Below are 115,343 nucleotides of genomic sequence, written 5' to 3'. Positions count from 1 at the left end.
CATCCTCCATCCTGCTCATTCTGGTGCCCCTCATGCTGCCCGTGATTGCGCCGTTAAACGTCGATCTCATCTGGTTCGGCATCGTCACCATAATAGCCGTCGAAATCGGCCTGCTTACGCCGCCTTTTGGCATATCGGTTTACGTTATCAAATCCGTGATTGATGACCCCGAAGTCAGCCTGTCGGAAATCTTCGCCGGTGCAGCACCCTTTGCTCTCATCATGCTGGTTGTTCTCGGCTTGGTGCTGGCTTTCCCACAACTCGCAACCGCTCTTCTTTAGGAGGTTCCCATGCCACGCCGTATCGTTGATCTATCCGTCCCGCTGGAGGCTGACATAGCCTCCGACCCACCACCCATGCTGCCCAAGATCGACTATGTGGATCACAAACAATCGGCAGAGCAGGTGACGCAATTCTTTCCGGGTTTGACCACCGATCAACTGCCCGGTGGCGAAGGCTGGGCTGTCGAGACACTGACAATCTCCACCCACAACGGCACACATCTTGATGCGCCGTACCATTTCCATTCCACGATGAACAACGGTGAACGCGCGATCACCATCGACGAGGTGCCGCTGGAATGGTGCTTCAATCCCGGTGTGAAACTGGATTTCCGTCATATGGAAGATGGCTATGTATGCACCGCCGCTGACGTCGAAGCCGAGCTGAAGCGCATCGGCCACGACTTGCAGCCCTTCGATATTGTGGTGGTGAACACGTCCGCTGGCGCACGCTACGGACACGACGATTTCCTGATGAAAGGCTGCGGCATGGGCCGCGAAGCGACGCTCTATCTGCTGGAGCGCGGCGTGCGTGTAACGGGCACAGACGCTTGGTCGTGGGACGCGCCGTTTGGTTACACGGCGCAGGAATTTGCCAAGACTGGCGATCCGTCAATCATCTGGGAAGGTCATCGCGCAGGTATGGATATCGGCTATTGCCACATCGAAAAACTGGCAAACCTCGAAGACCTGCCCCCCAACGGATTCGAAATTTCTTGCTTCCCTTGGAAAATCAAAGGCGCATCAGCCGGCTTTACCCGCGCTGTGGCGATCTTCAACGAATAGAACAACACCGAGATAAGGAGGCGAGCAATGGCCCGCAAAATGGACAAAGTCATCATCACCTGCGCCGTCACCGGCGGCATCCACACGCCCACCATGTCGGACGCTCTGCCGATCACGCCCGACGAGATCGCCACCCAATCCATCGAAGCGGCAGAGGCTGGGGCGTCCATCATCCACTTGCACGCTCGCGACCCCGAGACGGGCATGCCAACGCCGGACCCGAACGTGTTCATGCAATTCCTGCCGCGCATAAAACAATCCACCGATGCGGTCGTGAACATCACCACTGGCGGCGGCTTGAACATGACGGTGGAGGAGCGTCTCGCAGGCCCAATCATGGCCGAACCGGAAATGACCTCGCTCAACATGGGGTCAATGAATTTCGCGCTGCACCCGCTCGCCAAGAAATACACAGACTGGAAGCACGATTGGGAAAAGCCGTTTCTGGAAGCCAGCGACGACTTCATCTTCCGCAACACGTTCCGCGACATTGCCTACATCCTGAGACATCTCGGCGAAGGCTGCGGCACAAAATTCGAACACGAATGTTACGATATCGGCCACCTCTACAACCTCGCCCATTTCGTCGATCAAGGTTTGGTGAAACCGCCCTTCCTTGTGCAATCCATCTTCGGAATTCTGGGTGGCATTGGTGCGGACGTGGAAAACGTCATGTTCATGAAGCAAACCGCCGACCGTCTGTTCGGCGATGACTACGTCTGGTCGGTCCTAGCCGCCGGTCGTTTCCAGATGCCCTTCGTCACCCAAGCCGCGATGATGGGCGGCAATGTGCGGGTTGGTTTGGAAGACTCGCTCTATATCGGCAAAGGCAAACTTGCCGGTTCCAACGCCGAACAAGTGCGAAAAATACGCGACATTCTTGAACAGCTTGGCCTCGAAATCGCCACCCCAGCCGAAGCCCGCGAAGTGCTGGAGTTGAAGGGCGGCGACATGGTGAAATTCTAACGCCTACAGAAAGGCAAACCGATGAGCGACAATGCTGGACTGCCCGCCAAGGCACAGGTGCAATTTGATTGCCACGGCAAAGCCACAGGCAAGATGCGCAACGACTTGGAAGTGATGATGAAGCTGCCCTTTGAAGAAGGGCCGTTCAAGCTTGCAACAGACGAAGGCTCATTCCACGGTGGCGACGCAACCGCCCCGCCCCCACTCGCCCTTTTCGTGGCAGGCCTAACAGGTTGCATCATGACGCAAATCCGCGCTTTCGCGAAACGCATGGACGTGTCGCTACAAGACCTGAATGTAGAAACGCGCGTTGTGTGGGACTGGGAAGCCAAGGGCCGCATCTACGAAACGGCACCACACAGTTTTGAAATCGACGTGATGATCGACAGCGATGATGAGCGCACCAAAGTCATCGCGCTCATAGAGGCGGCGAAAAAGGGATGCTTCTTGGAACAAACCCTCGGGCGCTCCAACACCATCCGCCACCGCATGAAAACACCGGACGGCTGGATCGACGTATAAGCCGAGTTTCTGCTGAAAATCTGCACAACCTTGCGCAACATCTCCTGAGCGTTACCACACAGGCTGCAAATTGGCTTGCCAAAACGGCGGTCATGAGATCGCATCCAATCCAAATTTCGCACCCCGATAGGGTTCCCGACAGTCTGCGCAAAGACGGCTGGTGGCTAGAGGCGCGCGTGGCCAAAGAGCCGGATGCGGTCGTGAAGCACTTTCATGACCCAAAGGACACCCCCGATGAGCGACACAGCAACAGCCATCGCACGCAACCCTAGCAGAGCACTCGCGCCCAACTGGCCCTCCCTCGCAGCAATGGCAATTGCCCTTGCGGCAGGCGATTTCCTGCTGTGGCATTCAACTCCCATCTTATCGTTTGCCCTTTTTCTTGGCGCGGTAATTGCCCTCCATATTTTCCTGCAAGGCCCCAAGGCTTTGCTCAAAAAATCACTCTTGGCGTTGGGCGCTTTCGCGGTGGCCGTAATCCCTCTTCTCGAGGCCGCAAATCCGCTCACATACGCGATAGCCATCCTCGGCACGTTCGCAGCGACAATGATCTTGCGCGAAAACAACCCGCAAACCTGGGTGGCTCGTTTGGACGCATTTGCAAGTAATTGTCTGCGCGCTCCCGCACGCATTTTCTTTCTCATCTCCCGGCTTAAACAATCCGGCAGTGAAAGCACCAACTCGCTCAAAGTCCTTCTCGTCTGGCTCGGCCCACTGGCGATGGCTTCCGTTTTTATCGCTCTGTTCGTCATCGCCAATCCGGTGTGGGAAGGCTGGCTTATAGCATTCGATATCGGCGCGTTTCTCGAAATAATTTTCAGCGAACGCACTATCTTCTGGGCGGCACTCGCATGGTTTGCGTGGCCATTTATCGAACCCAAACTGCCATTCAAACGCTACTTTGCGTCCGCAGCGATTATTTTTTCGTTCTTCGCTAAGGAGAGCGATAAGCCCGCTCAAACCAATGCCGCATTTTTCCAACGTTGCCTGATTCTGTTCAACGCAGTTTTCGCCGCACAAACGCTGCTGGACGTTACCTATCTCTGGAGCGGCTTCGCTCTGCCGGAAGGCATGTCTTACGCCTCTTACGCCTATCGCGGTGCGTATCCTTTGATTTTTGCCGCTCTGCTGGCAGCCCTGTTTGTCATCGCAGCCATGCGTCCGGGCGGACCCGGCGAGCGCAGCAAAACGGTCAAGTGGCTCGTGCTCGCTTGGGTCGCACAAAACCTGATGCTGGTCGCATCATCGCTGTTCAGGCTGGAACTCTATATTGCAGTTTTCGGGCTTACGTATTGGCGCATCGCAGCATTGATCTGGATGGCGCTTGTGATGGCAGGTTTGGTACTCATCGTTGTGCGCTTTGCACTGGGTCGAAGCACAGGCTGGCTCATAATAGCCAACGTTTTCGCGCTAGTTGTCACGCTCTACAGCACCAGCCTGATCAACTTTCCCGACACAATCGCACGATACAATCTATCGGAACGTCATCTCCAAGGATCAAAGTCCAACGGCAGGGTGGACCGAAGGTATTTGCGCAAACTGGGCGCGTTCGCATTGCCGGCGGTTGTCGAAGCGAAAGCCTCGCCCAACTTAAACTCAGAACAGCGTCGAAGAATTCTCACCGTAGAATACAACTTGCGCCGCGACATGCTTCACCCTGAAGATTTGAATTGGCGAAGCTGGTCCTTCCGCACACAGCGCTTGAAGTGGTATCTGGAGGCAGAAAAAAGCACGATGCCAACACGCGAATTTGAGACGAGACCCAATTGGGCAAACTGACCATGAAACACATACTCATTGCGGACGACGAACCGCACATTGCCGATGTCATAGAGTTCGCCCTGCAAAACGCCGGCTACCAAACCTCACGAGCCGCCGATGGCGCGTCCGCGTTGAAGGCTTTCAACGAAAAGATGCCCGATTTAATCGTCCTCGACGTCGGCATGCCCGTTATGGACGGGTTGGACGTGTGCCGCACGATCCGCAAAACATCGGACTGTCCCATCCTGTTTCTCTCCGCACGCGACGAAGAGGTGGATCGTATCGTGGGCTTGGAAATCGGTGGCGATGACTATGTGACCAAACCATTCAGCCCCCGCGAACTGGTTGCCCGCATTGGCACAATCCTGAAGCGCGCTCGGGTTGCGGAACCTCAGGACGCCACGGCTTGCCATGGCATCATCACCGTTGACAGAGAGCGCCGCGCGGTGCGCGTGGGCGGCGCGGCAGTCACACTGACCAGCACGGAATTTGATATGCTGGCCCTGCTCCTCTCCCGTCCCGGCGCAGTCTACAACCGCGCTCAATTGCTGGACCAAGTCTGGCCCGACAACATCCATGTTTCCGACCGCACCATCGACAGTCACGTGCGCAACCTGCGCAACAAATTGCGCGACGCCGGGTGCGCTGATGCCGTGCGAACTGTCCACGGCGTAGGCTTTCAGCTGGACCGATGCGAGGGCAAGGCTTGAGTGCACCGCAGCAAAAATGGCGTCCAGCCCTGTGGATGGTCGTATTCGGCGTGCTAATGCTGGTTGCGCTTCTACCGCTCGTCGGGCTCGCATTGATCATCGCTTTTGAAAGCTGGTTTGACGTTCAATTCCGGCTGCGCAGCGCCGCTGGCTTGTTGGGGCTGGCAGCAGGCAGCCTGACAATGGCCGCCATTGTTGGCGCGGTCTTCGTGCGCACACTGGTTGGCCCGACACAGGAGCTGATTGAGCGAACCAGCGAAATCGACAAGGGCGCAGACGATGCCTACCGCCCGCTAACGCACAACGGAACCCGGGAAACGGCCACGCTGGCGCAGCGATTCTTCACACTGGCGCAACGCCTGTCAGACCGCTCCAACTATCTCACCCTCTTCACCACGCATCTCAGCCATGAATTCAAAACCCCGCTCACCAGCATCATCGGCGCCGCCGAGCTGATGAAGGATAGCGCCATGAAAAAGAGCGAGCGGGAGCGTTTTCTCACCAACATCATCACTGACGCCACCCGCCTCAACACATTGTCGTCGCGACTGCGCGATCTCGCCCGTGCCGATGCCGTCCAGGCCGGCGAACCCTGCAATCTGCTCACCGTGCTTCAGCAAGCCGCGCGAGAAGCAGAGATTGAACTAGAGAGCGACGGGGTGGGCGAGCCAACAATCGCCATATCCCAGGAAAACGCTCTGATCGTTTTCAGACAACTAACAGACAACGCCGCCCAAAGCGGCGCTTCCATGTTCAAGGTTTCCGCACGTGAGGGTAGCCTGCTTATCGGAGATGATGGCTCACCAATCCCGGACGATGCCCGCGCAAATCTGTTCGATCAGTTTTTCACAACCAAACAAGCGCTAGGCGGCACGGGCATGGGGCTTGGCATCGCCAGAACAATGCTAAAAAACCACGGTGCAGATTTGCGATTGAGTGACGTGCAAGGCTGGAAGTTTGAAATGCGGCTGCCGCTTTGAGTGGCTCAATTTCTCCAATCATTCGTTGACCGCAAGCTGCAACAGCGCGACATTCTAATGTCCGTATCCAACCATCCAGCAACACCCTATGCGCATCACCAACATCAAAACCCATTGCTTGAGCCAGACGCTTGAAGGCAACGAACGCTTCGATAGCTCCTTTTCAACGTTCAAAGAACGCGCTGCCTGTCTGGTAGAAATCGAAACTGATAGCGGCCTGATCGGCTGGGGCGAATGTCTGGGACCAAACAAGGTGAACGCGGCAATCGTCGAAGCGATGGCTCCAGCCCTGATAGGACGAAGCGCACTGGACATCGAACCGATCTGGTTTGACCTTTACAGCCAGTGGCGCGATCAGGGTCAGCGCGGAGCCACGATGACCGCGCAATCCGGCATAGACATCGCACTGTGGGATTTGGCAGGGAAGCATTTCGGCGTACCCGTTCACGTTTTGCTCGGCGGTGCGCACAGGACAGATGTTCCAGCATACGCGACAGGCGGCTTCCGCCCGCACGGGCGCGACCGATTGCAAAAGCTGGTTGAAGAAACCGCGAGCTATGTCGCCGAAGGCTTCGCCGCGACAAAAATCAAAATTGGCTTTGGAACAGATGAAGACGAGGCCGTGATCCGCGCTGTGCGCGACGCCATTGGCGACGCTCATTTGATGATTGATGCCAACCATGGCTATGACGCGATTGAGGCCATCGAACTGGGTAACCGCGTTGCAGATTGCCGCATCGACTGGTTTGAGGAACCCGTTGTGCCGGAACATCTGGAAGCCTATTGCCGCGTTCGCGCAGGTCAGCCAATTCCCGTCGCCGGTGGCGAGACGTGGCACGGGCGCTTGGCGCACAAACAGGCGATAGAGATGGAGGCTGTTGATATTCTCCAGCCGGACGTTGCCGGATGCGGCGGCATAACTGAAATGCGGAAGATTATCGCACAGGCGGAAACCGCAGGTATCCGTGTCGTGCCGCATGTCTGGGGCACCGGCATCGCCGTGGCCGCCTCGCTCCACATGCTGGCTACAATCCCACCCCAACCGGGACGGCACACGGTGCGCGACCCGTGGCTGGAATTCGACCGCACCCCACACGCATACCGCATGGCCGTGCTACACGAACCCATTAAGCACAAAAAGGGCCGCGTGGCCGTTCCCGATGGACCCGGACTTGGAATCGAGATCAACCGTGAAACACTGGAAGCATTTCGCGCATAGACTATAAAAAACCGACATATTTTGCGGAAACTCAAAAATATCTATATATCATAATCAGGCTCTGGCCAGCGGACAGCATCGCTTGTTGAAGCGAAAAGCCAATAGAAACGGGATCCTCTTGTGAGCAAGTCACCGGCAAAGTTGAAGCTGATCAAAGATGATCAACCCGAAGATTTAAGCGCTTCCCAAAGCCCTGAATCGATGACCAGCCGAGCCTACACAATACTCAAACACGACATCATTTCTGGCAAGTTAAAAGCTGGCAGCAAGCTGAAGATCGAAGAACTGCGACGCCAGTACGACGCTGGCACCAGCCCGATCCGCGAGGCGCTAAGCCTGCTGACATCCGATCATCTGGTGGAGCGCATAGACCAGCGCGGCTTTCGCGTCTCGTCCGTCAGTGAAACGGAATTCGCTGAACTGCTAAAGACACGCTGTTGGCTGGAAGCAGTTGCCTTGCGGGAATCCATCCAGAATGGTTCGCAAACGTGGGAGGAAAGCGTGGTGCTGGCCAATTATCGTCTTTCGCGCATTCCCCGTTCACAATCGAGCGAAGTTTTCATCGACAACAGCGAGTGGGAAACCGCGCACAAACATTTCCATATGACACTGCTGGCTGAATGCGGCTCGTCCATGATGCGAAAATTCTGCGACCAGCTTTACGATCAAAACATACGTTATCGGCAATTATCCGGCAAATCTGCCTATCCGTCGCGGGATATCGCAGCCGAACACAACGCCATTGCTGACGCGGTTTTAGCCCGCGATGCTGACAAGGCGGTGCGATTGCTGGTCAATCACTATCAAAAGACCAGCGGCTTCCTCGCGCAGCAATTGGCGGAGGACTAAGCCTCTAGCGGTGCCAGAACGAAGTCAAAATCGACCTTGTAGTAAGGCCCGTCGATGCGATCCTTGATTTCCAGATCATCCGGCAGGTCATCCGTTCGGGTGCGCTCTTCGTAGTCCATCACCAGCTTTTCACGCACACCGAAGACCGCATCTTCATCGAGATATTGGTCGTCGCTGGGGAAGACCTCCGTCACCAATTGGCGATAGCCCTCGGCGACTGCAATGAAATGCAGGTGCGATGGCCGCCACGGATGACGGCCTGTCGCGCGCAGCAATTCACCAACGGGCCCGTCTTCCGGCACAGTGTAAGGCGCAGGGCGCACGGTTGAAAACAGATACCGACCGTCCGCGCCAGTCGTCATGCGGGCGCGCAGATTGTATTCCGGCTGATCTTCGTCCTGGCCAGAATAAAGCCCGTTATCCGCCGTCTGCCAGATCTCCAACACAGCTCCTTCGATTGGCTTGCCGTCTGTTGATGTGACAGTGCCACCAACGACGATGAGGTCGCCGTCGTTATCGCGCTTCATGTCGCCCCCAACGGGCAAATCTGGCGCTCCTAAAACGTGGAATGGACCGAGCACGCTCGACGGTGTGCCTGTGTCGGGCGAATTGATCATGTCGACAATCGAAGAAAGCCCCAAGACATCGGAGAACAAAACAAACTCATTGCGTTCCGGCGTTGAAATTTCACCCGCCGCATAAAGCAGTTCCAAACCCTTGCGCCATTCATCGTGGGTCAGGTTCGTCTCCCGGGCGAAATCGTGGATATGTTCCACCAGCTTTGTCACCACAAACCGCACACGCTCATCAGTCTCCGCCCCGATATAGTCGATGAAAGCCTGGGTGATCGTATCCGTGGTAACTGTACGCATGGTGCGTCTCCAAAACTCTGCTTAGCCCAAAATGCCTATCGACAGCACGGGGTAAGCGATCAACAAAATCAAAACCAGCAGCATGATAACCGCGAACGGAAATGCGCCAAAGAACACGTCTTTCAGCGAAATCGTCGGGTCGTTCAAACTGGTCTTTATGACAAAACAAGATATGCCAAGCGGTGGGGTCAGCAAGCCGATCTCAGCGCCAATCACCGTGATGATGCCGAACCACACGATGCTCATGCCCATGGATTCCACCAGCGTGATGAACAACGGCACCACGATCAGAATGATCGAGGCGGTGTCTAGAATGGTACCAAGAAACAGCATCAGAATGACGTATATGATCATCACTTCCACAAACCCGAATTGATAAGTCTGCAACGCATTGTTCAATTCGTTTGGCAGACCCGCATAACCGAGCATGCGGCTGTAGAGCGAAGCCATCGCGATAAGAAACAGGATCGACGCCGTGATGTGGCCCGTCTCGATGGCGGTCTCCCACAATTCACGCCACGTGATCGTCCGGCGAATGAGAGCAATAACCAATGCAGCCAGCGCACCAGCCGCACCAGCTTCAACGGGCGTCAGCCAACCTGTATAAATGCCTCCAAGCACAATCGCGATCAGCGCGGTGATCGGAACAGTCTTGTCGAGCAGTTCATAGGTGGTCAGCGGAATGTCTTCTGCATCGTTGATGCCTTCGCCCAAATAGGAGGGAAACATTTTCCCCGCGAAAAGAATCCAAGCGATATATGCCGCAGTCAAAATCAAACCCGGCACGATGCCAGCCAGAAACATATCGCCCACCGAAGTTTCGGAAACGAAAGAGTAAATGATAAGCATCGCGCTTGGCGGAATGATCATGCCCAGCACGGATGAGCCCGCCACCACACCAACCGCAAAGCGCTTGTTGTAGTTCAGGTTGCGCATTTCCGGCACAGCGATCTTGGTAAAGACCGAGGCCGAGGCGATGGACGATCCCGTCACCGCCGCAAACACCGCGTTTGCCCCCACCGTCGCCATGCCGATGCCGCCCAGCAAGCGGCGGAAGGCGCGGTTCAGCACGGTGTAGATATCACTCCCCAACCCCGCTCGCGAGACGAGCAGCCCCATAACTGTGAACAGCGGAATCGTAGCGAACGAATATTCCGTCACCCCATCACTGACCGCAACTTTCAGAAAATTGAATGCCAAGATCGGCTTGCCAGAAATCACCCATATTGAGACGAAAGACACCAGCCCAAGCGCGATGGGAATATACATTCCCAGATAAACCATCGTCACAATTGCGATGACCGACAGCGTGCCGATTTCGACAGGGGTCATACCGGGCTCTCCCCATCATCAACGAGCGCCGGATTGCGGTTTCCCAGGATGGTCTTGAACAAAAAGATGATGGCACAAAGCGTCACACTGAACGCGATGGACATTTTGGCTGGCCACCACGGAGCCGTAAAAATGCCCGGTGTCCCGAAGTATTCGCAACGCCCAAAGGCGGCAGCGATGCGGGCGAACAATCCGCCATCAACCTGCCCACCAAATTCTGGCCCGCTGATAAAGCCGCAGGTCTCGATCGATTCAATCGCCTCCGGCCAGATAGTCCAAGCGATCAAAGCCATGAAAATGCAGGCAGCCAGATCAATCGCCCGTGACAACCAGCTACCAATGCGCGGAAAGTTGGTCTCTGCCAGCACAAGAAAACCGTCAGAACGCGTCAGCCGATTGCTGCGCACCACATCCGGCAATTGAAGGAAGACGATCAGAATGAGCGAGAAGATCACAACCTCGACGACACCACGCAGCGGAGCGTTGAATAGCCCGCGCGCAATGACGTCGATGTTCATAATCAAAACAAGCGCGAAGATCACCAGCGTGCCGATCGTGTTGGCAACGATGGCAACGCCGGTGAACGGCGTGTAGAGGCGGCGGATTTGCGCCCGCATGACGATAAGCCTCGCCGCTTGGCCGACTAAAGCTCAGCCGCCCAATCGCGCACCGGCGTAAAGCCAGCCGCTTTGAGTTTATCTTCATAAGCTTTCAGCATTGCCGAGCCGGGGGCGCCCTTTTTGTCCAACGCCTTGGCCCATTCGACCGCGATATTCGGCATGCCATCGGCCCAGGCCTTGCGGGACGCGGCGTCCATTTCGACAACTTTTCCGCCACCGGCCTTATAGGCTTCCAGCGATTCACCCGCACGATCCATTGCAATGCCTGCAACGTGATCGCGGTATTCAACGGCCACTTTTTGGAGCACTTCTTTCACTTCATCCGGCAGCTTGGCCCAAACGTCCTTGTTGACGGTCACGGTCTTGGAATTAACCGCGCCTAAATCAGCCTTCAGCATGTAGGGAGCAACTTCTGCGATCTTGAATGTCTTGGCGGCTTCCGGCCAAAGCATCGCACATTCCACAACGCCGGTTTGCAGCATGTTATAGAAGTTCGGCAATCCGCCGCGCACACCGGCTGCGCCCTCAATACCTTCCAAATAGCGCAGATTATAGCCCGCGCCCGCAACCTTCTTACCTTCCATATCAGAGAGGCCCGCAATCGGATCTTTGCAGAACATCTGGTAAGTATCGAGCACCACGCCAGTTGCCAGATAGACCTGATTTTCCGCGTCAAACTCCGCATTGATTGAGGGAAACTCTTTTGCGATTTCATCCACCGCTTTGGCAACCGCGCGGGCGTCTGACGCGATGAATGGAGTGACCGCCGAAATGCCTTGGCTGGGCAGCGCGGAATTGTGGAAGATCGTTGTCACGATGCCGATATCGCCAAGGCCCAGCTTGATGCCTTCCAGCACGCCGCGGGGTTTGACGATGGAACCGCCATAGGACTCTTGCCAATTGATTTTGAATTTGCCGCTTTTTGCCAGCTCTTCATTCACACGCGGAATGAAAAAACCGGAAAACTCCTTCACCCACATGGAGCGATCAGGATAGCCATCAATGGCGATCATGTTGATCGTTTCCTGCGCGCTAGATGGCGCGCTGCCCATGCCAACAACTGCAGCAGTGGAGAGCGCAAGCGCCATTACAGCGCGGCGGGTGAGTTTCATGAATGCAGACATTGTATCCTCCCAGATAAATCGGAACTTGTTGGTCGTTCAGGCAGAAGCGGAAACCCACTCCTCGTCGATAATCGTCCCGGCTTGTCGAAACAGCTTGGCCAATGGGCAGAACTTTGCAACCTCAGCCGCAAGCCGCACTAAATCGGTATCGCTGACAGCGTTGGATGTGATCACTTTCAGCGCGATGCGTTGAAACGGCACGTCAATCTCTTCCTCCAGCGTCACGCCACGACGGTCGAAGTCGCAGACGGCTGAAATGTCCAGCTTGCCTATATCTAACCCGAGCGAAGCCGCACATTTGTGACCGATCACATTCGTACAACCGATAAGCGCGGCCAGCGCCGTGTCCGTCGGTGTTGGTCCCAAATTGGTGCCACCGCGTTCAACTGGCTCGTCAATCTTCAACCCCGTATCGCGTACCGTGATCTCCGACAGCGAGTGCGATGGACATTCGCCCTGAACACGCAGCTTAACGGCAGTTTTCATTCTAACTTCCATGGCTCAGCAACTCTCCCGCGCGATCATGCGAAGCTGCACACTTCGTTAAAGTCAAAACGCGGCAGTCGCTGGAAAAGAGCTGTCTCATCGGCATAGCCAATATTGAGCAGAAAGTTCGATTTCAGCGTTGTCCCAGCGAAAAATTCCTCGTCCACTATCTTGTTGGAAAAGCCGGACATGGCACCGATGTCCAAACCAATGGCGCGGGCAGCAATCATCAGATAAGCGCCCTGAAGCGTGGAATTGCGATAGGCCGTGTCGTGGCAATAAGCTTCATTGCCATCAAACAGCGGGCGGCGGTCGTCGTGGGGAAATAGCTTTGGCAGATGGTGCCAAAATTCCGTATCCCAAGCGATGATACAGGTCAGCGGTGCACCCATAACCTTGGGAACATTGGCGGGCTTAAGGGACTTCGCCAGCCGCTCTCGCCCCTCTTGGCTCTTCACCCAAATGAACCGCGCAGGGCACGTGTTCATGCTCGTCGAACCCATTTTCACAATGTCATACATGCGGTGAATTTGCGCGTCGGTGACAGGCTTATCCTGCCACGCATAGTGCGAGCGGGCGCGGGTCAAAATAAGATCGAGAGCAGGCTGGTCGAGGGCGCTGATTTGATCACGCAAAGCGCGGATATCGTCTTGAGCGGAAACGCGCTGACCATCCAAAGCCATATCACTCATGCTGCGACCACGCTTATTCGCCCTATCGAGAGCTTAAAATACCCAGATTAGGCAGGATTGGTCAATTTATATCGATATTTTCTTTTGATGTGCCTTGGTCTAGTCTGAAGCCTCATAAACACCGAGAGACATCGCCGATGCCAAGCTGGGAAGAATACAAAGCAGCCTCAAAGAGCAGAGGCTCGCTTGCTATGGAATTGTTCGTGGTCGAATCCACCGCCAGCGCTCCGGCAGAGCAAATGCAGGCTGTTTTGCCAGCCCATCTCGACTATCAAAAACAGGTCGAAGCCGCGGGCAATCTTTTCCTTGCCGGGCCGTTATCAGACGATACCGGCGAACTGATGCAGGGCACTGGCATGATCGTCTACCGCGCGGCTAATCTGGACGAGGCAAAGGCGATTGCTGACGCAGACCCCATGCATGCGCAAAACATGCGGACCTATAAAATCCGCAAATGGCTGGTGAACGAAGGCTCTTTGCAGTTTTCAATCGCGCTGTCTGGCCAAAAGGTGACGATGGGTTAAACGGTTTCAATCAAGATGCCGAACACCCCATCAACCACCTTGCGATTTATGCTATCAGCCTCCCCCTGCTAGGTCTTCTCACATGAGCAATCACCTCATCGACGGTTTGCTGGCAAATGCCGACCCGCTCGCCACTTTCGCCAAGCTGAAAAATGGTACCGCATACTCCTATCGTTCGATTTTTGAGCTGTCGGCTCAGCTGGCAAATGCGTTGGTCAATTGCGGCGTTGCAAAAGGCGACCGCGTCGCAGTGCAAGCGCCTAAATCAGTCGAAGCAGCCATGCTTTACATCGCCTGCGCGCGCATGGGCGCAGTCTTTCTTCCCCTCAACACCGCGTATACCGCACAAGAGGTGCGCTACTTTCTTGATGATGCCAGCGCAAAGCTCTTCATTTGTGATCCTGCATCAAGCGAAGCGCTTAAGCCCATTGCGGAGGAATGCGGCTCGCGTCTGGAAACTCTTGGCGTTCCCGGTGAAAGCAAAGACAGTGGCTCGTTTTTCGCACTCGCACAAACCATGCAGCCAACCTTTGAAAACGCGGCCTGCGGACCCGATGACCTCGCCGCAATTCTCTACACATCAGGTACGACGGGTCGCTCTAAAGGCGCTATGTTGAGCCATGACAACCTACTCTCAAACGCGCGCGCGCTCACCGATTTTTGGCGTTTCACATCCGATGATGTGCTGCTGCACGCGCTACCGATCTTCCACACCCACGGCCTGTTCGTCGCACTGAACGTGGTGATGTGCTCCGGCGCGTCCCTCATTTTCCTGCCTGCCTTCAACAACGACGACGTGATAGACGCCCTGCCCGCCGCAACGTCCATGATGGGCGTGCCGACATTCTACACCCGCCTGTTGAACGACGATCGTTTCTCCGCAGATCTCGTCTCCCACATCCGCCTGTTCGTCTCCGGCAGCGCTCCTCTTTTGGCCGAAACCCATGTCCAATTCGAGCAACGCACGGGCATGCGGATTCTCGAACGCTATGGCATGACCGAAACCAACATGAACACGTCAAATCCCTATGATGGCGAACGGCGCGCGGGCACGGTGGGTTTTCCTCTGCCCGGCACGCAATTGCGCATCGCTGATCCTGATACAGGGCAAGAACTCCCCCAAGGCGAAGTCGGCGTAATCGAGGTGAAGGGACCGAACGTCTTTTCGGGCTACTGGAACATGCCGGAAAAGACTGCTGAAGAGTTTCGCAAGGACGGCTTTTTCATCACTGGCGATCTCGGCAAAATCGACAAGGAAAACTACGTCCACATCGTTGGCCGCGCCAAAGACCTGATCATTTCCGGCGGCTACAACATATATCCAAAAGAAATCGAACTGCTGCTGGACGACCAACCCGGCGTTCTGGAATCCGCCGTTATCGGTGTGGCCCATCCGGACTTTGGCGAAGGCGTTGTGGCCGTCATCGTGCCGTCAGACCCAGACTTTGATCCGGCTAAAACGTTAGAAACGATCAAGTCGCAAATCGCCCGTTTCAAACAACCCAAGCACATCGAAGTTCTCAAAGAACTTCCCCGCAACACGATGGGCAAAGTCCAAAAAAACGTGCTGCGCGAAAATTTGAAGGGCGTGTTCAACGCGTAGTGCCGCAATGACAACAAGCCGAGCGCTCCCACAGGTAATGTGACACTTCGCAGGTTTCACAACCACCACTATTGGGTGCACTCTGGGGATCAGTTATCCCCAAGGGCCAAACCGCATGACCACCCGCAGCTTTCCCGAAGATTGGCCCAACCCTCACACAGCCAATCATCCGGATGCATCCAAACCGACAGACAGTGAAATCATCGAACTAGCATGGTGCGACGACACAACCTTCGACAGCATCAAAGCCCAGACAGGCTTGAACGAAAACGAAGTCATCAAACTCATGCGCCAATCCCTTAAACCAAAGAGCTTCCGCCTATGGCGCAAAAGGGTCTCAGGCAGAGCGGCCAAGCATTCAGCGAAGATTGACGGGAGCGCATAAGTTGAATGCGCAATAACTCACGCACTCTCTTCGCGATGAAGACTCAATAGAACATGAAATCACCGTCCGTCAGCGTGACGGTTGAATTGTTGACGCCGTTTATCTCGACGAAGTTTGAAGGCGCACTGGCTAGGGTCAGGCGCACGCTGGAAGTTCCGTTCCCACTGATTGTGAAATCGGAAAACTCGTCAGCCACAGCCGAGTAAAAGCGCAAATAGTCTAGACCATCCTGATAATCGTGAATTGTGTCCTGGCCAAATTGTACTTCAACAAAGCGGAATTGATCCCGTCCTGAACCACCATAAAGATCGTCATTGCCGGTGCCACCGAGAATCGTGTCTCGCCCTGCACCGCCTCGCAGATCGTCGTTACCAGCATCACCGCGCAAATAATCGATGCTGTTGGAGCCCCACAAAACATCGTCGCCACCGTCACCGGCAAACCGCGCACGGCCGTTTGGATTGGCTTTCATGATATCGCCAGCCGTGGACGAACCGATAAACGTTTCAATAGATGCGAAGAAATCACCAGCGGTAGCGCCGCCGTTCAAATCCTGATTGTTGAGGTAAATTCGAACGCCGGTCTCACTAGACCGCGCATCAAAAGCATCCATTCCGTTGCCGCCAGAGAACGTGTCATCGCCTCCTGCGTCGATAATGAACTTGTCAGAACCCGCATTGCCATTGAGAACATTATCGGAGGCGTTGCCGCGACCAACATGGTTTCCGGTATCGGTGAAAATCAGCTTTTCGACGTTGGCAGACAGTGTCAGGTTGGAGACTGTTGCGTAGACAATGTCGTATCCATCATTGGCGTTTTCGACGATCCGGTCAGCAGCGTTTTCCACCCAGTAGCGGTCATTGCCTGCACCCCCGACCATCAAATCCCGGCCGGCACCACCGTGCAGCTCATCGTTGCCGTCTCCGCCATTGAGACCGTCATTGCCGTTTGAGCCGTAAAGAACATCGCTGCCGTCTCCGCCGAACAAGCGGTCGCTGACATCACTTCCGTAGAGGTGATCGCGGGCATCGGTTCCAATTTGCCTGAACGTCGTAGGCGTTGCCAAAACAAAATCATCGGCACCGAAATCGTCTGGCGAAAGGCCGTTTGTGTTAAACCAAACGACGGTGACATCCTGAACACCATCGTAAAGTTTAAGTGCGGTGTTTTGATAACTGCTCTGAGTCAGGAGATCTTTGACAAGATCAATGCTGTAAATATCAAAAGCCCTCAAATCCACCTTGTTGCTGCCGTCAGGGGTGAAATTTATTATCTGGTCTTGTCGTCTTCCCGGCGCTGCACCGTGAATGTGAATGGTGTTCTCGCCTGATCTCAAAAAGATGTTGTTGAAGCCTGCTCCTGGATGAATGTCGGCGATGGAGGCTGTTTCCGTAGAAGTCGTGATAGAGTCATCTCCGTCTTCCCCATAGACGGTATCTTTCTCCCCAACGACCAGTTCAATTCTATCGTTTCCAGCCCCGCCATAGATGACATCAATACCACCTAGGCTGTAAATTGTGTCGTTGCCGTTGCCACCGCTGACAAAGTCGTTACCGCTGGTGTCGGTCAGCCTATCATCGCCATCCCTGCCAAACAGCCTGTCGTTGCCCGCACCGTCGTTGACTACGTCGTTGCCACCACCGCCATCCACGATGTCGTCTCCAAAACCACCGGAGACAACATCGTCTCCACCGCGGCCATAAAGCACATCGTTTCCGGCTAGGCCGAACAGTGCATCGTCAGCGTTCCCACCGTAGATCGTATCGGTGCCATCGCCGCCATAGACATTGCCATAGCCCGGATCGTTGGCACCGCTGCCAGCTACGTAGAGGAAATTTTCTCCGCTTTCACCGTATAGGATGTTGAAGCCAGCATCACCGTAAACAGTGTCATTACCAGAACCAGCTAGGATTGTATCATCACCATCGCCACCCCGCACGATGTCATTGCCATTGCCGCCCCGCAGATCATCGTTGCCAGCGCCCCCACTGATGGTGTCATCGCCTTCGCCGCCCCGCAGAGTATCGTTACCAGCATCTCCGCGAATGGTATCGTTGCCGCCATGTCCGTAGACTGAATCATCGCCCGCGCCACCATTTACGACGTCATCACCACCAAGAGCTAAAAATGTATCGTCACCACCGCCGCCATTGAGCAGATCATCGAAGTCACTGGCGGTGATTTTTTCTACACCGGCACCACCGAATAAGGTAACCTGCCCTCGCGCGTCTCTTGATCCTGTGAGAAATAAGTCACCGGCACCTCCCGTTATTTCGACGTCAAAACCTCCAGGGGTCTGTAACTTAGCATCGTTGTCGCCCATTGTTATCTTCAGATTGCCCGACGACTGGTCGCTTCGAAAGCTGAAATCCTCAATCCCATCAACGTCCATTCGCTTTGTGGCATCAGCCAACCAACCTTCATCGATGTTCAGGTTCAGCGTGTTGCCTAGCGTTCGCAGCTCAAGGCGATCGGTTCCGTCTCCACCGGAAATGGATTTGACGAAGCCGATCATTTCAAAAACGTCGTCTCCACCGCGCCCGTTCACCGTTCCAACCGTGGACGTTCCAAAACCACTGGTCTTGAAAGTCTCGCCCCTTTCAGTGCCAAAAATTCGTTGGTTCTCCTCGGGCCGGAAAAAATAGAGGAGGGAAGCAAACCCGGTATCAAGCGGAACAGCGCCGATTCCAGTTGTGATGGTGAAAAGCTGATCGAAATCCAGAAGCTGGGAATCCAGTTCACCCGACGACGACAAGCTAAAAATCACTTGGACAGCCCCGGTCTGGCTCGTAAACGGCATGTCGACCTTGATGTTCAAGGTCGTACCACTGGCCAAAAGCGAAGCTATTTGGTCATCCTTCATGGGAACGCGCAACACCCTGCCGCTGCCGTTCTGCAAAACCAGGTTTTCGACGTTCTCCAATAGCGGCAGATACAAAGAAGGCGCTCGCCCAGTGTCTCCACCATAGTCCACCACAAAGCGATCATTACCGCCCAATCCATCAATGATCGTGCCGCGAGCAGCCCCGTTTTCCAACAATGTATGAGATATGTTGAAGACATCGTTTCCAGCCGTGCCGGTGTAATCACCTAGGGTGGTGATGTTGTAGATAGCCATGAATTGAGTCCGCCAATCGTTCAATCGTGAAAGCCACTATACAAAATACTGCCGATTGGAACAGCCAAGCGCCGTCTTGTGGTGAATCACACTGGATATCAACGCGACATCGGGCGTGTTGAGCGTCAGCCACACTTTGAACTCCGCAGTCAGGGCAACGCGTTTCAGTTTTGATGCAGCTTTGGTGGATGCCGCCAAATGACGGCCTTTTCCTTTCAAAATGATACTTGGCGGTATGTTCCGGCACTCAGCGCCATGCATGGGGCGCGGGGAGTGTCGCACTCTATTCCCCTACTGCTGCACAAAAGGTGCGCAGTGATTTAGAAATTCATGGGAGGTATGAATGCACAAGTTCCTGATAACCACCGCGTCCGTGATGGCGCTGGTCGCATCGAGTTCAGCTTTGGCGGCTGACAAGATCAAAGTAGGCGTGTTGGCAACACTCGAAGGCACCTACACCGTGCTGGGGGAGGAAGGCATTCGCGGCTTGGAAATAGCCTTGAAGGAAGCTGGTGGAAAGGCTGGCGGCAAAGAACTGGAAATCATCACCCAGTCCACCGACGCGAGCCCAGACAGCGCGGTTCGCGGCGTTCGTAAACTGGTTGAGCAGGACAAGGTTGACCTCATCATCGGCCCGCTTTCAGGCTCTGAGGGCATCGCGCTGCGCGATTATGCCAAGACCCAACCACAAGTGACGATCATCAACGGTATTTCCGGCGCACAGGAGACCACATTCGTTGATCCAGCGGAAAACTTCTTCCGCTTCAACATGGATGGCGCTCAGTGGGGCGCTGGTCTGGGTGAATATGTTGCCAATGAAAAGGGATGGAAAACGGTAGCGTCAGTCGCTGAAGATTACTCCTTCGCTTACACAAACTTCCTTGGCTTCGCCTTGGGCTATTGCAACGCGGGCGGCAAGATCGTCGAGCGGCAATGGGTGCCATTGGGCACGAAAGACTTCGGCTCCATCATCGCCGCTCTGCCAGACGATGTTGACGCAATCTATCTGGGCCTTGGTGGCGGTGACGCCGTCAACTTCCTCAATCAGTATCAACAGGCCGGCGGTGATGCCAATCTGATTGGTGGCACCATTATGGTGGACGGAACGGTTCTGTCTTCCAAAGGCGACGCCAAAAACGCGCTGATTGGAACGCCTTCGTCTGGCCCGCAGGCAGACGATTGGGACAATCCAAACTGGCAGAAATTCGTCAAAGCCTATCAGGACGCCTTCCCGCCGGATCAGCGCTTCCCAACGCCAGCTTTGATGTCCACTGGCTACTACAACGCCACAAATGCGGCTCTCCAGTGCCTGAATAAGACCAATGGCGATCTATCCGATAACCAGAAGGCATTCCGCATGTGCCTGTCCACGCTCGAGCTGGATGCACCGAACGGAAAAATCAAACTGGACAACAACCGTCAGGCCATCGGCACCAATTTCGTCACCGAAGTGGTGGAGAACGCCGATGGCACGCTTGGCAACAAGCTGATGAAGGTCGTGGAAAACGTCAATCAGACGCTCGGCGTCGATGAAGCGGAGTTCAAGAAGCTCGGCCTACCATCACGCGATATTGTCGACTGCGACTAATCGCAGATGACAGACTGAAGCGGCCCCGGGCGGAGACTTTGCCGTCCGGGGCCTCTTTGTGAGCAAGCGAAAAACGGGGACGTAGGATGGGCGATGTGAAGGGCATGTGGATTGGCGAACACTGGCGGTCGGGCCGTCGGTCAACGCCCAACATAAACCCTTCAGACACAAACGACATCGTTGGCCAGTATGCGGAGGGCGATGCCTCCGACGTCAATGCGGCCGTGTCAGCGGCGGTCGATGCTGCTCCCGCATGGGCTGCAAGCACACCACAGCAACGCCATGATATTTTGGCGCGAGTGGGTAATGACATTCTCGCTCACCAAACCGAGATTGGAACCCTACTCGCTCGTGAAGAGGGCAAAACGCTGCGCGAAGGCGTTGGCGAAACTGTGCGGGCCGGCAACATCTTTCTTTTCTTCGCCGGAGAAGCCTTACGGTTGGGCGGCGACAAACTCGCTTCGTTGCGCCCCGGCGTGGAGGTGGATGTGATGCGTGAACCTGTCGGCGTGGTCGGCATAATCGCACCGTGGAACTTTCCAATTGCCATACCCGCATGGAAAATTGCGCCCGCTTTGGCCTTCGGCAACACGGTTGTCATGAAGCCTGCTGAATTGACACCAGCATGTTCGTGGGTAATCGCCGACACTCTTGAGCGCGCAGGCCTTCCGGCTGGCGTGTTCAATTTGGTCATGGGGCCGGGCAATATTGTCGGCCATGCCATGCTTGAAGACGCACGCATCAACGCCATCACGTTTACCGGATCGCAAGCAACAGGCGCGCGCGTGGTGGAAGCCTGCGCCCGCCACATGCGCCAGGCCCAGCTTGAAATGGGCGGTAAAAACCCTCTCGTGGTCTTGGATGATGCTGATCTCGACCAAGCCGTCGATTGTGCGATAGACGGTGCGTTCTATTCCACCGGCCAGCGATGCACCGCATCTTCAAGGCTGATCGTGACGCAGGATATTCACAACCGGTTCGTTGAACGCTGCGCAGAGCGCCTGCGCGCACTCAATGTGGGTGATGCGCTTGACGAGAAAACGGATATTGGTCCAGTCGCCAGCGAAGCTCAACTAGAGCAAAACCTGAAGTATGTCGACACTGCCCGCCGCGAAGGCGGCTCCATTCGCTTTGGCGGCGAGCGCCTCGATAGAGGGAAGCCCGGTTTTTATATGTCTCCCGCTCTCATTACCGAAACCACCCCTCAGATGACAATCAACCGCGAAGAAGTGTTTGGTCCCGTCGCATCGGTTATTCGAGTGCGCGATTACGATGAGGCGCTCGCCGTTGCCAACCACACGCCCTTTGGTTTGTGCGCGGGCATCTGCACGACAAGTCTGAAACACGCGACCGATTTTCGCCAGAAGGCGAAAGCAGGCATGGTCATGGTCAATTTGCCAACCGCGGGCGTCGATTATCATGTTCCGTTTGGTGGCACGAAAGCGTCCAGCTATGGGCAGCGGGAACAAGGCCAATACGCCAAAGAATTCTACACGCAGATCAAAACTGCCTACACCCGAGCTTAGCTGAACCCCAAAACTTACAACGGCATTTCGTAGCTTTCGATCCGATTTCATACCTCATAGTCTTTTTTGAAGCTGTTTTTGCTTGACCAAACTCCTCTTTGCCCACGAGCATGTAGGTGCTCCCGGGCGAGTGAGCACCTTTACTTTGGGAGGAGTTGGGTATGAGTGGCGCTATATCAGTCCATCACGGCGCGTTCGGCCGTGCGGCTTTGTATAACTTGAACAAGCCGATTATCACGCACGCCCACCGCGAAGCACATCTGATTTTCTGGCTGGATGGCGGAGAGGGCCAAATCACCCTGGGCGACAAATCTCACAGGATCGACCGCAACAGCGCTGTGGCTGTTTCGCCGTGGGAGCCTCATAGTTTTGAAATCGACGATCCGGAAAAACCGCTAACGACCCTCACGCTCTATATAAAGCCGATGTGGTTTTTGGAAAACAACCGATCGGCTGAGCCAACACTGGCCTTCGGTCGCCCCCTTATCGACGTGACCTCGCCGGTTGCCACATGGGTCGCCCGGCTGACCTCCCTCTTAATGGAGCCCGAAGGCTCGGAAATGTTTGACGGATTCCTGTTTGAAACAACGCGCCAGTGCTTCGAGCAAAGCTGGGGAACAGGAAATCGGCAAAACCGCATGAGCCGATTCAACGAACGGTTCCTCGACTATCGCGTTCGCCGCTCGATTGCGCTGATGCAGGAAAACTACTGCGAAGCGATGGAGATTGATTGGGTAGCCAAAGAATCCGGCTTGTCTCGGCCGCACTTCTTCAAGCTGTTCAAACGCCAGATGGGCATCACGCCCAACCTTTACCTCAACACGTTACGGGCCGAGCGAGCAATTGACGAACTCATGCAAACTGACAAATCCGTTACAGAGATTGCCTATGACTTGGGCTTCTCCTCACAAGCGAGTTTCACCCGCTTCTTCACAACCAATGTTGGCATACCACCGAGCGACTATCGCCGGGTTGGACTTATAGCTTAATCCCGCACTTCGTTCGCAATTAAGGAGGTGCTTGCTTTTGCAGGCACCTTTTTTGTTGGTGGGCGTCCCGTTCAAGACCCCTTACAAAGAAGGCCACAAATTTAATTTTGGCGATGCGAAGCCAAGCGACAAGACTGTGAGGTATGAGGCTTACACAAGAACCTTCCTAACCTGTTCGTCTTGGCCGATCTGACGCGCAGCGTTGGTTGACCGGAGAAACAGGGAGGACGCATGAGAAGGAACCGGACAGTCCGGGGTGGCATAGCCCCCTGCCCGATGGCACCTCGGCGTCAGGCTGTTCGTTGAGGCGCTTCATCGAAAGCAACCCAATCTGGTCTGCGATCATCTTCGTGATAGTCGCGTTCGTGATCTGGATGATTTTCGCCGTCTGGCCCGCTTGGTTAGTGGACCTGATCGGGCGCAAGAAAATATTTCTCAACGCTTTGTTCAACGGCGTCACACTTGGTGCGCTCTATTTCCTTGTGGCTTCCGGTTTCACTCTGATTTTCGGCCTCATGCGCAACGTCAATCTGGCGCACGGCTCGCTCTATCTACTCGGCGGTTACATCGGCTACAGCGTGGCCAACACGACCGGCTCGTGGTTGCTGGCCTTCCCCGTCTCATTCATCGTTGTCGCTGCTTTCGGCATTCTCCTGCAGTATTTTGTCTTCCGCCGAATGGAGGGCGAAGACCTGCGCCAGACGCTGGTGACGATTGGCATTTCCATCGTCATGGCGGATTTGATGCTGTGGTATTGGGGCGGTGACTTCTACAACATCCAGCCGCCCTCATGGCTTTCCGGCCCCGTCGAGACGTTCTTCGTCACGGGCGTGAAGCGTTCGTCGGGCGAACTCATTTTCATGAAATACCCAATCGTGCGCCTGGTTATTTTGGGAGCCGCCATCGTTATCGGTGTTGTGATGTGGCTGATGCTGAACCGCACCCAGATCGGAATGCTAATCCGCGCAGGCGTCGATGACCGAGACATGCTCTCGGCCACCGGCGCACGTATTCAGCTCGTGTTCGTAGGGGTTTTCGCGTTCGGCGCAGGACTTGCGGGTCTGGCCGGTGTTGTGGGTGGAACATTTCAAACCGTCGCGCCCGGCGAAGACATACGCTTCCTCTTGGCCTCTTTGGTCGTAGTGATTGTCGGCGGAATGGGCTCCATTCCCGGTGCTGCCATCGGCGCGCTGCTGATAGGGCTGGCGGAGCAATTTGGCTCGGTTTACGTGCCCACGTATGCAGTCGTGCTGACCTTCCTCATCATGGTGCTCGTGCTTGCTTTCCGCCCTCAGGGCCTGTTGGGGAGGGCATAGGCGATGAGCGTATTGGACCAGCCCGGTTCCGGCATGAATGGCACGCTCACCGACGCTGCGCGCAGCAACGATCAGGCTCTTTCAGCCTCTTGGTACGAGCGCATCCCAACCGCTTACTGGATCATCGGCGCCGTGCTTCTATTAATGCCGCTGGTCGCTTCCGGCTTTGTTCTCAACCAGATTTTCGGCTGGTCATTCATCCTTGGAATGATTGCGCTGTCACTGATGTTCCTCGCTGGATATGGCGGCATGGTTTCGCTGGTTCAGATGACCATCGCTGCCATCGCCGGATACATGGTCGCAATCTTCGGCGTCAGTTCGATTGATACGATCTCGCTGGGCTGGCCGTGGTGGATCACCATCCCGCTGGCCCTCATGATTGCAGTGCTGTTCGGAACGGTTGTCGGTGCGCTCGCGGTGCGCACCGAAGGCATTTACACGATCATGATCACGCTGGCGATCGCATCGGCCTTCTTTTACTTCACACGCCAAAACTACGGCGTGTTCAACGGCTTTTCGGGCTTTAACGGCGTGCTTCCACCACAACTTTTCGGTGTTGATTGGCGGGGCGATCTGGCCTTCTACTACCTGTCGCTGTTTTGGGCCGTTTTGGCCTACATCGTGGTGCTGTACGTTTCTCGCGCGCCTTTCGGCCTGACGCTGCAAGGCATCCGCGACAACCCGCGGCGCATGGCAGCGCTCGGTTTCAACGTCAACGCCCACCGTATTGCGGCCTATGCTTTCGCAGCCTTGATCGCAGGCATTGGCGGTATTTTGCTAACCTGGCAGTCCGCGCAAATTTCGCCCGGAACGGCGGGAACAGGTCCGGTGATCGACATTCTGGTGATCGCCGTGATCGGCGGCTTGAACCGCCCCATCGGCCCGTTCATCGGCGCATTGATTTATGTGGTGTTGAAGACTTTCGCCATCGACATCCTGACCTCACTGGGAATGTCGGGCGACCGCTTCCAGCTGCTCGTTGGCATCTCCTTCCTCCTCATCGTGTTCTTCTCTCCCGATGGTATTTTGGGCCTGTGGGAAAGATGGCGGGAAAGCCGTGGGCGCGATCCTTTGACTGGTGAAAACCAGAAGGAGGCCCCATGAGCGTCACCGCGATTGACCCCACCCGCAGTGTGTCAGACCGCCTTGAGGCCACGGGCACTTCCAACGCCTTGGAGCTTCGCGGAGTATCCAAGTATTTCGGTGCGCTGGCGGCATTGCAAGACATCACCCTGTCCGTCCGCCCCGGCGAACGCCGCGCAGTGCTTGGCTCTAATGGCGCGGGCAAGACAACGCTGTTCAATTGCATCACGGGCGACTTTCTGCCGACCCACGGCAGCGTTCGTTTTTTCGGGGAAGACGTGACAGAATTCGCCGCCCACGAACGCATCCGCCGTGGCCTGCGGCGCACGTATCAAATTTCGCTCCTATTCACCGGCCTGTCGGTTCTCGACAACATTTACCTTGCCTGCTGCGGCGTTTCGCGAAACAGGTTTTCTTTCCTGCGCCCCCGCCGCAACGATGCGCTGATGGCGACGGCTGAAGATTTGGTGCGTGTTGTGCATCTGGAAGATATCAAGAACACGAAGGTTTCCGCACTCGCTTATGGGCAGCAAAGACAGCTTGAAATCGCTATGGCGCTGTCCGGCGCGCCGCGGTTCATCTTGTTTGATGAGCCAGCCGCAGGGCTTTCGCCGACAGAGCGCTCTGAACTGATCGAAATCCTGACGGGCCTTCCCGGGCACATGGGCTACATCATCATAGAGCACGATATGGACGTGGCGCTGCGCGTCTCTGAACAAGTCTCGATGATGCACAACGGGCGCATCTTCAAAGAGGGCAAGCCCGCTGAGATTGAAGAAGATCCGGAAGTGCAGGCACTTTATCTAGGGGGTGGCCATGACTGACGCCCGCTCCGCCTCCCCCATTCTCGAGGTTAAAGACCTCAACGTCTATTACGGCCAAAGCCACGCCCTGCAAGGCGTAGACCTGACCCTTCACCACGGCGTCCTTTCCGTTGTTGGTCGAAACGGCATGGGCAAAACCACCCTGTGCCAAGCCATCATGGGCATGGTGCCGATCTCAGGTGGTTCGATCTCCTTTGCGGGGCAATCTCTGGCAGGCAAAACATCCGCAGAGCGTGCGCGGGCAGGCATCGGCTACGTTCCTCAAGGCCGCCGACTGTGGCCCTCGCTGACAGTCGACGAACATCTTAAATTGGTGAGCCGCTCCGGCGAGGCGTGGAGCATCGAGCGCATCTATTCGACATTCCCCCGGCTGGCCGAACGGCGCAACAATGGCGGCGGGCAACTTTCGGGTGGTGAGCAGCAAATGCTGGCGATTTCCCGCGCACTCCTGCTCAATCCGAAGCTGCTGGTGATGGACGAACCGACCGAGGGTCTTGCGCCCGTGATCGTCGATCTGGTTGCCGATATGCTCATCCGTCTTGGCCAAGAGGGCGATATCGACGTTCTCGTGATTGAGCAGAATATTGGCGTCGCAACGTCAGTCTCGGAACAAGTTGCAATAATGGTCAATGGACGCATCAACCGCGTTATGGAAGCGGGTGTGCTGGCCGCTGATCGTGATCTTCAGCAGGCGCTGCTCGGGGTTGGCCGTCATGCTCATGACGAAACGCCCGATCCCCGCTCGGACGAAAAACCAGCCTCAGGGCAATCTGACACCAAAGGGCCGCAGAAGGTCTTTGTTTCCAACCCCCGCGTGCCAACGCGCTGGAGCGCTGCTGTTCCCGTTCGGGTGATTGAAGGCGCAGCCCGCACCATGACCGATGTGGCTTCGGCAGCTTCGAAGACGAAGCTCCAACCCTTGTCGGCCCGCATCCAAGGCAAAGGCACCCGTGTTCTCATCGTCGGAACGCTGGACACAAAAGGCGCGGAACTTCGCTTCATCCGCGATCTGGTGAAAGCACAGGGGCTGAACGTCCAACTCGTGGATCTGTCCACATCAGGCAAACCGTCTGGCGCCGATGTTCCGCCGCATTCCATCGCCGCCTTCCATCCGCGCGGCACATCCGGCGTCTTTACGGGCGACCGCGGCACCGCTGTTTCGGGCATGACGCAAGCCTTTGAGCGCTGGATGGCCGCACAGAATAACGTGGCCGGCATCATTTCCGCAGGAGGTTCAGGCGGCACGGCTCTCGCAACGCCTGCCATGCGCGTCCTGCCCGTCGGCGTGCCTAAAGTGATGATCTCCACCGTCGCTTCCGGCAATGTGGAGCAATATGTAGGCCCGTCCGACATTCTGATGCTGCATTCCGTTGCCGATGTTCAGGGGATTAATTCCATCACCCGCCAAGTGCTGACGAATGGCGCACAAGCCATAGCCGGCATGGTCAAAGCACGAATGAGTGCCGCAAATGATGTGGTCGACAAGCCCGCTATTGGCCTGACCATGTTTGGCGTGACAACACCGTGCGTGCAGCAGATCACAGCCGCCCTTGATGAAGACTACGACTGCCTCGTCTTTCACGCCACAGGAACTGGTGGGCGCTCCATGGAGAAGCTGCTGGATTCCGGCATGCTGGCCGGCGTGCTTGACCTCACCACCACGGAAGTATGCGACATGATGTTTGGCGGCGTCTTTGCAGCCAACGAGGACCGCTTCGGCGCGTCAATTCGGGCTGGATTGCCCTATATCGGCGCGTGCGGCGCGCTCGACATGGTCAATTTTGGCGCGCGGGACACGGTGCCTGCGAAGTATGCAGACCGGCTTTTCTACGAACACAATCCGCAAGTCACGCTCATGCGAACGACACCGGAAGAGAACACCGCAATGGGCCGCTGGATTGGCGAGCGGCTGAACGAAATGACCGGGCCGGTGCGCTTCTTCCTGCCGGAAGGTGGCGTGTCCGCATTGGATGCGCAGGGCCAACCCTTTGACGATCCCAGCGCGCGAAAAGCCCTGTTCGCCGCGCTGGAAGAGACTGTGCGCCAGACTTCAAACCGCCAGTTGATCCGCGTTCCCCACAACATCAACGATGCCGAATTCACCGAGAAAGTGATCACCACTTTCCGTGGACTTTTCGGCTCCAGAACCATGAAGGCCAGTTGATCCATGCACGACCGTTCCCAACTCATGAAACGATACCGCGCCATGCGCGATGCCGGAGAGCCAATCATTGGCGGCGGTGCCGGCACGGGACTTTCCGCAAAATGCGAAGAAGCAGGCGGCATTGACCTCATCGTCATCTACAATTCTGGCCGCTACCGCATGGCAGGTCGCGGCTCGTTGGCTGGTCTGATGCCTTACGGCGATGCCAACAGCGTCGTGATGGAAATGGCGGGCGAAGTGCTGCCAGTGGTGAAGAACACGCCCGTTCTGGCCGGCGTTTGTGCCTCTGACCCCTTCAGACTGATGGACAAGTTTCTGGACGAGGTGAAAGCGGCTGGCTTCTCCGGCGTGCAGAACTTTCCAACCGTGGGCCTGATCGACGGCACATTCCGGGCCAATCTGGAAGAGACGGGCATGTCTTACGGTCTTGAGGTCGACATGATCGAGATGGCAGCTGGCAAAGACCTGCTCACCACGCCTTACGTTTTTTCCACCGACAACGCGACTGCAATGGCCAAGGCTGGTGCCGACATCATCGTCGTGCATCTGGGCTTGACGACGGGCGGCTCCATCGGCGCGGAGACCGGCGTTACATTGCAAGACGCCCCACGGCTGACCGACGAATACGCACAGGCCGCTTTGGACGTGAGCCCTGATGCCATCGTGCTGGTGCATGGCGGCCCCGTGGCAATGCCGGACGACGCCGAATTTGTCCTGCGGAACACGAAACACTGCCACGGCTTCTATGGCGCTTCTTCAATGGAGCGTCTGCCGACGGAAATCGCGCTGACCGAACAGACAAAGAAATTCAAGCAGATCAGCATCAAAAACTGAGCCGACTGCGGGAACGAAGAGAGGCCGAAAAGGCCGGGAGGAAATGAAATGACTGGAGAATTGATCGGACAATTGGTGTTGTGGCTCATCGCAGCCGTCATCGTCATCTTCATTCTCTATTGGGTGATGAACTGGCTCTACCGCCGGTCGACCAAAGAGGTCGCTTTTGTGCGAACCGGTTTTCTGGGTGAGAAAGTCGTGATCGATGGCGGTGCCTTCGTCTGGCCGATCATCCACGACATCACACCCGTCTCCCTCAACACTCTGCCGCTGGGAGTGACCCGCGAACGCGAAGAGGCGCTGATCACCAAAGACCGCATGCGCGTTGACGTGGATGCAGAGTTTTATGTGCGCGTCGCGCAGGACAGAAGCTCCGTCTCGCTGGCGGCCGCAACGCTGGGACGACGGACGCTGGAGCCGGAACGCATCCATTCGCTCTTGGCTGGTAAATTTGTGTCCGCCTTGCGCTCGGTCGCTTCTGAAATGTCCATGCACGAATTGCATGAGCAGCGCGGAGAATACGTGCGTCGCGTGCGCGAAGCCGCCCAGGAGGGTTTGGACAAAAACGGTCTCGAACTTGAGTCTGTTGCGATCACCGATATCGACCAGACAGATATTGAATACTTCAATCCCTCCAACACGTTTGACGCCGAAGGTCTTACCACGGTGATCGAAAGCATCGAGAACCGCCGCAAACTGCGCAACGACATTGAGCAGGACTCCATGATCCTCATCCGCGCTCGCAATCTGGAAGCGGAAAAGCAGGCGCTGCAGATTGAGCGCGAAAGCGAAGAAGCGCGTTTGGAACAGGAGCGCGAAGTTGAATTCCGCCGTGCCCGCCAACGCGCAGAACTCGTACGAGAACGCGCTGAGCAGGAGGCAGCCTCCGAACGTGCGAGCATCGAAAGCCGCGAGGCGATCGAGCGTGCAAGGATTGAAAACGATCGCCAGATTTCAGAAGCCCGCATCGAGTCCGAGCGCGACATTCGCCAAATGGAAATCGAACGGCAAAAAGTGGTGGAAGAGGCTGAGATCGTCACCAAGGAACAACTGGAAAAGGCGCGCATCACTCAAGAGAAAAACCTCACTGAAGAACGCATCAAGACGCGGCAGATGACCGATGCTGCCGAAATCACGGCGAAAGAGGCCATCGAGAAAGCCCGCATCGCACAAGAGAGAGTGATCACTGAGGCGCGAATCTCAAAGGAGCAGGAACAGCAGGCACGGGAAATCGAAAAACAGCGCAGCCTCGACGCAGCCGACATTGAGGCGCGCGAAAAAATCGAAAAGGCACGCATTTCGCAAGAGCGTTCCGTGACCGAAGCACGCATCGAACTTGAGCAAAACACCCAGCAACGCGAGATCGCCCGCAACCTGGCCGTGCAACAGGCCGAGATTGAAGCGCGTGAGGCATCTGAAAAACTGCGCATCGCACAGGAGCAAGTGATTTCATCCGAGCGTATCGCTTCCGATAAATCGGTGCGTCAGCTTGAGATTGAGCGTCAGAAGGTCCTTGAGGAGGCTGAAATTGCCTCTCAAGAGGCAACAGAAGCCGCTCGCATCGCTCGTGAAAAAGCGCTGGCTGCACAGCGCATCGCGTCCGAACAGGAAACACGGGCGTTGGAAATCGAGCGCCAGAAAGTGCTCGAAGCCGCTCAAATATCAGCGCGCGAGTCCACCGACGCAACACGCATCGCGCAGGAAGAGCGCATCCGCGCGCTCGAAATCTCGCGCAACAAGGCTGTCGAGGAAGCCGAAATTGCAGCCCGCGAAAGCGTCGAGAAATCCCGCATCGCGCAGGAGAAACAAATCACCTTCGAACGCATTGCATCGCGCGAAGAGACGGACGATCGCGAAGTCTCCCGCAAGGCAGCATTGGACGCTGCAGAAATCGCGGCACGCGAGGCAACACAGGCCAAGCGCATTGCCCAGGAAAGAGCGACAGCGGCCGAGCAAATCGCCTTCGAAAAAGCCACACGCGAACTCGAAATTGCCCGCAACCAGGCAATTCAGGAAGCCGAAGTGGCCTCCACCGAAAGCGTGGAAGCTGCCCGTATCGCCCAGGAGAAGAAGCTGGCGGTTCAACGCATCGAGAAGGAAGAAGCGACGCGCGAGCGCGATGTCGCCCGCGAGAAAGCCGTGCGCGAAGCGGAACTGGCCGCCGAGGAATCCACAGAGGCCGCCCGAATCGCCAAGGAGAAGAAAGTTGCAGCAGAGCGGATCGCTTACGAGCAAGACCTGCGCGAGCGCGAAATTGCACGCAACCGCACCGTCGATGCAGCCAGCATTGCGGCACAAGAAGAGGTCGCTTCGCGCCGCATAGAGGAAGAGGCGAAAACCAAAGCCAAGGAAATCGAGAAGGAAGCGGAAATCCGCTCCCGCGAGATTGAGAAGAACGAAGCCATCGAAAGCGCTGAAATCTCCTCACGCCGCTTGGTCGATGGCATGCGCATCGAGAAAGAACAGGAGACAACCCAAGAGAAAATCGCACGCGACGAGAAAATCCGCGCTCTGGAGATCCAGCGCAACAAGGCCGTCGACGCAGCACAAATTGCTGCCGACGAGGCCGTCGAAGCGGCTCGTGTTGCCAAGCAGAAGGTCGTCGACGCCCATCGCATCAAGGCAGAGCAGGAATTGGAAGCTGTGCGCATCGAGCGCAAGCGTTCAATCGAGCAGCTGGAAATTGCCCGGGTCCAAGCCCTGCGGGAGGCTGAAATCGCTTCCAAGGAAGAGGTCGAACGGGCGCAAATCTCGTCGGAACTCGGCCTCGACGAGGCACGCATCAACCATCAAACAGAGCGCCGTCGCCGCGAGGTGGAACGCGAGAAAACGGTGGAGAGCGCCGAGATGGACAAGGCCATCGAACTCTACCGCAAGTCGCTTGATAAGAGTGCCGCTGCTGCTGAGTCCGAGATCGCCCGCGCAAAGGCCATTGAGGCCGCTGAGAAGGCCAAAACGGCTGGCGAGCGGGAAATCGCCGAGCGTCGCAAGACTGTCGATGTGACTTTGGCTGAAAAACAAGCAGCGGAGAAACGCATCGCCGCTGAAGCCGAGAAGGTTCGCGCCGCCGTCGAAGCGGAGGCTCAAAAACTTATCAACGAGGCCGAAAATGTTCTCACAGACGAGGCACGCCACTCACTCTTCAAGCGCAAAATGCTGGAGCATGTGGAAGGCATCGTCTCCGCCTCCGTCAAACCGCTGGAGAAAATCAACGACATCAAGATCATGCAACTTGGTGGCTCCGGCACCGCCGGCCTCGATTGGGCCAATGGCGGCGGTGGCGGCGGCGGCATGAACGGTGGTGGCGGTGGCGGCAGCCCAACGGACGAAGTCATGAACTCTGCCCTGCGCTACCGCGTGCAAGCGCCCATGGTCGACAGTCTGCTTTCAGACATTGGCCTGGACGGATCAAACATCTCACGCTCCACCATCTTCCGCGATGCAAGCGACATGACGCGTGCGGTCTCGGAAGCCAAAAAGCTCAAAGGTGACGGCGACGGTGGCAAGCCCGCCGGGAAGGATGCGTCCTGATGGCCCGTGTTTATGTGTCCAGCGTGATCAATGCTCCAGCCACCAAAGTGTGGGAACGGGTGCGAGACTTCAACGGGCTGCCAAACTGGCATCCCCGCATCCGCGACAGCCGGATTGAAGATGCGCTTCCCGCCGACAAGATTGGCTGCATCCGCAATTTCAACCTGCAAAACGGCGACAACATCCGTGAGCAACTTGTTGGCTTGTCAGACTACGATTTGTTCTTTTCCTACTCCATGCTCGATGGGCCCATGCCGCTTTGGGACTATCTGGCGACGGTGCGCCTGACGCCAGTGACCGATGGCGAGCGCTGCTTCGCTGAGTGGTCGGCGGAATTCGAATGCAAGGCAGACGATGAAGCCGATCTTGTGTCCGGCATCGGCGGCAATGTGTTCCAAACCGGCTTCGACGCCCTCAAACGCCATTTTGGAGGGTGATGGCGTGGTAAAGGTATCCCGATCAACGATTCTACAGCATCCGGTTGATGCCGTCTGGGAAGTCATCCGAGACTTCAACGGACACGAATGGTGGCATCCAGCCATTGCCTCCAGTCGGATCGAGCGCGGTGAAGATGCCGACCGCGTCGGTTGTGTGCGCCGCTTCCGTCTGGAAGACGGCTCGGAATTGCGCGAACAGCTTTTGACCTTGTCGGACATGGAACAGAGCTATTCCTACTGCCTGCTCGACACGCCAGTTCCACTTTTCAACTACGTCTCACACGTTCGCCTGCTTCCGGTCACGGATGAAGACGCCACTTTCTGGCACTGGGAAAGCCGCTTTGACACGCCAGCGGGACGGGAAGCGGAGCTATCCGAGCTAGTCGGCGAGGGAATTTACGGTGCCGGATTTGAAGCCATCCGAGCCCACCTCGACAACCAAACGAGTGAAGGACATGCAGCATGATCGCCGTTGAAACTTTCCCCAATGCACAAGAGGCATCGGCTGCATTGCGCAATGATGCGGTCTATCTCGCTGGCGGCACAATCGTCATGAACGCGGTCAATTATGGCCGATTGTCAGGCGAACGCATCGTGCGGGCCACCGATCCCGCTCTGGCCCGCATCACGCGGTCCGGTGACCGCATAGAAATTGGTGCAGCAGTCACGATGGCGGAAGTCATCAGCTCGCCGGATGTCGCCTTGCTCGCGCCAGCCGCACGCGCTGTCGGCGGCCCTGCCATTCGCAACATGGCAACCGTTGGCGGAAATCTGTTTGCCCACCACCCGTATGGCGACTTTGCCGTCGCGCTCTTGGCGCTGGATGCGAAGGTTCAAATCGCAGGGGGCGGGGAACAAGAATTGGAAGCCTTTCTCGTCGGGCGCGACTCGTTTCGAGGCTTGGTGACCGGGGTAACGATTGCTCAACCCAGCGGTGTCGATTTCCGGTTTCGCAAGGTTACCCGCATCAAACCAAAGGGCGTCTCCATAATGTCGATTGCCGCCTGTCTCAATCAGTCGGCTGGCCGTCTCTCAAGCCCGCGCATTGCGTTTGGCGCCATGGGCACCACGCCGTTGCGTGCAAAGAATGTCGAGCGGGCGCTTGAGGGCGTGTCGCTTGATGCAATGAGCATTAAGCCCGCGCTGGATGCGTTGCGCAGCGATTTTCAGCCGCCGGACGATCCCATTGCCTCCGGCTGGTATCGCAGTGAAGTGGCGCCCGTCCATCTGCGGCGGCTTTTGTTGAAAGAGGAGGGCTAGACGATGGCCAAAGTTCCAGTCCGGTTTACCCTGAATGGCCGCGAAACCGCCTTGTTTGTCGATGGCGGAGCCAACCTATTGGAAGTTCTGCGGCGCGGCGCGGGCGATCTGTCGCCAAAATACGGCTGCGGCCAGGGCGGATGTGGCGCTTGCACGGTCATCATCGACGGCAAAAGCCAATTGTCCTGCCTCACGCTTGCTGAAAGCGTCGAGGGCAAATCCATCAGTACGACAGGCGGGTTGCAGAACGGCCCCGATCTGCATCCTTTGCAGGAGGCATTCATGGAGCATTTCGCAGCCCAATGCGGATATTGCACGTCAGGCATGTTGATGGCGGCAAAGGCTTTGCTCGACACAAATCCAAATCCCAGCCGAGGCGAGGTGATAGAGGCGCTTGGAGGCAATCTGTGCCGCTGCACAGGTTATGAGCCGATCATTGATGCGGTGCTGACCGCGGCGCAGCGCACGGGCCGCAGCTATGGCGCCACCGGTTTTGGAGGCACACGCTGATGTCCACTGTAGAGTTTCGCAAAGATCTGTTTGCTGACGAGCGGCCCGAAGATCTCAACGAGATTGGTAAGCCGAAGCAGCGGCAGGATGCGCTGGGCCATGTCACTGGCCGCTCGACCTATTACGACGACCACCTCTACGACGGCATGCTGCACATGCGCATTGTGCGTTCCACTGAGCACCATGCCCGCATTCGTTCAATCAATCTCAACGGCGCGGACACAATGCCAGGCGTGGTGCGGGTGGTTGAGGCCAAGGATGTTCCCCACAACATCAACACGCTGCTATCGCTCATCAATTTTGGCCGCGATGACGAGAAGCTGCTGCAAGACACCAAGGTCTGTTACAAAGGCGAAGCGATCGTTGCCATCATCGCTGAGACGGAATTGCAGGCGCGCAAGGCATGCCAAGCTGTGCGGGTAGAGTATGAGCCGCTGCCGTTCGTGCTGGAGGTTGAAGACGCGCTGAAGCCGGAAGCTCCAGTCATCAATGAGGAATATCCCAACAACACGTTTGACTATTACGATCTCTACGATCACCAAAAACTGCGCTTCGGCGATGTGAACGCAGCCATGGCGCAGGCCGATCACATCGTCGAGGGCGAGTATCAAATGTCGCCCATTGAGCAAGCACCGATGGAAACCTGCGGCGCGATTGCTGTGCCCGAAACCAACGATCGGTATCGCTGTCATACGGGTTCGCAGGCTTTGTTCTTTTCGCTTGGCGTCACCGCAAAACTGCTCGACATGCCTTCAAGCCGTCTCCACTTCATCGGCGGCACGGTTGGTGGCGGCTTTGGTGGCAAGGTGGATTCGCTGAATGAACCATTGGCTGTGCTTGGCGCAGCCCTAACGGGCCGTCCAGTCCGGTTTGTCTGGGACCGTGAAGAGGAAATGCAGGTCGGCGCACCGCGAGGCGCGGAACGCTGGCGCATCCGTGACGGTGTGATGAATGACGGGCGCATTGTTGCGCGGGAGTTTACGGGCTTCTTCGATTCCGGCGCCTACACACGGCTGTCTTCCTATGCCGTGGTCAAAGGCACAGCTCACCTGCCGGGGCCGTATACGATCCCTAATGTCGCCTCCAACGTTTACTGCGTTTACACCAACCGCACGCCAGCAACGGCCATGCGTGGCTTTGGCATAACGGGCGTGGATTTCGCCATTGAATGCCATATGGACAAGGTGGCCGAGACGGTCCGTATGGATCCGGTCGAACTGCGGTTGAAAAACGCTTACCGCGATGGCGACATGAAAGCCCACCGCCGCAAAGCCAAGAACTGCGCGTTCATCGAATGCTGCCAAGTGGCCTCGCAAAAGGGCAATTGGCAGATCGGGCCGGAATACATGGCCATGTCCAGCATGATCGGCGGTGGCGAGGGCGAACGCGGCTCGATACCGCCGACGATGATCGATGAAGAAGGCAAGATCGGTGAGCGCAAGCGGGGTGCGGATATCTCCACCGCTCCATCCAAGAAAGGGCGCGATTCCGGTCGCGCGCCAAGCGTCATTATTGAGCATCCACCGACGCAGGCGATGGGAGAGCAAGCCGCAACACCCATACAATTAGGCCGATCCCCCAAGTCGGCTTCGCAAGTGCCACCAACGCCAACGCCAACACCCAGCGCACCGATGGCTGCGCCGGTTCAGCAGCCTATGGTCAGTCCAACCCAGCCAGCCGCGTCGCTTTCTCCGGTCGCGGAGCCACCAATTTCGCCTGCCTCACCACCGCAGCCACAACGGTCGGCATTTGCGCGCAGCAGCGGCGATGGAGCATCAGCACCGCCCGCACCACCCGCAACAAGCCAACCTAACAATGTGTCGCAACCACCGGCGTTCTCTCAGTCATCCAATACAAGCGAGCCATATAAACCGAGCGAACCGTTTTCGCGCGGCACGCGACGGCCCGGCACATCGCCGTTCATCTCCGGGAGAAGACGATGACCTGGCACAAGGGCCGCGGCTTCGCGGCAATCAATTATCCCATCGGCATGAACCTCGGTGGCGACCCGTCGCAGGCGCTGGTTCATTCAACACCGGATGGCAAATTCATGGTCACGCTGTCTGCCATTGATCTCGGCCAAGGCATGAAGAGTGTCACCCGCCAAATTGCGGCGGAGACGCTCGGCGTGCCGCTTGAAGATGTCTATGTAGATACCGCCGACAGTGACACCGGCCCGCACGACATGGGCTCGTTTGCCTCGCGTGGCACGCACCGCATGGGCAATGCCGTCATCCAAGCTGCCACCGAAGCGCGCGGCGTGATGATGGAGGCGGCCGCTGAAGAACTTGAAGTCTCGCCCGCCGATCTCGAAACAGACGGCAAGGGCAACATCCACGTTAAAGGCGCACCGTCCCGTTCCATCACTGTCATGGAAACATCCCAAGCCGCCCAGTTCCAGCAGGGGCGAACACTTGCCGGACGCGGCATATTCCTAGTTCCTTTGTCGGAAGTCGATCCCGAAACAGGCGAGCAGACGCCGGTTTCCTGCTTTGCCCATGCGGCGGTGGTGCTCGATCTGCAGGTAGATGATGAAACGGGTGATGTTGAAGTTCTGGAGGTGAATTCCGCCTATGAAGTGGGGCGCGCGCTTAACCCCAAATTGGTGGAACAGCAATTGATTGGCGGAGCATGGATGGGCATTTCCCACGCTCTCTATGAAACCACCGAACCCTACTACCCAGCGCGTGACAACCGACCGACGGACTTCAACAATTACCTGATGCCCGGTCCGGGTCAGGTTGTCCCGCATAATATTGCAATTCTGGAACGTCCTGCTGAAGGCGCGCCATTTGGTGGCAAAGGGCCGGGTGAGATGTGCGCCAACCCGCTCCTGCCCGCAGTCGCCAACGCGGTTTACAATGCGGTCGGCGTGCGGTGCGACACGCTTCCCATCACGCCGGAGAAAATTCTGCGCGGCATACAAGCCAATGGCGGAGCGCGTCCGCAGGGTCGGAACTGGGGAGCATAAATCTTGGCAGTGCAGCGTTCCATCGTCGGCATCGACAGCCCGCAAAAGCTGCAGGCAGCGCTAAATGGTGCGCAATATATTGCAGATGCTTCCCTTTCTACAGCAGGCTATTTGGCGCTGGCGCTCGGCAAGCCCTTGCTGCTGGAAGGCGCTCCGGGTGTCGGTAAGACCGAGGCAGCGAAAGCTATCGGATCGATTTTGGGACGTCGTGTTATCCGCCTGCAATGCTTTGAAGGCATAGACGCTTCGGCGGCGCTGTATGAGTGGAACTACCCCCGTCAGATGCTGGCCATCCGGCAAGCAGGAGATACTTACGTCAACATTTACGGCGACGAATTTTTGCTGGAACGGCCCATGCTGGAAGCATTGCGCCATCCGCAAGACTGCGTTCTTCTGATCGACGAAATTGATCGGGCGGATCAGGAATTTGAAGCCTTCCTTCTGGAATTCCTGTCGGATTTTTCAATCTCAATTCCCGAAGCAGGAACCATTCGCGCAAGCGGACAGCCTGTTGTGCTGCTCACCTCCAACCGTACCCGCGACTTGCACGAGGCACTTCGGCGGCGCTGTGTGTATCACTGGATTGACTATCCCGATGCTGCGCTGGAAGCGGAGATCGTGATGGCGCGCGCCAGCACTGTCGTTCGCACTACGGCAGACGCAGTCGTTGCCGCCGTCGGGCGCTTGCGGGAGCAACCCTTGGTGAAACCACCCGGCGTGGCAGAAACGATTGAATGGGCGGAGGCAGCCACCTTGCTGGCCAGCCAAGGCCAACCGTGGCCCGAAGCTTTCCGGCAAGCGATCGGTGTTGCATTGAAGGATCATGACGATCTCACCTATGTGCAGCCGCAATTGGACACTCTTTTGCAGGGAACGGCGGCATGAGTGACATTCGCAACTCCACCATGCCCCGCGCTGCTCAGGCCTTCGTTGAGTTTGCACAAGTGCTGCGCCAGAACGGCTTTGCCGTCGCGCCGGAACAGACGGCTGCGTTCATCGAAGCCATCGAGCTGTTGGGGCCACGCGGGCTGGAAGACATTCGCAACGCAGGTATCGCGATGCTTTCCATCCCCCGTGCCCGCTGGGGCGAATATGACGGTCTCTTCCGGGCTTTCTTTATGGGGCAGACGATTTCCGCACCGGCCACTTCGGAAGATGATGACGAGGGCGTGGAAGCCTTTGAGCCACGCGATGGCGAGCGCGATGTGGAAATTGACACTGAAGACAGCGAAATTGGCACCGAGGCAACGCGGGCGGAAACGCTAACCCAGCGAAGTTTCAGTCAGCTTGGCGAGGCGGAAGCTCTGCGCCAGTTCGCTCGCCATGCACCGTCGAGACTTCCAAGGCGTTTTTCCTTCCGACGCCGCAAGTCCCGTCACGGTGATCGGCCGGACGTACGCCGCGCCATGCGTGAGGCTGTGCGCCGCGATGGTGAATTGTTTGAACTGCCCAAAACCACCCGAAAGATGCGCCAGCGGCCCATCACACTGCTGATCGATGTGTCAGGCTCCATGGCGGAACAATCTGAAGGCACAATGCGTCTTGCACATGCCGTCGTGCAGACGGCAGACCGGGCGGAAGTGTTTACCCTCGGCACACGCCTGACACGCATCACGCCCGCCCTTCGCCACCGCAACGCGGAGCGGGCGCTGGAACAGGTGGCGGGCGTCGTGGCAGATTTTGATGGCGGCACCCGCATCGGCGATGCGCTGGTTGCGCTGCTTGCTGTGCCGCGGTTTGCCAGCAGCTTGCGCGGCGCCTCTGTGGTGATCGTGTCGGACGGTTTGGAGCGCGGCGATGCGCAAGCGATGGTGGATTGCATGGCGCGGATCGACCGAATGGCATGGCGCGTCGAATGGTTGTCCCCACTAGCCGCCGACCCGGACTACGAGCCGCGCACGGAGGCACTCTCGGCCTCGCTTCGCTACATCGATAACCTCGCAGACGGCAGCACAGTTGCCGCTATCGCATCTCACATCTTGATGCTGGCAAGCCCCAGCCGCTTTCGGCGCAGATTTGGGAGAGCCGCATGATAGACGCCCATCACCATATCTGGCTGCAAAAAGATCTACCCTGGCTGCTTGGGCCGGAGCAACCGCGCATATTTGGTCCTTACGCGGCAATCAAGCGCGACTACACGATGGCTGAATATCTCAGCGATATCGAAGCAACTGGGATCAAGAAGTCGGTCTATGTGCAGGCCAATTGGGCACCCAACTGGGCGGCAGATGAAGCGGCTTGGGTGCAATCGGTGGCCGATGAAACCGGCTGGCCGCATGCGATTGTCGGTTATGCGGATTTCACGGTTGACGATGTGCGCCCCCAACTCGACAAACTCAAAGCGCAGCCATTGATGCGCGGCATCCGCCAGCAATTGCACTGGCACGAAAACCCGCTCTATTGCTTTGCACCGAACCCCAACCTGCCGTCTGACAAGACGGTTCAGCGCAACATTGCGCGGCTGGCCGAATTTGATTGGTCGTTCGACCTTCAAGTATTCGCCTCGCAAATGGACGCTGCCGCAGACCTCGCCGAAGCCTGCCCGGATGTGACCTTCATTTTGCAGCATGCGGGAATGTTGGAGGACACGTCCAAGCAAGGACGGGCGCAGTGGGAAACCGGCATGAAACGGCTCGCCCAATGCGACAACGTCGTTTCAAAATTGTCGGCCTTCGGCACTTTTATTCATAAGAACGATCCGGATTTCATCCGTGACATGGTCGAGACGACCGTTGGAATTTTTGGAGCGAAACGCTGCCTTTACGGCTCCAATTTCCCAATCGAGAAGTTGTGGACCAGCTATCCGGAATTGTTCGACGCGTTCCAACAGGCTGCTTCCGGCCTGCCCAAAACGCAACAAAAAGCCATTTTCAACGACACTGCAGCGCGGGTCTACCGCATCTGAACGATTAGCTTGGGAGGAGCAAAAAATGCCATTGGAAATTCACGTACTCGACTATGGCGACATTGAACTGGAAACCAGCTTTCTCGTGCTTGGCCACGAATGTGGACGCACCCGGCGCGTGCCTGTCTATGGTTTTCTGATCCTCGGCGGCACCTATCCCGTTTTGGTGGATACTGGATACCGCGACAACGCCATCATGGAATCGCTCGGCATGCGGGGGCTGCAGTTCCACGACAATATGATCGAAAACCAACTCGCCAAACACGGGCTGAAGCCCGGGGACATTCGTTACATCTTGCACACGCACCTTCACATTGACCATGCGGGGAAAGATGACCAGTTCCCGATGAACACAACTGTGGTCATCAACCGCCGCGAGATGGAATTCTCCGTCTCCGGCATCATGTATCCGCAATACCCCAAGCCCGATATTCAGCATCTCGTGGAGCGCATTTATGAGGAAGAAGCGATGCGGTTCCTCGATCTGGAAATCACGGGTGCGGAAGAAATCATCCCCGGCGTTTGGTGTGAGGCTGCAGGCGCACATACCGAAGGGTCAATGAATGTGATCGTGGAAACTGCGGAAGGTCTGGCCTGTATTTGCGGTGATGTGATCTACGATTTCAACGACCAGATCGTGAACCATGTGATGACCAATAATTACATGGAGCCGCGTGTGACGGGCAACCACTCCCAAACCAAGCGCGAGGAAAAGGCCGCAATCAAGAAGCTGTTGAACAACTACACCTTCCTGCTGCCCATCCACGACCGCCCCGCGAAAATCCAAAACGCTCAAGTGGTCGGCCGTTTGGGTATGCAGGTGCCCGGCCCGATGACCGAGACGGTGCCGAACCGCAACTGGTTCCCGATGTAGGTGCCGCCAATATCGTAATCTGCAAACTCTTGAAAGCGAAGGGGCGAAACCGTGAGCCACGAAGCGATCTCATCAACGTTTAAAGACTTGATCGACACAAATGCGCCAGTCCAGCAATTGGGAACCGGATTTATCTTCACGGAAGGTCCGATCTGGCATCCGGTGGAGCAGCATTTGCTCTTCTCCGACATGCCGGGCGATGTTCGTCGCCGATGGGATAAGTCCGGCGTAGCGGAAGTTGCTCGCCCCTCAAACAAGGGCAATGGCATGACCTACGATGCCGCGCTCAACCTGATTGTCTGTGAACACTCGACATCATCGGTCGTTCGCTTTCGGCCTGATGGCAAGCGTGAAGTGCTGTGCACGCATTTCGAGGGGCGCGAGCTGAACTCGCCCAATGATGTTGTCGTGAAGAGCGATGGCTCAATCTATTTCACGGACCCCACCTACGGACGCATGGAACATTTCGGCGTGCCCCGCGATACCGAAATGGGGTTTCAGGGCGTCTATCGACTGGCGCCAAACCATCGGCCAGGCGACGAGCCGCAATTGGTCTCCGACCGCTATATGTTCGGTCAGCCCAATGGACTTTGCTTTTCACCCTGCGAGCGGTGGATGTGGGTCAACGATACCGACCAAGCCAATATCCGCATGTTTGATGTGGCCGCTGACGGGTCGCTGACCAACGGACGCCTCTTCGCATCCGGCATCCGCGATACCCAAAAAGCAGGTCTGCCGGATGGAATGAAGGCAGATGAAAAAGGCAATGTCTGGGTCACAGCCCCGGGCGGAGTTTGGGTTTATTCGTTCCATGGCGAATTGCTAGGCAAGTTGTCCGTTCCAGAAATGGTCGCCAACCTGCATTGGGGCGGCGAAAATTGGGATACGCTGTATCTGTGCGCAACCACCTCGGTCTACTCTGTTTCAACCAAGGTTCGCACCCGCCGCGAACCCTTCATGGCCCATTCGCCCAATGCGCCGGCCGCGCACGCCAACGCCGCTGCAAGCGGAACCGCCTCGCAGGCGAGCAGCGCTGATCCCGCTTTGCGCATTGATCCCCATCGCACGGCGCTGATAATTCAAGACATGCAGAACGATGTCATCATGGACGGCGGCGCTTTTGCAGACAGCGGCTCTCCCGAACACGCCAAGCAGCAGAACGTCATTGAAAATTCCCGCCGCCTCGCCGATGCCTGCCGCCGTGCTGGCGTGTTGGTGTTGCATGTTTGGTTTGTGAATGAGCCTGGCCATCCTGCAATGAAGACGAATTCGCCTTTGCTGGAAGGCATGCTGGAGGCCAACGCCCTTGTTCGCGGAACGTGGGGCGTGGCGCCTGTTCCGGGCTTGGAGCCGCAAGGCAATGATCTGGTGGTTGAGAAAATCACCATGAGCGCATGGGAATCCGGTCGTTTGGAAAATTACCTCAAAGGTGCCGGACGTGACACGATCTTGTGTACCGGCGCTTGGACCAATATGAGCGTGGAGCACACTGCCCGGACAGGCGCGGACAAGGGCTATTTCATCATTGTGCCGCAAGACGCCTGTTCCACAATGAACGCCGATTGGCACCGAGCGTCCATCGAATTTGCCATGACGAATGTAGCCACCGTCACCAATGTCGACGCGGTGATCGCTGCACTGCAACGCTAACGCTGCAAACAGGGAGGAGACGATGAACCAATTGAACTTCGAAGGCCGGGTCGCCGTGGTGACCGGGGGCGCTCAGGGCATTGGCCGCGCCGCTGCCGAACACTTGTCCAAAGGCGGCGCCACCATCGCCATCTGGGATATGGACATGGACGAATCCATGGAGACCGCGGCTGCTATCAACGGTAACACCCGCGCTGTTCAAACCGATATTTCCAGCTGGGAAAGTGTAGAAGCCGCATTTGAAAAGACGATGCGTGATTTCGGTCGGGTCGATATCGTCGTCAATTCGGCAGGTATTGCGGGCTCTAACGCACCCGTCGCGGAGTATGATGTCGAAGAATTCAGCCGCATCGTCGCTGTAAACCTGCTTGGCACATTTCATGTGAACAAGGTCGTTGTACCCGGCATGCGCGAACGCAATTACGGTCGTATCGTGAACATTGCTTCCGTCGCAGGCAAAGAAGGCAACCCGAACGCTTCCGCGTATTCATCGTCTAAAGCTGGTGTGATCGGTTTCACGAAATCACTGGGCAAAGAGCTTGCGGACGTGGACGTTGCTGTGAATTGCGTAACACCCGCAGCCGCACGAACCCGCATTTTCGACCAGATGAGCGAAGAGCACATCCAATACATGCTGTCAAAAATCCCGCGCAATCGCTTCCTGGAGGTGGACGAAGCAGCAGCGATGATCGCGTGGCTTGCCAGCGAAGACAACAGCTTCACTACAGGCGGCGTCTTTGACCTATCGGGCGGGCGGGCCACCTACTAGCCAACTTATCGCCCCCAAATACTCGCCCCGCCCCCCGCGCTCAAAAATCATATTCATTTTGCTGGCCAGCAAAACACCTGCGTTAGACCGCAGAGCATAGCAATTAGAAAAGCAACAAGGATAGAATGATTGGCGGAGAGACAGAGAGACTCTGCGGATCGGCGATCTGGTAGCTGACGGTCAGCCAAGGCGGCGCGCCGCCATTGTCCAACAGAAAACGGGCAATCTGCGAACCGTGCAAATTCTGCTGGGTCATTCAGAGCCTGAAAGCACTGTGCGATATCTGGGCGCGGACGTTGACGATGCAATTTCGATGTCTGAGGCCGCCGATTTGTGGTGCGCGGCTTGTTTGATGTTTCAGTGAAAATCTCGGCTTTTGGGGATGATGCGGACGTTGCGGGGATGGCGGCCTTGATTGACTACAATGGGCTTTGCTTTTTCTATCGATGATTGGCGTGATGTGTAGCGTTTGGCATCGGGGGAATCGATGGGCCATCCATCGCGCTCGACCTGCGGGTGTAGCACTTCGTCAGCGCGTGAAAGCGGTATGATATTGGCGTTGGAAACGCCGGGGTTCCGTCTGGCGCGGTCAGTCTCAATACCTAAATCACCCTCCGCCGTTTCGCCTCGTGCAGCCAATCTTTCTATCTTGCGTTTCATGGAAGAGACTTCCGGCAGGGGCGATTTTACATGGTCTGCATTGGCAAACTGAAGCTCAAATTCATCGTCTGATAGCGCGTCAAGATCGGCAGTTCGGTCGATCAGTTCCTGTGCAACGACATGAATAACTTCCCCCTCGCGCTGCACCTTGCCGCGCACAGCCATAAGCCGCGCACTCATTACAGTGCGGCGATATTTGGCCAAGAGTTTGCTCCACACGACGATGTTAGCCGTGCCTGTTTCGTCTTCCAGCGTGATGAAGACAACGCCCTTGGCAGTGCCTGGCTTTTGGCGAACCAGAACGACACCGGCAATTGTGACCCATTCGTTCTGGCGGGTCTTGAGCAGGTCTTTCGTCTGCAAAGTGCGGAGCGGTTTGCGCCATGCCTGTTTGGGGTCTTGGCTCTTAATGCCCTTGTCATAGAGCGGGCGCAGCAGCGCCATGGGGTGTGCTTTGAGTGACAGGCGGTGGGTTTGATAATCAGCCACCACATGCTCGCGCAGAGGCATTTCAGGCAGAGCCACTTCTGGATCATGACCCAAGGCGCTCGCATCAGCGGCTTCAAACAGCGGAAGTTGTTCGTCGCCCCCCATGCCCCGAACAGCCCAAAGAGCCTGCCGCCTGTCCATCCCCATGGAACGGAACGCATCGGCAGAAGCAAGCCGCTCCAGATTGGCAATAGAAAGCCCGGTGAGACGGCGCGCTTCATCAGGTGACCCAATGTGGCGCGTACGACGCGCAATGAACGCCTCCATATCCGCTTGCTTCAAACCTGTAACCTGCCGGAAGCCGAGGCGTATCGCAAAGTGCCCGTCTTCTTTTTCAGCTTCCAGCGCATTGTCCCAATGCGAATGGTTCAGATCGACGGGGCGCACTTCTACACCGTGTTCGCGCGCATCGCGCACGATCTGTGCAGGTGCATAAAAACCCATCGGTTGAGAATTAAGCAGGGCCGCACAAAAGACATCGGGGAAGAAGCATTTCAACCAGCAGGAAACATAAACCAGTTGCGCAAAGCTGGCGGCATGGCTTTCGGGAAAGCCGTAGGAGCCGAACCCTTTGATTTGCTCAAAACAATTGGCTGCAAATTCGGCATCGTATCCGCGCTCAATCATTTTCGTGACCATTCGCTGCTGCAACAAGTGGATGGTTCCCACATTGCGGAAGGTCGCCATGGCGCGGCGCAGCTTGTTGGCTTCTTCGGGTGAGAATTCAGCGGCGTCGATGGCGATCTGCATCGCCTGTTCCTGAAACAACGGGACACCAAGCGTGCGCCCCAGAATTTTCTCAAGCTCGTCGCGTTTTTCAGGAAACTTGGTCGGCCAAGGATAGACGACTTTTTCGATACCGTCCCGTCGCTTGAGATAAGGGTGAACCATATCGCCCTGAATGGGGCCGGGGCGCACGATGGCCACTTCAATCACCAGATCATAAAACGTCTTCGGCTTCAGGCGCGGCAGCATGTTCATCTGCGCCCGGCTTTCAATCTGAAACACGCCGAGCGTGTCGGCACGCTGAATCATCTCGTAAACCTGATCGTTTTCCTGATCGATTGTCGCCAGATTATAGGACAGGCCGTAATGCTGTTTCACCAGATCAAAACACTTTGCAATGCAGGTCAGCATACCCAATGCCAGCACATCGACTTTCAGGATGCCAAGTTCGTCAATATCGTCCTTGTCCCACTCGATGAATGTACGATCATCCATCGCCGCGTTGCCGATGGGGACCAGTTCTTCCAGCGGGTCTTCGGTCAGCACAAAGCCGCCCACATGCTGGGAGAGGTGACGGGGGAAGCCAAGCAATTCCTGTGTCAGGTCGACCGTCATTTTGAGTAACGGATCGGAAAGGTCCAAGCCAGCTTCCCGTATTTGGTCTTCGGGAATTTCCTTGCCCCACGATCCCCATACGGTAGACGCCAAAGCGGCGGTCACGTCTTCTGAAAGTCCCATCACCTTACCCACTTCACGCACGGCAGATCGGGGGCGGTAGGTGATGACGGTAGCGGCTATCGCGGCTCGGTGGCGGCCATAGCGTTCGTAAATATACTGGATGACCTCCTCGCGGCGTTCATGCTCGAAATCCACATCAATATCGGGCGGCTCCTTGCGTTCCTTGGACAGAAAACGCTCGAACAAAAGCGAAGATTGTTCCGGGTCCACGGCAGTAACGTTGAGGTAATAGCAGACGGCCGAATTGGCGGCTGATCCGCGCCCCTGGCAAAGGATGTTTTTGTCCCGCGCCCATTTCACAATATCATGGACGGTTAGGAAATAGTGCGCGTATTTCAGGTCTGCTATCAGGGTCAGTTCCTTGTCGAGCAGAGCCTGCACCTTGGGCGGAACATTACCCTTGAACCGTTCTTGGAGACTGTCGGCAATCAAGTCTTCCAGATGCTTTTGCGCTGTCTTTCCCGCAGGCACGGGCTCGTTGGGATAATTGTATTGCAGTTCATCAAGGTTGAAATCGCACAGCGCCACGATCTCTTGTGTTGCAGTTATGGCTTGCGGATAGTCCTTGAACAGACGCGCCATTTCCTGCGCTGGCTTCAAATGTCGCTCCGCATTCGCTTCCAGCAAGAACCCCGCCTCACCGATCTGACATCCTTCGCGAATACACGTCACCACATCCTGCAATTTACGGCGATCAGGGTGATGGTAGAGCGCATCATTGGTAGCGACGAGCGGGATAGATTGTTCGGAAGCCAAAGCAGCGATAGAGCGCATGCGTTTGCGATCATCGCCGCGATAAAGGTGATTGAGAGCCAGCCAGACGCCGTTCTGGCTTGCTTGCTTGAGTTGTGAAATCATTGTCGTCAAGTCATTACGCCGAGCGTCAAAGTCGGCCGGCGGCAAGACGATCAAAACCTGTCCCTCACAGCGGGCCACAAGATCGCTCAGCGCAATATCGCATTCCCCTTTGGCAGCGGAGCGCTTGCCATCAGACAGCAGCTTGCAAAGGCGACCATAAGCTTTGCGGTCGGATGGGTAGCAAAGACACGAAAACCCGTCCGTCAGTTCGATGCGAGCGCCCACAAGCAGTTGCACCCCCTCCCGCTTAGCTTCCGCATGGGCGCGCACGACACCCGCCAGCGTGTTGCTGTCCGCTATGCCGATGGCCGTGTGGCCAAGCGACTTTGCCTGAATGACCATTTCGCCAGGATGGGAAGCCCCGCGCAAAAACGAGAAATTTGTCAGGCATTGGAGTTCTGCATAGGCTTGCCCACCATCTGGTGACGCAGCTTGCTCCGCTCCGCTTGCCTTGGGTCGTTTGAACGGAATGGGCGGGTTTTCGGGAGGACGTGACACAGCAATGGCTCCCTAAAACAAGCCGTGCACGAACCAGCGTATCGTTCGCACGGTATCGGGTTGGGTTTGCTCGTCGCCATCATCGCTTGCCGCTTCTTCCGTCTCGATCGGATCGTCTCTAATGGAACGAAAAATCCAATAGCGCCGGCCTTCGCTGTCCTCCACATCGTAGTAGTCACGGAAAGTCGCGCTGGATTTGGTTTTGAGATCGTCGTGCCACCATTCCGGCAAGATACGCTCCGGCCCCCGCGCCCGGATCACCCGGCGCATCACACGCCGCCAGACAAATTGTGCAGGCGGGCTGTCTGGAAGTGCGGCTGTCACCTCCGCAGGCTCCGGCCTTGGCAACAACCGCAAGGGGCGTGGAGACCAGACGGGCTGCACCGCTTTCCAAGCCTGCCAATCAACGGGTGTGGTGACATCAACAAGCCGTTGCGACCGTTCCGGCACATGGCTTGTGCGCGGGGCGGGCTTAAAAACAGCCTTTCGAGCAACACGATTGCCAACGCTATCAGCAAATGCCGCAAGCGATGCGCTGGTCTGCTGGGCCTGTTCAGCGTCCATCATGTCATGCTGGTTTATGTGAACAGGCTCTGCGCCGATTGCTTCCAGCACGAACAGGTCGATCCCGTAACCGCAATCAATGTGGTCTAATCTGTCATTGAACAGACGGCGTATGGAAGCGGGTTTGTTGACGGGTTGTGAAAGGGCGACATGGGTTGACCCCAGCCCTCCGTCGGCACGGTATCCTATCAGCTGAAACCGTCTTGCCCCTTGGCCAGCTTTGGCCAACAGGGCGCAGAGTTCCGGCAAAAGCTCATCGAGCACAAGGCCAATCGCACCCTGTTCAAGCGCCAATTCCGGGCATGGCTTTGTGATGCGAAACTGCTTTGGCTCTTGAATGTATCGCAATGGCTCAGCCACCGCGCCGCAAAGTTGATCCAGCCGCCATTGGACAGAACGCGCCGCTCCCTGTGCATCACGTTTGCTGCGCGACTTGGCCGTTTCCCGAAAGCGCCGTTCCAGTGCAGAGCGCGGCAAAGGCCTTACATCACCGATGCGTTTTAACCCCAACCGTTTGAGCAAAACGACCGTATCGTCTTCCAGCCGCAAAGCTTCGACCGGGAGCCCATCCAGCGTGTCCGGCTCATGATTTCGCGGCAGGATGTGCACCTTCGCGCCACCATAATGCCCCAACGCGTGACAGGCCGCAGGCGTATCGCCAAACGCAAGGTATGTGGTGAACCCCATTCTGCCCAGCCGGTCGGCTATATCCTCGGCCATCTTATGTTCGCCGCCAAACAAATGGTCACAGCCCTCCGTGTCCAGCAGGAAGCCGTCTGCCCCATGAAAGGACACTGCGGGAGAATAGCGCAGCATCCAGCGAGCCAGCGTTGAGAGCGCTGCGTGATCTGCCGCAATGTCGTGCTGCTCAACCCGAAGCGCAGGCATCATCGTGCGTGCGTCGGCCAGTTTCATATCCGGCCATAGACCTTCATTTTCAGCGTCCGGCCCAACCGCGCTTATGCGTGTGCCTTTCGCACCATTGGTCACAAGAACCAGCGGTCCTTGCGGGCGGGCGTCAGCCAAAACTTCGCTTTTGGCCGCTTCATCCCACCATGGCTTTGGCTGGCCCTCCCGTCTGTTTTGGACTTTCAGAAACCGTTCGATGGGAAAGTAGGGAAGTCTCACGAAAAGAATGCGTCTGGTCATCCCAGCTAATCCTCCATGGGTAGGATGCGTTGTTGGTGATCTGGTCTTGCTGCATTTCAGGCATCGTTCGGCCGCTGCGAACTCTTGGCAGCGCCACGCGCCATGTGGGAAGGCCGGGGCCGAATGGGTCCAATGGATCTTCTTCACCCTGACACGGAGCTATCTGCCAGCGCGTCAGCGCCGCAGACCCGCGCCCGCTATCGGATTGTGCGTTCAATAACAGGCAGGGGCGATTATGGGTTTTGCACAGCATGGAAAGGCGACGCGAGCCCACAAAGGTCGGTCGCGGCCCCTCACCAATCACAGCTGCCACACCGTCTGTTTTAAGCGCCTCTTCCATCGCAAAATGCAGATGCAGAGGATGATTGACCTTCGCAAAGATGATCTGTGCGGGGGATATACCGTAGCGTTCGACGCCATGGGCGTAGAGCTGGCCAAAATCACCCACTTGGTCCGAAGTCACACACCAGATAATCGGCTGTGACGAACGAAGCCGAGCCAGCAACCCAAACGAAAAACCAGTAAGAGACGGCATGTCAGTGGAGCGCAACGGCTCCACTTCATGCAGTCCCGCGTGGCTCAGCCCGCCAGATGGCAAGCAGGCATCAATCCGTTCAACACCAGTCTTCCATGCGTTATGATTGGCGTCATCGCCTTCGGCAATAGTGGGAAAAAAGCCCTCAAAACCTACCTTTTCTAACTTCTTTTCAGAACGCTGCATAACCACCTCTCAAATCAGAAAGATGATTATGTTCCTATTTTGTTCTCATTACGAGTCATAATTTCCTATCTCAAAACCAAAGGTCTGCTTTTGCGTTCAATATAGTAAAGCCAGTGCGCCCGCTCTCGACCAGACTCGCACCCAGCATCTACAGAATGTACCCCCTCACTGACGAAAAAGTCTGCAAAAACTGTTCCGATCAGACAAAGTCGAAATCGCTGATCTCTTCTTCCGCCATGCCCTTTAAGACAACCGAGATTTGGAACTCCTCAAGGGCGAGCATTAAGTCCATGCCTTGCTGGCTTATCACCAAGCCATCAGTGCCCGTCTCCGAAAAATTCAGTTTGTCGGTGTTGATATCGAAATCCAGTACCGTGTCGTTGCCAGACCATCTCACAAATTCGAATACGTCTTCACCTTCACCGCCGGACAAGACATCGTCACCCCACTGACCATTGATAACATCATCACCGGCACCGCCGTGCAGTTTGTCAGCGCCTAAACCGCCCCGCAAATCATCGTCGCCTTCGCCTCCTCGTAAAATGTCGTCGCCGCCGGAACCGATCAGCTCGTCATTTCCTGTGCCGCCATTGAGAATGTCATTGCCAACATCGCCAAACAGCAAGTCGTCGCCTGTCCCACCCAAAGCACGGTCATCGCCTTCGCCTGCCCAGATGGAATCGTTACCGGCCCCACCTCTGATAGTATCGTTACCCTCATCACCAGCCGCGCCGTCATCACCGTTGCCGAGATAAATGAGGTCATCGCCGGCGCCGCCGACAAGAAAGTCATCTCCGCCTAAACCTTGCAATATATCGTCCAAGCTGGAGCCGTTCAGTGTGTCCCGCTCTTGAGTGCCAAAAAGCGTCACGCCATCAGGCGCTTCTGTGGGCGGTTCAGGCACATCGGTTTCCGGCTCCATTGGTTCTGGCTCTACAGGCTGCGTCGGTTCGACAGGTTCCGGCTCCACTGGGTCGGGAGCGGTCGCCTCATCCACGCCATTGAGACTGGCCAGATATCCCGAAACAAAAGTCACATCCATCAGACCTTGCTGAACCGTATATTCGGTCACCGGGACGTTGAAAAAGTAGCCGTTGAAACTCTCGGTAATGGGCGAGTCGATGCCTGCGGGATAAATGGCTGATTCAACGGTATCGGTATAAAACCCCCCAAATTTTTTCACGTCCGCCCCGCCATAAGCCACGATACCGGGAGGCGCATCGCGGCCCAGAGTATCCGCGTCAACAACCAGAAGCTCCCCTGGTTGCCGCACACCGTTTGGCGCAAGATCGGAAACGCCGGTGAGATAACTCATGTTCAGCGGATTTGCGCCTAGCGCGAACTGAATTTCGTCTTGCGCCAGTTCGAGGTATTTCTCCTCGCCTGTTAACGCGTGAAGCCTTGTGTAAATATCGGCTGCATAGCTTGGCTGGGAGTGCGTCGCGCCGAATCCATAGCCAACGAAGGGGTTCCAAGTTTGCCCCCACGCTCCCCTGTCGAATTCCTCCAGTTCACGGACTTCATCAATCAGGTCTTCGATGCCCCGTTGCGCAACGGCTTGGTCCACTCCATCCAGTTCCGTGCGGCTATAGGTGAACGCCGCTTCATACTGATGCTCGGTGAAGTCGATCTCAGCCACTTCCTGCGTGTAGTTCGTGGTCGCCAGATAAAGCTGGTTGTAAGCCTCGTCTCCTGTTGCGCGATAAAGCTCTGCCGTTGCGAGATTGCGCGCAAGGCTCTCCTCCGGCGCTGATAGATTTGCCTCACCAATGTTGTCTTCAGCCCACGCCATGGCGCGCTCTGCGGCTGAAAGGTATTCCGCTGCTCTCACCTCGTCATAAGCTTCCACAACAAAAGCAGCTTTTGCCGCGGTGGCTGCAAATTCCCAAGCTGTCCAAGGGTCGGCTCCATAGGCATAGACTTGCTTAGCTTCACCCCATGAACCTTCAGCGAAGTCCGGCGGACCATTGGTTTCAAGGCCGCCCAGCACACTTCCATCATCCCGTTGCATACGCATGAAAAAATCGACGTTCCAAAGAGCTTCATCCAAAATATCGGGCAACGCATTGTCCTGTTCAGGGATCGACAAGCCATTTTGCTCGGCGAACTCTGGCGCTATCTCCACCAACTCGATGAGTTTTCGGCTTGCCTCCAAGTGCTGTGGGCGACGATCAAAATCACCCGCGTCGTGCCACCCACCGAACAGATCATCTACTGTTTCGCCTGTGAGGTTTTCCGCGAACTTCTCAAAGGGATCTTCCAGACTAGGATTGTAGCCCTCTCTCGATTGATCAATCCGTACAGTGGTGATCTGGACTTCTGTGCCCTCAGGAAGTGACGCCGGGCGCGTCCAATCTGTGAACTCTTCTTCTAAGGCGATGCCGCTGCGCTGATGATAAAATCCGCTCGCGGCGACATCAAAGACCTCCGCCCAGTGATTGTCGTCAATTGTGAAGCTTTGAGAAATCCCGACGCCTTCTACGTTTATGTGGAATGTTCCGCTGCCCTCGAAAGCAGAAAAATCCAAAGCGAAAACGTCTGTCTTGTTGAAGTTTTGCGCAAAGTCCGTGACTTCCGTTGCTGCAACATCAAGCGTGGCCGTGCCTTCAAAAACCGCCTCGCCGGTGCTTTCGTCAATCAAAGCAAAAGCAGTCCCTTCCTCAAACTCCGCCGGAGCGTCTCTATCGCGTGCTGCATCAAAGCCATTCCATGAGGACAGATAGGCGGTCTTGACCACATCGTCCGGGTCATAACCCGTTAGATTCACATGAACCGCTTCGGAAACTGTAGCGTCTCGATCAACGACCAGTTCGAGCGTTTCGAACTGGTTATCATTGAATGCAATAGAAAGCGTATCGCCGTCTGCAACCGGCCTGTTCAGTTTGAGAAAAACGCTCTCGATGGTGGCAAATTCCGCATCGAAAATGCTCTCCCCTACCCGCGCAGTCTCCTCGATATTGGCTTTGCGGGACACCGTATCAATTGCAATCTCCTCGCCGTTGAGCGTGATTGTCCAACCAGTGCTGTCGTCCAAAGCGCCGGACGTGAACAGATCGGCAAGGGGCGAGGCTTCGAATTGATCGATGGCCTGAAAGTATTGCCCATCAGGGGTAACCCGCCCAAGGGGTTGTCCATTCTCATATATCCATTGGCCGAACTGATCCGACGTAACCCCATCCGGCAATTCCGTTGTCTGGGCAGCATCGATCACCCGACCCAGCTCAAAACGAAGCTGAATGGTATCGCTGCCGACCGTCGAAAGCTGAAGGTCGGTATTAGGGTCTTGAACGAAGAATTGCGGCGAAGCTGACATGCGAAGTTCTCCAAAAACTGCCAGCACCCGCACCAGATGGAGCAGTTTGAAGATCGCATATTCAAATCAATTTGGATGAGACCGCTATTTGAAACGTGATTTTGGAGAATTATTGCTGCCACAATGTTGCTCACCAGACCAAGTTGCCAATAGCGTTTGGTTGAAAGCCCTCCTCAATTGGGTTCATCACTTTTTCGCTGTATGGCCTAGCCGAGGCGATAGACTTTCGGTCGTTCAACGGCAGTGCTGAGGTTGTAGAGTTCGGCAATAACATCTGATCAGCCATCACAAACCAAGAACTCGTGTGCGCTTCTGACGCCGTGGACGGCTCTCTCACACCACCTGCGCAACGGTGGTTGGATTAGGCTGGAAGGAGAGCAGATATGAAACAAGTTACTACGATCGGATTGGATATCGCGAAGTTGGTTTTTCAACTTCATGGAATTGACCGTGAGAATGATCACCGAGGGCACTCAACCGCCCGAACTCACGTGTCGCCAACTAATCCACACAGTCATTCCGATGGACTGGGATCAGCAAGATCATAAGTTCGGCATCAACTGAGATAGCCAACCCAACTCGGTCAGCCTCACAACCAAGCCAAAAGCTTCGAGACGAACTAGGGGCTAGCCAGGCGCGCCAACAATTCTGGGCAGCGATAATCCTTGGCACTGAAACCCGAACACCGCATGAATAGCTTACCCGCCAGAACCAAACTGGACCCCACCAACCAGGCGAACAGAGACTGCCTCTAGATATCCGTCGAAATGAACCTCGTTTTGAAAACGGAGACGAAACCACAATAGCTAACCCTCGGACACTGCCCAGAATGTGCTTAAAAATACCTAACTAATTGACATTAAAAAGTAAATGGCGGCGCATTCAGTCCGCTGCGAACTCGTCTCTGTTTTGCGATAATGTCGGGTTTACAGGGAAATTACAGGGAAATTTATGTCTTTCAGACCTGATCGATAGTGTCCGTCGTCAGGGTTTTTGGAACAGATCGCGGCTTAGATTAAGCGAGAGATTGGCTCATCTGTTGGTTGATATTAAGCGGCTTGGTTGCGGTAGTGCAAACGCCGCTGCTTGAATGTGTCGCGTTTGATCCTTTCACGTTCGAGTAGAATGGTTTGGGCGCGTCCGAAGTAGACGTCTGCGGGCGTGAGGTTTTTCAGGCTCTCGTGGTAGCGATGATGATTGTAGTGCTCGACGAAGCGCTCAATGCTGGCGTTGAGATCACCTGGCAAGAAGTAGTTCTCCAGCAGGATGCGGTTCTTCAGGGTCTGATGCCAACGTTCGATCTTGCCCTGCGTCTGCGGATGATATGGAGCGCCACGAACGTGATCCATGCCTTCGTCCTTCAGCCAGTCAGCAAGTTCGCCCGAGACGTAGCTAGCACCATTGTCGGACAACAGACGTGGCTTGTGGCGAACTGCAACCTGATTGCAACCGGATGCCTGCAGGGCCAGTTCCAGCGTGTCGGTCACATCGCTGGTCTTCATCGTCGTGCACAGCTTCCACGCCACTACGTATCGCGAGAAGTCGTCGAGGATCGTTGACAGATAATACCAACCCCAGCCCACGATCTTGATGTAGGTGAAGTCCGTCTGCCACATCTGGTTGATGGCTGTGGTTTTGTCACGGAACTCGTCTGCCGCTTTGATGACAACGAAGGCCGGACTGGTGATGAGATCGTGGGCCTTGAGCAACCTGTAAACGCTGGCTTCTGATACAAAATAGCGTTGCGTGTCTGTAAACTGAACGGCCAGTTCACGCGGTGACAGTTCCGGCTCGTCCAACGCCATGTCGACGATGCGCCGCCTAACATCATCCGGAATGCGGTTCCACACGCGCAATGGCTTGGGAGAGCGGTCTTCCAAGGCCTCGGCACCGCCGGTCAGGTACTTATCGTACCAGCGGTAGAACGTAGTGCGTGGAATGCCCAGTCTGTCGATGGTCTGCTTCGTGGGTAGATGCGACTGTTCCACCAGCCGGATGATCTCAAGCTTCTCGGATGCAGGATATCTCATTCTTCGTTGCCCCCATCCCCGATCATGCTTTTTTTGAGAAGACGCAACTCCAGCGTTTGTTCGGCAACCACCTCTTTCAAATCACGCGCTTCCCGACGCAGACTTTGAACTTCACCGGTGTTGGCTTCACGGGTTGTATCGCCCGCCAGACGCTTCTTGCCCGCTTCGAGGAACTCTTTCGACCAGCTGTAATACTGGCTTTGGGCGATGCCTTCCTAACGGCACAGTTCGGCAATCGAATCCTCGCCGCGCAAACCGGCTAGCACGATCCTGATCTTGTCTTCAGATGAATACCGCTTGCGCGTCTTGCGGCGGATGTCCTTCACCGTGCGATCAGCAGCATCGGTATGGCGTTCGGATGTATGTCTCATTCTTCACTCCTGGTCGGTGAAGATGAGCCAAAAACTCTCCCTTAAGCAATCAGCTCAATTGATCCCATGGGCGCTGACGGGGAACAAGAAGACCCATGGTCCTGCGGTTACCGCAGCAAAGGTAACGGGAATTGTTGCGCTTTAGTTGCTAGTTGAACTCACGTCCACGGCGTACGCTCTCCCAAAATAAGATTTTTAGGTCGCGGGCCTTTAAGCATCCCTGCTTGATATGCAGGCCAGAGAGGCCAAGGGAGACTACATACTCGCGCAAAACTAGATGATCGCAATTGATCAAGGTCAACTTCTCTCTCTTTGGATGAGCAACAATCCATTTGTTTGCCGCAGGGTATAATGGATTGGAGAAGTTCTATGCCCCAAATGATGAAAGCAGCCATTTTCGTCGAGGCTGGACGCATTGTTCTCGAAGACAAGCCAGTTCCTGCTGTGGGTCCGAACGATGCCCTAATTCGCATCACCACAACAACGATATGCGGCACCGATGTCCATATTCTCAAAGGGGAGTATCCCGTTGAGAAGGGTTTGACCATCGGACATGAGCCGGTGGGAATTATCGAAAAACTGGGATCAAGCGTTGAGGGATATGAAGAAGGGCAACGCGTTATTGCGGGTGCCATTTGCCCCAGCGGTTATTCAAATGCCTGCCTAGATGGGCTGTGCTCTCAGGATGGACAAATGCATGCCCATGGTTTGAAGCCAATGGGTGGCTGGCGGTTCGGCAACACGATTGATGGATCACAGGCGGAGTATCTGCTTGTTCCAGATGCAATGGCAAATCTTGCACCCGTTCCAGACGGACTGACGGACGAACAGGTTCTTATGTGTCCAGACATCATGTCCACCGGCTTTGCTGGAGCGGAGTCTGGCAACATCAAAATCGGAGATACGGTCGTGGTGTTTGCTCAAGGACCCATTGGGCTCTGCGCAACCGCGGGCGCAAGATTGCGCGGCGCAAGCACCATCATTGCTGTCGATACAGTGCCGAAAAGACTAAAGATGTCCGAGCAAGTGGGCGCTGATGTCGTCATCGATTTCAATAAAACCGATCCGGTTGAAGAAATTATGAGGCTGACGCAAGGCCGTGGCGTCGACGTGGCGATTGAGGCACTGGGGCTTCAATCGACCTTTGAGAGCTGTCTGCGCGTGTTGAAGCCTGGCGGAACATTGTCGAGCCTTGGGGTGTATTCTGCGGACCTGAAAATTCCGCTCGCTGCTTTCAACGCGGGGTTGGGGGATAATAAGATCATCACATCACTGTGTCCGGGCGGAAAGGAGCGCATGCGTCGTTTGATGAATGTTGTCGCTTCAGGACGCGTTGATCTGGGTCCAATGGTCACTCATCGCTACGCGTTTGACGACATTGAAGAGGCTTATGACTTGTTTTCGAACCAGCGGGACGGTGTCTTGAAGTTGGCTCTTACGCCCTAGGCCTATCAAATCGGCGTCACTATCGCATTAGCACCGGAATTGCGACCGATGGCTCCCAGCGCCGCCCAGCGCTTCACGACGCGTGTGGTTGATACAGAAGCAGGCTCCCACGGCAAGGATTGAAGGCGCACCATAAGCGAGGGAGCCAATATGGTGCGCCTATATCCGCAGCGAAGAGGCCTTGGGCTCACTTGGCTTTGGATATCTTGATGCTCTTTGTCTTTGGCGCGATCTCAGCTGGTTTTTTCACAGCGATGTCCAGCACGCCGTTGTCGAACTTTGCCGAGACAGAGTCCGCGTCGATATCGAATGCGAGCGGAAAGGATCGAGCAAAACTTCCATAGGAACGCTCAACGAGCTTGTAATCTTTCTCGTTCTCCTCACGATGCGACGACTTTTCGCCGGTGAGGGTCAGCACATTTCCGGAGACAGAGACATCAATATCTTTCTCCGCAACGCCTGGAAGTTCAGCGGAAAAGACAACGCTGTCGTCCGTTTCTCGAATATCGATTTTCGGAACAATTTTTCCCGTGCCGTCCAAAGATTCATCGTTGTTAAAAGAGGGTATCGCGCTGCGAAACTCATCAAATACTCGCTCAATCTCCTTGTGCAGCGAGTTGATGCCCAATGAGGGCTTGGCACCGGTCCCGAAAACTGAGGGAAGAGGTGAATGGGTCATTTGTGCTCTCCATCGAAGGTTGAATTGAAAGGGCTATGCGCCACGTTGGGAACCTAGATGATGGTGACACACGCTTTTTGAGCTAAATCAATTCGGCCAATCGGGAGCTGGCTTGCCTATGGTGAATTGAGCAGAAAATGCTGCCGGTAAAATGAGACCAGTTCGTTTCTCGGCCCCGGGATTATCACTGTTTTTGAAGATGCCGAGATTGACGGCAACTTGCTCTTCCCGGCTGTGAGAGCCCGGCAATTGAGTTTGCAGCGTAATGCGACAATTTATTGAACGAGCTTTCTTAGAAGACTTGACCAATATCAAACCCAAAATTTATGCGTCCGATAGTTTCGCCTCACACGATGTACAGAACGGAGGAACGGGTGATGTTCAGAACAATTTTTTACATAGGCGTATTGATGGTCTCAATCACCACCGCATTTGCGCAGGAGAAAAAGAGCGATTTCGAATTCAGCAATGATCGATTTTTGGCGGGTGCTACAGTGGTTCAGAGCAATACGGGCGTGGACGATCTGTTCATGTTTGGTGAAACCGTTCGAAGCGAAAAAGATATCGTCGGTTCGGCACATTTGTTCGGACGTAAGGTGGAAGTGTCCGGCACTGTTGGCGGCGATGCCTATCTTGCCGGCATGGACGTAACGCTGGCAAGCAAAGTGGCGGGAGACGCAAATATCAGCGGCTACAACGTAAGCGTTGCGGAAGTTGTCGGCGACCTTCGTGCATCAGGATCAAACGTAACGATTGCAGGTCCCGTCTCTGGTTACGCGTTGATTGCTGGAGACGAAGTGCGATTTGAGTCAGTGATTAAAGGTGATGTCAGTCTGACTGCCCGCGACATTGAATTTTCCGAGGACGCTCGCATTGAGGGAAGACTGATCTTCTATGAGGAAACCAAAGGGGAAACCACGTTTCCGGTCGGATTTATTGCTGAAGACCGTATAGAACGGCGCGAGTTTGCAGAATGGTCGAAGGCTGCTCAAGAGCTGGAGGTCTTCAATTGGCGCGAAGCATTGATGAGCTTCTTGATCTGGATCGTTGTGGTTGCCGGGATCGCTTCATTAATCGCAGCCATCATACCCCAGAAATTGGCAGACCTTCGGCGCACCATTCTCGATCGACCGTTCAGAACACTGTGGTTTGGCATTCTTGCGCAATCGGCCGTGATTGGTGTCACCATATTGTTGATCATGACGTTGATCGGATTGCTGTTGGCGCCAGCAACCATATTGGTAGCGTTGGTATGCGGTTTTGCAGGCTACGTCGTTGCGGCATACGCTCTCGGGGTGGCGCTGCTGAAAACCGTCGGGCGTGAAGAGCCCGACAGTGTTGGAACAAGAGCGCTGGCAGCCGGTGTTGGCGCGCTGACGGTTGGGCTGATTGGCCTAATACCATTCTTCGGATGGCTTTTTGTGTTGTCACTCGCTCTCACAGGAGTAGGCGCTATCGCCCTTTGGCTGTTTGAGCCGAAGTTTTTTGTTACGGCCCGGCTTCCGTCTGCATAGCGGGTCTGTCTGACCGGATTGCAACAACAATTGCTGGGGCCTCCATATGAATGAACTCGTTGGAGAATTGCTATTCCTCCAAGTTGGTCTTCCTCTGGCCGTGATAGCGATGAACACGTTTGTGCCCTCATCGACAAAGACGGCACTGTTTCTTCGCAGCGCAGCGATACTGCTGCTCCTCATGTACTTGGTCCTCGTGGGAGTGTGGCTGTTCCCGCCGTGGTGGACACCGTACTTGCTCATGGCGGTCCATGCCGTTGGAGTCGTCTACGCATATCAATCCCTTGAACGAAAGAATGAGGGCACTCGGCGTATCGTAAAGCGCACCGAGGTGCTTGTGAGCACGTTAGCGATTGCAGCGATTTGCACTTTTCTCTGGCCTGCTATTCAGGGGAGATCTCCACCCAGCCCATTGATAGACTTATCTATGCCTTTGGGACCGGGGAACTTTCTTGTCACTAGCGGTGGAAACAGCAAAACGATAAACGCTCACTTTCTAACCCTCACTCGGGACACGGAACTGGCACGCTCTTTGCGGGGGCAGAGCTACGCGGTGGATATTGTCGGATTGGATCGTTTTGGCCGCACAGCGGAAGGGATTTCGCCAGTCGCGCCGCAACGGCACGTCATCTATGGCACAGAAGTCAAAGCGCCGTGCAGCGGAAGCGTCGCTTTAACACGCTCAGGAGTCCCTGACATGCCGGTGCCAAAGATGGACCGAGACAACATGACCGGAAATTCCGTTCTTCTGGCGTGCGGGGATTTTTATGTTTTGCTGGCGCATTTAGCGCCGAGGAGTTTGACGGTGACAGAGGGTGATAGCGTTACGGTCGGCCAGACCCTTGGTCGTGTCGGGAACAGCGGCAACACGGCTGCCCCGCACCTGCATATCCACGTCCAACGGGAAATGCCCGCAAAGAACCCGCTTTCCGGCACTCCGCTGTTTTTTACAATTGAGGGGCGTTTCCTAGTGCGCAATGACAGGTTCGCAGTAGAGCGATGACCGCATCAATAATGTGCAATAGACGTTGGTTATAGCAGCTTTAGGAAAAACTATTTTTGCTGGATGGATTCCAGATAAGCGATGATCTGCTCGACTTGTTGAGAGTCAAACTCAAACATTGGCATGTCCGGATGGCCACTCATGATACCTTCTGCCAGCGCCTCTGCTAGCTGCGACACCGGATAGCTGCGCGACAAATACCTGAACTCGACAGCCTGACGATGCGGGCTTTTGCCCTTCGACGTCACCTCGTGACACTGGGCACAATTTGATTGCAGTATTTCCTGACCGGCAGCGATCATTTCATTCGCCTTCGCTTGCATTGGGCTTTGGGTCAATGCAAGCGCAGCGAGCAGTGTCAGATATCGTTTCATATGCACAACGCTAGTCCCTTTTTCCGGCAAAGCAATTGATCAGGATCAATCGTTCGCATCGGTCGCGTCCAACTCCAACGCACGCCGCAACTTGCGAATAAACTTCGCGCGAGCCTTATCATCCGCCGCCTGTTCGAATGCCTCGCGAAGATCAAACGAAAATTGGGCAAGATCATTGTGCCAATCGTATTTGATAGGCGTTTCTGGTGGTAGCCGGCGCTCCACTTCACGGAAGCGTGGCAACCTCTTCTCCCCCAACAGCTCAACTTCGTCGTCCAGTTTCGGGCACAAAATACGTTCACCATCCAAGCCACGCTCAACCAATTTGGTTTTCATGGCCTCAATTGATTCTTCCTCGCCATGCGTGAGGAAAATTGCTCGATGGATGGGCTTTCTCTCATTCACCCAACTCACGAGCTCTTCCCCGTCGGCATGGCCGGAATAGATATCAAGATTTTCGATTTTGGCCTGAACGCGAATTTCCTCGCCGTGAATCTTGACCATTTTCACCCCGCCGACAAGCAAACTTCCCAGCGTGCCCGGCACTTGATAGCCGACAAAGAGTACGGTCGCCGTTTTTTGCCACAGCCACTTTTTCAAGTGATGGCGAATGCGCCCGGCATCGCACATGCCGCTGGCGGCCAAAATGATGGCGCCACCCTTAACACGGTCAATCGCTTTGCTCTGTTCAACCGTTTCCGTGGGATAGACGTTCGGGTTCGCCAAAAGTTGCGGCCTCTCGCTCAGTTCTTCCAGATCGTCTGCATGTTTTTCAAAGACGCGCGTGACCCGAATGGCCAGCGGAGAATCCAGGAAGATTGGTTTTTTCGGTATCTCTCCCGCCTCCTGAAGGGTCAGCAAATCCATGATGAGTTCTTGGGTTCTTTCGACCGCGAAAATTGGAATGAGCAGCATTTCGCCATTTTCCAGCGCATGGCGAGCGATTTGCCCCAATTCGTCGCGGCGTTCTTTTGGATTTCGATTGATCCTTGCCTTGCCGCCATAGGTGGCCTCGGAAATCACATAGTCGAAGTTGGTTGGCGCATCAGGGTCAGGATGGAACAGTTTGTTGTCTGGCCCCAGATCACCGGAAAACAACAAACGCAAAGGCTTACCGTCATTGGTGTCGCCAGTCTCGATTTCCACTTCAATCGAGGCGGAGCCCAGAATATGACCAGCGTTCCAGAAGCGCGCCCTTACCCCTTCCCCCGGTGAGATCCATTTCTCATATTCGACAGCCTTTACCTGATGCAGCACCGCTTCAGCATCCTGTTGAGTGTAGATCGGCTCCACGTCCTTTTTGCCGTGTCGGCGCTTTCTGCGGTTGAGGTTTGCAACCTCCATTTCCTGAATATAGCCGCTGTCAGGCAGCATGAATGTCAACAGGTCACGGGTTCCCGCAGTCGCGTGAATGGAGCCATTAAAACCGGCTTTGGAGAGTTTTGGCAGCAATCCGGAATGATCGATGTGGGCATGGGTTTGCAGCACGAAATCAATCTTGGAAGCATCAAACGGAAATGGCTCATAGTTGAGGCTTTTGACTGTCTTTGGGCCTTGAAACAGACCGCAATCCACCAAGAAGCTGCAAGTCGGTGTTTTCAACCAATAGCACGAGCCAGTGACCGTTTGGGCAGCACCGCAAAAGCGCAGCGAAATTTCCATGCTGCCTGTTCCTCTCTTGTTGATATTTGAAACCAGCCGCTACCGCCCGGCCTGTCGATCAATAGTAAGGAGAGTAGCAGGGGCGCCTCGGTCCGCGATACGGCTGGAACGTGTTGTCGTAGGCTCGATAGGAACGATAGCGATTGAAGCACCAGCGGATATGGTCGCGGTCTCTACGATCTGACCGTCTGTATCTGGATCGCCGTGATTCAGCGATGATGCCGCCCAGAATGATTCCGCCAATGATACCGGCTGCGATTCCGCGGTTGCGGCGACGGCGGCGGTTATAGCGCCTGCGCGGGTTATAGCGTCTCGCGCCCCGACGGCGCTGCACTTGGATAACATCACCAGCACCACTGGCTGCAATAGGCGCAGCCTTAATGGCGAAGGCGTTCGCGGACATCGGTGTTGTGATGATTAGCGCAGCACTCAACAATGATGCCACCGCTCTAGAAGGCCATCTCATCATGCTATCCTCTCGTTTAAGTTTTGAAACTCAACGCTAAGGTTAGCTCAACCAGCATAGACGAATTTGACTGAGGTCAATTCAGCCTCGCGCCCAGCCTTTAGCGTGCAAATACCTGTTTGCGACGCCCAAAGGATGGCTGATGTTTTCGAAGTGGATCATCCCTGCTGGCCAATTGCCAAGTGTTGCTGCTGTCGGCTTCAGGCTGAAGGGCTAGCCTATGTCGCAGCCCGTTTTTCAAACCAGAGACCTGACCAAAATATACGGGAGCGGCGAGACCGAAGTCCGTGCGCTGGATGGTGTCACAATGGCTCTCTACGAGTCCGAAATGGCGGTACTTCTGGGGCCATCCGGGAGCGGGAAGTCGACGTTCCTGAACATCATTGGTGGGTTAGATCAGGCCACGAGTGGTACCGTTCATTATCAAGACAAGGAACTGACCGTACTCAGCGAGCGACAGCTTACGCGCTATCGACGCGATCATGTTGGCTTCGTCTTTCAGTTTTACAATCTGATCCCAAGCCTGACCGCTTGGGAAAACGTGGCCCTCGTGACAGAAGTTTCGCGCAATCCCATGACGCCGGGTGAAGCCCTCGCCATGGTCGATCTGGACAACCGGGCCACGCATTTTCCCGCGCAATTATCAGGTGGCGAGCAGCAAAGGGTCGCAATTGCCCGGGCCATCGCGAAGCGCCCGGAGGTGCTTCTGTGCGATGAACCAACAGGCGCTCTCGATTCCAAGACCGGAATCATCGTTCTGGAAGCGTTGACCCGCATCAACGAAGAGCTCGGCACGTCCACCGCCGTTATCACCCACAATGCAGGCATTCAGGAAATCGCTCACCGTGTCTGTTTTTTCAAAGACGGAAAGATCGAGCGTGTTGAGATCAATGACCAGCGCGTGAAACCGGCGGAGGTGGTTTGGTGATGATTTCTGCGCTCGACAAAAAGCTGTTGCGCGACCTGAGGCGCCTTTGGGCGCAATCGCTGGCTGTTGCGCTGGTGATGGCGTGCGGTGTCAGCACAATCATCATTTCCGTGGGTGCCTACCGCTCGCTGGAGGAGACACAGCGCGCCTTTTATGACCGCTATCGGTTTGCGACCGTCTTTGCCTCCGTCGTGCGCGCGCCGCGATATCTGGAACGAGAAATCAAGGAGATTTCTGACGTCTCGTCGATTGAGTTGCGAATTGTAAAGCCGGTGTTGTTGAGCGTTTTGGGGCAGACAGAACCAGCCTCTGGCATTGCAATCTCCATTCCCGATACACGCCCCTTGCGGGTCAATAAGCTCTACCTGCGCAAAGGTCGATTGCCGGAACCGGCTCGAAGAAACGAAGTGGCCGTCATCGAGACCTTCGCAAGGGCGCACAACTTTGAGATTGGCGACGGCTTTGACGTGATTATGGGAGGTCGGAGGCTATCCTTGACCATCGTAGGAACGGTCTTGTCCCCGGAACACATCTATTCGATCGGCCCTGGGGACATGGTGCCGGATGAAAAGCGATATGGCATTTTCTTCATGTCACAGAAGGCGCTCAGCGCACTGTTTGACCTGGAAAGCGCGTTCAACGATGTGAACCTCATTACACTTCGAGATGCCAACCTGGATAACGTCGTGGAAAGGCTCAACCGAATTCTCGCTCCCTATGGTGGAACCGGCGCCTACACGCGAGAGGAGCAAACATCCCATGCGTTTCTGGACTCTGAGTTCACGCAACTCAGCGCGATGGCGAAAATCATCCCACCGATTTTTCTGGGTGTAGCCGCCTATCTGGTCAACATGATCCTGTCGCGTCTGGTGGCGCTGGAGCGCGAACAAGTGGGGTTGTTGAAAGCGATTGGCTATTCGAACTTCGCCATCGGGTGGCATTACTCGAAGCTGATTATCGTAATCGCTTTGGTGGGTATCGTCATCGGAAGTGGCTTTGGGCTCTGGGTCGGCCGGGGGCTTACGCGCCTTTACGCAACCTTTTTCTCCTTCCCCTTCCTGATTTTCAAACAGAGTTTGGACCTCTTCGCCATTGCTGGCGGGCTAACAATAGGCGCCGCGCTCGCGGGTGGCGCAAAGGCAATTTATTCAATCGTCGTTTTGCCACCCGCAGTGGCGATGCGCCCACCAGCCCCTGCAAACTACCGCAACTTCTTGATCGGACAATTGCAAAGGTTGGGGTTGTTTTCCCAGCTTTCGATAATGGCCCTTAGACACTTGGTGCGCCGCCCAATTCGAGCAGCGATGACCACTGTCGGTATATCCATGTCAGTGGCGTTACTGATCACGTCCCTATTCTCATATGACGCAATCGACTCAATGGTCGACACGATTTTCTTTCGAGCGGATCGCCAGGATGCCACGATCCTCCTTGCCGCCGATGCGGCACCAAGAGCGATTTACAGCATCAAGAAACTGCCCGGAATTCTGCGCGCAGAACCGTTTCGACAAACTCCCATCATTCTGACTCACGAGAACCGCTCCAAGCGAATGGCGCTTTTTGGACTGCCAAAGTCCACTGAACTGTCTCGCATTCTGGACCCGCAGATGGAACCGTATCGATTGCCGACTAACGGCATCATTCTCTCTGAGTACTTGGCTGAAACCATGCAATTGAACGTCGGAGATACTGCGCGGATCACTCTTTTGGACAAAGAGCGGCGCGAGGTAGCTTTGCCCGTTATCGGCCTGTCTCAAGGTCTGGTCGGGCTTTCTGCCTACACAAGTCTTGAGGGGCTGAACCGATTGCTGCGCGACGGTCCTCGCATCTCCGGTGCTCATGTTACCCTGGACGGCGCAGACCTAGTGTTGATCTATCGAGAAATCAAAAACACGCCAGAAATTGCTGGGGTTGCACTGCGCGACTTATCGCGAATTCAGTTTCAAAATACGATTGAACAAAACATTTACACCCAGACCACGATATTCGTGCTTCTCGCTGTGATCATTGCCTTCGGAGTCGTCTACAATTCCGCTCGCATTCAACTGTCAGAACGTGCCCGGGAACTGGCGAGCCTGCGGGTCTTCGGTTTCACGCGACCTGAAGTCTCCAGCGTATTGATGCTTGAACTCGCCATTCTGGTCTTCGCCGCACAACCGATAGGATGGGTACTGGGTTACGGCTTTTCATGGAGTGTTACTCAAGGCTTCTCCAGCGATCTGTTCAGAATTCCTCTCCTGATCAACAGCGACACCTATGCTTACGCCAGCCTTGTCGTCTTCGCCTCCGCGCTGATCTCGGCGCTGGTGGTTCGTCGCAGAATTGATCGTCTTGACCTCATCAGTGTTCTGAAAACGCGGGAGTGAAACCATGCAAACGTGGCTGAAAAGAACTGGCATTACCGTCGTGGTCGCCGTCATAGGCTTAGGCTTTTACGAAGCCATCCGTGAAAGGCCCATCAGCGTCGATCTGGCTATCGTCGAGCGGGCTGACATGCGCGTTTCCATTAAAGAAGAAGGCCAAACGCGGGTGCAGGACATCTACAGTCTTTCAGCGCCGATTGCGGGACATTTGGATCGCATTATTCTGGATGAAGGCCAGGCAGTTTTGGCAAACACAACGGTCGTCGCATCCATCCACCCGCTGGATCCACCGTTTCTGGACCAGCGCACCGAGGAAGAACTGCGTTCTGCCGTAAAGGCCGCCCAGTCTGCAGTCGCCTTGGCAAAAGTTGAGCACAATCGCGCCAAGATGGCACTCCAGCTGAATCAATCGGAGTACGACCGCGCTGCGGAACTGGCAAAGAAAAAGGTGCTGCCACTCAGTCAACTGGAGAAGGCATTCAACGCTCTTGAGTTGCAAAAGGCTCAAGTCGAAAGTGCAAAAGCCGCCATCAATCTGCGGGTCGCAGAGCTGGAAAGCGTGCGAGCGCGGCAACGCCAACCACAAACCACCTCGACCTCACCAAGTGGCCAAGACTGCTGCATCCAGCTTCTAGCGCCTGTCGATGGCGTAGTTTTGAAAGTTATGGCCCGCAGCGAGCAAGCCGTTTCTCCGGGGTCGGTGATTGCCGAAATCGGGAACCCAAGGAATCTTGAAGTTATTGTGGATTTGCTTTCCGCCGACGCAGCCAAGGTAAAGCCCGGCACCGAAGTTCGAATGACGGATTGGGGCGGCGATACGGTCTTGATCGGAACCGTCAAAAGAGTTGATCCCGCCGCTTTCACAAAAGTCTCATCACTGGGAATCGAAGAGCAGCGGGTGAACGTCGTGATCGATTTACCCTCGCCACCGGAAAGTCTCGGGCACGGCTATCGTGTGTTGGTCGATCTGGTGGTTTGGTCACAAAGCGACGTGCTACAAGTTCCCATCGGTGCCTTGTTCCGCTCCTCAGGCCAATGGGCAACCTATGTCGACGATCAAGGCGTGGCGAGGCTGACGCTCATTGAACTGGGACAGATGACGGACGAGACTGCACAGGTCTTGCAAGGCTTGGAGGATGGTCAGCGCGTCGTTCTCTATCCCAATGACGCGCTAACGGACGGCGCAATGATCGAGCCTCGATGACGCGCTCTTGCCGAGCAACCTCGCTTATTCGCTACGCTCAGCTAGAGCCCGCAATTTGGCTGGCTGGCAAACGATGATTTCGTTGGGCTTTGGCAGATCAATCACTCCGTCCTTGCGCAATTTCGTGATCGTGCGACTGACCGTTTCAATGGTCAGTCCCAAGAAATCGGCTATGTCCGAGCGATACATCGGCACTTGAAAACGCATTAATCCATTTTCTTCAACAGCAACCTTGTCCAGCAAGACGACGAGGAAAGAACATATCTTTTCCAGCGCCGATTTGCGGCCCAGCATCAGAAAATGCTCCTGCATTGAGTTCATTTCGAAGGCGGTGTGCTTCAACAAAAGCTTGCAGAATTCAGGCTCAGTTTGAGAATTGGCGCTGCAGGCATTCTTGCGGTGGGCGCGCAATTTCACTTCGCTGACCGTTTCGCAGTCGTAGTGATAGCGACAATCATGACTTATACCGACGAGATCACCTGGGTAGCCAAACGATATGATCTGGCGGCGTCCATCGCAAAGAACTTTTGAGGTTCTAACGACACCCTCCAGAATTTCGTAGACCTGTACGGCTTCATCGCCTTCACAAAACAGCAGGCTTTCCTCCGGCAGGGAGCGTATTGCGGCACGCTCAAAGACCTCGGATGCCAGAAAGTCGCGGCTAACTCGACTAATGTCCGAATCGACATAATGATTTGGGGACGTCACGTACATATCAATCTCCAACTTTTCTGATTGCGTTGGAAACCATTTGAGCGCCTACATGTATCGCGTGTATCGCGCCTATGTATCAAATTGTATCAATTCGCGTACGCGAAGAGAGAATGAGGCGGAGCAGTGGTCGATCGTCGGAGTATCATCCTTGTCATTGATGACGACGAAAAGGTGCGCAAAGTCCTGCGACGAGCGCTAGAGGTTGATGGCTATCGCATTATCGAAGCGAGCAATGCAGAGGAAGCACTGCTTGTATTGGCAGAAAACGAAGTTGATCTTGTCACCTTGGATTTGCAGCTAGGCGCTGAAAACGGGCTGGATATCGCAGCACGAATTCGTGAAAAGTCGGATGTTCCTATCATCATGGTGACAGGCAAAAGCGACGTTCTCGACAAGGTTGTCGGGCTGGAGATGGGGGCGGATGACTACATCTCCAAGCCGTTTCATGTCCGCGAACTTCAAGCCCGCGTTCGCTCCATGCTGCGCCGACAAGCGCGCGTGAGGTCAACAAACGTTGATGCGGACATAAACTCCGCTTCGCATGCGAATTTGTACTCCTTCGACGGCTGGACGGCCGATGCAGACTCCTTTTTGTTGACTGCTCCTGACGGCAGCGAATGCGAGCTAACGACTACTGATTTCAAGCTGCTTTTGTTGTTTCTCAACGCGCCCAAACGCATTCTTTCACGCGATCAGATTATGGATCAGCTGAACGGCCAAGAGTGGACACCTCTGGACCGCACGGTCGACAATCAAGTGGCACGGTTGCGAAAAAAAATTGAGAGCGACCCCTCACATCCCAAAATAATCAAGACAGTGCGCGGGACAGGGTACATCTTTGCAGCAGCTGTAAAACGATCCTGAAAACCAATCCGATTGATCGAAGTCAAAAATCATTTTCGCTGATTTGCTAGCCAAGACTTGGCTGGGCACTCAAAAGGGAGATGTAAGATGATAAGAGATTCAGATCTGAAACGCCTCGTTCTGGACGAACTTCAGTGGGATCCGAAAGTTGATCACGCCCATATCGGTGTCACGGTCGCAGATGGTTCCGTCACCCTTCTGGGCCATGTATCGAGCTACGCCACTCGCTTTGCCGCCCTTGACGCAGTCAAGAGAGTGCGTGGAGTTAAAGCCATTGGCGATGAAATTGAAGTCAACATTCCAACCGAGCACCGGCACGACGACAGCGACATCGCCGAACACATCGCCCACGTGTTGGAGTGGAATGTATCCATCCCCGATGGCTCCGTCATCGCGACCGTCCAAAACGGGTTTGTGACGCTATCCGGCGAAGTCGATCACCAACACCAACGCGAACATATTGAGAAACAGGTGGAACACGTCGGTTCGGTCACCGGTATAGCCAATCGCATTAGATTGAAACCCAAAGCGACCGCCGAGAACGTCAAAGAAATGATCGAGAATGCTCTCCAGCGCAATGCCGAACTGGAAGCGAAAAACGTCTCCATCACGGTCTCCGGCGACACCGTAACGCTCGATGGCAAGGTGAAAGCCTACTACGAGCGCGAAATCGCGGAACGGGCGGCCTGGACCGCTCCCGGTGTCAAAAACGTCATAGATCATCTGGCTGTTGGTTAGCGGTGGCAGCATTATCCGCCCCTGAAATGCTGTCATCGTTGGAGCGGTCGATCCTCAATGGATCGACCGCTTCCCGTTTCATTCCCCTGACAATCAAAAGCTCCCAGAACGTCGCTACATCGGTGGTGGAAAGAAAGGATTGATGATTTGGAACACGGTCACTCCGAGGAGGAAATCAAGAGCCGTATAGCTACTGCGCCCAAGGCAAGCCTTCTGAAAGACTTCGTCTACGGCGGTATCGACGGGACTGTCACGACGTTCGCCGTAGTCGCCGGTGTTCAAGGCGCTGGCCTGCAAACGAATGTGATTTTGATCTTGGGAATCGCCAACGTGCTGGCCGACGGTTTCTCGATGGCTGTAGGTAATTATTCGGGCAACAAGGCTGAGTCTGATGACACGGCGCGCATACGGGCAATCGAGAAACGGCACATCAAAGAAGTACCGGACGGTGAGAAGGCAGAAGTCCGCGAAATACTCGCCTCGAAAGGTCTAAGCGGTGTCGCGTTGGAGCAAGCGGTCGAAGAAATCACCAAAGACGAAGATTCATGGATCAACATTATGCTGACGGATGAGTATGGGAGATCAACAGTTGAGGCTAGCCCTTGGAAGACCGCGCTGGCGACATTCGTTGCCTTTCTGGTCTGTGGCATTGTTCCTTTGCTGCCATTTCTGATTGGGCTGAATGATCCCTTTTTCAGCTCCGCTGTGGCTGCCGGCGCGGTGTTTTTCGGCATCGGAATGATGAAGAGCTTCTGGTCATTGGCCGCATGGTGGCGCTCCGGTTTGGAGACGCTGCTAATCGGGGCGCTCGCCGCCACAATCGCGTTTCAGGCAGGAAAGTGGGTTGAGCAATTTCTCTGACATTTGATCTCGATCAAGCGTGATCCAAACGTTTCATCTAATTTTTGATCAATGAACCCCGTCGGCAGCTTTAGGTAGGAGCGATCATGGCCAACAACATCAGCATGGGAGAGCGGATCGTCCGCGTCATTATTGGGTTAGCTATGGTTGCGTCAGCGGTTGTCTTCCCCAGCTCGCCATATTCCGTGTTCGGTTGGTTCGGACTTATTTTCTTGGCAACCGGTCTTCTGGGCTGGTGTGCAATCTATCGGATCTTTGGCATTTCAACAGCGGATCCCAAATAACTCTTCAGCGACAACCCCTCCCCCAAGCCTCCATTTTCTCAAGCCACGTTTTCCTGGCTCCGCCGTCCTTGCTTTCAATTGAACCAATGATTGTCGATCGCACGGGTTTGACCCCTGCGAACTTCAGAATATTTCTCTCAAGGCTTCGTAGACTGTGGGAGAAGTAGAAGAGACGATAAACCAGCGCAGGCATTCCCATTGTGACCACGACCCGCGCCGTTCGACCTCCTAGCTTCGCTTCCCAGCCCTTGCCGTTCGCCACGATACTGAATGCGAAAGATGCGCGTAGCACTTGCTCGATCCACGCCTTCACTAGAGCCGGCATGGATCCGAGCCACAGCGGATAGATGAAGACGAGATGGTCGGATTTTTCGATCAGGCGCTGAGCGTCGACCACGAACTCCGGCAAGTCCTCATCCGATTCCCATTCCACTTTCGACCGAAGGATTGAAACTTCCGTCTTGCCCAAATCAATGACATCAACATGGTGACCACCATCCTCCGCACCCCGTTGGTACGCCTCTGCCAGTGCGTGACAATAATGCTTGGTGCTTCCATCGGGATGGCCTTGGACAATGACGATCCGGCTCATGAGAAAACCTCCTTGGTTGCCTTGCGCGGTTCTGATTTTTTAGAAGCAGGAGCTTCCAAATTGAGCGTTTTGCGGACGGCGAGATATGCCATCAGGTCTGTTAGAGAAATCACGCCGAGCAGACTGTCACCATCAGCGACCAGATATTTTCGCTGGTTGTTTTTCACCATATCCTTCAGCAGCTGAGGGGCAGCTGTGTCCGGTGGAATTGTATTCAGCGCATCCGCGGCGACATAAATGTCGCTCAAGCGGGTCGCGTCCCAGTGTTCTTGATCGATCTTCTGGACCAATCCTGCTGTCACATATCCAATCAGTTCTTCGCCTTCTAGGACCGGCACAAATGTTATGTTTTTGTGCAGTATGACGTCGTCAACAAGCGTCCTAATGGTGTCTGAAATCTGTGCTGTCACAACGTCTCGGCTCATCAACGAACCTGCGGTCAGCCCCTTTAGAGTTGCCTCGACCTGCAATTGTTCGTAGCTGCTGCGCGATGCCTGAACGATGAAAAAACCGATCAGGATTTGCCACAGCCCGCCCAGAGAAGAGGTGGAAAATATCGACAAAACACCGGCAACAATCAGCAAAAACCCAAAGGCGTTTCCGACCGCGCTTGCCAATTTGGTTGCAGAAAGCAGATCTTTCTTGATGTGCCACAAAAGCGCTCTGAAAACCCGACCGCCATCGAGTGGGAATGCAGGCAACATGTTGAAAACCGCAATGACAAAATTGATCAGAACCAGATAGTTGGTGATCACCAAGAACGGAGTGGCAGAATCGCTCTGACCGAAAACCAGGTTTGGTAGTGAAAAGGCTGCGGCAAGCATCAAGCTTGTGAAGGGGCCGACAATGGCTATCCAGAATTCCGCTTTCGGGCTCTTGGGCTCACTTTCTAGTTCCGCCACGCCACCAAATATGAAGAGCGTGATGTTGTGAACATTGAGACCAAACTTTCGTGCCATGAAGGAGTGCGACAGCTCATGAAGCAGCAAAGACGCGTAAAGCCCCAGCATCGCAACCACTGACAACACAACATAAGTGAATAGAGTTTGTCCCGGGATTTGAATCGGAAAATACCACGAAGACAGACTCCATATGATGAGCGCTGCGATCAGCAGCCAGCTTGGATCTATCCGTATGTTAAAGCCTGAGAACTGAAACAGGCTGACTGCATTCTTGAACATCTCTCCACCCAGTTAGACCTGTTGGTCCGTTCAGTATTGTCCCAGACAGCCAGTCAACAATTGATCTTGCTCAAACGGTCAGCGCACTTCGTGTGACAGATTCCTTGAAAGCCCGTTGAACGCTTTGAGAGGAAACTAACTATGAAAACGCTGTTGACCATTCATGACATTGAGCAGCCTATTGGGTCGCTGAAGCCGGTGATATTGCTTGCCGAGGAACTTGGCGCTCATCTGGATGTTGTCGTCTTGGGTGTCATCAGAAATGTAGCCGTAGCGGCAAGCCCCGGTGTTCCAGCGGTTTATTTTCACGACGCAAATGATGAGCTGATCAACGAGGGAAAGGCTCGTGTTGGCGAAGTGCAGACCATGCTTGCCAAAACCGATCTCTCACATTCGGTCATGCTGGAATGTCGTGACGCGGCGCTGATCGAGAACGTAGTCTTGGGCCATGCTATGCTCGCGGACGCCACAGTTTTCCCGGATGGAAACGTCTTGAACGACGACGCCCTGAGCCGCTCGTTCAACGGGGCGCTCCTGCGCTCCGGTCGCCCCGTGTTGTTTTTGGGGCAAAAGGGCAAACCACTAAAGGATATCGGCACAGTTCTGTATGCTTGGAACGGCGAGCCAGAGAGTGCCAAGGCGATGCATCACAGCTTGAATTGGATTGATGGTGCGACCAAGGCCCATGTCGTTTTGGTGGACCCCGACGAGTATAAAGTCGGAGAAAACCCCGGCGATGATGTTGCTGCCTTCCTATCCCGTAATCATCTCGTTGTGTCGGTGGATCGCATACCCCGTGGCAGCCGAGACGTCGCATCGGTCTTGATGCAACATGCCAGTGACATTGGTGCAGACCTTATAGTCATGGGTGGCTACAGCCATTCGCGTTTCCGGGAATGGCTGATTGGCGGAACCACACGGTCAACTTTGAAAGAGGCAAATATTCCGATTCTAATGGCGCACTGAACGTGAGTGGAGCACGGCACCAGTCTTCAACGAACGACAGTCATTCAAAAATTTGGATTGGGCCCCGTCGATTGATCTTGATCAACCTGATCTCGCCAAAATACCGCAATGCTGCAGAAGCTTATAAGGAGCCCGCCATGAAATCCTTTCACGCTTTGATATGCTGCTGCGCACTCGCCACATCGCTCATTTGCAACGCTGCCATGGCCCAGCAGACAGACGCCGGGTGGCTTGAAGAGCTGCGCTTCGATATGCAATTCAATCACGATTGCGAGGTTGCCTATTTCCTCAATATTGTTGAACGAAATCAATCTGAAGGTCTGTTTGTCTCCGCCAGGGTAATGTGCGCAGATGGTCGTTCGTTCGATGCCTCGAAGAAAGCCAACGACGAAGAGTTTTCCGTTGAGGCCTGCGGGGTAGCAACTTGCGAAGCAACCATAGAGGGTCGTGACCAAAGCTGAGTGCTGACGCCGAGAAGGCCCCATACTGAAAACCATAACAATCGGCATCGCTTCTCCATCAGCTTGCGAATTTCCCTCATGCCGCTAGAGTTTGAAGACTGAAAACAGGCCTTCTTGCCATTCGGTTGGTTTGGGCTGGATTGCTTCTGAGGTGAATTATTGCGCTCGAAATCTGATAAGGATCTGGTCTCAGACTCCGAGCGATTGAAAGACTTCGCAGATGCGGCATCCGATTGGTTTTTCGAATTGGACGCCGATCTGCGCTTCACCTATTTATCGCCAAACTTCGAAAAAATCGTCGGCACTTCCATCAGCGAAGTGTTGGGAACTACGCCTTGGGAAGCTCATGGAAGCCGTGTAATTCCTGAAGAGGAACAACAGTGGCAGTCTCAGCTGCGTGCGCTGAAGGCGCATGAAGACTGGCGCGACCACGCCATGACCATCATACGGGACGATGGTGAACGTCGGGTCCTTTGCAACAGCGCAAAAGCCATCTTCGATGATGACGGCCAATTTGCGGGTTATCGAGGTGCCGCACGCGACATCACGCACACCGCAGCCGCAGGCGCACGCCTCAGTTCCATTATTGATGCAGTGCCAGACGCGATCATCACAATCGACGAAGACGGGCTGGTTCGATCCTTCAGCAAAGCTGCCGAAGCGCTCTTTGGCTATGATGAAGCCGAGGTGATTGATCGCAATGTCGAAATGCTAATGCCTTCCGAACACGCCAACCAGCACGATTCATACATGGATCGCTATAAGCGGACGGGCGAGAAGCGCATCATCGGTATTGGGCGACGGCTGGAAGCCCGGAAGAAAGACGGGACAGTCTTTCCGATCAATTTGGCAATTAGCGAAATGCGTGTTGAGGGGCGCCGGCTTTTTACCAGCGTCATTCAGGACATTTCGGAGTTGGTTGACGCCCAGACGCTCAGCGGCCGCGTTGGTGCGATTCTCGACCGATCCCTGCACGAAATCTACGTTTTTGGCTTTGAAGATTTGCGCTTCGTTCAGGTCAACCACGGTGCGCGCCAAAACATGGGCTATTCCAGCGGCGAATTTCGCCAAATGACACCAGTGGATGTGAAGCCAGAATATGACGAGAGCTCTTTCCGGAAATTGATTGCGCCCCTGCGCGAAAGAACGACTGAGCTACTGGTGTTCAAGACAAAGCAATTGCGCAAGGACGGCAGCACCTATCCTGTCGAGGTTCATCTTCAGCTGATGCGGGACGAGGATCCTCCGCTTTACCTTGCGGTTGTCCAAGATATCACCGAACGCGAGAAACGCGAGCAGCGGTCACGCCAAGCGCACAAGATGGTTGCGATCGGCCAACTGACCGGCGGCATCGCGCATGACTTCAACAACCTCTTGACCGTCATCATCGCCAATAATGAACTTCTAGCGGATATGCTTGAAGACGACCCTGACAAACGTGAGCTGGTAGAAGATGCCACAATCGCAGCCCAACACGGCGCTACTCTAACGAAACAATTGCTAGCCTTCGCACGGCAGCAACCTTTGGCCCCTCAGATAGTGGATTTGAACACGCTGATTGGCGACATGATGGACATGTTGCAGCGCACTTTGGGGGAAGACATTCTTGTCAGCACCATGTTTGAGAAACCGATCAACCCAGTCCTGATCGACGTGACCCAGACCAATAGCGCGCTGCTGAACCTAGCCATCAATGCGCGCGACGCCATGCCTAACGGCGGCGAATTGATCTTCGAAACCTCGAATGTGCACTTGGATCAAGATGCCGCAATGGAGCGTGGCGACGCTAACGCGGGGGACTATGTACGCGTATCGGTTCGCGACACGGGAACCGGCATGACGTCGGAGGTTCGAGACCGTGTCCTTGAGCCGTTCTTTACGACGAAGCCCGTTGGTCTTGGCACAGGATTGGGCCTCAGCATGGTGCATGGTTTTGCACTGCAGTCGGGCGGTTTCATCGAGATCTACAGTGAGGAAGGCTACGGCACAGCCATCAGCTTCTATCTGCCCGTCGACAAATCGTCGGGCGGCCAGACGTCAGAAACCACTGTCAAATATGCACCGACGGCACAAACAACAAAGACCATTCTTCTGGTTGAAGATGACGAGCGCGTTCGGCGCGTTACGCTCAAGCGCCTTATTGCTCTCGGCTACATTGCGGTTGAGGCCACGTCTGGCCAACAGGCGCTCGATATTTTGCGGGTCCGCGATGATATCGATCTGGTGTTTACGGATATGATTATGCCGGGCGGGATGACGGGCGGTGATCTACTGGAGATTGTTGCCAGCGATTATCCCGCGATCAAGAAGCTAATCGCATCAGGATATGCAGAAGATGGCATCATTCCAAACCATGGAACGAAGTGGCTTCATAAACCCTATTCGATCCAGGAATTGGCAGAGACGCTTTCAGACATCTTTGAGTGACGCCTTCGGTCCAATCGACGGTTCCTGATCGGGTCGGAAGCGTTCCCGATACTCTTGACCGTCTCCATATTCTGGAAACTCTTGATAGCAATCATCCCTGCCCTTCACAGGCTCATCATGCTTGATGGGGCACCAACGCTTTTCTGTTAGCGATGCAACTTCGCCCGCATAGGCGATCACGCCATTGGCATAAGCGCAGTAGAGGCAGTTCAGCTTTTCAAGCGCATTGAGGTAGGCGAGCTTATGCCGGTCAAACACAAGGAAATCCGCCCGACGGATTTTAGCGATTCCAAAGGCCGGAAAGCACACGGCGTGATAGAGTGAGACGAATAGGTCAAGCAACACGATTGGAATGATGAGCGAATAGATAAAGGGCAGCGTCTTGACGATCTGCCAACGCACCGGTCCGATATATTCCCTGATGCCGACCTTGAGATCCGCATCCCTGTTTCCAGATCCGCTCATATCGCAGCACTCTGATCGGACGACCGCTTCCATGGTGCAAAGGCGAGATAATACAGGAAGAGCAAATTCACGAATGGAATGAGGATTAGAAGGCTCAGCAAGGGATGAAGACCAGCCCTGCTCACTATTCTCCAGATCGGGACAATGATGATGACACTCAACAGCAGCATCCATAGCAGGCCGTAGCTGAGGCCAAACCCGTGGCCGTAACCAAATCCGAATGTGTCAAAATGGTTCATGTGCATCCTCCTTGTTGGTCCAACTTGATTTACAGTGTGGAGCAATGGGGAATTCAGAAATTGATTTCGCTCAACCGGGTTGAAAATGCTTAGCCTGTCCGACTACCCGGCCCAGAGGCCCGCTATCAGCAGTGCGGCGCAAGCGACAATGCCCCCATAGGGCACCCAAACGGGCACGATGAAGGTTCCCTCCGGCGCGGGTTCACCTCCCTTCTTGATGCGGATCAGTGCTGCACAAACCAACATGAAAATCGCCAGCGTGATCGCCGAAGTCCATTCGGCCAAGCGATCTATCGGGAAAGCCAGGGCAAGGCTTAGAACAATGGCAACCGAGACACCCGTTGATATCAACGGCGTGCGCGTCATGGGACTGATCTTGGCCAGAACGGATGGCAGAGAGCCGCGATTGGCCAAGCCGTAGATGACGCGGGCGGACATAATCAACTGAACAATGATGCCGTTCACCGTGGCGACGATGGCAATTAACGTGATGATGAGCGGCGAGAAGGGCGTGGTCTTGGAAAACACGATTGTGAGGGGGGCACGGTTGCCTGCAATTTCTTCTACCGGAACGGCTGCCAAGGAAGCCAAGATAACGGCGATGTAGATAGCGATGCTGGCAAAGAGCGTGATGAAAATCCCCCGCGACAGGGTTTTTTGCGGGTTCACGGTTTCTTCGGCGATGGAATCGATGTCCTCAAAACCGATGAAGGCGAAGAATGCCAGCAGACTGGAGGCGGCAATCCCGCTCCAAAGCGTTGGCGATAGAGATGTGGGAACAGCTTTCACCGCTTGCTCCACCAAATCATTGCCGCTCCACATTGATCCTACGACAATTGCGAGAAGCCCACCCACCTCTATCAGGGTGAGCAGCCCGGCCATGGCGATGGAGTTGCGGATCTCGACTCCCGAAACCAAGCCGGTTGCAAGAATAACCAAAATCAAAAGAGCCCAAAGCGGCCATCCAACCAATTGGGAAATATAGCCAACGGCACCGTGTGCGATGGCGGCGGAGGAGATAAGCCCAACCGCTGCTACAGCAAGGCCCACCAACAGGAACAGCTTGGAAGAATTAAAGCCTGTGCCCACAAAGTGAGCTTCAGCGGCAGCATAAGGCATTCGGCCTGTGAGCTCAGCAAAAGCAGCCGCAGGCAAAAGCATGACCAGCCCAGCGATGATGAACGACACCGGTGCATGTTGGCCGGAACGGGAGATAACCTCACCGACCAGGACATAGATGCCCGCGCCGACCGTGACCCCTAAGCCGTATAAAATAACGTAAGGCAACGAGAGCGTTCGCTGCAGACCCACCGAATTTATAGCTTTGTCTGTGCGAAAAGCGGACATGCCTTAATCCCCGCTCTAAATCGTCTTTTTGTTAGCAGCTTTCCAAGCTGCGAAACCTCCAGCAAGTGAGGAGACTTCCGCATAGCCCATGTCAGAAAGAGTCTTGGCAGCCAATGCGGATCGACCGCCAGTGCCGCAATACAGAATGACACGCGCTTCGGGATAGAGCGCTGATAAATAAGCAGGAGATTCCGGATCGGCATGAAACTCCAGCATTCCTCGTGGCGCATGAATGGAACCCGGGATAGCGCCCTCAGTTTCGCGCTCAAAAGAATCTCGCACATCGACAACCACCGTGTCGGGCGAATCTTCAAGATAGTCGAAGTCGCTTACGGAAATCGTATTGATCTCGGCATTTGCCTGCGCCAGCAGCGCTTTGAATCCCATTTTCAGCATGGACCTTGTCTCCTTTTGGATTGTGCCGGCATGCTATCGAGAGACAAGCCGCACCAATTGACCTGAATCAAGCAGGGAGTTTCATGGAAACGTCACCAATCTCATCAGCACCCAGCAGCAATCTGTGAGCCTCGTGCGTCGACAGAAAGACGCGGCCCGGTTGAAGTTTGGCCTCAAAGTCCACCTTGTTAAGGCCGTCCATCACCGGCCCCTTCACTTCTGCCAAATGCAAAGTCACCCCTGCATCACGCAGCCGCTCAATTAGATTTTCAAGACTTTCCAGAGCGCTACCGTCGATGAAGTTCACGGCACTCATGATCAAAACGAGATCTGTGACATCGGGATGATCCGCGACGTCCGCCAACAGTCGCGCTTCCAAAAATGCTGCATTGGCAAAATACAGACTCTCGTCCACGCGAACGGCCAAAAGCGATGGATAAGTTTGCACCTCGTGGCGCAATTCGTTTCTGAAATGCTCTGTCTTTCCAACACGTCCGACCACCGCAACGTGGGGTCGGCTCGTGCGCCAGAGGTACAGCGCGATGGACAAAATAGCACCCGCCACAATGCCAGCCTCGACCCCCAACAGAAGCACTGCACCGAAGGTCACCAGCAGCGACCCGGCATCAGCTTTGTTGTAAGTCCACGCGGTTCGTACAGCTTTCAAATCGATCAGGCTGCTGACCGCCACCATAATGATCGCCGCAAGTGTGGCTTTGGGCAGAAAAAAGAGCAGCGGCGTTAGAAAAACAACGCTGAGCGCTACCAGGCCTGCCGTAAAAATCGACGCAAGCGGCGTTACCGCTCCTGCAGTAAAGTTCACCAACGAACGGCTAAATCCACCCGTTACAGGATAACCCCCGGTAAAAGCAGCGCCGATATTTGCCGCGCCGAGCGCTACTAGCTCTTGGTTCGCATCAACCTTCTGGCGCTTCTTGCTTGCCAGTGTTTTGGCAACCGAAACACTCTCCAAAAAACCAACGACAGATATCAGGAAAGCCGCAGGAACAAGCTGGGAGATCACATCAACTTCAAACGAAGGGAGCGTCAGTGGCGGAAGCCCTGAAGGCACCTCGCCAACAATGCTCACACCGTATTGTCCGCCAAGATCGAACACCCAAACCAGCAAAATGGTGACCACAACACAAACCAATGGCCCGGCCTTGGCGATGGAATTCATAACCGGTTTGGGTAGAGGCGTTCGCGCCAACAAGGAAGGCAGGCCGCTTCGCCACACCAGCAAAATCGTTAAGGCAAGCATCGCTATCGCAAAAGTCGGCACGTTCAATTGCGCGATATTGGTGAACGCGTGTGCAAAGGTTTCCGTGATGAGATGGCTGCGGGGAATGTCAAAACCCAACAGATGTTTCAGCTGCGAAATGCCGATCACCAGCGCAGCCGCACTCGAAAAGCCGGAGATAACGGGGTGACTGAGAAAATTCACCAGAAAGCCCAAACGTGCCAAGCCCATGAGGAGCAACATCGCGCCGCTTAGGAATGCCAGGATGAGGGCGCCAGACACCATATCGACTGTTCCTACATCGGCAAGATCACCAAGCACGCTGGCGACCATCAGCGAGACGATCGCAACCGGACCAACGGCCAAGGTGCGGCTGCTTCCGAATACTCCATAGAGGATCAAAGGAACGATACTGGCGTAAAGACCCACTTGCGGTGGCAGGCCCGCGAGCAGCGCGTATGCCATGCCCTGAGGCACCAACATGATGGCGACAATCAAGCCCGCCAAACCATCATCTGCCAAGTCAGACCGCTTGTATTTCGGCAACCAGTCGAAAATCCCAATTTGCGACACGAACTTTAACGACTGACCAAGTTTCATCGCGCTGTCCTGCGATTACATTTCAATGAATGAAACAAGTCATAGGCAGAACTCGCCCATCTGAATTGACTAAGGTCAAAGGCAAAGCTGGCGGCAAATCTAGAGTCAGCGCGACAGAATTTTTCAGTGTGAGCGCCAAGCCAATGACGGAAGAAACCAAGCAAGAGAGCGAAATTGGGTCGTCGCCTCATCATGCAGAAGCCTTGGTGCTGAATTGCATGGATTACCGTTTGGTTGATGATGTGACCCGCTACATGGAAGCTCGCGGGATGCGCGACAGTTACGATCAAGTCATTTTGGCAGGCGCAGCGATTGGCGCGTTGACGTATAAGCGCAATGCGTGGGGGCAAACCTTCTGGGAACACGTCCGCCTAGCGCGCGAACTCCATGGCATTCGCAGGCTCATTGTCATTGACCATCGGGACTGCGGCGCGTGCAAAGGACTCATTGATATTCATTGCGCCGACGACCCGGAAGAGGAGCTCGCAGTTCATCGCCACTGGATGCAGAAATTGATCGATGAGGCCGCTGAGCGCGAGCCGGATCTGGTGGTTGAGGCCCTGTTCATGGAACTCGACGGATCAGTATCAGCGCTGTTTGGCAACAACGCTAGCGCGTAGTCGATCTCGCCCAGATTGATCAAAGTCAAAAACTCATCGTCGAGTCCGTCTATCCATCACAGTGACACAAGTCATCAAGCTTGAAATATGAGTGACAAGGAATTCGAAAATGACAAAGAGCATTTCAGCCTCCCCAACAGTCAAAGGGTTTTATGATCCTGCAACGCATACAGTCTCGTACGTGGTTTCAGATCCAGCCACCAAAGCAGCGATCATTATTGATCCGGTTCTGGACTACGATTCCAAGTCGGGCCGGACCAGCACGAAATCTGCGGACATTCTTTTGGACTACGTCCGGGAAAATAGTCTGACCGTTGAGCGCATCATTGAGACCCACGCCCATGCAGACCATCTCTCGTCGGCGCCTTATTTGAAGGAAAACCTTGGCGGTGAAATTTCTATCGGGACATACATCAAGACAGTTCAAAAAGTCTTTGGCGACATCTTCAATGCGGGCGCGGGATTTCTTCATGATGGCAGCCAGTTCGACCATCTCTTTGAAGATGGCGACACCTTTGAAGTTGGAAACCTCAAGGCTCGCGTAATGCATACACCGGGTCATACGCCAGCTTGTTGCACTTTCGTCGTCGGAGATGCCGCGTTTGTAGGAGACACTCTTTTTATGCCGGACTACGGCACAGCGCGGTGTGATTTTCCCGGTGGCGACGCAGGGACGCTCTACGATTCGATTCAGAAGATTTATGCCCTGCCCGACGAAACACGCTTGTTCATGTGCCATGATTACCAGCCCGGTGGACGGGAACCGGCTTGGGAAACGACTGTGGCCGAAGAAAAAGCGTCCAACATTCACGTTAAGGATAGCACAACACGTTCGGAGTTCATCGCCATGCGCGAAGCCCGCGATAAGACGCTCGATATGCCGGTGCTGATACTGCCATCCATTCAAGTGAACATGCGAGCAGGCAATTTTCCACCGGAAGAGGACAACCACAAAACGTATCTGAAAATCCCGGTCAACGCGCTTTAGGAGAACGGGCATGATAGCAACGCAGTTCACGCCAGTATCAGCGGTCATCGGCGGTTCAATGATCGGCTTAGCCGCCGTGATGACGATGGTGCTGCTCGGGCGCATCATGGGCATCAGTGGCATTCTCGGCGGGTTCTTCAGCCCAAGCATAGGCAGCGAAGCAAACTGGCGCGTGCCGTTCGTCGTTGGAATTGTGATAGCTCCAGTGATCTATTGGCTGTTCAGTGGGGACATCCCTCAAATACAGATACCAGCAGACATCTATACAATGGCTGGAACTGGTGTCCTTGTTGGCTTTGGCGCGGCGCTGGGCAGCGGCTGCACGAGTGGTCACGGCGTATGCGGCATGGCTCGGCTTTCCAAACGATCATTTGTCTCCGTGGTTACTTTCATGTCGACTGCCATCGTCACCGTTTTTGTAACACAGCACCTTATGTGAGGACGCCATGAATTCCATCAAAATTGGATTTGCAGCTTTTCTTTGCGGGGCGCTTTTCGGTGTTGGAGCGCTTGTGTCCGGCATGTCCAACCCGGCAAAGGTCATTTCATTCTTCAATATATTCGGAGATTGGGATCCAAGTCTCGCCCTCGTAATGGCCAGCGCGCTTGGGGTGACTTTTCTTGGCTACAAGGCTGTTTTAGGAAATCAGGAACCAGTCCTCGCTGACAAGCAGATGGTGCCAACGTCGACGCAATTGGACAGCCCCCTCATTGCGGGTGCTGTCATTTTTGGAGCTGGATGGGGTATCGGCGGCCTCTGCCCCGGACCTGCTCTAGCCGCATTTGGGATTGGTGGAACCGGTGTCACCACGTTTGTTTTCGCCATGCTTTTCGGTATCGGTTTTGCCAAGTTCATCGCACGCAACAGGGTCTATGCTTGAACAATAAGGCCGCTTGATCGAAATCAAGTTGAGCGCATTTCGCAGCGTCATCATTGCAGCAGTATCTGATCCAGTGCGAGCAATGCCATGGCTGTCGCCAAAAAGAAAAGACCATCGAAAACGATCACACCGTTAAAGCACACGCTGTTGCGCAAACACTGTGACGCAAAGAAACTTGCCTTCAAGACAACGGACGACTTAGCGCCGTTGAGCGGGATGATTGGCCAAGAGCGTGCTTTCGATGCACTCCACTTTGGCACCGAGATCGATCACTTCGGTTACAATCTGTTCGTGTTGGGGCCAAGCGGAACGGGCCGTCATTCAGCCGTCAAATCATATCTCGAAAAGAAGGTCGCGCAAGAAAGTGCGCCCGACGACTGGGTGTATGTTCATAACTTCGATTCAGCCCACCACCCGATCGCGATGAAATTGCCAGCGGGTAAGGCGATAGCATTTCGCGCCGCGATGGAAGAACTGATTGATGATCTCTGCCGAGCCATCCCTGATGTTTTCAATTCTGATGAATACCGAGATCGGCGCAGAGCGCTAAATTCTGAGTTTGAGGAAAAGCAGGAGAACGCATTCTCAGAGTTGAACGAGAAAGCGAAGGCGCAGAATGTGGCCATTCTTCACACACCCATGGGTTTTGGGCTGGCACCGACGAGCAATAGCGAGGTCATTAAACCCGACGTCTACAATCAACTTCCAAAAGAAGAGCGAGTCGCAATAGAGGAAAAAATCGCAGTCTTGCAAAGCGAGCTTACGGCGGTTCTAGAACAACTGCCATTGCTTCAAAAAGCGCACCGCGACGCATTGCGGCAACTCAATGCAGAGATGACTGCCGCCGTCGTCGACACTTCAATCCAAGCGATTGGCAAACAGTTTCAGGGCATTGAAGTGATCGAAAAGCGATTGGCCGTTGTTCGATATGACTTGATCGACAACACGGAGTTGTTTCTTTCCGATGACGCCCCGCCTGAAGGGGATATCTTTCCTAAGAACCTCATCACGCAAAAGCACAATCCCAAGTACAATCGCTACCGCGTAAATGTAGTCGTTGCGAACGATAGCGATGGGGATACCAAGGGTTCACCTCTCATTTTTGAGGATCATCCGACGCTTGCCAAATTGATTGGACGGGTTGAACACCTCTCTCAGTTTGGGGCGCTGGTCACTGACTTCACCATGATCAGGGCCGGTGCACTGCATCGTGCCAATGGCGGCTACTTGGTCCTTGATGTTCGAAAAATTTTGAGCGAGCCCTTTGCATGGGAAGCCCTGAAGCGAGCGCTGAGGGCAAAAGAGATCAAGATCGTCTCTGCCGTTGATGAGATGGGTTTCACCAGCACCGTGTCGCTGGAACCGGAACCGATACCATTGGATGTAAAAGTCATCCTGATCGGCGAGCGGATCGTCTACTATTTGCTTTGCGATCTAGATCCTGAATTCGGTGATCTTTTTAAGATCGAGGTTGATTTTGACGATCAGTTGCAGCGCACCGACGACAATGTTGAGCTTTATGCCCGCTTGATCGCCACCATCGCGCAAGCGCACAAGCTAAGGCCACTGAACGCAGATGCGGTGGCTACCGTTATTGAGCAAACTGCACGTCTAGCGGAGGATTCACAAAAGCTCTCGCTACGGGTTGGCCTCATCACAACACTTCTTCAGGAAGCAAATCACTGGGCAGGCATTGATGGAAGACAGACCATCGCAGCAAGCAACATTCAACACACCTTGGATGAACAGCTTCGCCGCTCAAGTCGCGTTCAAGAGTTAAGCCAGGAAGCAATTGAGCGCGGCACTCGCTTGATAACGACCGACGGTTCGGAAATTGGGCAGATCAATGCCTTATCGGTTCTCACAATTGGGAAGTTCGCGTTCGGTCAACCATCGCGCATTACGGCAAGAGTGCGAAGCGGTGCCGGGAAAGTCATTGATATTGAACGTGAGGCCAAGCTTGGCGGACCGCTACATTCCAAAGGTGTTTTAATTCTATCCGGCTATCTGGCAGCACAATTTGCCAAGGATGTTCCGCTATCACTTTGGGCATCGCTGGTGTTTGAGCAATCCTATGGTGGTGTGGATGGCGATAGCGCATCATGCGCGGAACTTTGTGCTTTGCTTTCTGCGCTATCTGAAACGCCCATCAAGCAAAGTTTTGCGGTGACTGGATCCGTGAACCAATTGGGAGTCGTTCAAGCCATTGGTGGCGTCAATGAAAAGATCGAAGGTTTTTTCGATATTTGTGCGGCTCGTGGCCTGACCGGTGAACAAGGCGTTCTGATCCCCGCTGCGAATGTAAAGCATCTCATGCTCAAACAGGAAGTTGTTGATGCCGCTAAAGCAGGCAGCTTCGGCATTTATCCGATGGAGTCTGTTTCCGATGCTATTGCTCTGCTGACTGGCGAAGATGTGGGAGAACGAGACAAGGATGGAGCCTTTCCAACAAACACTATCAATTTTCGCATAGAGGCTAAACTCAGGCACTTCAGCGACCTGCAAAGGAAGCAGCAACGGGGCGAGGAAGAACAAGCCTCATGAAGCGCGCCTCACCCACGAAAATCAGAAACCGAATTGTGGTCAGCCTGTTTGCCACCGCGCGCAACAAGGCCACAATTTTTTCAAGCGCCGAAATCGCAACAATTATGGATTTCGACTTCAGTGCCATCTTCATCGAGGAGGAGCAGGTTTTTGATCTGGCCGAATATCCGTTCGCAGTGGTCCAACGAATGGGCGGTTCGCCCCCTACGTCGATCACACCGCAAGACATGCAAGTTGCGTTCCGGCGAGAATCCAATGCCTGCCAACAGTCTTTGAGCGAACTGGCACTGGCTGCGAAGGAACCTCTGCCGTTTAGCGTGCGACGCGGAAGCGTCTTAGGAATTCTCACAGCAGAACCACAAGTCAGCTGCATTGCACTTCCGCGACCATCAGCACCTGGCGCATACCGCGCTTTATTGGATCAAGTGAGGAGCGTTCAAACCTTAACGCAATCAGTTCTGATCGGGCCAACAGAGCATCGTAAAGGACTTGCGGGCCCCGTCATTGTGGTTTTGGAAGAAGGTATCAATCATGAAATTCTTGTCGCTCATGCTGCGAAGGTTGCGCAGAACATCAACGTTCCGATTCTCGCAATCACCATTGGCAACTCGAACAATATGCCGACTCTGCAAAGTCTCAGATCATATTTTGGAGACGACCTAGTTTTCGACATCACAAATATTCGCCAGTCTGACCGGGAATTGCTGAAGCGTTCAGTCGCGGCAGCGGACGCTTCACTGGTGATTGCCTCATCAAGCGGCCAATTTGGGAAGAATAGCGAGAAGGCACTTCAGTTGCTTCTGGCAACAAAGTCCGCCCTTCTAATGATCGGGGACGAAAGCATCAAATCGGAAGAAGACGGCAGACCAGATCCAGTGTAGTCGCGCTAATCATTTCCGCTTATCGAGCAAAGCGACCGGACGTGCCGTTCGATGGGTTTCGCTTGTTTCATATTTCACCAACCATTCACGACCTTTCAGCATCAGGTTCCAATAGACCCAAGGCAGCATTTTCTCTTTCAGCAACCAGGCGATACGAGAAGGCTTCGTGCCGTCAATGAAGGGGAGCGTTGGCATGATCTTGCCACCATATCCAAATTCGGCCAGCACGATTTTGCCCTTCTCAACCGTGAGCGGACATGAACCGTAGCCGGAATACAGAGCGCGTTCAGGGGAGTGATGGATGGCGTTGAGGATGTTGGTTGCAACGATTGGCGCTTGGGTTCGCACCGCTGCTGCCGTCTTGGCATTTGGCGCTGAACAAACATCTCCCAGCGCATAGACATTGTCATATCGCACGTGCTGGAGCGTGTCGGGATCGACTTCAACCCAGCCGGCTTCGTTAGACAAAGGACTCGAACGTACAAAGTCTGGCGCCGTTTGCGGCGGACAAACATGGATCATGTCGAAATGCCGATCTTCGGTTATGCTCGTTCCATCATCGAAAACCATCTCAAATGTTGCAGTCTTACCAGGACCGTCAATCGCCACAAGATTTTGGCCGAGGCCCAGTTCAATCCCGTATTTGTCGATGTAAGCGTCCAGCGCAGGAACGTATTCAGGGATGCCAAACAGAACGTTTCCGGCGGTATTGAACTCGACGTTGATGTGATTGAGACAACCACTTCGACGCCAATAATCACAAGACAGATACATCGCCTTCTGAGGCGCACCAGCGCATTTGATTGGCATGGGCGGCTGCGTGAAAAGCGCAACGCCCTTCTTCAACCTTTGAACCAACTCCCACGTGTAGGTCGCAAGACCTGGTTCGTAATTTGACGTGACGCCGTTCCTGCCCAGCGTCTCGCTCAGGCCCGGAATTGCCTTCCAGTCCAGCTTGAGCCCAGCCGCCACGATCAGTGTCTTGTAGAGAACTTTTTCGCCATCTTCTAAGATCACAGCATTGTTCTGAGGTTCAAAACCAGCGGCCGATGCCCGGATCCACCGCACGCCGGCTGGAATAAGCCTGATCTCATCACGGATGGTGAGATTGTTGTCAAAAACGCCGCCGCCAACCATAGTCCAGCCGGGTTGATAATAGTGCTCTGAACGCGGCTCAATGAGCGTGATGGCCAGCGATGGCTCCCTGGCCAAAAGGCTCGATGCCACAGCAATTCCACCAGCCCCGCCCCCAACGATCACCACATCGCGCGTGGTCGGATGGCCTAGATCAAGCGGTGCATCAGTGTGCTCGCTTCGCCCCTTCGCAGCGCTATGGGTCAAGTTGCTTTCCACCAGTGTCGGTCGCAAGTTTGACAAATTGTATCCGGCCTCGCGCGCAAGGGAAATGATCGCATCCGCATCGCTTTGCGGCGCCTCGGCCAATGCCCACAGTGTTGTTGAGCGAGTTCCCGTGGCGCAAAATGCAAGGATGGGTTGGGGAAGCTCCTTCAAGGCAGATCGAAAGGCCTCAATCTTCTCTGTCGTCATCTTGCCTGCGACCACCGGAATATGACGATAGGCGACGCCGAGCTCCGTCGCCCGTTTCTCAATTTCCAGTGAAGTCGGCTGCCCCTCTTTTTCGCCATCGGGTCGATTGTTGATGATAGCGACGATGCCCTCTTCATGGGCCTCATCCACATCATCGAGACCCAATTGAGGAGAGACAAAAAGAAACGGCGTGAGACCAATGCCTGGCATATCAAAACTCCTGATCAACTGAATTGCACACGGCTGGAATGATAAGTTTTGGCGGGATAAAACAGATCGCCATACACGCCGCCTCGCTTGTAACTGCAAAAGCGGATCATCTAGCTTTTATCGCGAAACCAACACCGAACACTTCGCATGGCGCACCACGCGAGAGGCCGTGGAGCCAAGAAAATAGTCCTTCAGCCCCGGACGATGCGACCCGATTATGATCAGATCTGTGTTTTGTTTCTCAGCAAATTCCAAGATAGACGAAGCCGGATGACCTATGAGAACCTTCGCTTGAACGTTAGAGCCAGCGTCGCTGGCAAACTGTTCTACCTGCTTCAAAGCACGTGCACGGTTTGCCGTCAGCAGGTCTTCCGGCAATTGCGATGCGACGTAAGACGGAACGGGCTCCATGACATGCAAAATCGTAATGGTGACTTTGTCATCACCAAAACCCTCGACATGTGCGAGCGCTCCTTGCGCCCATTCCGGATGAGATAGATCAATTGGAACAACAATATTGCGGAACATGACGGGCTCCCGTTGTGAATTTATCCCACAATAGGCGGCTCAATTCGCGAGGCAGTTGAGCGAGATCAATTTTCACTCGATGGAGGTGAATGGTTTTTCATGGCTGCATAGGCGATGGCATAAGCCTTCCAGAATCAGAACCGATTTAGCCGCTATTGATCGCGGAAATAGCGACCCAGCAGCCAAATCTGCCTCAAGCCTGACGTCCGCTTTCACTCCAAAATCCGCAGCACCTGAACAACCGCTTTCGGCCCACCACAAACTGATCTTCGGCACAATAAGCTGGATTGGTTACTTGCACAGTGAAGCGGACTAGAACGGCGGGTCGTCGCGCACTTGGTTGAGCGTTGCGCCTTTGGTTCGGGCAACCGTGATTTCGCCAATTTCAGCGGAGCATAGATTGAGCGAAAAGCAGGCTGCGCCTGCCGGCGGTGCTGTGCCCTCGCCGGGACCGCACAGCAGATCACGGTTGTCTTCGGTTTTGCCAAGCCGCCACATGCGCACGGTTGCATCATCGGGAACCGACCATTCGCCGCCGCTCTTGCGGGCCTGACGGCAGGACATAATATCCCCGTCAATGCTGCATTGCTGTAGCCGCTGCATGGACGCTATCCGCCCGGACTTTCGTTTCACAGTAATGAAGGTCATGCCCATGCCGTTATCAGCAAAGACGACAGGCGATGTGCAATTTGCCTGCAACATGGCCGTGGCCACTTCTTCCGACATGTTCGGGTCGATGGCGGTATCAGGCACCAGCGAATAAATTCCCGTCAGCGGAAAGACCGCGTCGGCTGGCGTGGTGATTGGCTCCTCAGCCAAACTTCCGGACGCGGAAAGCGCAATAAACCCGACTGATATTACTGTTTTGCGCATTTCAATTCCTCCACGATTTCGCAGTTTGTGCATGGGACTCCATAGTCGGCGCTTTTGCTGGGCAGCGTTCCGCCAGGTTCCTGAAGATACATCATCAATGCATCTTGGTTGCTTCTAAACTGATGGCTATTGCCCGCAACTGCGCCACGGCTCATGCAATTCGGCCCACCGACCTTGTTGCCGGATGCGAAAACATTGCACGCGCTTTGCAACATCGTTTTGGCATTTATGTTGTCCTCGTCCAGGCAACCCTCTTGGACAGAGCAAGCCGCCAAAGGCGTTCCATCCGCAAATGTCGGTTTAGGAACCACAATCGCTTCCACACCCTTACACATAGCTGCCGAATGCGGCTGCTGCGCGGGTTTCGCGCCCAGCGCTGATGACAGAACGCTGACTTGGCGAATGATGGAAAACACTTTCGGATCAGCCGAGCCATCAATCATCGCCATATGGGGTTGGCCGTCCAGTTGGATGAGGCCGTAGCCCTTTGCGCCCGCTGCGATGACGCCGCTGACCTGAACCGACTGTCCGGCAGACTTGACCAAGGCGGCGCAAACCGCGCTGTCCGTGTCGGCGGCGCATCCGGCATAGTTTTCAACGTTCAGCGTGCCGGAATCGTCTGCCCCTTTGAGCGTGATCGTGCCGCCGCCGACGGTCTTGGCAAGCTGATCCAGAAGCGTTCCCGCATCATCCTCCGACCATGGTACGGTGCCTGATGCCGCAAGACCCAGCGAATCCATCAGCGCTGTGGCACTGGCGCAGTCGTTGACCTTGCCGTCATCGGTTGGGTTCGCGCCGACGGCTTTGAGAATATGGCGCAGCGTGGTGTACCGCGCCCCTTGCGGCACAAAGGCTTCGACGCGCGCGCAGGCTTGCGCCACATCGTTCCGAGAAGGCGCAGGCGCGGGCGGCGTTGGCTTATCGGAAAGATCGGTCATCGGCCCTTCGCGGAAGGAGAAAACCTGGCCTTTATCGATATCCGTACTGTCTTTGTTACCCAACCTCAGCAACAAGCGACCGCCGCGCGGAAACATTGAAAGCGCCGCATCGTAGGGTCCAAACACATCGGGCCAAGTCATCTGTCCTGTCCACGCCTCACTATCGGCCTTAACGGTGAACTCGGTGCGCAGGCTTTCGTCATCCTTGTCCATTTTTTCTTCAAGACGGCCAAATGTATCGTTGGCTGGTCGGTAATCTCCGTCCAGTTTGAAGCCCTGCATGACCACCTTGAACGTCTCATCGTCAATTTTTGTGATGTCCATTTCATAGACAACCGAGGTGGATGCGCTTTTAGAAACCCAGGGCCCCGCAATCGATGCGAGATAGGGCGCGGTCGATGGCTCGAAATCGAGTTCATCCCAGTTGTCGATTGGACGGATAGCGACGGACGCGCCGCTGCCGTTGGCATCGAGCTTGACGGTAGCCGCGCCCTCGCCTTCCAGCGTCAGTTCAAGTGTATGATTGAGACTTTGGCTCTCGCCTTCAGCATTTTGAAACGTGATGGCTCCACGGAAAGAGCCACTGCCATCGCCTGCTCCGATAAGTTCACCCTTGCCATAAGCCGGACCGCCCTTGTCGAGCGTTTCGCACATGGCTTGCAAAAGACCCGCGCCGGGCCCGCAATTGGATTTGTAAAATGCCCGCACTTCCACGCCGACACGGGTGCGGTCGATGGGTGTGAATTTATATTGTAGCTTAGGAAAGGCGGACGATTGGTCCTGCCAGAAGCCAGCCAATTGGCCCACGAAAATGTTGTTCGGATTGACACCTACCTTAAAGTCGCGGGCGAAGGTGTCGAAACCCTCGGGGCCGGGCCAGCCGGGTGCAACCTTCAAGACCGGGCTGTCTTTCTGGATGCCCACACGCCTTATGGTCGGGTCGGATACAAGGCGGCGCAAGGCGCTGGTAAACGGCAGGCCGCTTGGTGTCAGTGCTGCAAAGCCTTTAAACATAACCTCGCCGTTTTCGCTCGCCTTAGCGGCCTCACAGATTTGCTGCCAGACCTCACCCGGACCCGGGCATTCGGCATCGGGCAGCATGCGGGCACCAAAATCGTATTCCATCTGTCCCCGCGATGAAATGTCGGAACGAGGCTTGCGCTGGAAGAAAAAGGAAGCTTTGTCAGTCTCAAGATTGTAGCGCTGCTCGTCGATGAAAAAATCCGCCGACCCTATGGGCTGACTATCATAAGGGATGCCGATAGAAACCGTTCCCGGATTGGTCAGAACACGCGGATCACCGCCCAAATTGCTGTTTTCCATCAGGTTGATGGTCAGACGAGCCTGCTGGTTCTGGCTGAGGTGGATGCGGGCAATTTCCGTTCCGTCCCGCGCTTTCAAAATGCCGGAATAGAGCGGCGGGTTGTTGCCGGTGCGGATAACAAAAGCGTCCGCATCCAGATAGCCGCCGTTTTCCAAGGCGAACTTACACACATGCTCCCAAGCCTCTCCCCTCGCTTTGGTAAGGGGGCGCAGGCAGTCAACAGGTGCGTTGACACCATATCTGAAAAACAGTCTCGGCTGCTGACCGCGGGGATCAAACATGATGTTGAGATCATATCGTCCGGGCAAAAAACTGTTGTAGTACAGAACACCCGGCGCGGTGATTTGAGCTTGCGCCGTTGACGCGCTTAACAAAGCCAAAAGCGCCAGCGCCAATGCACATAATGTGCGGCAAAGCGAAAGCAATGGCTGGGCGAAAGTTCGTGCAAGCTGGGCATGGGGCATGGTCGTCTCCGGTTAACGGATGAGGAATTTGCCCAACGGTATTCGCTCCGCAAAAGCGGCGCGTCACTCAAATGGGTGACGCGCCATAATGCTAACCTGAAGCACATTTGTGGCAATCGGCTGCCGCCTTTGGCAGCGCCCCTTGCAGGAGAGCCCCATGCGCGCCCCGAAACTTCAAGCCGCCGCCAGTATTCTCGCCGTCACCGCAATCGCACTCGCCAGCGGGTCCACGATGGCACAGTTGAAAGTGCCCACCAAGCCTCTGGCCGTTCCCGCAAATCAACCGTCCAGCAACTCCAGCAGCCCTCTCTCCGTAGACCCGAACTTTCGCCCGGAAGTGAAAACGCCCCAGATAAACGGCAACCGTCTGGTCAATCAATTAGGCAATGCAAACAATGCAGGCGCAAACGCTGTCGTGCCCGTGGACGGAGAGGGGCTGGTCGGAGAGTGGACGGCGACCGAAATCACGCGTTTCGTCAATTCAAACGCACGAACCAGTGCTGCAAACGGCGGCTCCATCATCAAGATTGAAGCGGACGGCAATGGTTTCGCGTCATCAACGCTTGGCACAAAGATTACGCCTCTAAGCGGCGGCTATGATGCGCTGATGGCACGTTTCGATGGCAAGATTGTTTTGACGCAAAGCGACATTCCACTGCCCACCGCGCTAAACGGCAACCCAAACGTTTTCTCCGCTGCGTTTGCCGACGGCTCCACGCAGGAAATGTTGTTGAGCGGCAATCAGCTGTTTGTTCTAGAAGGCGCGCTAGTGGTATCCGGCACGGTGGCATGGAGCATGCGTACCTACCTGCACACGGGCAAGGCCGCTGAAATGGCGAACGTCACTCCTGTCAATCCCGTCACTCCTGTTAATCCCGTCACGCCTGTAAATCCTGCGAACCCCGTCAATCCTGCCAACCCCATCAATCCCGTGCCCAACAAGCCGGTCAATCCGCTGGTCAATCCGTCCCAAAAACCCGTTCTTCCCAACGTGCCGGTGCCAGCACCGCTGAAAGCCAGCGCCTGTCAGGAACTGGAGATCGTCACCGGCCTGCTGAACATGAAGGGCGGCACCGAGATGGTGCAATTGGTGCGCGGCTTCTACGTGGAATACGGTATCGCGTTCAATTCGCAGCCGACCGAGCAGCAATGCGCGGCAACGCTGGAGGCGATGCGGCGGGCGGGGCTGGACCCCGCCGCAGCCGATGGCGGGCTGGCGGCAGCGCAAGCCTATTTGACCATCAGCCCCCAGCCCTTCGTGCCAAATCCGCCGCATGTGCCCATTGCTCCAGCGCCCGCCGCAGGCACGGGTTGCGGCACCTATTTCGAGTTTCTTGCCAATCTTTCCGCAAGCGGTGCTGACGCTGCACTTTCGCTCGTTATAAACCTCAGCGGCGGTGTGGGCGGCGTAATTGATGGCGCAGGCTTTGACGATGGATTGTGCCAGCGCACCGTCGATCTGCTGATCGAAGCTGGGCTGAACCCTCAAGCTCAAGATGGCGGCTTGGATCAGGCGGTTCAGTGGTTCGAGAGCAACCAGCAGCGTCTGGTTGCTCTTGCGGTTGATGTGGACGCTGACTTCGAACCCGCTCCTGCTGCTCCGCCAACGCCCGCGCCGCGCCCTGCGCCTACGGCTGCGCAGGAACCGAAGGGCATTTTCAATCCTGATCCCGACACGCCGGACTATGCCACAGGCTTTTCACCCGACTACGCAATCTATGCCCGACCGGGAGCACCCGGCGGCATGCGCGACCAGACGCGTGAAGTTTTGGCCGTAATCCACGTCACACCCAACAATGTGGGTGACGCCTACGCAGCTGTAGGAAAGCCAGAGGCCTGTGATGGCCTACGCCGCCTGTCAGCCACGGCGCATATGCGCGCATGGGCGGCGACCCGCGAAGCGATGCGGTGGATCGGAACGCCGGGCGAAATAATTTCATCGCGCGAATGCGCCAGCGTCGAATTGGCAATAGCGGCATCTTTCGCAACAGCGGGTGATCCAAGCTACGCGGATGGCCCTGATGAAAGGATCCCAGCGCAGATGAGCAATGCCTACGACAACTTTGAGAACACTGCCGAGAACCGCGCCTTCGCGCTGGAGCGCATGTCGCTGGCGCTGGACAAACCCGTTGCCAACCGCGATCCGTGGCGCATGGTGCTTGCCCCTGCCAACGCGGCATCCGCGCTGCTGCAGCAGGACGTAGAGGTCGGCTCCACCTACGTGATGGACATTACCACGGGCAAACTGATTGCCACCTACCGCATGTCGATGCCGGACGACTAAGCGTCAGAACACGATAGCAATCGCGACCGCTCTATTGCGCAGAGCGGATATAGTCTTGTGAAACCCAACCAATGGTGCCGTCAGACAATTGCATGACGGCACACCACCCATTGATACACTGGCGCAGACCCGCAACATTGCAGTCTTGTGCTTCCAACGTGCCAACACGGCCATAGTTTGCCCCCGGTCCACTGCGGACGTTGAGCGTGCCGCCTGCGCTGATATTGGCGACGCACAGACTGCCGGGACGCTTTTTATTTTGCGTCACGCGTTTTTGCCCTGGATCGCGGGATGCAACTCTCTCAAATTTCATGTTGGCGTTCGATCCTTCATAGGTGTTGTCAACGTTTCGGCAGCCAGTCTTTGCAAAAACCGGTGCGGCGCCGTTCAATTGGAATGCTTTTCCCAGCCGAAAAGCACCATGGACATAATAAGGCGCAGGCTGGCATCCGGCTTTGAAGAGCCGCGCCATGCCTTCGACATAGGGACCACCATCGTCGAGCGGCTCCACCTTTCCTTCAAACAGCAATGTTCCTTTACGCACGCCAATACGTCTGAGCCCGTCACGGGGGCGCAAATAGGTGATCCGCACGCGGTCTTCTGTCACCGTAACGTCGACAAGCGAACCGTTGTGTTCATATTCCACGGCGTGTGCCGCAGTGAGAGACAATGCGAGCGCCAAAATGGAGCTGATAGCGCGGGTCATCATGCTGCCTTTCAATCAATAGTTACTTGGTTGGAGGTAACGGCCTTTGACATAGCCTTTGCGGTTGGTTTGAACGTGGTGAACCTGGCACCAACGGCTGGCCAATTGCGCCTTTCTGCCTGCTAAGTCGGCGGCTTTGAAAAGATCTTTATCAAGGGCGGGCTCGCACTTTTTGATGAGGAGATTGACCGTGTTGGCTGGCAACGAACCTATGCGGCTGCTCGTCGCCGATGGCGATTCGCGCAGGGTGAGCCGCTTGCCCGCAGGCACTCCAGTAAGGGAGTAGGGCATGTATTTCAGCGGCTGGGGCACCTTGCTTGGGACAGGCCGGGGTTCCTGCGGCGGCGGGCGGCCTCCCTGATAATCGGCTTTGTAGCGCAGCGTCACGAGTTCAAAACGCTGACCCTGCCGCAACGAGCCGCGCATCGGCCCGCCCTGTTTTTCAGGTAAAGTGACCAGAAGCGGAGCGACACGCTTGGCCCCGCTGCCGCCTTCATCAAATGTAATCTGCAAATGCGCGCCGTCTTGTGTGACGTTCACATCGCGCAAACGCACAGCCAGTTTTCGGCCAGCGACAGCCGCTTCCATCAAGTCGCCATTGCCGAGAACCTTGCCATCCCGCACCACGATTCCGAGCGTTCCCAAAGTATCGCCATTCTCTCCAATAACCTCCCACTCGCCCGTGAGAAACGACTTGCGGTCAACGGATTGGGGTGGAGGCGCTGGTGTGAGGCGGGCGTCTCGACGGCTTTTGGTGCGCAAGAAAGACGGGTCGTTATAGACGCCCCGCGCTTGTTTCGGATTGGCTTTCAAGGCGTCCAAACGATTGCCCATGCACATGGTCTGCTCGCAAAGATGCGACCGCCCGGCAACGGGCGCTTCGGCCACAATGCCGCGCTTCACGTCGATGATCGTCGCCTGAAGGCGTCCGTTCTCGCGCCGCAGGGTTAGCTCATAGGTCTGGCGTCGGTTGCCGATTTTGAAGGCGATTGACGCTGCGTTTGGGGCAATCGTGACGCCGAGCGAATCGACACCCGCCCGCGCATCACTTGCGTCTTTCAGGATGCGGCAGAATGTGGTGTCGAAGCTTCGGGGGCAGTCTTCGTTGACCGCCTGCCAATCGAGCGAAAAAAAGGCTTCTCCCGTTTTCATGCCCTTGAGGTGGTCAATGTCGACGCTGAAATCGGCGCGCGGTTTGGCCCGTATATCGAGGCTGAAGCCACCATAGAAGCTGCCGAATTCCGGCTCTTGTGCGCTCGCATTTGCCGCCAGAAGAGCGAATGAAAACGCGAGTATGGAGCGGCGGATCATCGTGTTGCCGCCTCCAGACTATCGCGGGCGGCTTGGTCGAGGCCTTGGAATGAGGCGGCATCGCAACGCTGCAAGCGGGCGCACAGTTTGGAATTGTTTGCGCCTGAAAGGCAAAGCTGTGGCGCAGCTTGTTCCGGCAGCAGGGATACCGGCAGGGAATTGCCCTCTCCGGCGCACTGATAGGTGCCCGCATCGCTCGATGTGCAGGTCCGCTTTGCTGTTGCGGCAAATCCTTGCGCATTGCGGCGCAGATCAATCAGACGACCATCGGCGAGAAGCGCCAGCGGGGCGGATGAACACAGTTGAGCCAACGCCTGCCCATCAACCTGATTGCTGTCGCCAATGCGCGCCCAATATCCTTCCAGCGCGGCCATATCGACTTTGCTCGCGTCACTATCGGGTGTGGTGTTTTCGGCAGGTTTCGGCTGTGGAGCTTCGGCTTTCCGCTGATCGGCAAACGGCACGATGCAGCCGTTGTGCTTCACGCCGCCATAGCCTTTGCATGCGCGATAGGCGGGGTCGGCCAGCACAGCCAAATCGGCTTGCGACAGAGCCTGCCCTTCTGGCACACGCAGGCTCAATGTGCCCGGCGTTTCCGGCACGATGAGCAAAATCTCGCTGCGGCGCTTTCCGCCCCCTTCACGGCCCAGATTGACCACCCATTGCCCGGCAGCAAGGTAAAATGGATTGCCTTCGCCACCATAGCCGCCGCGCCAGTAATTGCGGCCTGAACGGGGTTTGTCGTAGAAATACGTTGTCTGGCGGTCAGTCGGCTGGCCATCCTGCAAGGCCACCAACTCCACCGAAGACAATTCCATATCGAAATCAATCTCGGTCAGCGTTCCCGCCTTGACCTCGATCTCGCGCTCGCGGGTTGTCGTGCGGTCCATGGTGCCGCGCAGCATGTATTTTCCGGGCGGCACGCCAATCTCGAAGCCACCGTTTTCGGTCATGACCGCCTTTTCGGCAATGGTCCCGTTTTCAATTTTGTAAAGGCCGAGCGCGAGATATCCTTTACTCTTCACGCCACCGGGCGGCGGTGATTTTGCATCATAGGGCATTCCGGCGCGGATAAACGGATTGACTTTCAGCCGTGCCGCCATCGCGATGTCGATGCTTTGCATGCCCTCGCCCGGTTCAACGGTGAAGACCACCGGCGCGGTGTATCCTGCGGCTCTACCCTCGCCAGAGCGGCGCACGGTGATAGCGTATTCGCCGGGAACAAAGCGCCCCTCAGCGCTGGATGGAGCGCCTTCGTAGCGCAGTTGAAAGTCTTGCGGCCATGGCTGGGCGTTGTTCGGATCAGGGGTGATTTCGAGGTGACGGATGGTCAGCATGTTACCCTGCTCGGTGTCCCGCAGCGTCAATTGCACGTTGCGCGGCACGGTTGCGGGATCGACCTCCACTTCCGGCTCAAAATCGCTGAGCGTTTCATTCAGCGCTTGTTTCAAAGCTCCCGCATCATCTGCGGAAATGAACTTACCGCCCGTGTTTTCTGCCAGACAGGCGACCTGCTGGCCTTCATCTTTCGACAGGCCAAAGCCAACCACATGGGTGGTGAAATTGATGCCGGTGCGTTCCAGCTCTGTTGCCAGCGCACACGGGTCGGCATCGCAAGTCTCGATTCCATCGGTCACGAGGACAACGGTCGCTTCGTTTTCGGTGTAGCGCAGACCCTCAGCCGCCATCCGGACAGCATCGGAGAGCGGGGTTTTGCCCTTGGGCTGGATGCCGTTGGCGCTGTTTATCATCTGCGGCACCGTGCGTGCCGCCGGTCCCGGCGTCACAACCGTTTCAATATCGGAACACTGCCCCTTCTTGCGGTGCCCATAGGCAATCATGCCGATGGTCATGTTGCCGGTGGTTTCGCTCAGCACGCTGGAGAGGACATCGCGCGCGATTTCGATTTTCGCCCGCCCTTCGATCTGTCCCCACATCGAGCCAGAGCCATCGAACACCACCATGACATTGCGGCCATCATCGGCTTGCTGCGCAAAGGAAACTGGAGCGAATGCCAAGCTGGCTGTCATGGCGGCGAAGGTGAAACGTTTGAGCATGACCAGCGGGCCTCCCGAAATGTGATCGTGTCTTTTTATAGACGCGACCTGCGGCCACCACCGTCATTCAAATGGGTGATGCGGGAGGCGTTTGGCGCTGTCACGATGGGCGCAGCAGGCAAGGAGAATTTCCATCATGACCGAACACATTGCCTCTGATTGGGACCCGTTCGACGGCCAAATGCCGAGCGAGCGCCAAACCGTCAGCGAGCCGGGCACGCGCATTACCGTCCCGCCATGGGTTTCGTCCATCGGCATTCTCACGGCGCTTCTAGGCTTCTTGGTTCTGTTCGTTGGACCGAACGGCGACGCAACAATGTTGGTTGGTTCGGGCCTCGTGCTGGCATCGTTTGCTGCGGTTTTCGTCGCGCAGGCGCTGCGCAAAGACAAGCAATGGGAACGCTGGACGTATTTTTGCGTGGCGCGTGACAACGACTGGTCATTTCGTTTGGTAAAACAGCCAAGTGCTGAAGATCGCGAGGAAGGCAATGGCGATGCCGCCTACGACCCTGCGGTAGAGCGGGCCTACCGTGAAATCGGGCAATTGATGGCTTCGCGGCCCGGCCAGCCGATCCCTGTCCAGATCGCAGCGCTCTATCGGGGACGCACGAAAAGCGGTGTGCCGTTCTGGATGGGTGCGCAGTTGAGCAAGACCGTGATGGTTCTCGCAGCCGAGGAATTGAAGACCGATTCAAGGGGAAATACAGGCGGGCACGGCCACGGCATTGCGATGGTTTTGGGCTTTCCCCTCGCCCGCAACACAGGCGTCAAAGCTGATCTGCTGGCCGAAGCCTTGTGGGATTCGCGCAACGATTTCGATACCGAATCCTCCCAATTCAACGACATTTTTAAAATCAAGCTGCGCAATGACAGCTCCGACGAGGCCAACCTTTTGCGGGTGCTGTCACCCGCCACGCAAACTTCGATGATCGACCTCGCCCTGCGCTACAAGGCGCAGTTCCTGATCGACGGCGACCGGATTTTCATGGCCGGATACGACCTGTTGAACCTCGATGACCCTCAGGCGGTTGCCGACGTCTTGGCGGAGATGGTCGATGACTTCGCCAGCGCCGCCACCTCTTTCAAACATTACGCCGAATAGGACAGAACCATGGAAGTCATAAGCTCCGTCATTATCCCGATCATGATGATCTCGCCGATTATCGTGGTCTATATCGTGCTCTACAATTCGCTGCGGCGGTCGCAGACGAAGGTCCAGGAGGGCTGGTCGGGCGTCGAAGTTCAGCTCAAGCGGCGCCACGACCTCGTGCCCAATCTGCTGTCATCGGTGAAAGCGGCAATGGGGCACGAAACGCGCATATTTGAACAGCTTGTCGAGGCCCGCAAAACTGCCGACAAGGCACTGGCAAGCCAAGACCCGAAACTGATTGAAACCGCTGAGGCCAATCTCTCCGCCAAGCTGCAGGGCTTGCGGGTTCACATCGAAGACAATTCCGAAATTACGGCAACGGGGAACGTGCAAGAGCTGCAACGGCAATTGGAAGAGACGGAAGACCAGATCGCGGCGTCCCGCCGTCTCTACAACGGAAATGTGCAGAAGCTGAACGCGGCCGTGGTGACATTTCCCGGCAACTTGATTGCCTCGCGCCACAACATCACAACGGTGGAGCCGTTTGCCATGGAGCAACTCGAATACGACGCCGCCCTTTTGCCGCCCGAGCTGCAATTCGACACCCTCTCTCGCTAGATCGGAAAGACCCATGAAAAAACTCGCCCTCTTAGCCGCCGGTGCGGCGGCGCTGATCGCGCCAAGCGCTTTGTCGACAGCCCCCGCCTCCGCAACCCCGCGCTGCGACATGGCCTTCTACGATCACAACGGATCGGAAATGGCAGTGCATGTTTGTGACGGGCAGATGGTCATCGAATACGAAAATCCGCGGCGCGGCCTGTCGGTCAAGCCCGGCACCATTCTCTTCAAAGGAGAACTTTACCAGATGACAGGCGGCTCCAAGATCAACGGGCGTGCCCGTGTGTTTCGCCGGGGTTGCAAGCCTACAACCTACGAAGTGAATGGCTGGATGGAGAACGGCACCATCACCATGGCGGGTCGCGCACCGGTGCGGGGCGCCAATTGCAAGGTTCGCCGCTACCGCAACGACAAATTGCTGTTTCGCGGTTTGTAAGCCATGCAGCGAAGTTTGGTAGCCCTCATCTTTGCCGGTTTCGCACTGCTCCTTTGGGCTAATGGCGCTCACGCTTGCCTGTTGAAAGTGGATACGCGCAAAGCGGGTACGCTTGCCCGCCTTTCGGTGACCGTTGAGTCACAATTTGGCGGCAGAACTACTTTCAAGATCGGCGGGGGGAAAAGCATACATCGCCTGCTGATGACGCCACCATTCTGCAACCGCCCGTTTGCCGTGACGCTTTCAGCCACATGTCTGAATGCCAGGCAAGATCGCCTAAGACATCCGTGGAGAGGCCACGTTAGGCACTTTTCGGTCTCGGCAGAGACGTTGTGTCATTAGCGATTTGCAATCAAAAAGGTGCAAAAAAATGACGCTTTTTCGAAACGATGATTGGTGCCATCCGCCTTGCGTGAACTGGCGTACCGGCTGCATACTCTGGAAAACATATACTCAGATTTCACAGGTTTCTTGTCCATTCAGTCCATCCAATCCGAAGAGTCTCATGCTGGCCAATCTGCCAATCTTGTAGCAAAAGACGGAACTGTTCTTCATACGCGCAAATGGACGGGGAAACAGGGGCGGCCAACTGTATTTATCGGACATAGCCAGCCAACCCATAGCGGTCATTTTATGCCATTGGCGCAGGCGCTGAACAGGCGCGACTGGACCGTGGTGAGCGGCGATCTTCGTGCTCATGGTCGCTCAACCGGGCCATCGCAACCGCTGGGACACCTGACGCCGCAGAAAGGCTGGGATGCGCTGATCGATGATATGCAGGCGCATCTTTCGCACGCTTTCAAAGACGTTCCGTTCGATCAGCGGGTTGTTGCTGCGCAGAACATAACCGCGCTTTTGACGCTAGAAGTTCTCAAACGAGAGCCGCGCCTCGCCCGTCATCTTGTGTTGACATTGCCCGCCAATCAACCAACGGTTGCCATGTTGGCCCGCGCCTTCTGTCGTGCCCGCATGAAGCTGAAGCCGCACGATGAGCCGGACGAACAGACACATCATCATCTCTACAGTTTTCTCGGTGCGCGGCTGAAAGAGCGGCGCCACCTTGCCGATGTCATGTCGGCGGACGCCAATCTGGTCGATGCCGTCGTTGCTGACCCACTTGGGTTCACGGTTCCCACATTGGGATATTGGTCGGAAATTTTCTCCGGCATGGAACGGGCGTGGAACTGGCCAAAAGATGTGTCCATCGACAGCGAAAGCAGCATCTTGCTTCTCTACGGAGAGGAAGACCCACTCATTGCCAACGGCAAACTGGTCACGCCGATCCGCAAATGGTTTGACCGCGCCGGTGTAAACGAAATTGAACTGGCGATCATTGAAGGCGGTCGTACGGCGATTTTGCTTGATGAGGCGACACTTAATATATCCGAACACCTTGTGAACTGGGTGGAAGGCGATATGCCGCTGGCCTCAACGGACGGACTGGTGGCTGAAACGTTCGAGGCTATTTCGCAGGAGGTTTTGGAACGGTTTAGACGCGATAGAAACGGCGAGGCGCTCGACACCGACCAATTGATCGCGCTTTGCTATGATGCCGTCGACGACGAGACGCTGTGGATTGAAATTCTCTACCGCATCGCAATCAACATGGAGCGCAGCGGCACCGAAGAACGGCGCCGCATCGAAACTACGTTGCAAGCTCTGATGCCGCATTGGGATCGGTCCTACACAATCAACCAGCGTATGGTTGCCTCCACGGCGCTCGGCATGGTGCTGCAAACCGTAGTTGAACGCCTCGAAATTGGTACGGCTCTGCTATCCACCCAATATAAGCTGCTGCACCACAACGAAGCTTTTGGTCAGGTGTTGCGCCAATCTTGTCTGGCCGCGGGTTTAAATGCAGACGATAGCGTCGAGAGCCTCCTCGATGCCGTTATGGATGCTGATTTTCGAAATCAGATTATGAGCGGGCAGGAAACGTCGGTCCTCTCGATTGGCGGCCATCCGTTGGGCTTTTATTTCCGGCCCGATGCTTTGCAGCTTGGTGCAGGCGGTGACACAGCGCCGGCCGGCCTGCTGGTGCTACGCAGCCAGAATGAAGAATACTCCGATGAGGACACACGCATTTCCATGCTTGAACTCTCTTACGGACTTACACGGCAGGAAGCCGCCGTTGCATTACATGTGACACGCGGCCACGGTCCGAGCGCTGTGGCCGAACGTTTCGGTGTATCCATCAATACCGTTCGCACCCATTTGAAGCGGACATATGAAAAGATGGGGGTTGACGGACAAACCGAAATGGTGGCCCGTATTATGGGCGGTGCCATAGGATGGCTATCCCGCTAGTTATTTGTGATTGGGGCGGGGGCCGATGCTGAGTATTGGACTGGTGGCTGTACTTGCAATGCCTCTGGTGTTGGCGGTGGTGCGTAGCCGTCATGTCGACGCGCACGCTTTCGCCTTCAACAACGGCGCAACCAATCTGCTCTCATCCGCGTGCAGCGTTGTATGTTCCAATGTTGGGATCGGCACATTCGTTGCCATTTACCTGTTCACGCAGGCCAGCCCGCTGATCGGAATATCCATCGCGATTTCTTATACTCTGGGTCTTCTGCTTTGCGCATGGTTGGCCCCGCGTATTCATGCGCAATGCTGCGAAACAGGAACCTATGCGCTGGTAGATCTGATTGTTGTTCGCCATGGAGACAACTCGATCTGGCCGGTCTGGCTGCCCATCAGTTTGATATTCCTGCTGCGCAGCGCTGTGCAATTGGCGGCGCTGACAGTCATCTTGTCGGAAGCGACGCAGCTTTCGCCGTTTCTATCGCTCATCATTGCAACCGCATCTGTGGCTGTATATTCCATCGTGGGGGGCTATCAGGCTGCCACCAATACGGATGTCATTCAGGCGGCCGTCTTGCTGGCTTTGGTTGCTGTTCTGATCGCCGGCTTCAGCGCTTTTCAGGCCGAGCCACGGCCGTTCCTTGATCTTGGCCCCCACAACATTTCCCTGCTAATCGGCATTGTCTTGTTCGTGCCGATAACCCCCGTTCTGGCGGTCGACAACTGGCACCGCATGGCGACTGCTCGTGACGCGTCAATCGCGCGGGGTGCATTTGTTGTTGCGGCACCTTTGTGCGCGGTGGTTTACGGCGCTGTGTGGTGGGCAGGCATGTTGCCGTCTCCCACCGGCGATGTGCTGCAAAGCTTTCGCACGTTCATGCCATCGGAAAAGGCGTGGCTTGCGGATCTGCTCTTCATGGTGGCCATCATCTCGTCCATCGACACGTTTGTTATGCCGCTGATTTCGTCTTTTGAGCGCTTAGGTGCGGGGCTTGCGAAAATGCGCGTGGCGGTCACGGTACTTTTTTTTGTAACGGCGACGCTGGCATGGCTTGCCGGGGACATCCTCAGCACCGTCATCGCGGCGTTTAGCAGCCTTACGGTCTTGCTCCCGTGTGTTCTCGGCGCTTTTTTCCTATCGCGCCCAACGACAGAAGCGGCATGGATTTCGCTCAATGCAGGGGTAGCGACTACGCTTATGTTAACCCTCGTTCTGCCAGACGCAGCCTCGCTGATCGGCTTTGCGATAAGCGCGATCACGTATTGGGCCGTCGACCGTTTCCAGCGCTCTCGGATTCGCTGACAAACAGATGAGAGCCGAATAAGCTCATCCGCAAATAGGGATGCACTGGACAGTTAGGACCATTGTCAAATGCGGCGTTAGAATTCCGTACTGTGCTTAGCTGTCCGCCCCTGGTCGGTCATTAAGGATTAGGGAGCAATCTTCTGAACACGCGACTTACCCGCTTCAGCTAAGTGCCAAAAACAGTCCGATTTTTATTCAATCGTCAACTGCTTCAATGACCGCTATCGGCCAGTTAAGTCGGCATGCTTCACAATAACGTTAACGGCTGGATCGAGCCCATAGGTGACTTTAGCAATATGGAGAGATAGTTTTGTCAGGAAAACGTAGCGCGGTGGAATTTGCGGAATATGCATGTGATCTCCGAATGGGGTTTGGCTGGTGCAAACGCGATGCTTGACCGCGCCGACGCCTTTGTCGTGGTGGACGTACTATCATTCTCGACATGCGTTGACGTCGCTTGTTCAAATGGCGCGCGTGTCTTCCCTTTCCCAATAGATGACCGTGAAGCAGCATCACAGGAAGCGCGTCGTAGGAATGCACAACTTGCGGGGAAGCGCTCTGACAAAACCTCGCGCTTTAGTTTATCTGCGCCAACCCTTCAAAAGATACCCCACGGAACCCGTCTGGTTTTGCCCTCGCCAAATGGGTCGCGTATTTCGTTCGCTGCAAAGGCAAAGCCTGTTTTTGCTGGTTGTTTGCGCAACGCCACATCTGTCGCGCAGGAGGCCATGAAAATGGTTGGGAGTGGCACACTTGCAGTTATCCCGGCAGGTGAGCGCTGGAAGGATGGCAGTTTAAGACCAGCCATAGAAGACTTGATAGGCGCAGGTGCGATAATCTCCGCGCTAAGCGGTTCCTTTTCACCAGAAGCCATCGTGGCACGCGATGCCTTTTATTCAGCTAAATTGAACTTATTTGACCGATTGATTGGCTCAGTATCAGGTGTCGAGTTATGTGAACTTGGCTTTGCCCAAGACGTCAAAATTGCAGCCGCACTCAACGTTTCGACCAGTGCTCCAATCATGCGAGAAGACGCTTATTGCTCCGCAACATGAGTAGTCTGAGCGGCAGCAAAGTCCGCTCTGTTGCCGTTAGCTGGTTTTGCAAACGAGCCATTTTGACGTTCGCTTTTTGCTCCCAAGCCCCACAAACGTAATGACTGCTTCCGGCCAGTGATCATCACTGTCCTGAATGTGCCAACCTGTAGTGGTTCACAGCCAAGATTAAGGGAGAGTGGAATGGCAAACACAATTCAGAAGATTTGTTATTTAACTTCTATCCAGATTGATCTGAATACGGCTTATGCATGTCGGCGTCTCAACGCCGCTCTGCTAGCGTTGCCGCCTCGCATCGCGCGTTTTCGGACTGCAATGTGACGGCTAGATTTTCCAGCGGACCCGGCACATTAGAGGTAACCGAACTGCGTTGCAGTTCGATGTAAGGCGCATAGCAGTTCCAGACCGATGCAAATGGCGACGAGAAGAAAGTTCTGGCAACGTCATGCTCGCAGAGATTGCCGCTCAGACATAATGACAAACGCGCGAAAAAACTGGTCACGGTCTCGAACTGGTTTCGGATATTTTCACGGCCGAGCACTGTCGTAAAAAGCTTGCGCTCCAGATTTTCTCTCGCCCGTTGGTTTGAACGCGCATAGGCGAGATCTTCGATATCGACAGAGCGATAGAAGACGAGCGTTGCGCTGCCGAGATCTCGAAAAGCGGCACGATGGCGTTCATCCTCCCACAGATCGACGAGCTTTAGAGTCCGCTCGGCGCGCATCGCTTCCCTACGTTCGAAATATTCGAGGCCGGCAAAGCCTGCTGTTATGAAAGCACCTATGACGGCTACAACAGTCAAGAAGTCGGCCAAAACGCTCCAGCGACCTTCGGACACATTCAGTAACCTCAGCTTAAGCTGCGGTTCTTCACCGGGTTGATGATTCCTATCGGCGGTCATAGTTCACAATCCGTCACGAGGTCGATCCGGATCGTTGGATCGATTGGCAACCCTTTCGACAATCGCTCACCCAGAAGTTCTCGAACGCAAGCCAGTCCCGCAATATCAAGGATGTATGAACTCCGCAGATCGTCCCTGAGAACATCTCCGGGCTCTACTGGCGTGAAGCCGCCGCGCGTTCCGACAGCGTCCACCTCAAGACCCGTACATTCGGTAAAATCCACCAAAATACGTGCTTTCGGACTGGCATCGGCATCTTTTTGCAGTGCGTCGAACCGCTGAAGGAAGCAGTTGGCCCGGCCTGTATCGAGGATCACGACTTCGTCGCATACGAAGCAGTCTTGCGAAGCCGCGGGCGTGGCCGACACGACCATGCCGATCAAGAGGAGCGGTTTGAACAGTCTAGAACAGTGCATAGTCTCCAACCATTCTGCTGCGAACGACCCACGGTGTCTGAAGGCCGCCGCTTGCATCCATGACATGCCGTTTGACCCCGCGATAAAGTTCGCTCGCTTCGATACGTCCATTTCGATCAGTGTCGAAACGGACTCGGTCACCCGAAATGACGTCTGCGATAGCATTCGAGAAGTAGCCGCCGCCGGCAGAGTTGGACTCGATCGACACCTGCCGCCCCTTCGAAGCTGCCAGCACCGTTATGTTCGTGGCGGTTCGCGCAAGATCCGTGACGAGAGCATCGTTCGTTATAAAAAGCCCTGCACCAGCCGCGCCGGAATGGCAGGCGTCCAGCAGGATCGTAATGCGTGCGCGAGTGGCCGAAAGCACTTCGCGCAGCTTGTCGAAGGGCAATGCGGTATCGCGCAGATTTGCGGGGTCCGAATTGGACGTGGCCAGGTAGAAGCGACCCGTTTCATCCTGCATTCCGTGACCTGCAAAGAAAATAACCGCGTGATCGCCCTTGTCCAGACCGTCTAGCAGTTTGCGGGTGGCATCGAGGATCGCATCCGGCGTGGCGCGGCGGTCCTTGAGTGCGGCTAGTGTCTCGAACGACGGAGCTTGCGCATCCGGAGCTTCGAAACCGGCCAGAGTCTCCAGCAGCAGACCCGCATCACGCAGAGCGAAATTGATCGAGGGGATGCCAGCGTTCTCGTAAGTGTTGACCCCGACAGCCAAGGCGCGCCGTCTGCCGGATGTACCTGTCGTGCCCGAGCCAAGATCGGTAGAGATAGGCAGGCTTGCCAGCCCGTTCGCATCGCTAGCGACGATCGTTGCGATGCGGGCATCCTTCAGTCGCTCGAAGAAAATGCGTCGCCCCGAAATCTCGGCCGCTTCCAGACGATCGGTTCTCACACCGTCCTGAAAAACATCGATCCAGCGTGTCCGAACCTGGTCGAATGTAAGTTCGGCCATGACGGTGCCCTGATGCTGCAGCACGATCTTGCCATCGAGCGACGGCGGTATAGGCAGCACAGCTGCGGAAGGTAGGTCCGTCTGTGGCTGTCCCTGCAGGGTCGCGTGAGTAAGACCCTTTACGCGCAAGGCGGCACCAAAACGGTCGAGGCTGTACTGCCTCGATCGTCCAGGAAACCTAAGATCGATCAAGGTCGCAGCTTCCGCAGTGGCTTCATATGCGTAATCGCGGTTCCAGACCGCGATTTCATCATCAACAAGACGGCCAGACAGGATGTTGGGGGAGAGGACTTTATTGACGACATGGATATAGAAGTTGCCGTCGCGGTTCAGTTGCACAATATGTTTCGCATCCGAAGTCAGCCATGCCTCCATCAGCAAATCGCCATCCGGCAACAGTTCGTTGCGGAACAGCAAGCTGCGCTCACGCCGGTTCCAGAGCGTTATCGTGCCCGTTCCTGGAGAATAGGTCAGCAACCGCTCATCGTCCGCTTTCAGGCGCATGGTGCCGTCATGCCAGGCGCCTTGATAATTGTTCTCGAATGAAAACGACGCGTCGAGCAGGAAGGCCTTCTTGCCCACAGGCGGGGGTCCAGCGAAGTCCATCAGATAGACGGACGAGTAGTCCCTCAAACTGCCAAAGGTGGCACCCGCCGTACAACGCGCTTGGGCAATCCAGGCGGAGCCGATGGCTGTTTCGACCCTCGACACAGTTTGCACGTCGAAGGGAACGCGGGAACGATTGTCTGAGCTTTCGTGGTCATCATCGAAGGCTAGGTGATAACACTCTGGTAAAGTTCCGAATTCCCCGATGGTTGCCGGCGTGACCTTCCAACCGGCACTGGCTGCTTCGTTCATGAAGCGCCTCATGATCGGCGTTGATCTTGCGACATTGTCCGCCGTCCCAGCCACGTAGGCCTCCGCCTCGTAGCCCGGGCGTGTTTCCGGGCGCAGCAGCCGCTCACCCGGCTCCATCGTCTTTAATTCGACTCCCAGCCTTGCGAGCTGAAGCGGCAGTGCCTCGCGCAAAGCTATGCTGTTACCCGCATCCGCCATGATCATCGGCTCCACCTCAAGTGATTCGGCGCGAAGTCCAACACGGTCAAGCCGTCGCTTCAGCTGGGTTTCGATTGGCCGCTTCCGTCCCTCTCCTTCCGGTTCGTGGATATCTTCGTACTCGCTCGTCTGAATTAGCCCGCCGGGTCCGTTAAAGCGCCGCGTCAAGCTGATGGGGGCTACGGTGCCCAGCGAAGCGAAGGTTCGGTAGTGAAGTGCCACACTGCCATTCTCGTCTGAACTGTAGGCTCCCGAAGAATTGGAACCGACGCTGTACGTAGGATTGGCCAATGCACCGATGCGGTGCCCGAAATTCCCCACAATGGCGAAGGCCGCGTTTTCCAGGTCGATGGAGACATGGGTTGACCCGTCTTCCGGCAGGCAACAGGATGGACCGGTCGTCTGGTCTTTTACCTCCAGATGATCGCCGAACGTGGAGGCGATATCGATCTTTCCCCACGGCGCACGCATGGCTAGGACGAAACTGTCGCCCGCGGTCCAGTAGATTTCACCTACAGCGATTTTGGCAACCGTTGAGCCATCGAAGACATCGACGATCTCGGTCTTGTCGTCCTGCTCCACGGCAGCAAAACGGTGCGTCGGAGAAATCTGCAAGTTCTGTCCTGCGCGTTCTACTATTTCGGTGCCGCTTGTCGTATCGCGAACCAGCAGTCGGGTCGCATTGAGAAGGATCTCTCGCTGCATTTTCGGCAACGCTATCCGCTGCGTGTAGGCAGCCCGGCTTTCCGCGGTGTTCAAGACGATCCGAGCAGGGCCCGGCAGAACATCGTATGTTTGCTGCGCGATAGATAGCGACGTCTCTCGGTCGCAGGCACGAAGGTAAGCCACCAGTTCCGTACGAAAGTCCACCGGTCCAGCCTCCAAAGGCGCGTACTCGAACGAACCTTCGCTGGAACTGCCGCGTGATGCCAAGGCGATGAGCGCACGGTGGCGTCCCTGCCCTGCCTTGATGCCGAACGGATTTGGAGCATCGGGACCGAGTGCAATGATCCCCCGTCCCGAAAACCGCATGGGCTTGTCGGATGAGGCTACGATCCACACAGGAATGCGTGTCTTTAGGTCGCCTCCTGTATGGCGCATCGAATAAGTGCGACCGACGCGTATTCCCTTGGACTTCTCAATCGACCAGCCGACACCCTTGTTGAAGGCCCGCAACTGCGCCTCTTCCAGACTGCAAGCTGCCCCTAGCCGCCGCGATGCATCGCGTATCCGCTTGACGTGAGTTGCAGCATCATCGTCCGAACGCCACACCACGGCTCCATCGGCGATCGGTCCGGGTCCGCTGCTTGGTGGGGGCTGCAGCATATCCTTGGTGCCAGACCACTCACCGCTGGTCGCACCACGGAAGGATTTCAGAAACGCGTTGGACATCTGACGCTTGAGCGTACAGAAACCCCGATAATGCGTGTAGCGAAAGCATTCCCCTTCCACCCGACACATTTCACGGCACTGCAAAGCGGACAGGTTTCGCAATAACGGATCGCTCTGACCACTCGCAATGTCACCGCCCGGAATATCCGAGTTGTCATACCGTTTCCAAGTGAAATCCTTTCCTTCTTCGCGTGATGGAAAGGAATCGTTCTTGAGCAAATTATAGCGAGCGCGTTCGCCATTGAACAAATCTTTGCCGGAGGTCAGACGCTCTCGCAACGCAACGCATTGTCCGCGCAGTTTGTTCAGCGCCTTCCCAGAGCCGCGCAATGTCAGCCCATACGTGGTTCCGTTGGCGACGAGAGCGGCACGGCGACCACCTGCAAGCGCATTCAGCAGGTTATCTCCCTGCTTCGTCGCAAGGCTGGTGGAATCTTGAAACGTCCCGATGTTCAGGCTGGCTTTTCGCACTCCGTCCACCAGAACACCTACACTCGACGTGCCCTTGAAAAGGGAGCTGGAGCTGTGCGGGCCGGCGACCAATCCGCTGTCGGGGTCGCACCAAACACGCAAGCAGGCGGAGCCATATTGCCCGTCGCAAACCTCGACGCCCGCAGCACCCAAATTTTCCGTTGCCGTCCACTGGCGCCAGTTAGAGCCTTGTGCCATCGTCACTTGTCCGATCATCATCAACGCGAGCGCGCCAGAAATCCAAAGTTTCATCATGCCGTGTCCTCATCCCCAGATCGAAGTCTGTTACAGATGAGACAGCCTTGGCAAGCCGATGAGTGATGACACTGTCGAATATGTTGCAAGTTTCATGCGGCCGCAGAAATTTGACAGGTAATCTATTGCAGGTCGGTGAATGCGGCTCTCGATGTGGCCGTATTTCCTAGTTGTCTTCCGGCGTTCTTAAAACGGTCCGAGTGGAACGGTAGCTTCCTTCATCCAAAAACTGGCAACCTGCTATGGTTCAGTCTGAAAGCGATCTCCGCCTCCCTTACATACATCGTGCATTCATCATCTACGCGAGCTTTTACCGGCCTCCAGCCCCCCCCTCGGTCTGGCGTAGAAGATCCCCTGTGAGACACCTTCGTGGCGGCACAGATCAGAAATGCCGCCTTTACCGCGCAATCCGGCCAGCACGATGCATATCTTCTCCTTGGCGGCGTAACGCTTGCGGGTCTTACGCTGGAAGTGCTTCACCGTCCGTTCGCTGGCATCCTTGTGGCGTTCTGCATTCAGTCTCATCGGTCACTGGTCACAGGTGATTATGAGCCAGATCACTCCGTTAGAAAACCATCCCGCGCTGCCCTACTGGTGCTGACCCCAGACAGTAGTTAGGCAGAGAGTGTTTCGCGAGTACCGACACTTCTATAATGTCGTATATCGCTTCGAAGGTCCGCTTTTCGTGGTGCGAGGCCTAGCTTGGAACGACCGCTATCGGCCACATTCACGAATAGTAGTCAGCCATTACCTCGTGATAGTCTTCCATCGAAACCATATGCGCGTTACGTCCTACGCGCTTGAGGTCCCTCAGCGCAGCGTCTGGCGCGGCGAAGCGCAATGGGCGCTCGACATCGTGCGAACTAGCAAAAACGTCGCTGATTCTTCTCTTTGTGTGAGTAAATTCCACCACGACGTAGGGCGTTTTGAATTCACCTCCGCGTCCTGTGGTCATCACAGTAATTCGATCGACCAAGATCTGAGAGATGATTCCAAACTGTGATAGAGCGGATTCAAGGCTGATGTAGCTGATCGCATCGGGCCGCAACGCGACTGCGATTCCCTCAATCAGATCAACTCGGCCGTGTTCTGCTCTACTGTTGTAGTAAACGCCGGGTGCAACACGTGTGAGGACACCTTTTGTCACCATGCGGCGAAGGCTTGCGGACAGCGTCGCTTCATTCTCAGGGAACATCCCTCGCAAATCGGATTTCGTGAAAACCGATTTGCCTAGCGGATCGTGGGCGTCCAGCACCGATACAAGATCATCTGTTTTCATTAAGGCGCGTCTTCGAGCGAGATATCGCAACTTTGTGCACTTGCGAGCCGGCTTTCGCAATCAGTCATCCATGAAGAATCTGATCGTTCTCAATTTTGCCGGACAGGCTTTAGGACGTTTTGTGTCTGCAGATACGGATTCGTCGATAATTCGGTAGCACCATTTTTCCGTGTCACTCTCTGCTGGTTCAGTAACAAGTACAGGAAAATGACCATGACCTATTCAAAACCCAGAGACACCTTTACGACCAAAGCGCAGGCCGCAACCAACCCTGTAGGAAGAAAGCTGACGATTGGGGACTTGCTTCGTGACCAAGGCAGAATGTTTGCCAGAGAGCAGAAAGGAACGCCCTGGAATAAAGGGCGTCTCGTCGGCGCAAAGCTTGCGTTGAAGCCAAAACATGTCTGGGCCCTTCGCTTCTATCTAGAGCAACAAAAACAACACCGTGAACTTGCGATGCTTGATGTTGCAATCGATAGCAAATTGCGCGGATGTGATCTTGTGAAACTGCGTATTGAAGACCTCGTTGCAGATGGTCAGCCACGCCGCCGTGCAACGGTGGTTCAGCAAAAAACTGGCAAACCGGTGACTTTCGAACTGACCGAGCAAACACGAGAAAGTCTGACCGGCTGGCTGCATCTGCGGGACGGCTGTCTGGAAGATTATTTGTGGCCAAGCCGCTCCAAATCAGACTCCCACATCACCACCCGTCAATACGCACGCATCGTGCACAAGTGGGTTGAAGCGATCGGGCTTAATCCTTCCTTGTATGGAACGCATTCGCTAAGACGGACCAAAGTGGCTTTGATCTACAAAAATACAGGCAATTTACGAGCGATCCAGATTCTGCTCGGTCACAGCAAGCTGGAGAGCACTGTTCGCTATCTCGGTGTCGATATCGATGATGCGCTGACAATGTCAGAGGCAGCTGATCTGTAGGCTGATAGAGAAAAGCCGAACGGAGTGTAGGAGAACCCACTACAAATTGACATGTAATGCTGTTAGCATTACATATGAGTGGAAAGGACCTTTGATATGCTCGATTTTAATGCCAGCCCAGTGGATGATGAGAAACAATCTCGCACGACCCAAATTCGCCATGGAGAAGGCTTGTTTGAATTGATCGAACAAGCGGCGACATCATTGGCCGTCGACAAGTCGGTTTTTCTGCGCGCAGCTATTGCTAAAGAAGCTCAACGCGTTCTCGAAGCTCGTTCAAGGCATGTTCTGTCAGTTGAAGACGCGGTCCAGTTTTCAGCTGCTTTGGATGCCCCGCCGAAGCCAACGCACCGTGCGATTGAAGCCATGAGGGCTTACAACACACGCGTTGTCCGTGCCGACTAAACCATCTGACCTTCGCATCGAACACTTTGATCCGGCCCGACACAATCGGGCCGGTTTTTCGTGTGGGGTTGAGCGATTGGACAATTACCTGAAGCTCAACGCAAAAAAGCAACAAAAGGATGACATGACACGTGTCTACGTTGTCGTAGAAGATGGCGGCACAGACGTGCTTGGATATCATGCCATCAATTTGGGTATGATGAACGTTGAGGAGTTGGCCAAACGCCCAAGGGGCGCGCCGGATCATGGTGATCTTCCAATCCTGTTTTTGGGACAGGTGGCTGTCAGTACACCGGTTCAAGGAACCGGTCTGGGTTCAGTGCTGATGCATCATGTTTTCGCAAAAGCTGAGACCATCGCAAATGAAGCTGGGTGTTTTGCAATCGTGCTAGACGTGATGTCTGATGGAGACCATGCTGCCTATCAACGTCGCCAAGAATGGTACGCAGCCTTTGGCTTTCAGTCGTTTGTCAGCCAGCCGTCGAGAATGTTCATGACCATGAAACAAGTGCGCCAGTTGCTTCGTTCGTGAACTGCGACCGCCCGTGCACCGATGATTGCGCTTAGCAGGATAATGCGTGCATAGGGCACCGAAAAACTCTGAAACAATGTCCTGTGTGGATGGCTCCGGTAATGCAAGTAGTAATGTGATCTTCGAATACTGGTCAGATACCGTCCTGTGTCCGGCCTGTTGATGCGGCGTTGTCGCTGGCCTTGATGGTCTCCGTTGCCCAGTCCCATTCCGCTTTGCGGACTTGTTCAGTCCTCGGACATTGTCGGGGTGTCTCGGCATCCCGGCTGGCCCGGATCCTCATCTCACATACGTTCTTGCAAACTGATAATGTTGTGTTTGTTCGTTATTTGGCTATGTGCGTCTCCCTGTAAGGCTCGCCGTTGGTGAGAACCGCCCAGACAATGCGGGCCGTCTTGTTGGCCATCGCGACGGTCGCGAGACGAACCGACTTTCGTTCAAGAAGGCTGCTCAACCATGGGTCGGTTTGGTCGGGATGGGACTTCGCTCGTCGAACGCGACTCGTCATGCCAATAACCAACAAATGCCGTAGATACTGATCGCCCATTCTGGTGATACGTCCCAGCGTCTCCTTGCCACCACTCGAC

100 protein-coding genes and 2 pseudogenes (1 of these 102 running past the window's edge) are annotated in these 115,343 nt (G+C 55.4%); 63 read left to right on the top strand and 39 right to left on the bottom strand.

The genetic code is table 11. The features are described 5' to 3' along the window. The 9 genes from ACFQ14_RS00515 to ACFQ14_RS00475 all read left to right on the top strand — a co-directional run. On the top strand, nucleotides 1-281 hold the 3' portion of the coding sequence (locus tag ACFQ14_RS00515) for a TRAP transporter large permease (RefSeq protein WP_377210741.1). It extends 1,024 nt beyond the left edge of the window; only the last 281 of its 1,305 coding nucleotides appear in the window; its start codon lies off the left edge, out of view; it ends in the stop codon at nucleotides 279-281. 9 nt (nucleotides 282-290) lie between these two features. Next, nucleotides 291-1,067: a cyclase family protein gene (locus tag ACFQ14_RS00510; RefSeq protein WP_377210740.1), complete on the top strand. Its 777-nt coding sequence runs from the start codon at nucleotides 291-293 to the stop codon at nucleotides 1,065-1,067. Between the two features lie 27 nt (nucleotides 1,068-1,094). Next, nucleotides 1,095-2,033, top strand: coding sequence for a BKACE family enzyme (locus ACFQ14_RS00505; RefSeq protein ID WP_377210739.1), 939 nt, complete (start codon nucleotides 1,095-1,097; stop codon nucleotides 2,031-2,033). A 21-nt stretch (nucleotides 2,034-2,054) separates the two neighbouring features. Beyond that, complete coding sequence (locus ACFQ14_RS00500) at nucleotides 2,055-2,555, top strand: OsmC-related (seleno)protein (protein WP_377210738.1); 501 nt, start codon at nucleotides 2,055-2,057, stop codon at nucleotides 2,553-2,555. Nucleotides 2,556-2,789: 234 nt separating this feature from the next. Continuing rightward, a complete protein-coding gene (locus tag ACFQ14_RS00495) occupies nucleotides 2,790-4,334 on the top strand; it encodes a DUF4153 domain-containing protein (RefSeq protein ID WP_377210737.1) in 1,545 nt (514 codons plus the stop codon). 2 nt (nucleotides 4,335-4,336) lie between these two features. Continuing rightward, entirely contained in the window at nucleotides 4,337-5,026 is a 690-nt protein-coding gene (locus ACFQ14_RS00490; protein WP_377210736.1) for a response regulator, read from the top strand. Continuing rightward, nucleotides 5,023-6,006: a sensor histidine kinase gene (locus ACFQ14_RS00485; protein ID WP_377210735.1), complete on the top strand. Its 984-nt coding sequence runs from the start codon at nucleotides 5,023-5,025 to the stop codon at nucleotides 6,004-6,006. Before ACFQ14_RS00490 ends, ACFQ14_RS00485 begins: the two co-directional genes overlap by 4 nt. An 88-nt stretch (nucleotides 6,007-6,094) precedes the next feature. Next, on the top strand, nucleotides 6,095-7,225 hold the full coding sequence (locus tag ACFQ14_RS00480) for a mandelate racemase/muconate lactonizing enzyme family protein (protein WP_377210734.1): 1,131 nt from the start codon (nucleotides 6,095-6,097) through the stop codon (nucleotides 7,223-7,225). A 120-nt stretch (nucleotides 7,226-7,345) separates the two neighbouring features. Continuing rightward, nucleotides 7,346-8,074 carry a GntR family transcriptional regulator gene (locus ACFQ14_RS00475; protein WP_377210733.1) on the top strand — a complete coding sequence of 243 codons (729 nt, stop codon included), beginning with the start codon at nucleotides 7,346-7,348 and terminating at the stop codon, nucleotides 8,072-8,074. On the opposite strand, the gene ACFQ14_RS00470 is transcribed toward ACFQ14_RS00475, so the two are convergent. The 6 genes from ACFQ14_RS00470 to ACFQ14_RS00445 are packed head-to-tail and all read right to left on the bottom strand — an operon-like array spanning nucleotide 8,071 to nucleotide 13,200. Then, nucleotides 8,071-8,946 (bottom strand): dioxygenase family protein, encoded by an 876-nt coding sequence (locus tag ACFQ14_RS00470; RefSeq protein WP_377210732.1) that lies wholly within the window; start codon nucleotides 8,944-8,946, stop codon nucleotides 8,071-8,073. The genes ACFQ14_RS00475 and ACFQ14_RS00470 overlap by 4 nt on opposite strands. Nucleotides 8,947-8,967: 21 nt before the next feature. Continuing rightward, nucleotides 8,968-10,278 carry a TRAP transporter large permease gene (locus ACFQ14_RS00465; RefSeq protein ID WP_377210731.1) on the bottom strand — a complete coding sequence of 437 codons (1,311 nt, stop codon included), beginning with the start codon at nucleotides 10,276-10,278 and terminating at the stop codon, nucleotides 8,968-8,970. Next, entirely contained in the window at nucleotides 10,275-10,895 is a 621-nt protein-coding gene (locus ACFQ14_RS00460) for a TRAP transporter small permease subunit (protein WP_377210730.1), read from the bottom strand. Before ACFQ14_RS00460 ends, ACFQ14_RS00465 begins: the two co-directional genes overlap by 4 nt. Nucleotides 10,896-10,921: 26 nt before the next feature. Then, a complete protein-coding gene (locus tag ACFQ14_RS00455; RefSeq protein WP_377210729.1) occupies nucleotides 10,922-12,022 on the bottom strand; it encodes a C4-dicarboxylate TRAP transporter substrate-binding protein in 1,101 nt (366 codons plus the stop codon). A 36-nt stretch (nucleotides 12,023-12,058) separates the two neighbouring features. Continuing rightward, nucleotides 12,059-12,508 (bottom strand): OsmC family protein, encoded by a 450-nt coding sequence (locus tag ACFQ14_RS00450; protein WP_377210728.1) that lies wholly within the window; start codon nucleotides 12,506-12,508, stop codon nucleotides 12,059-12,061. A gap of 35 nt (nucleotides 12,509-12,543) precedes the next feature. Further along, nucleotides 12,544-13,200, bottom strand: coding sequence for a malonic semialdehyde reductase (locus tag ACFQ14_RS00445; RefSeq protein WP_377210727.1), 657 nt, complete (start codon nucleotides 13,198-13,200; stop codon nucleotides 12,544-12,546). Between the two features lie 137 nt (nucleotides 13,201-13,337). Here ACFQ14_RS00445 and ACFQ14_RS00440 point away from each other — a divergent pair, with 137 nt between their 5' ends. From ACFQ14_RS00440 to ACFQ14_RS00430, 3 genes are all read left to right on the top strand, one after another. Then, nucleotides 13,338-13,724, top strand: a complete 387-nt coding sequence (locus tag ACFQ14_RS00440) for a YciI family protein (protein WP_377210726.1) — start codon at nucleotides 13,338-13,340, stop codon at nucleotides 13,722-13,724. 82 nt (nucleotides 13,725-13,806) lie between these two features. After that, nucleotides 13,807-15,327, top strand: a complete 1,521-nt coding sequence (locus ACFQ14_RS00435; protein ID WP_377210725.1) for a malonate--CoA ligase — start codon at nucleotides 13,807-13,809, stop codon at nucleotides 15,325-15,327. Nucleotides 15,328-15,442: 115 nt separating this feature from the next. Next, nucleotides 15,443-15,712: a TIGR03643 family protein gene (locus ACFQ14_RS00430; RefSeq protein ID WP_377210724.1), complete on the top strand. Its 270-nt coding sequence runs from the start codon at nucleotides 15,443-15,445 to the stop codon at nucleotides 15,710-15,712. 43 nt (nucleotides 15,713-15,755) lie between these two features. Here ACFQ14_RS00430 and ACFQ14_RS00425 read toward each other — a convergent pair whose 3' ends face one another. Further along, on the bottom strand, nucleotides 15,756-18,830 hold the full coding sequence (locus ACFQ14_RS00425; RefSeq protein WP_377210723.1) for a calcium-binding protein: 3,075 nt from the start codon (nucleotides 18,828-18,830) through the stop codon (nucleotides 15,756-15,758). A 343-nt stretch (nucleotides 18,831-19,173) separates the two neighbouring features. Here ACFQ14_RS00425 and ACFQ14_RS00420 point away from each other — a divergent pair, with 343 nt between their 5' ends. From ACFQ14_RS00420 to ACFQ14_RS00320, 21 genes are all read left to right on the top strand, one after another. Continuing rightward, nucleotides 19,174-20,418: an ABC transporter substrate-binding protein gene (locus tag ACFQ14_RS00420; protein WP_377210722.1), complete on the top strand. Its 1,245-nt coding sequence runs from the start codon at nucleotides 19,174-19,176 to the stop codon at nucleotides 20,416-20,418. 86 nt (nucleotides 20,419-20,504) lie between these two features. Further along, nucleotides 20,505-21,944: an aldehyde dehydrogenase family protein gene (locus tag ACFQ14_RS00415; protein ID WP_377210721.1), complete on the top strand. Its 1,440-nt coding sequence runs from the start codon at nucleotides 20,505-20,507 to the stop codon at nucleotides 21,942-21,944. Nucleotides 21,945-22,105: 161 nt separating this feature from the next. Continuing rightward, complete coding sequence (locus ACFQ14_RS00410; protein WP_377210720.1) at nucleotides 22,106-22,933, top strand: helix-turn-helix domain-containing protein; 828 nt, start codon at nucleotides 22,106-22,108, stop codon at nucleotides 22,931-22,933. Between the two features lie 302 nt (nucleotides 22,934-23,235). Next, the gene (locus ACFQ14_RS00405; RefSeq protein WP_377210719.1) at nucleotides 23,236-24,249 is read left to right on the top strand and encodes a branched-chain amino acid ABC transporter permease; all 1,014 of its coding nucleotides are present in this window, start codon (nucleotides 23,236-23,238) and stop codon (nucleotides 24,247-24,249) included. 33 nt (nucleotides 24,250-24,282) lie between these two features. Then, nucleotides 24,283-25,353, top strand: a complete 1,071-nt coding sequence (locus tag ACFQ14_RS00400; protein WP_377211320.1) for a branched-chain amino acid ABC transporter permease — start codon at nucleotides 24,283-24,285, stop codon at nucleotides 25,351-25,353. Continuing rightward, complete coding sequence (locus ACFQ14_RS00395) at nucleotides 25,350-26,156, top strand: ABC transporter ATP-binding protein (protein WP_377210718.1); 807 nt, start codon at nucleotides 25,350-25,352, stop codon at nucleotides 26,154-26,156. Before ACFQ14_RS00400 ends, ACFQ14_RS00395 begins: the two co-directional genes overlap by 4 nt. After that, nucleotides 26,149-28,320 (top strand): ABC transporter permease, encoded by a 2,172-nt coding sequence (locus ACFQ14_RS00390; protein WP_377210717.1) that lies wholly within the window; start codon nucleotides 26,149-26,151, stop codon nucleotides 28,318-28,320. The genes ACFQ14_RS00395 and ACFQ14_RS00390 overlap by 8 nt, the downstream gene beginning before the upstream one ends. A gap of 3 nt (nucleotides 28,321-28,323) precedes the next feature. Next, nucleotides 28,324-29,154, top strand: coding sequence for a phosphoenolpyruvate hydrolase family protein (locus ACFQ14_RS00385; RefSeq protein WP_377210716.1), 831 nt, complete (start codon nucleotides 28,324-28,326; stop codon nucleotides 29,152-29,154). A 48-nt stretch (nucleotides 29,155-29,202) separates the two neighbouring features. Next, nucleotides 29,203-32,685, top strand: coding sequence for a flotillin domain-containing protein (locus tag ACFQ14_RS00380; RefSeq protein ID WP_377210715.1), 3,483 nt, complete (start codon nucleotides 29,203-29,205; stop codon nucleotides 32,683-32,685). After that, the gene (locus ACFQ14_RS00375) at nucleotides 32,685-33,122 is read left to right on the top strand and encodes an SRPBCC family protein (RefSeq protein ID WP_377210714.1); all 438 of its coding nucleotides are present in this window, start codon (nucleotides 32,685-32,687) and stop codon (nucleotides 33,120-33,122) included. The genes ACFQ14_RS00380 and ACFQ14_RS00375 overlap by 1 nt, the downstream gene beginning before the upstream one ends. A gap of 4 nt (nucleotides 33,123-33,126) precedes the next feature. Then, entirely contained in the window at nucleotides 33,127-33,588 is a 462-nt protein-coding gene (locus tag ACFQ14_RS00370; protein ID WP_377210713.1) for an SRPBCC family protein, read from the top strand. Further along, a complete protein-coding gene (locus ACFQ14_RS00365; RefSeq protein WP_377210712.1) occupies nucleotides 33,585-34,382 on the top strand; it encodes an FAD binding domain-containing protein in 798 nt (265 codons plus the stop codon). The genes ACFQ14_RS00370 and ACFQ14_RS00365 overlap by 4 nt, the downstream gene beginning before the upstream one ends. 3 nt (nucleotides 34,383-34,385) lie before the next feature. Then, a complete protein-coding gene (locus ACFQ14_RS00360; RefSeq protein ID WP_377210711.1) occupies nucleotides 34,386-34,892 on the top strand; it encodes a (2Fe-2S)-binding protein in 507 nt (168 codons plus the stop codon). Next, nucleotides 34,892-36,835 carry a molybdopterin cofactor-binding domain-containing protein gene (locus tag ACFQ14_RS00355; RefSeq protein ID WP_377210710.1) on the top strand — a complete coding sequence of 648 codons (1,944 nt, stop codon included), beginning with the start codon at nucleotides 34,892-34,894 and terminating at the stop codon, nucleotides 36,833-36,835. The genes ACFQ14_RS00360 and ACFQ14_RS00355 overlap by 1 nt, the downstream gene beginning before the upstream one ends. Continuing rightward, entirely contained in the window at nucleotides 36,832-37,863 is a 1,032-nt protein-coding gene (locus tag ACFQ14_RS00350) for a xanthine dehydrogenase family protein molybdopterin-binding subunit (protein ID WP_377210709.1), read from the top strand. The genes ACFQ14_RS00355 and ACFQ14_RS00350 overlap by 4 nt, the downstream gene beginning before the upstream one ends. A gap of 3 nt (nucleotides 37,864-37,866) precedes the next feature. Next, complete coding sequence (locus ACFQ14_RS00345; RefSeq protein WP_377210708.1) at nucleotides 37,867-38,748, top strand: AAA family ATPase; 882 nt, start codon at nucleotides 37,867-37,869, stop codon at nucleotides 38,746-38,748. Further along, entirely contained in the window at nucleotides 38,745-39,896 is a 1,152-nt protein-coding gene (locus ACFQ14_RS00340; RefSeq protein WP_377210707.1) for a vWA domain-containing protein, read from the top strand. Before ACFQ14_RS00345 ends, ACFQ14_RS00340 begins: the two co-directional genes overlap by 4 nt. Beyond that, nucleotides 39,893-40,768, top strand: a complete 876-nt coding sequence (locus ACFQ14_RS00335) for an amidohydrolase family protein (protein WP_377210706.1) — start codon at nucleotides 39,893-39,895, stop codon at nucleotides 40,766-40,768. The genes ACFQ14_RS00340 and ACFQ14_RS00335 overlap by 4 nt, the downstream gene beginning before the upstream one ends. A 25-nt stretch (nucleotides 40,769-40,793) precedes the next feature. Beyond that, the gene (locus ACFQ14_RS00330; RefSeq protein WP_377210705.1) at nucleotides 40,794-41,642 is read left to right on the top strand and encodes an N-acyl homoserine lactonase family protein; all 849 of its coding nucleotides are present in this window, start codon (nucleotides 40,794-40,796) and stop codon (nucleotides 41,640-41,642) included. A gap of 51 nt (nucleotides 41,643-41,693) precedes the next feature. Then, nucleotides 41,694-43,292: an isochorismatase family protein gene (locus tag ACFQ14_RS00325; RefSeq protein ID WP_377210704.1), complete on the top strand. Its 1,599-nt coding sequence runs from the start codon at nucleotides 41,694-41,696 to the stop codon at nucleotides 43,290-43,292. A gap of 22 nt (nucleotides 43,293-43,314) precedes the next feature. After that, entirely contained in the window at nucleotides 43,315-44,061 is a 747-nt protein-coding gene (locus ACFQ14_RS00320) for an SDR family NAD(P)-dependent oxidoreductase (protein ID WP_377210703.1), read from the top strand. Between the two features lie 103 nt (nucleotides 44,062-44,164). On the opposite strand, the gene ACFQ14_RS00315 is transcribed toward ACFQ14_RS00320, so the two are convergent. The 6 genes and pseudogenes from ACFQ14_RS00315 to ACFQ14_RS00290 form a co-directional block, all read right to left on the bottom strand. Continuing rightward, on the bottom strand, nucleotides 44,165-44,317 hold the full coding sequence (locus ACFQ14_RS00315) for a hypothetical protein (protein WP_377210702.1): 153 nt from the start codon (nucleotides 44,315-44,317) through the stop codon (nucleotides 44,165-44,167). Between the two features lie 101 nt (nucleotides 44,318-44,418). Beyond that, nucleotides 44,419-48,030, bottom strand: a complete 3,612-nt coding sequence (locus ACFQ14_RS00310; protein ID WP_377210701.1) for an error-prone DNA polymerase — start codon at nucleotides 48,028-48,030, stop codon at nucleotides 44,419-44,421. A 12-nt stretch (nucleotides 48,031-48,042) separates the two neighbouring features. After that, complete coding sequence (locus tag ACFQ14_RS00305) at nucleotides 48,043-49,743, bottom strand: Y-family DNA polymerase (RefSeq protein ID WP_377210700.1); 1,701 nt, start codon at nucleotides 49,741-49,743, stop codon at nucleotides 48,043-48,045. Continuing rightward, nucleotides 49,640-50,464: an ImuA family protein gene (locus ACFQ14_RS00300; RefSeq protein WP_377210699.1), complete on the bottom strand. Its 825-nt coding sequence runs from the start codon at nucleotides 50,462-50,464 to the stop codon at nucleotides 49,640-49,642. The genes ACFQ14_RS00305 and ACFQ14_RS00300 overlap by 104 nt, the downstream gene beginning before the upstream one ends. Before the next feature lie 199 nt (nucleotides 50,465-50,663). Continuing rightward, nucleotides 50,664-53,777, bottom strand: coding sequence for a glycoside hydrolase family 9 protein (locus tag ACFQ14_RS00295; protein ID WP_377210698.1), 3,114 nt, complete (start codon nucleotides 53,775-53,777; stop codon nucleotides 50,664-50,666). A 1,049-nt stretch (nucleotides 53,778-54,826) separates the two neighbouring features. Further along, nucleotides 54,827-56,178, bottom strand: a pseudogene (locus ACFQ14_RS00290) (IS3 family transposase). A gap of 369 nt (nucleotides 56,179-56,547) precedes the next feature. Between ACFQ14_RS00290 and ACFQ14_RS00285 the strand changes: the two are divergent. Continuing rightward, nucleotides 56,548-57,624, top strand: coding sequence for an NAD(P)-dependent alcohol dehydrogenase (locus ACFQ14_RS00285; protein WP_377210697.1), 1,077 nt, complete (start codon nucleotides 56,548-56,550; stop codon nucleotides 57,622-57,624). Between the two features lie 187 nt (nucleotides 57,625-57,811). On the opposite strand, the gene ACFQ14_RS00280 is transcribed toward ACFQ14_RS00285, so the two are convergent. Further along, entirely contained in the window at nucleotides 57,812-58,303 is a 492-nt protein-coding gene (locus ACFQ14_RS00280) for an Hsp20 family protein (protein ID WP_377210696.1), read from the bottom strand. Between the two features lie 377 nt (nucleotides 58,304-58,680). Here ACFQ14_RS00280 and ACFQ14_RS00275 point away from each other — a divergent pair, with 377 nt between their 5' ends. Together ACFQ14_RS00275 and ACFQ14_RS00270 are read left to right on the top strand one after the other, a co-directional pair. Beyond that, nucleotides 58,681-59,817, top strand: coding sequence for a hypothetical protein (locus tag ACFQ14_RS00275; RefSeq protein ID WP_377210695.1), 1,137 nt, complete (start codon nucleotides 58,681-58,683; stop codon nucleotides 59,815-59,817). A 553-nt stretch (nucleotides 59,818-60,370) separates the two neighbouring features. Next, nucleotides 60,371-60,820: a M23 family metallopeptidase gene (locus ACFQ14_RS00270; protein WP_377210694.1), complete on the top strand. Its 450-nt coding sequence runs from the start codon at nucleotides 60,371-60,373 to the stop codon at nucleotides 60,818-60,820. A gap of 50 nt (nucleotides 60,821-60,870) precedes the next feature. Here the strand turns inward: ACFQ14_RS00270 and ACFQ14_RS00265 are convergent, their stop codons facing one another. From ACFQ14_RS00265 to ACFQ14_RS00255, 3 genes are read right to left on the bottom strand one after another with little or no spacing between them, the layout of a single operon-like run. Next, complete coding sequence (locus ACFQ14_RS00265) at nucleotides 60,871-61,194, bottom strand: c-type cytochrome (protein ID WP_377210693.1); 324 nt, start codon at nucleotides 61,192-61,194, stop codon at nucleotides 60,871-60,873. A gap of 45 nt (nucleotides 61,195-61,239) precedes the next feature. Continuing rightward, on the bottom strand, nucleotides 61,240-62,856 hold the full coding sequence (locus ACFQ14_RS00260) for an MBL fold metallo-hydrolase (RefSeq protein WP_377210692.1): 1,617 nt from the start codon (nucleotides 62,854-62,856) through the stop codon (nucleotides 61,240-61,242). A 58-nt stretch (nucleotides 62,857-62,914) separates the two neighbouring features. Then, nucleotides 62,915-63,322 (bottom strand): BA14K family protein, encoded by a 408-nt coding sequence (locus ACFQ14_RS00255; protein ID WP_377210691.1) that lies wholly within the window; start codon nucleotides 63,320-63,322, stop codon nucleotides 62,915-62,917. Between the two features lie 220 nt (nucleotides 63,323-63,542). Here ACFQ14_RS00255 and ACFQ14_RS00250 point away from each other — a divergent pair, with 220 nt between their 5' ends. Genes ACFQ14_RS00250 through ACFQ14_RS00240 form a run of 3 tightly spaced genes read left to right on the top strand, consistent with a single transcriptional unit; the run spans nucleotide 63,543 to nucleotide 67,817 of the window. After that, nucleotides 63,543-64,250: an ABC transporter ATP-binding protein gene (locus ACFQ14_RS00250; RefSeq protein ID WP_377210690.1), complete on the top strand. Its 708-nt coding sequence runs from the start codon at nucleotides 63,543-63,545 to the stop codon at nucleotides 64,248-64,250. Continuing rightward, nucleotides 64,250-66,616 carry an ABC transporter permease gene (locus tag ACFQ14_RS00245; protein ID WP_377210689.1) on the top strand — a complete coding sequence of 789 codons (2,367 nt, stop codon included), beginning with the start codon at nucleotides 64,250-64,252 and terminating at the stop codon, nucleotides 66,614-66,616. The genes ACFQ14_RS00250 and ACFQ14_RS00245 overlap by 1 nt, the downstream gene beginning before the upstream one ends. A gap of 4 nt (nucleotides 66,617-66,620) precedes the next feature. After that, entirely contained in the window at nucleotides 66,621-67,817 is a 1,197-nt protein-coding gene (locus tag ACFQ14_RS00240; protein ID WP_377210688.1) for an efflux RND transporter periplasmic adaptor subunit, read from the top strand. A gap of 24 nt (nucleotides 67,818-67,841) precedes the next feature. Here ACFQ14_RS00240 and ACFQ14_RS00235 read toward each other — a convergent pair whose 3' ends face one another. Next, nucleotides 67,842-68,531 (bottom strand): helix-turn-helix domain-containing protein, encoded by a 690-nt coding sequence (locus tag ACFQ14_RS00235; RefSeq protein ID WP_377210687.1) that lies wholly within the window; start codon nucleotides 68,529-68,531, stop codon nucleotides 67,842-67,844. Nucleotides 68,532-68,654: 123 nt separating this feature from the next. On the opposite strand from ACFQ14_RS00235, the gene ACFQ14_RS00230 reads away from it, so the two are divergent. The 4 genes from ACFQ14_RS00230 to ACFQ14_RS00215 all read left to right on the top strand — a co-directional run bounded on the left by ACFQ14_RS00230 (nucleotide 68,655) and on the right by ACFQ14_RS00215 (nucleotide 71,278). Next, nucleotides 68,655-69,395: a response regulator gene (locus ACFQ14_RS00230; protein WP_377210686.1), complete on the top strand. Its 741-nt coding sequence runs from the start codon at nucleotides 68,655-68,657 to the stop codon at nucleotides 69,393-69,395. An 87-nt stretch (nucleotides 69,396-69,482) separates the two neighbouring features. Next, nucleotides 69,483-70,133 (top strand): BON domain-containing protein, encoded by a 651-nt coding sequence (locus tag ACFQ14_RS00225; protein WP_377210685.1) that lies wholly within the window; start codon nucleotides 69,483-69,485, stop codon nucleotides 70,131-70,133. 147 nt (nucleotides 70,134-70,280) lie between these two features. Further along, the gene (locus ACFQ14_RS00220) at nucleotides 70,281-70,994 is read left to right on the top strand and encodes a VIT1/CCC1 transporter family protein (protein WP_377210684.1); all 714 of its coding nucleotides are present in this window, start codon (nucleotides 70,281-70,283) and stop codon (nucleotides 70,992-70,994) included. Between the two features lie 86 nt (nucleotides 70,995-71,080). After that, the gene (locus tag ACFQ14_RS00215; RefSeq protein WP_377210683.1) at nucleotides 71,081-71,278 is read left to right on the top strand and encodes a YgaP family membrane protein; all 198 of its coding nucleotides are present in this window, start codon (nucleotides 71,081-71,083) and stop codon (nucleotides 71,276-71,278) included. 4 nt (nucleotides 71,279-71,282) lie between these two features. Here ACFQ14_RS00215 and ACFQ14_RS00210 read toward each other — a convergent pair whose 3' ends face one another. Further along, nucleotides 71,283-71,870, bottom strand: coding sequence for an NAD(P)H-dependent oxidoreductase (locus ACFQ14_RS00210; RefSeq protein WP_377210682.1), 588 nt, complete (start codon nucleotides 71,868-71,870; stop codon nucleotides 71,283-71,285). After that, nucleotides 71,867-73,051 carry a site-2 protease family protein gene (locus ACFQ14_RS00205; protein WP_377210681.1) on the bottom strand — a complete coding sequence of 395 codons (1,185 nt, stop codon included), beginning with the start codon at nucleotides 73,049-73,051 and terminating at the stop codon, nucleotides 71,867-71,869. The genes ACFQ14_RS00210 and ACFQ14_RS00205 overlap by 4 nt, the downstream gene beginning before the upstream one ends. Nucleotides 73,052-73,192: 141 nt before the next feature. On the opposite strand from ACFQ14_RS00205, the gene ACFQ14_RS00200 reads away from it, so the two are divergent. The 3 genes from ACFQ14_RS00200 (at nucleotide 73,193) to ACFQ14_RS00190 (ending at nucleotide 76,905) form a co-directional block, all read left to right on the top strand. Continuing rightward, nucleotides 73,193-74,017, top strand: coding sequence for a universal stress protein (locus tag ACFQ14_RS00200; protein WP_377210680.1), 825 nt, complete (start codon nucleotides 73,193-73,195; stop codon nucleotides 74,015-74,017). Nucleotides 74,018-74,154: 137 nt separating this feature from the next. Beyond that, nucleotides 74,155-74,478: a hypothetical protein gene (locus tag ACFQ14_RS00195; RefSeq protein WP_377210679.1), complete on the top strand. Its 324-nt coding sequence runs from the start codon at nucleotides 74,155-74,157 to the stop codon at nucleotides 74,476-74,478. A gap of 159 nt (nucleotides 74,479-74,637) precedes the next feature. Beyond that, on the top strand, nucleotides 74,638-76,905 hold the full coding sequence (locus ACFQ14_RS00190; protein WP_377210678.1) for a hybrid sensor histidine kinase/response regulator: 2,268 nt from the start codon (nucleotides 74,638-74,640) through the stop codon (nucleotides 76,903-76,905). Here the strand turns inward: ACFQ14_RS00190 and ACFQ14_RS00185 are convergent. From ACFQ14_RS00185 to ACFQ14_RS00165, 5 genes are all read right to left on the bottom strand, one after another. Next, complete coding sequence (locus ACFQ14_RS00185; protein ID WP_377210677.1) at nucleotides 76,888-77,370, bottom strand: hypothetical protein; 483 nt, start codon at nucleotides 77,368-77,370, stop codon at nucleotides 76,888-76,890. The two genes, ACFQ14_RS00190 and ACFQ14_RS00185, sit on opposite strands and share 18 nt — an antisense overlap. Then, nucleotides 77,367-77,609, bottom strand: coding sequence for a hypothetical protein (locus tag ACFQ14_RS00180; RefSeq protein ID WP_377210676.1), 243 nt, complete (start codon nucleotides 77,607-77,609; stop codon nucleotides 77,367-77,369). Before ACFQ14_RS00180 ends, ACFQ14_RS00185 begins: the two co-directional genes overlap by 4 nt. Before the next feature lie 102 nt (nucleotides 77,610-77,711). Continuing rightward, complete coding sequence (locus ACFQ14_RS00175; protein WP_377210675.1) at nucleotides 77,712-78,956, bottom strand: APC family permease; 1,245 nt, start codon at nucleotides 78,954-78,956, stop codon at nucleotides 77,712-77,714. 15 nt (nucleotides 78,957-78,971) lie between these two features. Next, entirely contained in the window at nucleotides 78,972-79,352 is a 381-nt protein-coding gene (locus ACFQ14_RS00170; protein ID WP_377210674.1) for a rhodanese-like domain-containing protein, read from the bottom strand. A gap of 67 nt (nucleotides 79,353-79,419) precedes the next feature. After that, a complete protein-coding gene (locus ACFQ14_RS00165; protein WP_377210673.1) occupies nucleotides 79,420-81,192 on the bottom strand; it encodes a SulP family inorganic anion transporter in 1,773 nt (590 codons plus the stop codon). Between the two features lie 143 nt (nucleotides 81,193-81,335). Here ACFQ14_RS00165 and ACFQ14_RS00160 point away from each other — a divergent pair, with 143 nt between their 5' ends. From ACFQ14_RS00160 to ACFQ14_RS00145, 4 genes are all read left to right on the top strand, one after another. Then, on the top strand, nucleotides 81,336-81,812 hold the full coding sequence (locus tag ACFQ14_RS00160) for a carbonic anhydrase (protein WP_377210672.1): 477 nt from the start codon (nucleotides 81,336-81,338) through the stop codon (nucleotides 81,810-81,812). A 109-nt stretch (nucleotides 81,813-81,921) separates the two neighbouring features. Beyond that, nucleotides 81,922-82,800, top strand: a complete 879-nt coding sequence (locus ACFQ14_RS00155; protein ID WP_377210671.1) for an MBL fold metallo-hydrolase — start codon at nucleotides 81,922-81,924, stop codon at nucleotides 82,798-82,800. Between the two features lie 10 nt (nucleotides 82,801-82,810). After that, nucleotides 82,811-83,239, top strand: coding sequence for a YeeE/YedE family protein (locus ACFQ14_RS00150; RefSeq protein ID WP_377210670.1), 429 nt, complete (start codon nucleotides 82,811-82,813; stop codon nucleotides 83,237-83,239). Nucleotides 83,240-83,246: 7 nt separating this feature from the next. Next, complete coding sequence (locus ACFQ14_RS00145) at nucleotides 83,247-83,681, top strand: DUF6691 family protein (protein ID WP_377210669.1); 435 nt, start codon at nucleotides 83,247-83,249, stop codon at nucleotides 83,679-83,681. A 198-nt stretch (nucleotides 83,682-83,879) separates the two neighbouring features. Here ACFQ14_RS00145 and ACFQ14_RS00140 read toward each other — a convergent pair whose 3' ends face one another. Continuing rightward, nucleotides 83,880-84,002 carry a hypothetical protein gene (locus tag ACFQ14_RS00140; RefSeq protein WP_377211339.1) on the bottom strand — a complete coding sequence of 41 codons (123 nt, stop codon included), beginning with the start codon at nucleotides 84,000-84,002 and terminating at the stop codon, nucleotides 83,880-83,882. On the opposite strand from ACFQ14_RS00140, the pseudogene ACFQ14_RS00135 reads away from it, so the two are divergent. From ACFQ14_RS00135 to ACFQ14_RS00125, 3 genes and pseudogenes are all read left to right on the top strand, one after another. Continuing rightward, nucleotides 83,973-84,146 (top strand): annotated as a pseudogene (locus tag ACFQ14_RS00135) (Lon-like protease helical domain-containing protein); the annotation flags it as partial. The gene ACFQ14_RS00140 and the pseudogene ACFQ14_RS00135 overlap by 30 nt on opposite strands. Before the next feature lie 174 nt (nucleotides 84,147-84,320). Continuing rightward, entirely contained in the window at nucleotides 84,321-86,225 is a 1,905-nt protein-coding gene (locus ACFQ14_RS00130; protein ID WP_377211319.1) for a Lon protease family protein, read from the top strand. 35 nt (nucleotides 86,226-86,260) lie between these two features. Further along, entirely contained in the window at nucleotides 86,261-87,106 is an 846-nt protein-coding gene (locus ACFQ14_RS00125; protein ID WP_377210668.1) for a hypothetical protein, read from the top strand. Between the two features lie 9 nt (nucleotides 87,107-87,115). On the opposite strand, the gene ACFQ14_RS00120 is transcribed toward ACFQ14_RS00125, so the two are convergent. The 4 genes from ACFQ14_RS00120 to ACFQ14_RS00105 form a co-directional block, all read right to left on the bottom strand. Then, nucleotides 87,116-88,864 (bottom strand): TIGR01244 family sulfur transferase, encoded by a 1,749-nt coding sequence (locus ACFQ14_RS00120; RefSeq protein ID WP_377210667.1) that lies wholly within the window; start codon nucleotides 88,862-88,864, stop codon nucleotides 87,116-87,118. A 117-nt stretch (nucleotides 88,865-88,981) separates the two neighbouring features. After that, on the bottom strand, nucleotides 88,982-89,392 hold the full coding sequence (locus tag ACFQ14_RS00115; protein ID WP_377210666.1) for a universal stress protein: 411 nt from the start codon (nucleotides 89,390-89,392) through the stop codon (nucleotides 88,982-88,984). Nucleotides 89,393-89,704: 312 nt separating this feature from the next. Then, nucleotides 89,705-90,265 carry a hypothetical protein gene (locus ACFQ14_RS00110; RefSeq protein WP_377210665.1) on the bottom strand — a complete coding sequence of 187 codons (561 nt, stop codon included), beginning with the start codon at nucleotides 90,263-90,265 and terminating at the stop codon, nucleotides 89,705-89,707. Next, a complete protein-coding gene (locus ACFQ14_RS00105) occupies nucleotides 90,250-92,991 on the bottom strand; it encodes a hypothetical protein (RefSeq protein WP_377210664.1) in 2,742 nt (913 codons plus the stop codon). The genes ACFQ14_RS00110 and ACFQ14_RS00105 overlap by 16 nt, the downstream gene beginning before the upstream one ends. Nucleotides 92,992-93,148: 157 nt before the next feature. On the opposite strand from ACFQ14_RS00105, the gene ACFQ14_RS00100 reads away from it, so the two are divergent. Next, nucleotides 93,149-95,275 (top strand): hypothetical protein, encoded by a 2,127-nt coding sequence (locus ACFQ14_RS00100; protein ID WP_377210663.1) that lies wholly within the window; start codon nucleotides 93,149-93,151, stop codon nucleotides 95,273-95,275. 31 nt (nucleotides 95,276-95,306) lie between these two features. Here ACFQ14_RS00100 and ACFQ14_RS00095 read toward each other — a convergent pair whose 3' ends face one another. From ACFQ14_RS00095 to ACFQ14_RS00085, 3 genes are read right to left on the bottom strand one after another with little or no spacing between them, the layout of a single operon-like run. Further along, the gene (locus ACFQ14_RS00095) at nucleotides 95,307-95,984 is read right to left on the bottom strand and encodes an SH3 domain-containing protein (RefSeq protein WP_377210662.1); all 678 of its coding nucleotides are present in this window, start codon (nucleotides 95,982-95,984) and stop codon (nucleotides 95,307-95,309) included. 12 nt (nucleotides 95,985-95,996) lie between these two features. Continuing rightward, a complete protein-coding gene (locus ACFQ14_RS00090; RefSeq protein WP_377210661.1) occupies nucleotides 95,997-97,292 on the bottom strand; it encodes a hypothetical protein in 1,296 nt (431 codons plus the stop codon). Further along, the gene (locus tag ACFQ14_RS00085; RefSeq protein ID WP_377210660.1) at nucleotides 97,289-99,349 is read right to left on the bottom strand and encodes a vWA domain-containing protein; all 2,061 of its coding nucleotides are present in this window, start codon (nucleotides 99,347-99,349) and stop codon (nucleotides 97,289-97,291) included. The genes ACFQ14_RS00090 and ACFQ14_RS00085 overlap by 4 nt, the downstream gene beginning before the upstream one ends. A 136-nt stretch (nucleotides 99,350-99,485) precedes the next feature. On the opposite strand from ACFQ14_RS00085, the gene ACFQ14_RS00080 reads away from it, so the two are divergent. The 6 genes from ACFQ14_RS00080 (at nucleotide 99,486) to ACFQ14_RS00055 (ending at nucleotide 106,158) form a co-directional block, all read left to right on the top strand. Next, on the top strand, nucleotides 99,486-100,451 hold the full coding sequence (locus tag ACFQ14_RS00080) for a hypothetical protein (protein WP_377210659.1): 966 nt from the start codon (nucleotides 99,486-99,488) through the stop codon (nucleotides 100,449-100,451). Nucleotides 100,452-100,460: 9 nt separating this feature from the next. After that, the gene (locus ACFQ14_RS00075; protein ID WP_377210658.1) at nucleotides 100,461-101,057 is read left to right on the top strand and encodes a LemA family protein; all 597 of its coding nucleotides are present in this window, start codon (nucleotides 100,461-100,463) and stop codon (nucleotides 101,055-101,057) included. A 13-nt stretch (nucleotides 101,058-101,070) separates the two neighbouring features. Further along, on the top strand, nucleotides 101,071-101,493 hold the full coding sequence (locus tag ACFQ14_RS00070; protein WP_377210657.1) for a hypothetical protein: 423 nt from the start codon (nucleotides 101,071-101,073) through the stop codon (nucleotides 101,491-101,493). 408 nt (nucleotides 101,494-101,901) lie between these two features. Then, nucleotides 101,902-103,800 carry a serine aminopeptidase domain-containing protein gene (locus ACFQ14_RS00065; RefSeq protein WP_377210656.1) on the top strand — a complete coding sequence of 633 codons (1,899 nt, stop codon included), beginning with the start codon at nucleotides 101,902-101,904 and terminating at the stop codon, nucleotides 103,798-103,800. 25 nt (nucleotides 103,801-103,825) lie between these two features. Continuing rightward, nucleotides 103,826-105,100, top strand: a complete 1,275-nt coding sequence (locus ACFQ14_RS00060) for a sodium:solute symporter family transporter (protein WP_377210655.1) — start codon at nucleotides 103,826-103,828, stop codon at nucleotides 105,098-105,100. Nucleotides 105,101-105,450: 350 nt separating this feature from the next. Continuing rightward, nucleotides 105,451-106,158: a 2-phosphosulfolactate phosphatase gene (locus ACFQ14_RS00055; RefSeq protein ID WP_377210654.1), complete on the top strand. Its 708-nt coding sequence runs from the start codon at nucleotides 105,451-105,453 to the stop codon at nucleotides 106,156-106,158. Nucleotides 106,159-106,420: 262 nt separating this feature from the next. On the opposite strand, the gene ACFQ14_RS00050 is transcribed toward ACFQ14_RS00055, so the two are convergent. From ACFQ14_RS00050 to abiEi, 5 genes are all read right to left on the bottom strand, one after another. Continuing rightward, nucleotides 106,421-106,996 (bottom strand): hypothetical protein, encoded by a 576-nt coding sequence (locus tag ACFQ14_RS00050; RefSeq protein WP_377210653.1) that lies wholly within the window; start codon nucleotides 106,994-106,996, stop codon nucleotides 106,421-106,423. A gap of 59 nt (nucleotides 106,997-107,055) precedes the next feature. Continuing rightward, a complete protein-coding gene (locus tag ACFQ14_RS00045; RefSeq protein ID WP_377210652.1) occupies nucleotides 107,056-107,475 on the bottom strand; it encodes a hypothetical protein in 420 nt (139 codons plus the stop codon). After that, entirely contained in the window at nucleotides 107,462-111,601 is a 4,140-nt protein-coding gene (locus ACFQ14_RS00040) for a caspase family protein (protein WP_377210651.1), read from the bottom strand. Before ACFQ14_RS00040 ends, ACFQ14_RS00045 begins: the two co-directional genes overlap by 14 nt. Nucleotides 111,602-111,895: 294 nt before the next feature. Beyond that, nucleotides 111,896-112,126, bottom strand: coding sequence for a hypothetical protein (locus ACFQ14_RS00035; protein ID WP_377210650.1), 231 nt, complete (start codon nucleotides 112,124-112,126; stop codon nucleotides 111,896-111,898). Between the two features lie 202 nt (nucleotides 112,127-112,328). Beyond that, nucleotides 112,329-112,880: a type IV toxin-antitoxin system AbiEi family antitoxin gene (abiEi, locus tag ACFQ14_RS00030; RefSeq protein WP_377210649.1), complete on the bottom strand. Its 552-nt coding sequence runs from the start codon at nucleotides 112,878-112,880 to the stop codon at nucleotides 112,329-112,331. A 321-nt stretch (nucleotides 112,881-113,201) separates the two neighbouring features. Between abiEi and ACFQ14_RS00025 the strand changes: the two genes are divergently transcribed. From ACFQ14_RS00025 to ACFQ14_RS00015, 3 genes are all read left to right on the top strand, one after another. Further along, on the top strand, nucleotides 113,202-113,819 hold the full coding sequence (locus tag ACFQ14_RS00025) for a tyrosine-type recombinase/integrase (RefSeq protein ID WP_377211318.1): 618 nt from the start codon (nucleotides 113,202-113,204) through the stop codon (nucleotides 113,817-113,819). Between the two features lie 96 nt (nucleotides 113,820-113,915). Beyond that, nucleotides 113,916-114,224 carry a type II toxin-antitoxin system TacA family antitoxin gene (locus ACFQ14_RS00020; RefSeq protein WP_377210648.1) on the top strand — a complete coding sequence of 103 codons (309 nt, stop codon included), beginning with the start codon at nucleotides 113,916-113,918 and terminating at the stop codon, nucleotides 114,222-114,224. Nucleotides 114,225-114,348: 124 nt separating this feature from the next. Beyond that, nucleotides 114,349-114,756: a GNAT family N-acetyltransferase gene (locus tag ACFQ14_RS00015; RefSeq protein WP_377210647.1), complete on the top strand. Its 408-nt coding sequence runs from the start codon at nucleotides 114,349-114,351 to the stop codon at nucleotides 114,754-114,756. Between the two features lie 325 nt (nucleotides 114,757-115,081). On the opposite strand, the gene ACFQ14_RS00010 is transcribed toward ACFQ14_RS00015, so the two are convergent. After that, nucleotides 115,082-115,343: transposase (locus tag ACFQ14_RS00010; RefSeq protein WP_377210646.1), on the bottom strand; the 262-nt coding region annotated here is incomplete at its 5' end.

The sequence above is a fragment of the Pseudahrensia aquimaris genome (assembly GCF_042676045.1).
Taxonomy (GTDB): domain Bacteria; phylum Pseudomonadota; class Alphaproteobacteria; order Rhizobiales; family Rhizobiaceae; genus Pseudahrensia; species Pseudahrensia aquimaris.
This window is presented reverse-complemented; position numbering and strand designations above follow the sequence as displayed.

Bases quoted from the DNA above. Each gene is read 5' to 3' on its own strand.
- ACFQ14_RS00510 (WP_377210740.1), top strand. From the start codon at position 291: ATGCCACGCCGTATCGTTGATCTATCCGTCCCGCTGGAGGCTGACATA.
- ACFQ14_RS00505 (WP_377210739.1), top strand. From the start codon at position 1,095: ATGGCCCGCAAAATGGACAAAGTCATCATCACCTGCGCCGTCACCGGC.
- ACFQ14_RS00500 (WP_377210738.1), top strand. From the start codon at position 2,055: ATGAGCGACAATGCTGGACTGCCCGCCAAGGCACAGGTGCAATTTGAT.
- ACFQ14_RS00495 (WP_377210737.1), top strand. From the start codon at position 2,790: ATGAGCGACACAGCAACAGCCATCGCACGCAACCCTAGCAGAGCACTC.
- ACFQ14_RS00490 (WP_377210736.1), top strand. From the start codon at position 4,337: ATGAAACACATACTCATTGCGGACGACGAACCGCACATTGCCGATGTC.
- ACFQ14_RS00480 (WP_377210734.1), top strand. From the start codon at position 6,095: ATGCGCATCACCAACATCAAAACCCATTGCTTGAGCCAGACGCTTGAA.
- ACFQ14_RS00470 (WP_377210732.1), bottom strand. From the start codon at position 8,946: ATGCGTACAGTTACCACGGATACGATCACCCAGGCTTTCATCGACTAT.
- ACFQ14_RS00465 (WP_377210731.1), bottom strand. From the start codon at position 10,278: ATGACCCCTGTCGAAATCGGCACGCTGTCGGTCATCGCAATTGTGACG.
- ACFQ14_RS00460 (WP_377210730.1), bottom strand. From the start codon at position 10,895: ATGCGGGCGCAAATCCGCCGCCTCTACACGCCGTTCACCGGCGTTGCC.
- ACFQ14_RS00455 (WP_377210729.1), bottom strand. From the start codon at position 12,022: ATGTCTGCATTCATGAAACTCACCCGCCGCGCTGTAATGGCGCTTGCG.
- ACFQ14_RS00450 (WP_377210728.1), bottom strand. From the start codon at position 12,508: ATGAAAACTGCCGTTAAGCTGCGTGTTCAGGGCGAATGTCCATCGCAC.
- ACFQ14_RS00445 (WP_377210727.1), bottom strand. From the start codon at position 13,200: ATGAGTGATATGGCTTTGGATGGTCAGCGCGTTTCCGCTCAAGACGAT.
- ACFQ14_RS00440 (WP_377210726.1), top strand. From the start codon at position 13,338: ATGCCAAGCTGGGAAGAATACAAAGCAGCCTCAAAGAGCAGAGGCTCG.
- ACFQ14_RS00435 (WP_377210725.1), top strand. From the start codon at position 13,807: ATGAGCAATCACCTCATCGACGGTTTGCTGGCAAATGCCGACCCGCTC.
- ACFQ14_RS00430 (WP_377210724.1), top strand. From the start codon at position 15,443: ATGACCACCCGCAGCTTTCCCGAAGATTGGCCCAACCCTCACACAGCC.
- ACFQ14_RS00425 (WP_377210723.1), bottom strand. From the start codon at position 18,830: ATGGCTATCTACAACATCACCACCCTAGGTGATTACACCGGCACGGCT.
- ACFQ14_RS00420 (WP_377210722.1), top strand. From the start codon at position 19,174: ATGCACAAGTTCCTGATAACCACCGCGTCCGTGATGGCGCTGGTCGCA.
- ACFQ14_RS00415 (WP_377210721.1), top strand. From the start codon at position 20,505: ATGGGCGATGTGAAGGGCATGTGGATTGGCGAACACTGGCGGTCGGGC.
- ACFQ14_RS00410 (WP_377210720.1), top strand. From the start codon at position 22,106: ATGAGTGGCGCTATATCAGTCCATCACGGCGCGTTCGGCCGTGCGGCT.
- ACFQ14_RS00400 (WP_377211320.1), top strand. From the start codon at position 24,283: ATGAATGGCACGCTCACCGACGCTGCGCGCAGCAACGATCAGGCTCTT.
- ACFQ14_RS00395 (WP_377210718.1), top strand. From the start codon at position 25,350: ATGAGCGTCACCGCGATTGACCCCACCCGCAGTGTGTCAGACCGCCTT.
- ACFQ14_RS00390 (WP_377210717.1), top strand. From the start codon at position 26,149: ATGACTGACGCCCGCTCCGCCTCCCCCATTCTCGAGGTTAAAGACCTC.
- ACFQ14_RS00385 (WP_377210716.1), top strand. From the start codon at position 28,324: ATGCACGACCGTTCCCAACTCATGAAACGATACCGCGCCATGCGCGAT.
- ACFQ14_RS00380 (WP_377210715.1), top strand. From the start codon at position 29,203: ATGACTGGAGAATTGATCGGACAATTGGTGTTGTGGCTCATCGCAGCC.
- ACFQ14_RS00375 (WP_377210714.1), top strand. From the start codon at position 32,685: ATGGCCCGTGTTTATGTGTCCAGCGTGATCAATGCTCCAGCCACCAAA.
- ACFQ14_RS00365 (WP_377210712.1), top strand. From the start codon at position 33,585: ATGATCGCCGTTGAAACTTTCCCCAATGCACAAGAGGCATCGGCTGCA.
- ACFQ14_RS00360 (WP_377210711.1), top strand. From the start codon at position 34,386: ATGGCCAAAGTTCCAGTCCGGTTTACCCTGAATGGCCGCGAAACCGCC.
- ACFQ14_RS00355 (WP_377210710.1), top strand. From the start codon at position 34,892: ATGTCCACTGTAGAGTTTCGCAAAGATCTGTTTGCTGACGAGCGGCCC.
- ACFQ14_RS00350 (WP_377210709.1), top strand. From the start codon at position 36,832: ATGACCTGGCACAAGGGCCGCGGCTTCGCGGCAATCAATTATCCCATC.
- ACFQ14_RS00340 (WP_377210707.1), top strand. From the start codon at position 38,745: ATGAGTGACATTCGCAACTCCACCATGCCCCGCGCTGCTCAGGCCTTC.
- ACFQ14_RS00335 (WP_377210706.1), top strand. From the start codon at position 39,893: ATGATAGACGCCCATCACCATATCTGGCTGCAAAAAGATCTACCCTGG.
- ACFQ14_RS00330 (WP_377210705.1), top strand. From the start codon at position 40,794: ATGCCATTGGAAATTCACGTACTCGACTATGGCGACATTGAACTGGAA.
- ACFQ14_RS00320 (WP_377210703.1), top strand. From the start codon at position 43,315: ATGAACCAATTGAACTTCGAAGGCCGGGTCGCCGTGGTGACCGGGGGC.
- ACFQ14_RS00315 (WP_377210702.1), bottom strand. From the start codon at position 44,317: ATGACCCAGCAGAATTTGCACGGTTCGCAGATTGCCCGTTTTCTGTTG.
- ACFQ14_RS00305 (WP_377210700.1), bottom strand. From the start codon at position 49,743: ATGACCAGACGCATTCTTTTCGTGAGACTTCCCTACTTTCCCATCGAA.
- ACFQ14_RS00300 (WP_377210699.1), bottom strand. From the start codon at position 50,464: ATGCAGCGTTCTGAAAAGAAGTTAGAAAAGGTAGGTTTTGAGGGCTTT.
- ACFQ14_RS00295 (WP_377210698.1), bottom strand. From the start codon at position 53,777: ATGTCAGCTTCGCCGCAATTCTTCGTTCAAGACCCTAATACCGACCTT.
- ACFQ14_RS00285 (WP_377210697.1), top strand. From the start codon at position 56,548: ATGCCCCAAATGATGAAAGCAGCCATTTTCGTCGAGGCTGGACGCATT.
- ACFQ14_RS00280 (WP_377210696.1), bottom strand. From the start codon at position 58,303: ATGACCCATTCACCTCTTCCCTCAGTTTTCGGGACCGGTGCCAAGCCC.
- ACFQ14_RS00275 (WP_377210695.1), top strand. From the start codon at position 58,681: ATGTTCAGAACAATTTTTTACATAGGCGTATTGATGGTCTCAATCACC.
- ACFQ14_RS00265 (WP_377210693.1), bottom strand. From the start codon at position 61,194: ATGAAACGATATCTGACACTGCTCGCTGCGCTTGCATTGACCCAAAGC.
- ACFQ14_RS00260 (WP_377210692.1), bottom strand. From the start codon at position 62,856: ATGGAAATTTCGCTGCGCTTTTGCGGTGCTGCCCAAACGGTCACTGGC.
- ACFQ14_RS00255 (WP_377210691.1), bottom strand. From the start codon at position 63,322: ATGAGATGGCCTTCTAGAGCGGTGGCATCATTGTTGAGTGCTGCGCTA.
- ACFQ14_RS00250 (WP_377210690.1), top strand. From the start codon at position 63,543: ATGTCGCAGCCCGTTTTTCAAACCAGAGACCTGACCAAAATATACGGG.
- ACFQ14_RS00245 (WP_377210689.1), top strand. From the start codon at position 64,250: ATGATTTCTGCGCTCGACAAAAAGCTGTTGCGCGACCTGAGGCGCCTT.
- ACFQ14_RS00240 (WP_377210688.1), top strand. From the start codon at position 66,621: ATGCAAACGTGGCTGAAAAGAACTGGCATTACCGTCGTGGTCGCCGTC.
- ACFQ14_RS00235 (WP_377210687.1), bottom strand. From the start codon at position 68,531: ATGTACGTGACGTCCCCAAATCATTATGTCGATTCGGACATTAGTCGA.
- ACFQ14_RS00225 (WP_377210685.1), top strand. From the start codon at position 69,483: ATGATAAGAGATTCAGATCTGAAACGCCTCGTTCTGGACGAACTTCAG.
- ACFQ14_RS00215 (WP_377210683.1), top strand. From the start codon at position 71,081: ATGGCCAACAACATCAGCATGGGAGAGCGGATCGTCCGCGTCATTATT.
- ACFQ14_RS00210 (WP_377210682.1), bottom strand. From the start codon at position 71,870: ATGAGCCGGATCGTCATTGTCCAAGGCCATCCCGATGGAAGCACCAAG.
- ACFQ14_RS00205 (WP_377210681.1), bottom strand. From the start codon at position 73,051: ATGTTCAAGAATGCAGTCAGCCTGTTTCAGTTCTCAGGCTTTAACATA.
- ACFQ14_RS00200 (WP_377210680.1), top strand. From the start codon at position 73,193: ATGAAAACGCTGTTGACCATTCATGACATTGAGCAGCCTATTGGGTCG.
- ACFQ14_RS00195 (WP_377210679.1), top strand. From the start codon at position 74,155: ATGAAATCCTTTCACGCTTTGATATGCTGCTGCGCACTCGCCACATCG.
- ACFQ14_RS00185 (WP_377210677.1), bottom strand. From the start codon at position 77,370: ATGAGCGGATCTGGAAACAGGGATGCGGATCTCAAGGTCGGCATCAGG.
- ACFQ14_RS00180 (WP_377210676.1), bottom strand. From the start codon at position 77,609: ATGAACCATTTTGACACATTCGGATTTGGTTACGGCCACGGGTTTGGC.
- ACFQ14_RS00175 (WP_377210675.1), bottom strand. From the start codon at position 78,956: ATGTCCGCTTTTCGCACAGACAAAGCTATAAATTCGGTGGGTCTGCAG.
- ACFQ14_RS00170 (WP_377210674.1), bottom strand. From the start codon at position 79,352: ATGCTGAAAATGGGATTCAAAGCGCTGCTGGCGCAGGCAAATGCCGAG.
- ACFQ14_RS00165 (WP_377210673.1), bottom strand. From the start codon at position 81,192: ATGAAACTTGGTCAGTCGTTAAAGTTCGTGTCGCAAATTGGGATTTTC.
- ACFQ14_RS00160 (WP_377210672.1), top strand. From the start codon at position 81,336: ATGACGGAAGAAACCAAGCAAGAGAGCGAAATTGGGTCGTCGCCTCAT.
- ACFQ14_RS00155 (WP_377210671.1), top strand. From the start codon at position 81,922: ATGACAAAGAGCATTTCAGCCTCCCCAACAGTCAAAGGGTTTTATGAT.
- ACFQ14_RS00150 (WP_377210670.1), top strand. From the start codon at position 82,811: ATGATAGCAACGCAGTTCACGCCAGTATCAGCGGTCATCGGCGGTTCA.
- ACFQ14_RS00145 (WP_377210669.1), top strand. From the start codon at position 83,247: ATGAATTCCATCAAAATTGGATTTGCAGCTTTTCTTTGCGGGGCGCTT.
- ACFQ14_RS00140 (WP_377211339.1), bottom strand. From the start codon at position 84,002: ATGACGGCCCGTTCCGCTTGGCCCCAACACGAACAGATTGTAACCGAA.
- ACFQ14_RS00130 (WP_377211319.1), top strand. From the start codon at position 84,321: ATGGGTTTTGGGCTGGCACCGACGAGCAATAGCGAGGTCATTAAACCC.
- ACFQ14_RS00120 (WP_377210667.1), bottom strand. From the start codon at position 88,864: ATGCCAGGCATTGGTCTCACGCCGTTTCTTTTTGTCTCTCCTCAATTG.
- ACFQ14_RS00115 (WP_377210666.1), bottom strand. From the start codon at position 89,392: ATGTTCCGCAATATTGTTGTTCCAATTGATCTATCTCATCCGGAATGG.
- ACFQ14_RS00110 (WP_377210665.1), bottom strand. From the start codon at position 90,265: ATGCGCAAAACAGTAATATCAGTCGGGTTTATTGCGCTTTCCGCGTCC.
- ACFQ14_RS00105 (WP_377210664.1), bottom strand. From the start codon at position 92,991: ATGCCCCATGCCCAGCTTGCACGAACTTTCGCCCAGCCATTGCTTTCG.
- ACFQ14_RS00100 (WP_377210663.1), top strand. From the start codon at position 93,149: ATGCGCGCCCCGAAACTTCAAGCCGCCGCCAGTATTCTCGCCGTCACC.
- ACFQ14_RS00095 (WP_377210662.1), bottom strand. From the start codon at position 95,984: ATGATGACCCGCGCTATCAGCTCCATTTTGGCGCTCGCATTGTCTCTC.
- ACFQ14_RS00090 (WP_377210661.1), bottom strand. From the start codon at position 97,292: ATGATCCGCCGCTCCATACTCGCGTTTTCATTCGCTCTTCTGGCGGCA.
- ACFQ14_RS00085 (WP_377210660.1), bottom strand. From the start codon at position 99,349: ATGCTCAAACGTTTCACCTTCGCCGCCATGACAGCCAGCTTGGCATTC.
- ACFQ14_RS00080 (WP_377210659.1), top strand. From the start codon at position 99,486: ATGACCGAACACATTGCCTCTGATTGGGACCCGTTCGACGGCCAAATG.
- ACFQ14_RS00075 (WP_377210658.1), top strand. From the start codon at position 100,461: ATGGAAGTCATAAGCTCCGTCATTATCCCGATCATGATGATCTCGCCG.
- ACFQ14_RS00070 (WP_377210657.1), top strand. From the start codon at position 101,071: ATGAAAAAACTCGCCCTCTTAGCCGCCGGTGCGGCGGCGCTGATCGCG.
- ACFQ14_RS00060 (WP_377210655.1), top strand. From the start codon at position 103,826: ATGCTGAGTATTGGACTGGTGGCTGTACTTGCAATGCCTCTGGTGTTG.
- ACFQ14_RS00055 (WP_377210654.1), top strand. From the start codon at position 105,451: ATGCATGTGATCTCCGAATGGGGTTTGGCTGGTGCAAACGCGATGCTT.
- ACFQ14_RS00045 (WP_377210652.1), bottom strand. From the start codon at position 107,475: ATGCACTGTTCTAGACTGTTCAAACCGCTCCTCTTGATCGGCATGGTC.
- ACFQ14_RS00040 (WP_377210651.1), bottom strand. From the start codon at position 111,601: ATGATGAAACTTTGGATTTCTGGCGCGCTCGCGTTGATGATGATCGGA.
- ACFQ14_RS00035 (WP_377210650.1), bottom strand. From the start codon at position 112,126: ATGAGACTGAATGCAGAACGCCACAAGGATGCCAGCGAACGGACGGTG.
- abiEi (WP_377210649.1), bottom strand. From the start codon at position 112,880: ATGAAAACAGATGATCTTGTATCGGTGCTGGACGCCCACGATCCGCTA.
- ACFQ14_RS00025 (WP_377211318.1), top strand. From the start codon at position 113,202: ATGTTTGCCAGAGAGCAGAAAGGAACGCCCTGGAATAAAGGGCGTCTC.
- ACFQ14_RS00020 (WP_377210648.1), top strand. From the start codon at position 113,916: ATGCTCGATTTTAATGCCAGCCCAGTGGATGATGAGAAACAATCTCGC.
- ACFQ14_RS00015 (WP_377210647.1), top strand. From the start codon at position 114,349: ATGACACGTGTCTACGTTGTCGTAGAAGATGGCGGCACAGACGTGCTT.